Raw genomic sequence first — 114579 nt, 5'->3', positions numbered from 1 at the left:
AAGCTGGGGGAGGCAATGATCGACTACAAAATTGCAGGTTGCGTATTCAATACCGGTGGCCCTCCCACAGGCAGTGTATCGGAATTGTCGATGCAAGACTGGGACACTGCCTATGCTAGTACGTTACGCTGGAAAATCGCCCTAACGGGCCATTTACTCCCTATGTTTCGTAAGCGAAAAAGCGGCAAGCTTCTTTATTTGGAAAGCGTATCCATCAAACAACCCATTGACAACCTGGTCCTGAGCAACACCATGCGTGCCGCCGTGGCGGGTTTCGTCAAGACGCTCAGCAGAGAAGAGGGAGAGAATGGAATTCGGGCAAATATTCTCGCACCGGGTTATCACGCGACCAGCCGGATTACGGCGGTACTGGATAAGGCCGCTCAGCTCAAAGATGCCAGCCGGGAAACGGTCGAGAAGGAGTTCCTAGCCGGGGTACCAACCGGTAAGATGGGTAATCCGGATGATTTCGCCGCAATGGCCGCCTTTTTACTGTCTCCGTTGGCGGAATACATTACCGGGCAAACCATCAGTGTCGACGGTGGGTTGGTCCGTCACATCACCGGATAACGAGTAAGTGTATGCAAGTAGTCTACCTCGGAAAAGCTCCTCGTGAATTTTTAGCGGATGATTGGACGGTACCGCCGGAGCCACTGTATGATCAACCGATGTTTGCCGTGGATATCCTTTTCGTGTTTGCGGGGCAGCAATTAGAGGCGGGGGACCGGGCTCGTTACGAATTAGTAGAGACTAGTGGGCGACCCATCGTACGGGTCGGGGCGGTACTTCTTCCCGTGAATCAGGAGCGGCAACCGGGTAATCTCTTGCTGGTGGCAAACTACAGCCAGGGGGAAGCAACCATCTACGAACAGTGGGCTACCGAACGTCCACGCTCTAACTATGTATCCGTGGATTGTGGCTTTTACGATCTGATTGAGAAGGTTGCCGTGAGCAACAAAGAGGTCCAATTAACCATGCGTCGGGCGAACGGGGTGCCCATGACGACCCATTCCGGAATAAAGTCCACGAAAACTCACCGAAAAGAAGAGTACGTCCAACTGACCGACGAGTGTTGGATCCGGATGGACCGAATTTTGTCTATCGACGGAACCCCTGCCCCCGGACCGGGAAGCGCCGATTAATTACTCCGTGAGGGTCGTCCCATTCGTTTATCCAGCCAGGTCATGACGGGGGTCACGCTAAACCCGTGGAGGAAAATCGATACCAACATGGTAAAGTTTACGATGGACCAGATACTATCGATGGAGGGAAATACTTCACTATTGTGGGCGTAGGCCAGGTAGTACAAGGATCCTACCCCCCGGATCCCGAAATAACTGAGGGCTAGTTTTTCTTCCCAGGGTAATTTGCAAGTGGTAAAGCCGATCAGCCCGGCGAGCGGCCGGATGACCAGTAATAAAGCCAGACCGATCATCGCCCCTTCGATCGTAAGGTCGCGCAAACCTCCCGTTCCGATGATTCCACCGAAGGCAATGAGAAAGATTCCAAGGATGGCCTGTTCTACCTGATCGGCGGCTTCGTAACTTTCAATTTCCGCCTTTTTCGCCTCGTCATCGTACCGGACCCTGCGACTCACCACCGAAGCGACAAATACCGCCAGGAAGCCGTAGCCTTCACACATTTCGGTTAATGAATAGGTAATTAGCGTTGCGGCCAAAATGAAGAAGCCCGACTCGATCTCCGTCTCCCGGACCTCGGCCATCTTGTCTTTGAACTTAAAGAAAATCCAGGATAGTCCGCGCCCGATGACGATGCCCATCAGCACACCCATACCGATCCGATAACCGAAATCCCACCAGGCCCACTGGATTAAGGTATCCTGAATGGATACCGCACCGACAAGTCCGATGGCCAAGTAAACGAACGGAAAGGCAAGCCCGTCATTCATACCGGCTTCCAGGGTCAGACCGAACCGTACTTCATCTTCCGGATAGTCCTCGTTGGGGGGGCCGACCTGTACGTTCGCCGCGAGTACCGGGTCGGTAGGGGCGAGTACCGCTCCCAAAAGGATCGCGCTGGCCGGTGCCAGGCCTACCCACCACCAACCTAAAAAGGCTACGGCGGCAATGGTGAGGGGCATTGTGATCCCGAGTAAGTACAATCCAGGGCCCCAGTTTTTGAAGGAGGGTTTCCGGTCGAGCTTCAAGCCCGTTGCGGCCAGCGAAACAATGACGATGAATTCCGTGATGTACTCCATCACGCGCCGGTCCAGCCGGGCATCCTCCGGGTTCATTAACGGCAGATCGAAAGGCAGGCTGAATACGATGAATCCGAATGCAACGTAGATGATCGGCAAGCTTACCATCTGGTTCCGAATCAGGCTCGGTAAAATAAAGGTCCCTAGAAAGGCTATGCCCGCTAAGAGAAGAAGAAGGATGTGCGTGCTCAACTAGAGAGATTCGGTTTGAAGTCCAAACGACCGCCAACGGGCATAGTTCGTTCGGGAGCCCTACGTGCTTACCTTGGTAGTTATTGCACCCGCGCTCCGCCGCCAAAACTAGCCATTCATGCGCTGCCAACGTCAGCTTTTTTCCCTTCCCGCAGATGAATGTTACCTCAACGGTGCCAGCCGGTCTCCGCAGTTGATTGCCGCAGCCGATGCCGCCCGCGATGCGCTTAAGTGGCGGGAACACAACAGCGGGATGCCCATCGAACAGTTCTTCCAACCGGTGGCTAAACTCCGGAAATCATTCGCTCGCCTAATCGGAAGCGAGGAAGCTGACCGCGTAGCCCTTATCCCGGCCGCGAGCTACGGCATAGCCACCGTAGCCAAAAATTTGCCATTGGGGCCCGGGCAGGAGGTCGTCGTAGCGCAGGACCAATTCCCGAGCAACTACTACGCCTGGCACCGCCGTTGTGACGAATCGCACGCAAGGCTGGTTACCGTAGCGAAACCAAGTGGTAAAGAAAGCTGGTCAGACCGGATCCTAGAGGCCATAACCATCCGGACCGCGGCGGTGGCTATCGCCCAGATTCACTGGTCGGACGGATCGGTTTTTGACCTGGAGGCGATCCGGCGACGCACGGACGAGGTCGGTGCCTGGCTTGTAGTGGACGGTACGCAGTCCTTGGGTGCCTACCCCTTCGACGTGAAGCGGATCCGCCCCGACGCCCTCATCGCCGGCGGATATAAATGGTTGCTGGGCCCGTATGGCTGTGGCTACGCCTGGTACGGGCCGCGTATGGACGGTGGCGTTCCGCTGGAAGAAAACTGGATCAATCGGTCGGGCAGCGACGATTTCACCCGGCTGGCAGCTTACCAATCCGAGTACCGCCCGCTGGCCGCCCGGTATTCCGTGGGTGAGCACAGCAATTTCATCAGTATACCCATGCAACAGGCCGGTATGGATTTACTGCTGAGCTGGCAGGCGGAAGCGGTGCAGACGTACATCCAGCAGCTGTGGCAATCGATTGATGCCGAGCTCGACCGTTCTGGACTGCGCTTACCGGATGGCTGCGCATACCATTTGGTGGGCCTTCGGCTACCGGACCACATCCAGATGGAGGCATTGAAGTCAGCACTGGCAACCCGGAAGATATCGGTGAGCTATCGGGGCGAATTAGTGCGCGTAGCCCCGCACGTATACAATAGCGAAGCGGACATGGAACAATTCGCGGCCGCGATCCGGCGGTGTTGCCAGACTACTCGAACTTAAAACTATACGACAAACTGACGATCGGGGCACCGAAAATGGTCAGTTGGTAGCTAGCCAGGGGACTGCTTCCGAAAATCTCGGCGTTTGCTCCGCTATCCCGGGGCTGATAATAAATGTTGTAGGCATTCTTACGGCCGTAGAGGTTGTAGACGGTAAGCGTCCAGTCGCCAATCCAGCGGCGGTGTTGCATGCCTGCATTGTGGATGGTCCAACTGAGATCGAGCCGGTGGTAAAGCGGGAGGCGTGCATTGTTTCGCTCCAGAAAAATGGGGACGGTGAGGTTGCCGATGGGTAAGTACCCATTCGGTATGCTGTAGGGACGGTTACTCTGCACGACCAGGTTCACGCTGACGCGATGGGTACGTCCGTCATCGATGGTGAAGTGGGTGTTAACGGTGTGTGGCTGGTCGAAATAGCCGCGGTACCATTCACCCTGGTTGATGCTGGTGGAAAGGGTAGGGCCTCCGACCCGGTTGAAAGCGCGGGCATAGGTATAATTGATTTCTCCGCTCAGCTTCCCCCCTGATTTCCGCAGGCTTAGTTCGCTACCGTAGGTACGGCCTTCTCCCTGGAGTAAATCGGTTTCCACATCGGGGCTCAGAAAAAAATCGGCGCCAGGCTTGTACTCCAACAACTTGTCAATGTCACGGTAATAGCCTTCGAGCGCCAGTTCAAACTTATCGCCGAGCAATTGGTACGCACCGATGCTGTAGAGGTGGCTGCGTTGGGGGGCTAAGTTGTTGTCGGACACTTTCCACCGGCTGCTCGGTAGGGGAGTAGTCGAGTTGAAAATATTTTGGAGGTACTGGCGATTCAGTGCGTATGCTGCTTTCAGGCTGGTACGGGGTCCGATTTGGTAACTGAGACCGAGGCGCGGTTCGAAGCCGCCGTAGGTTTGCATGATCGATCCCGCATCGTAATCCGTAGTTGCGTTAAATCCGCCGCTTAGCCGTTCGCCCTCCGGATAGCTCCGTTCTTCTCCGGGCCCCAACTGGGCATATTGGGTATACCGAATTCCGGCCGATACGGTCAGCTGGTCCGTGGCGCTCCATTCGTCCTCGAAAAAAGCACTCGTTTCCACCGCCTGCTCCCGGGCTAGTTGCGTAGGTGCGACATTGGTAGACGCACCAGGCAGGAGGGCACCCGGCTGAAGTTGGTAATGTGCAGCCTGCAGGCCCGCGGTAAGCCGGTGCCCCGTGGCGCTTCCAAACTCCAGCTTGCTGCTAAGCCCGGTATAGGTAATGGCCGATTGATAAACGACTTCGTTCGGTACGTCTACTTCGGGGAAGATTACCCGGGGGCGGTGATCGCTGCGTACGAGGCGGGTTAGCACGTTGATTTGCTTGCCGATGAGGCGCAGCCATTCCAGGCTTCCGTTGGCGGTGGAATAGTCGTACTGATTCGAACGGGCGATTACGCTGGCAAACCGGTTGATGAGGTCCAATTCGTAAAAGTCTCGGCTGTAGAAGGCAGAAAAGGTGAGGAAATCGTTTTTGCCGGTTTGGTAGCGTAGCTTCAGGGTGGCATCACCGAATTTGCTGCGGGTGTTTTTAAGCCGGTCAAAAGCTTTAAAAACGAAGTCGTTGAGTCCAGCCCGGGCGGAAAGGAGGACCTTCAGCCGCTTGTCGCGGGTAACCGGGGATTCCAGACTTAACCGACTGGATACGAGTCCGATGCCACCCTGCAACTTAAGGTGATCGCTGACCGGGTTGCGGGTCCGTACGTCGACGACGCTGGCAATCCGCCCCCCGAACTCGGCCGGGACGTTGGCGCGGTAGAGGTCGACGCTGCCTACGGCGTCGGGCGTAAATACCGAAAATAAGCCGAAGAGGTGGGTGGGCGTGAAGATCGGCGCGCCGTCCTGCAGTACGAGGTTTTGATCCACGGTCCCTCCTCGGATGCTTAACCCGTTACTGGCTTCGCCGGCGGAGTTGACGCCGCTTACGAGCTGTAAACCCCGAAATACATCCACTTCGCCGAGGGCTACGGGCAGCAACTCGATTTCGCGGATATTGAGCTGCTCCACGCCCATGACCGGTCGGGAAAGGCGCTCCGCGGCATTATTGCTGCTTACGGTTACGGTTTCCAGGGTAGAGGCAACGGGAACGAGGCGGATGTCCAAGCGCAGGGGAGCGGTTAGTTCGGCCTTTATTTTGTAGGCTTCGTAGCCGACGGAGGAAACCATAACGGTAATGGTTCCGGGGGAGGCCCGGAAAGCGTACTCACCATTTTCGTCCGTCATTCCACCCTGGGCGCTGTTAGCCACCTGCACGTTAACGTAGGGTAGCGCCGCTCCAGTGGTAGAATCTACCACGATGACCTGAACGCCGAGGTTCGTTTGGCCCGTGAGGCCGGAGGTAATAAAAAGCAGTAAGCAGAGCAGGGCAGACTTATACGGCATGATCGGACATTCATTTCCTAATTCGGCAGGTCGCATCAGGCGTTCCATCCCGCAGGTTCCTGGTTGGTGCGGTTAGGGCCATCACAGGGCGCGCTGGGCGGAGCGGGAGAAACGGGCTCGTAGACGGGCGGCGGAATCAGGAACAGCGGTTCCCCGTCAGTGCTGTCGCGATTCCAAAGGATGCGCCGCGTACGCACCGAGCTGCCACTGATAAAGCCGAGTACGGGGGTGTTCAACTCGCTTTTATCCGTGAGGTTCCCATACAGGGGGGCGGGGAGGGGAGCGTTCAGTCCGGCACTTCCTTCGGTGAGGTCTTCCAGTACCGTGAAATACTGGTGGGCCTTGCGGGTAATGGTGCGCAATTGTAGCTCCGCGAGGAGCTTCCCGGAGCCGACAAAATCTATACGGGCGGCGGGCACCGAGGAAAACGTACCATCCGGATTCAGCTCATCCGACACCAATGCGAACGCATCCCCGTTGGATATGGCCCAGCATGGTTCGGAGCAGGAATAGTCGTATCGATCGACTCCGGAACTGGAGGGTGTCTTGACGCATTGCCCATTGCGGTAAACGGAATTATAGCAGGTAGCACAAATGCTTATCTGGCTCCAGGTACGGTAGGTGAATTGGTAAAAATTATCCTGGGTGGAAGGTCCCTGGAAATTGGCTAACAGGGTAAAGGCGGGAACGAAGCGATCGCGGGAACTGCTGAAGTATGCTTCCTGCTCGAAAGTAACGCGGATATCGTCGATTGGGACGGGGGGAGGGATAAGCTCGGGCTCCGACTCGATGACTTCACCCGATGCGAGTTGGATCCGAAGGAAATAAGATTGACCCGGCAGAGGTAAAAAGCCCGGCGGCGGTACGAATTCGCCCGGATTGCCGGTGTTTTGCCAAGTATCCTCCGCTCCGTCTTCTGCTACGCTAAAGACCTGGGCTTCCCCAACGGGGTCTAATCGGTAGGCGCCGAAGGAAAGAGCGCTGCGGCGGATCGTCACGTTACTGCTGCCTTCCCCCGCTACGATACTTCCTTCCACTAATAGGAAACCGGTTGCATAATCGTACTCCGGTACCACCGGATCGACGCAATGCTGCAGGAAGAGAAAAGCAAACAGCAGGCGATAGGTACCGGAATTCATTCAGCGGGGCGGATTAGGGTTGGGAAAGTACTACAAATCCCGTTTTCCGCGTCAGGTGAGCCGTTGCGATGGGCATGGACAAAAAAAAGCCCCTTCGCCGAAGGCGAAGGAGCGAAACTTAAAGTCGATCATGCAAAAAAATCTTACTTCAGGGACAGGCTGGTAGTGTACGCCGGTTCCCGGGGTACCAGGACTGTGACGTAGTAGTCACCGGCTGGTAGTTGTTCGAGGTTGTAAGCCCGCTGTAGGGTGGGGCTGGAATTGATGCGGTCGTTGAGTACGGATTTGCCGTTCTTGTCAGCAAGGCGAATCGCTACTTCGTTTTGCGCGGTGTTCAGGTAAGTGATGGTCAGCATGCTTTCTTTCAGATTAACCCGGGGGTAGAAAGTGCGGCTGGCCAGCGCGGGATCAGCTTGGATGCCTGTATTGCCGATGGTGAGTGGCTGTACCGTGCGGCCCATTTCATCGCTGAGTACGATCTCGTAATCGCCGGCGGGGAGTGCGGCAAGCTGGAAGCGGGCATTGAGGTAGCTACCACTATCTAGCTTGGCGGTATGCAGTACGCGGCCATCCCGGTCCACGATTTGCAGCTTACTGTCAGCGTCAAATTCGGAAATACTGCGGAGAATAAGGGTTTTTGAGGTTGGATCGGCTTGTACTACCAGGTCGGCGGGGTTAATGGATGCCGAAAGGGTAACCGAAAGGAAAAGTGTAAGGAGAGAGAGACAAGTTTTCATAATAAAACGTTTCAAGGGTTGAATAATTAGTTAGAACTTTGCGAGAGCGTTTTGTTAGTCGCCATCCATGATCAACTCCTTGCAATGCAAAGGTGGGAGGAATTGCCGCACCGATCCGCGCATAAATTGGCGGCTCTTCCGCAGATTTTCACCGCTTTATTAGCCCCTGATAATATGCGCGCAACCCGGGGTAATCCCCGCAGCACGAGATCCTTAACCAATAGGTCGTATGACGCGTTTACCAACTGAATTCATCCGGCGCGGTCGCCCCCGGAGAACCACTTTATCCACCAATCACCTTACTATGGAGACGTCTTCGCAACCCGTAAGAGAACGGGTCACCCCGGCTCCAGGCACCTCCTTTTTGGTCAAGCACTATCCCGAACCGAAAGTCCGGGTCAATAAACTGCCGAAGTGGCACTACCACCCGGAGCTGGAGCTGGTCTTTGTAAGAGGAGGACACGGCCGGCGTCACGTGGGAAGCCACATCAGCCACTTTCAGGACGGTGACCTGATCCTCATCGGCTCCAACTTACCCCACCTGGGGTTCACCGACCGGATGACCAAAAACGAAAAGGAAACCGTCGTGCAGTTCGCTCCCAGTTTCCCGAACGCCGAATTTCTCGATTTGCCGGAGATGCAAAAGGTGAAGGACCTGATGCATCGCTCCCGCAACGGGATCAGCTTCCACGGCACTACCCGTACCGTACAGGGAAGTCGGCTGGAAAGGCTCATTACGCTACCGCCTCTCGGTCGCCTCCTGTTATTAGTGGATATCCTGAACGAACTGGCCGACAGCGCTGAATTCGAAAGTCTGAACGCGGAGGGTTTCCACTTGCAGGTGGAAACCCACGGTTTCGAACGGTTCAATCAGATTCAGGAATTTATCGGTGCCAATTTCGATCGCGATATTTCCCTCGATGAGATTTCCGGCATCGCCGCCATGACCGTTCCGGCTTTCTGCCGCTACTTCAAGAAAACTACCGGCAAAACCTTCGTCACTTACCTCAATGACTTCCGCATTGTCTACGCTTGCAAGCTGCTGGCCGACGATCATTCGACCATCCAGAACGTGGCTTTCGATAGCGGATTCAATTCCATGAGTCAGTTCAACCGGGCCTTCAAAAAGCATACCGGCATAACCGCCTCGGAGTACCGGAGCAAGTTTCGCCTCAACGTTAACGGCCCGCTACCGGATCTTGACTAGGTCGAGCCGTACCTTTACGACCATGACCTTCACGGATCTCAATCTCGGAAACGCCCAACTCAATGCCCTGACCGACCTGGGGCTCACCGTACCCACCCCGATTCAGGAACGGGCTTTCCCGGTAATTATGTCCGGAAAGGACGTTGTCGGCATCGCCCAGACCGGCACCGGTAAAACCATCGCCTATTTGCTACCGCTGATCCGGCAGTGGAAATTTCGCAAGGATCCGTACCCTCAGGTTTTGATCATCGTCCCCACCCGGGAACTCGTCGTACAGGTAGCCGAGGAGATCGATAAATTGACGGCCTACCAAAACGTCGTAACCGCTTCCATTTATGGTGGCGTCAACCTTAAACAACACGCGGCTCAGGTTGAAGCGGGATGCGACTTCGTAGTCGGTACGCCCGGTCGCCTGTATGATCTCATCATTACCGGAAGCCTCAAGTTCCGGGCACTGAAGCACCTGGTCATCGATGAGGTGGATGAACTACTTGAGCTAGGCTTTCTACCCCAATTGACGAAAATTATCGAGTTACTGCCCGAGCGTCGACAGAACCTATTATTCTCCGCGACAATGACGCCGGAAGTGGATGCGATTATAGCAGACACGTTCAATTTTCCGGAAACCGTCGAGGCAGCCCCCTCCGGCACCCCCCTCGAAAATATCGACCAGTTCCTTTACCGGGCACCCAATTTTAATACGAAGGTCAACTTGCTCATTCATTTACTCGCCGATGCGAAAAATTTTGACCGGGTACTGGTGTTTACACCGGGGAAAAAGATGGCCGACTTGCTTCACGAGCGGCTCGACGCGGCCTATCCGGAAGCCACCGGCGTCATTCACGGAAATAAGAGTCAAAACTACCGATTCAAAAGCCTGCAACGCTTTCAGGCCGGCGAACACCGCGTGCTCATTGCAACCGATCTCGTAAGTCGCGGACTGGACCTCAGCGAGGTATCCCACGTCATTAACCTGGACGTACCCGAACAACCGGAGAATTATATGCACCGCATCGGACGTACCGGTCGGGCCGAACGACACGGACAGGCGATCACCTTCGTAACCCCCCAGGAAGAATCCCTGCTGCAATCCATCGAGGAATTGATGGATCGGAAAGTGAAAGTCCTTCCCGTACCCGGAGACGTCGCCGTCTCGGAAGAGCTAATCCCGGAGGAACTCCCACAGTCCCAGCAACCTATAGTGGAGGTGAAGATCGAAGTCAGCGACCGGGGAGCCTTCCAGGAAAAGAAGGAAAGCAATAAGAAACGACCCATGACGCGGCAGGAGTTACAGGAGTACCGGCGGAAGAAAAAGGCTCGGGGTCGGAAGAAACGGTAGGAGGGGCGGCTTCGCCGTTAGTCGGGTAGTCGGCTTTGCCGGTTAGTCTTTTAGTCGGGTAGTCTCTTAGTCGGCTTTGCCGGTTAGTCTTTTAGTCGGGTAGTCTCTTAGTCGGCTTTGCCGGTTATTCTTTTAGTCGGGTAGTCTCTTAGTCGGCTTTGCCGGTTAGTCGGGGAGTCGGCTTTGCCGGTTATTCTTTTAGTCGGGGAGTCGGCTTCGCCGGTTAGTCTTTTAGTCGGGTAGTCTCTTAGTCGGCTTCGCCGGTTAGTTGGGGAGTCGGCTTCGCCGGTTAGTAGATTAGTCGCGTGATCAGCTTGAGAGAAGCATAAGGCATCACTGTTGCTCTTCAGCCGGGGAATGAATCGTCTGGCCATCTTGGCTTCTATACGCGTGTAGGGAACCCGCTATGCAGCCGATCCGGAAGTGTCATTGGCAGTCTGTCAATTATCCAATAGACCTGGCGGGACTTGATGTCTCCACGTCCTGCTACGAAAAGTTGGAAGAGGTAACCGGGGAGCTAAAGCGCCGCAGCTCCAGTTTGGTGAACGGTCTTACTTAACGACCAAAAGACAACCCAACTAAAAGACTACAAGACTACCCGACTAAAAGACTACCCACTACAAGACTAACGAACTAAAAGACTACCCTAACCCGCACCGACTTACTAATCGGACAATTACTCCCCCGTGCCGTCACCTCACTTGGTACCAGCACGTTCGCTTCGGGAAAGTACATGGCCACGCAGCCCCGCGGAATGGAGTAGGGGACCAGCTGAAATGTCCGCGCCCATCGCTCGGTTCCTCCGTATTCGCTCTTGAGGTCGACCACCTGCTCTGCTACAGCGCCGATAGCGGCTATGTCGTCTTCGTGCATAAGGACGATCCGCCTTTCGTTGTGCACGCCCCGGTAACGATCGTGCAGTCCGTAGATGGTGGTGTTGTACTGGTCGTGGGCCCGTACGGTCGTCATCAGGAACTCGCCCGGAGCCAGCCTGTGGGGACTAAGCTCGGTCGCACTGAATTGCGCCTTCTCGTCGGATGTAGCGAATTGGCGGTGGCGGGGTCCGTTCGGCAGATAGAAGCCCGCCGGCTGCCGTACCTTCTCGTTGTAGCCTTCAAAACCCGGAATGCAGGCCGCGATCGCGTCACGGATGGTATCGTAATCCTTCCGGTACTCGACCCACGGTGCCGTTGAATTCGGAAGAGTGCGTCGCGCGAGCTCGCACACGATCGCCACTTCACTCATCAGGTTCATATCATCCACCTCGAGGACGCCCTTGCTCATCTGAACCACCCCCATGCTGTTTTCGCAGCTGACGAACTGTTCGCCACCGGCCTGAAGGTCCACCTCCGTGCGCCCGTAGCAGGGAAGAATGAAGGCCTCCATACCGTGCACCAGGTGGCTGCGGTTCAGTTTGGTGGAGACGTGGACGGTCATGTCGCAGTTGCGCAGTCCCCGGGCCGTGCGCTCGGTATCGGGGGTCGCGCTGACGAAGTTGCCACCCATACCGAGGAAGAACTTCACTTTTCCCGCTTCCATCGCCTCCATCGTTTTGACCACGTCGTAGCCATCCTCGGTGGGGGGCTCGAAGGCGTAGTGCCGGCGTAGGGCGTCGGCCAGCTCGGGCTTCAGTTTGTCCCAGATGCCCACGGTTCGATCGCCCTGGACGTTGCTGTGGCCGCGCACGGGGCAAATGCCGGCGCCGGGTTTGCCGATGCTTCCCTTCGCTAGCAGCAGGTTCACGAGTTCCTTGATGGTGTCCACGCTGTTTTCGTGCTGGGTTAGGCCCATCGCGTAGCAGATGATGATTCGGCCGGAACCGTGGATCAGGCCCGCACTTTCCATGACCAGGTCTCGGTCGAGTCCGGTATTGGCGATGCAGGCCTCGAGGTCGGTGGCCTCCAGCATGGCTACCAGCTTGTCGTAACCGGAAGTGTGATCGCGGACGAAATCCTGGTCGAAGTAGTTTCCGGGCGATTCCTTCTCCCGCTCGTATAGAATTTTCAGCCAGGCGCGGAGCAGGGACTGGTCCTCGTTGATGCGGATCTGCAGAAAGAGATCGGTCAGGTCGGTACCCCGGGTGACGACTTTCAGCGGTCGCTGCGGGTTAACGAAGCGCATCAGACCGGGCTCCGGAAGCGGATTCACGCTGATCATCCGGCCGCCGTTTTCCTTCATCTTCTCCAGGGCACTCAGCATCCGCGGATGATTGGTGCCCGGGTTCTGGCCCATGCAGATGATGAGGTCCGCGGCATGAATGTCCTCCAGGGTCACGCTGCCCTTCCCCAGTCCGAGCACTTCCGCCAGTGCCGCACTCGTGCTTTCGTGACACATATTCGAGCAGTCGGGCAGGTTGTTGGTGCCTAGCTGGCGGGCGAAAAGCTGGTAGAGGAAGGCTGCTTCGTTGCTCGTCCGGCCGGAAGTGTAGAAAACGGCTTCGTCCGGGTCAATTTCCTTCAGTTTGTCAGACATCCTTTGGAAGGCCTCCGCCCACGTAATCGGGGTATAGTTTTGGGCGCCGGGGCGCAGGTGCAAGGGTTGGGCGATCCGACCGCTTTTCCCGAGTTCGTAATCCGTCCAGGTGCCGAGTTCGTCCACGGAATGCTCGGCGAAGAAATCGGCGCCAATGCGACGCTTAGTGGCTTCTTCCGCGATGGCCTTGACGCCGTTCTCGCAGTATTCCGCCATGGGCGTGCGGCTGCCGTCGGGGTCGGGCCAGGCGCAACCGGGGCAGTCGAAGCCACCCTTCTGGTTGAGCTTGGCGAGGGTTTGGAGTCCATCGCCGGTGTGCATGTATTCGTTCACGTGCTTGAGCGAATACCGCAGGGCGGGGATGCCGGCGGCGATGGTGGTGGGCTTTTTGACCTGCAGGCCGGTAAGCCGCTCGGGCGTGCGTTCGTTGGACATGATCGGTAGTTCGGGCGAAGAGGAAAGGTAGATTGAGAAAATTAGTTTATCCGGACCGATAACGAAGCGGGATATGCTCGGTCAGGCGATCAGGCGGTGCGGATTGGCGTAGCAATTCAGGGAAGTGGGCCGGCAAAACCCACAGAGCGTGATGCCATTCTCCTCGGCCAGCTCTACCGCCAGGGAGGAAGGGGCGCCCACGCTCACCACCAGCCCGATTCCGGCCATCGCCGCTTTCTGAATGAGCTCGAAACTGCTGCGACCGCTCAATACCAGCACCCGCCCGTGGAGCGGAAGGGCACCTAGGCGGTAAAAATTGCCGATCAGCTTATCCAACGCATTGTGGCGACCGACGTCCTCGGCGAGGTGGAGCAGTTTTCCGTCCGTATCGAAAAGCCCGGCCGCGTGGATACCCCCGGTACGCCGGAACAGTTGCTGGGCGTCCCGTAGCCGATCCGGCAGCAGGTAGAGGGTTTCGACCGACACCGACCAGGGCCGGAGCGATTCGGTGAACGGCAGCGATTGGTATACCTGCTCGATGGATGTTTTTCCGCAGACGCCGCAACTGCTTGAGGTATAGGAGTGACGGTCCAGTGGGCGGAGATCGAGTTTAAGATTATCCGGCCAGCTAATTTCGATGGAATTGGCTTGCTCCCGCGCTCCGTCGCCCAAATCAAAGCCGGCGGGCAGCAAGCCTTCCGTGAAGAGGAAACCGCGGGCTAGGTCACCGTCCCGGCCGGGAGTCCGCATCGTAATGGCGGCCACCCGGCGCCGGGCGTGGTGCACGATAGCGATCTCCAGCGGTTCCTCCACGGCCAGTTCGTCGGGAACTTCCTCCCGGCCCGCGGAAGAATACCGGACGATCGGCACGGATTTTTGGCCTGGAATTGATGGGGGCATGGGCGACTCGTTATCTTTGCGCGCAGATGAAAACACTATCCACGGCCAAGTTACAGCAAGCGATCACGAAGGCCGTCGCCAAGGTCCGTCGCCAGCATCCCGAATTGAGCGACACCGATGCGACGGATGCCTACCGGACCTATCGGGACCACTTCTTACGACGGGACGATGACCCGCCGGTATCGACGGTTGAATCCCTCGACGATTTGCTGCTCGCAATCTGGGACGTCATCGTCGATCGGGAACTAGGCGGCAAGGATGCACCGGACGGGCCGCTCGAAGATTTTTACGCGGCTGCCTTCACGGCGCTGTTGGGCGAGCATGCGGCGCAGGACGCCGGCCAGGAACCCCTGGCCGTACCCGGTACCACCCCGGTAGCCGAAGCGACCCCGGCCCCGGTCATCGAGGCCAGCGGTGAGGCGGACCAGGCGACGAACCACATCGAGGACGAGTATTCGGATACGATCGAGGCCATATTCCGACTCAAGATCGTACTGGACGGAAGCCGGCCCCCGGTCACCCGGCTGGTATTGGTCGATAACGGCGTGAGCCAACTGCAACTACACCACATCATCCAGGCCGCCATGGGCTGGCGCGGCACGGAACAGTTTCAGTTTTACCCCGGTATGCGGCAGGACCTGCCGTCCAGTGGCGAGATAACCCTCGGTGATATGTTCGCCGAGGCGGGGGACCACTGTGGTTACGAGTTCGACACTTGGTACCACGACTTGGAACTCATAGGCCGGGAACGTCCGGAGGGGCGCAGATCCTACCCGGTCTGCATCGCCGGCGAGCGCGCTTGTCCGCCCGAGGACATCGGCGGGGTAGCGGCTTATAACGACATGATCGAAATTCTCAATCAGCCGGATCATCCCGATTACGAGGAGATGGCCGGCTGGCTGACCCAGGATTTTCACCCGGATGCCTTCAACATCGACCAGGCCAATTTGCGCCTGAGCCGCGACCAGTCCACCGAATTCAAGGCGGTAGTTTAGTTCGATCAACCTGTTGCCGTGATTTCGGGAGAGAACTCCCCCGGGCCTACTTCCCGCCGGCGGAATAGGTGAGCAGGGGTGCGGTATGCCCGCGATGGTGGCGGCGGTCTTTCATTCCAGGACCTATTTGCTTACCTTTCTTCCTTTGAAACTAGCCAACTAAACCATGCGTAACCTCTACCTACTGTTGTTGCTTTTCTGCTGTGCGGCCCTCGCGGCACAGGAGATCGACGAAAAGATTTACTCTTCCCTTCAGTTCCGAAGCATCGGCCCGTACCGGGGTGGACGCTCCGCGGCGGTTACCGGGGTAGCCAACCAACCCATGCTGTATTACTTCGGCGCCACCGGCGGCGGGGTATGGCAAACCAAGGACGGCGGCCAGACCTGGACCAACATTTCCGACGGCTACTTCGGCGGAAGCATCGGTGCGGTGACGGTGGCCGAAAGCAATCCGAACATCATTTACGTAGGTGGCGGCGAGCAGACGGTGAGGGGCAACGTCAGCTACGGCAGCGGCATGTGGAAGTCGATCGACGCCGGTAAAAGCTGGGAGCAGATCGGATTGGAGAACAGCCGCCACATCGCGCGCGTTCGGGTCCACCCCCGGGACCCGGACCTGGTCTACGCCGCCGTGATGGGCGACCTCTACCAAGATACAGAGGAGCGAGGCGTGTACCGTAGCAAGGACGGCGGTCAGACCTGGGAGCGCATTCTCTTCGCGAACGCGGGGGCCGGCGCGGTGGACCTCAGTATGGATCCCTCCAATCCCCGCGTTATGTACGCTTCTACCTGGAAAATCCGCCGAACCCCGTACAGCCTGGAGAGTGGCGGTGAAGGAAGCGGCCTCTGGAAAACGACCGACGGCGGCGACAACTGGACCGAAATCACCCGCAACCCGGGCCTTCCGAAGGGTGTCTGGGGCATCAATGCGGTTTCGGTTAGTCCGGTCGATCCCAGTCGGCTTTACGCCATCATCGAAAACGAAAAGGGCGGCGTGTACGTCAGTAACGACGCCGGTGAAAGCTGGGAAGCAAGGAGTGACAATCGCGCCCTACGCCAGCGCGCCTGGTACTACACCCGTATTTACGCCGACCCACAGGAGCTCGACGGAGTCTACGTCATGAACGTAAGCTACCACCACAGTACCGACGGAGGCCGCACCTTCAAATCCAATAACGCCCCCCACGGCGACCACCACGATCTATGGATCGCACCGGAAAATAACGAGCGGATGGCCATTGCCGACGACGGTGGCGCACAGGTGTCCTTCGACCAGGGAGAAAACTGGAGTACCTACCACAACCAGCCCACGGCCCAATTCTACCGGGTCGTGACCGACAACAGCTTCCCTTACCGCATCTACGGGGCTCAGCAGGATAATTCCACGGTACGCATCCGTCACCGGACGGACGGCGGCACCATCGGGGAGTCGGACTGGGAAGAAACGGCCGGTGGCGAATCCGCCCACATCGCTCCGGATCCCGAAAATCCGGATATCGTCTACGGGGGCAGCTACGGCGGTTTCCTGACCCGTTACGACCACGAGAATAACCAGGTACGGGCGATCAACGTCTGGCCCGACAACCCCATGGGTTACGGTGCCGAGGGAATGAAGTACCGCTTTCAGTGGAACTTCCCGATCTTCTTTTCTCCCAACGACCCGGATATCCTGTACACTACCAGCCAGCACGTGCACCGCAGTACCGACGAGGGAGAGACCTGGGAGATCATTAGCCCCGACCTCACCCGCAACGAAGCGGAAAAGCTCAAGAGCAGTGGTGGCCCGATCACCCAGGATAACACCAGCGTAGAGTACTACGCGACGATCTTCGCCGCTACGGAAAGCCACCGGGAGCCCGGCGTGCTTTGGGCCGGCAGCGACGACGGTCTGATCCACGTTAGCCGCGACAACGGGGAAAGCTGGACGGACGTGACGCCCACCGCGGCACCCAAGTACGTCATGTGGAACAGCCTCGACGTTGATCACGGTCAGGACGGAGGCGTTTACGCAGCCGGCACCGCTTACAAGACCGGTGACTACACCCCTTACCTCTTCCACAGCGCCGACTACGGGAAGACCTGGCGACGCATCGATAACGGCATTCCACGCAGTCACTTCACGCGGGTAGTGCGTCAGTACCCCGGTAATCCGGACGTGCTCTTCGCCGGCACGGAGGAAGGGCTTTACCTGAGCCTGGACAACGGTGCGAACTGGCGAGCCTTCCAGCAAAACCTGCCGATCGTTCCGATCACCGACCTCACCTTCAAGGATGACGACCTTATCGTAGCGACCCAGGGACGCAGCTTCTGGATGATTGACGACCTTACCCCGCTGCAGCAGTTGGACGAAGTAGCCGCCAATGCCGACTTCCACCTGTTCAAACCCGAGAATGCCTGGCGGATGGGCGGCAGCAGCCGCAGTAGCCGCACCGCCGGTCAGAACCATCCCGGAGGCGTCAACTTTCACGTCTACCTCAGTGAGGAAGCCGCAAAGGACAGCATGCCCATGACCCTGTCCGTGCTGCGGGAAGGCGATACCATCCGCAGCTGGAACACTACCGCCACCGAAGACAATAAGAAGCTAAAACTCAAGGCCGGCGGCCAGACCGTGAATTGGGATATGTCCTATCCCGACGGGGTCGAGTTCGACAACATGATCCTCTGGTGGGCCGGCAGCGGTGGCCCGATGGCGCTTCCCGGCGAGTACCAGGTATCCCTCACCTACGGCGAACGCGAGCAGGTAAGGACCTTCGCCATTAAGCCCGATCCGCGGGTACAGGCCAGTGAGGCGGACCGGGAGGCTCAGTTCACCTTTATGAAGGAAGTCCAGGATAAGACGAGTGAAGCCCACCAGGTCATCATCGACCTGCGTAAGCTTCGTAGCCAGATCGAGGAGCTGCAGCAGCGCATTGACGACGAGGAAGTCATCGCGGCTGGCAAGACGATCATCGATAGCCTCACCGCCGTGGAGAAAAGCCTGTACCAGACGCAGAACCGCAGCGGCCAGGATCCCCTGAACTATCCGATCCGCCTTACCAATAAGCTGGCTCACCTGAATAGCCTGACGGGTATCGGTACCTACCGGCCCACCGCCGCGGCCTACGCGGTTAAGGAGGAGCTGACCGAGCAGATCGACGAGGAGATTGCCACCTACGAGCGGATCGTAGCGGAGCAGGTACCCGCCTACAACCGGATGATTCTCGAACGCAACGTCAACGTGATCACCGTACCCCGGCCGAATAGCGCCCGGAAATAATCGCGATTACTGTTTGACGAAGGGAACGGAGCGCAAGGTATCGTCTTCCGCTCCGATGACCTGGAGCAAGTATGTACCAGGGGGGAAAGGACGCACGTCCAGTTCAACGATTTGATCCGCATCAGTTTCGGTGTCGAATCGGCGGCTCAGCAATACTTTCCCATCCACGTTCAACACGCGGATGACCAGACCGGCCGCCCCGGAATCACTCAGTTCGATGCGTAGTAAATCCCTGACGGGGTTAGGATAGAGTTGAATGGATTGGGCCGCAGTGGCGGGCGCAGTGACCTTGACGCCGGTGTCGGAAAGGGAACGGAGTTGATCCTGCGGACAACTGGTGGTGGGCTCGCCCATGCCCGTTGGTGTTGCTTCCCCGGCGGTCAGGAACAGTTTGTCCAGTTCGGTACCCGTTTCCCGGGGGGCAACGCGGATACGGTGGGTACCCGGCGAAAGGGAAAAGCGTGCGGGAACTTCCTCGGTGGTGAGGATTCGCCACTCGAAGCCGTCGGTACGTAATTGCGCTGAGCCATTTTGGCGCCAGAATTTGATCCAGGGCCCCTCGTCGACGCTTACCCAAAAAGAATTTTTTCCCGTAGTGGGTGCGTCTAGGCGGAGATACAATCCATAGGTGCCCGCTTCGGATACCGTAAGGGGGTAGGTTAGCTGGTCCGCCCCTCCGTAAGTGCTCGGGGCGGAGAAGTTATTGTTTCCCGGATAGTACAAATACCGGCCACCGGAGGCCGTCGCCCTGGTGGCGGTAACCCAGTTACTGCCTTCCTGCGCGCATTCTGCTTCCACCCACGAGGAGGTTGGCGGGGAAGGTTCCCCGCTGTCTTCAAGCGATATGACTTCCAAGGCGGAAAGTTTAGGCTGGTCGATGCCACCCACCGCTGACGCCGCATTGAAGAACAGGTTAATTTCACCGTCCGATACGGTTAGATCGTAAGATTTGACCAGGATGGCTTCCGGGCCGACTTCGGCGGTGATGTCGAAATCGTCCAGGATCAGCTCGTCTTCTAGAGTGACGTCAAAGACCCGCTTGCCCGTTCCTCCGGCACCGCCGCCAGCCGCCCCGAAGTAAATTTCGGCGAAATGGAGACGGACCCGGTAATGGCCAGCCACCACCGGAATGTCGTAGGCAAATTGGTAAGGAGCGTCGGAGCTGCGCTCGGTTTGATAGATGTCGGCTACCCGTGCTGAGGTATTCGTGTATGATTTACCTCCCGTAAAGTAGGTGTCCGCCGCGTATGTATCCCCCGCGTAATTTACCGCAGGTCCACCCGCGTTGAGCCGAATGACGACATCCGGACCCGTCGGTGGAGGCGTGCCCCCGCAATTCGTCGCCGGCTCGCCCGATCCAGTGGGCATTTCGGGATTGGCGTGCAGCACTAACTTATCGAGGCGGGTGCCGGGCTCGCGGTAGGCGATATCGACCACCACCGTACCAGCGGGTAGCGTAAAGGGGCTCCCCAGTACTTCTTTCCAGGTGTAGGCGCTGTTCGTGCGCAGCCCTTGCCACCATTTCCGCCACTGGCCCCCGTTCACCCGCACCCAGAAGGAATCCTTCTGATTGGTTGGGGCTACGATGCGGGCGGATAGGGAATAGGTGCCGGGCTGCGGGGTCGTGAACGCAAAGGACGTCCAGTGCTCCGGACCGTCTGCCGGGGCTTGATCGAGCGGAACGGACAGACCCGGTTTTGGCGAAACGTACTGGCCTTCCGAAGCATCCGCGTCCGCTACGATAACCCAGTTCGATCCTACCGTAGCGCATTCCGCTTCTTGGAATTCCCGATAGGGGCCATCCGGTTCGGACGGGGCACCGGCTACGTTCAGCACAACGGTTAGGGTTGCGGAGGCATATTCCTGCGCCTCGGCGCGAAGCAAATAGGTGTACGGTCCAGCGGTAAGTCCTTCGGTATCGATCGATAGTGTCAGTTCCGTAAAGGATTCCCTGGCCATTCCTGCCGTACGATCGATCGATAGCCAGGGTGGCAGGTCTTCCGAAGCAATTTGGAAGGGCGTTTCGGATTCCCCGTTGAGATTGGCCAGGATGACTTTCCGGCTGGTTGCTTCCCCCGCGTCGAGGGTAACTTCCATAGAGCCGGGATGGAAGGCCAGGGCGGGGGCTTCCTCTTCGACGAAGTCCTTAATCCGAACAACGTTAACCGGGGACCCGGTACCGGGTTGCCCCCCGTTCATCACGAATAAGGTGCCGCCGTAAACCCGCGCGGCTGGCGCCAGCAGCGGTACGGGGAGTTGCATACCGGTGAGCACCGACCAGGCATTTTCCCCGGCATCGTATTCCCAAACCCCCTTCCCCCCGCTGCTCGACCCACCGACTAGCAGGATCTTCCCGTTGTGCACGAAGGTGCTCGGTTCGGCGTGCGACTGAATGGCGGGAAGATCCGCAAGGCGATCCCAGGTATTGGAAATGGGGTCGTAAACATGTACGAGTTTATTGTCGGCCCCACCGCCACATCCATCGTGGCCGTTTTGCCCGCCGATGGTGTACAATTTGCCTCCGAGCGTTACGGTACTGAAATGGTTGCGGGCCATCGGCATGGGGGCGGTGGCGGTAATGTCCTGCCAGCCCCATTCCAGCGCTTTCAAATCCAGCACGAGATGAATGTCCACGTCACAGCTGGCGAATTCATCGAACCCTCCGACGTAATGTAGCTCGTTACCAAGCCTGGCCAGGCCGCCGCCGCCCCGCCGCAGGGGCAGGGTAGGGCCGGGGCTCCAGGTGTTTTCGGAGATATCGTACAGCCATACGGCATCCGTTACGGGACCGGGATGATCCCCAATACGGCCGCCGACGATCCAGACCGTGTCGCCAACCAGGGCGATCCCGTGGTGAGTTACGGCGGTACCGGTACCATTGAGGGTTGGCATGTACTGCAGACTCGTCCAGCGGCGGGTAGCCGGATTATACTTATCGACGGTATTGGCAATATCAACGCCGACGCGGAATCCATTGAAAATGTAAAATTCACCTCCGAACGCCACCATCTGGGCCTCCGATTTCGCCAGGGGAGAGGTTCCGATCGAGGTCCAGTCGGAATATTCCGTACCCGGCGCTCCGTCGTAACTAAATGCTTCGATAAAGGACTCCTCCGCCGTTATCTCGGTTCCCCCCTTCGTGCGGGAGCCGGCGGCCACGTACACGTCCCCGTTGTAAACGATGGCCTGGGTGGCGTGTCGGGGCAGCGTGAGGTCACCTAATCTTCGCCACGATCCGGTTGCCGGATTGAGCACCTCCGTATGGGGCAGTGCGAGATTGGCAGGTGGATTAGTATTAATCTCGCCGCCAATGACTATTAGTTCTCCGTTCACGACCGCGGTAGCGGCCCCGGCCCGTTCGGTGGGTAAATCGTCGGGCAGGGGAGTTCCCGTCACCCAATTTCCTGCCTCCAGGTCGAAAACGTCAACGGCCGCTTCGGTGTCGGACCAGGTTCCGGCGCTGGTGCCCGCCTTGGAACGCCGACCCCCGGCGACGTAGATCCGGCTACCGATTACCTCGGCGAAAAAGTGATCGCGCGCGTGGGGGGCATCCGGCAATACGGTCCACGTTCCGGTCACTGGATCGTACCGGTCCATCCATGCTACGTTCGCCGGCTCGCTGGAATTCTCGAGCGTCGCACTGTGTCCGTTGCGGTTGCCGGCGATAATGTAAAACTGACCGTTGTATAGCGCCACGCCGCTCGAGCCGCGTCGGCGTGCCGGGGGGATCACCGGGCCTGTCTGCAACTCGTCCGCCACCGGGTCGTAGATTAACACATTCGGAAGCGGATCTTCGTTGGGGTACCCGCCGGTGAGCGCGCCCAGCAAGTAAATCTTACCTCCGAAGGCGCGGGCCTGGAAGTGATGGATGTTGTTCGTGACTGAATTCGTGTTTCGCCAACTCCCGCTCTCGGGGTCGTACACTTGGATCGTTTTCGTTCCCCGGCCCCCGATGAGGTAGAATAGGTCACCGACCCGCACGAAGGCGGACTCGTGGCGTTTTTCGGGGTTCGATCCGGTTGATGGCTGCACGTACCATTCGCCTTGATGTTGACCGATCGCGACAACCGGGAAGACCAGCAAAAGAATTATTGCCCAAAACTGGGCATAGCCAGCCCGGTGGGCCGTTGCGTCCGTGTGTGGTGACATAGTGTGGAATGGGTAAAAATAGGAACCGAACTGACAATGGGCCGGTGCTACATAATTACGGAATATATCTTTAATTAAGTCGATTCAATTAAGAATAAGATTTCGTAAACCGCGAAATAGCCTAATGAATGTGGTATAACCTAACCGGCGAGTCGATGGACTGTACCATGAGGGTAATATCGGTGGTACGCAGGCAGCCGGGACGGGGCGCCGGAGCGCGGGAGCTACAAACTTTCCGGACAGCCCGGAATCACAACTTGATAAAAGCTGCGGAAAGGGGGGCGCCATGGCCCGGGTTCATGAGTTGGAGACGGTAGCTACCGGCCGGAAGCGAAGCGATGTCCGCGGTTGTTTCCGCCGGAGAGCCGCTAACGGAGAGCGGTAGGTAGTGCTCCCGGTAGGTTCTGCCATCCGCCCCCACGATGCGGACTAAAGCGGATAGTCCGTCGATCCGCGGCAGTCGGATAGTGAGTTCAGTGGTTGCCGGGTTCGGGAATACCTCGAAGGCAGGTTGGGAGGTAAGCAGGTCGCGGGTGGGCGTTAGCGTGGTCTCGGCGCGGCGCGGACAGGATGGGGCGCTTTCTCCCATTCCCGCGGGAAGCCGGCCCGCCGCTGCCAAGCATAGCTTATCGAGTTGGGTGCCGGATTCCCGTGCCGCAACGCGAATGGTGTGCCGACCGGAGGTAAGTTGCAAATCTAGGGGGTTACCGTCGTCCACCACTTCCCGCCACTCGAAGCCATCGGTGGAGAGTTGGGCGCGATCTGCCTGTTTCCAGAATTTCTTCCAGGGGCCGTCATCGATGGAAACCCAGAAGGAGTTGTGGCCGATTTCCGGAGCATTCAGTCGGAGAAAGAGTTGGTATTCCGTCGTTTCACTGAGGTCGATCTGAAACGTTAGTTGGGAGGGGCCGCCGTAGCGCTTAGGTTTGGGGAACAGCGCGTTTCCCGGGAAATAAACGAAGTACTTTCCGGAAGCGGCATCCGTGCTGTCGGGCTGCCACTCTTGCCCTTCCTCCGCGCATTCCGCCTCGAGCCAGTGCTCGTTCACGGCCGTGGGGGAGTGGGTGGCCGGGACGACCGAACTGGCGGGGGAAGCATCCGGGATAGTGGCAACCGGCAGCCAGCATATCAGCGGGATAATAAAGGAAAAAGACCAGCCTGTATGGCGTTCCGGTCCGGGAATGATGTAATACATGGTAGTTGGGGAATGTATGTGAGAAAACTCGGGCCGGTGTCTTGCTCACATATTTACCAACGATTTCCTTCAATTCGCGCCGTGCACCATTAAATCTGTATTAACCTCCCGGACTTTAACACAGGGGCTATCCCGCTATGCTAATGCTAAGCTGCCTATCATCTAATTACGTCTATTTCCGGGCTGATTCACCGAGTGCCTGGTAGGTCATCTGCCGGAACATTTTTTCGTGGTAGCCGGAGTAGGGTGACCGCTGGGACATCAGGATCGCGATCATGTTTTCGGCCGGATCGATAAAGAAGAAGGTAGAATAGGCGCCATTCCAGAAATACTGGCCTTCACTGCCGAGGACGCCGTTTTCGGATACGTCGGTGATGATCCCGAAGCCCAGTCCGAAACCTTCGCCGTTACCGCGCAACTCGCCGACGTGGTTCATCGTCATCAGTTCCACGGTTTTCGGGCTTAGGTAGCGGGTGCCGTCGAGCTCGCCCTTGTTGAGCAGCATGCGGCAGAATGTCAGGTAATCGGCAGCGGTGGAGTACAGACCGAAGGAGCCGCCAAAGACTTTATTGCCGCTGCTGGGAAGCTGCATCGCCGCCTTGGTGAGGTCACCGTCGGCCATCTGGTGGTTGGCGACCAACCGATCGGCTGACTCCGTTGGGATATTGTAACCGGTGTCATCCATTCCGAGGGGCGTAAATAGCCGATCTTCCAGGAATTCGATCACCGTCTGCCCGGAGAATACCTCGATCAGCCGGGCCAGAATATCGGGGGAAGTGCTGTAGATCCATTGCTCGCCGGGCTGGGCCAGTAGGGGGAGCGTCGCGAGGGTGTTCACGCGGGAAGCGATATCCGCATGTGGGCGGTAATAGAGGGCAGCGGCAATCTCATTATCGAGCTTCGTGCCCTGCAGTCCGTGGGAAAACCCGGCGGTGTGGGAAAGCACCTGTTGTATGGTAACATCAGAAGTGGCCGGATCGGTTGCCACCTGCAGGCCATCCGTCGCGTTGCGGGCTACCTTCAGATCGGCGAAGTCCGGCAGGTATGTCGAAACTTTATCCTGCAGCTGGAAGTGGCCTTCCTCGTACAGCATCATGAAGGCTACCGTTACGATGGGTTTGGTCATCGACATTAGATGATAGAGCTGATTTTCCCGCAAAGGTGTCTCGCTGCTCAGGTCACTCAGGCCGGTGGTGTGGTGGTAGCCGACCACGCCGTTGCGGTAGAGCAGGATTTCGGCCATGGGGAGTCGCCGCTCGGTAACTTCCCCCTCCAGCCACGCTTCCAGTCGCTGGATACCGTCAGCCGTTAAACCGGCTTCGGTGAGTGACTGCGAAAGGACCGGAAGGGTGATGAAAAGGCAGACGCAGATCGTAACTAGGAATTGACGCATGATCGGTGAGGATAAGTAAGGGAGAAAAGTAGCCAAAAATAGCAAGCCCCTTCGACCTGACGGGCGAAGGGGCTCGAAAATACCTTTTGAGCAGCTTGTTTATTTGCTGACCGTATTGACCACGGCGGTAAAGGCGGTAGGGTGGTGCATAGCCAGGTCGGCCAGCACTTTACGGTTCAGGCCAACGCCGGCGGTGTTGAGACCGTGCATGAGGCGGCTATAGGTCGTTCCGTTCTGGCGGGCCGCCGCGTTGATACGGGCGATCCACAGGCGGCGGAATACCCGCTTTTTGTTGCGACGGTCGCGGTAGGCATACGCCATACCCTTATCGACGGCGTTCTTGGCAACGGTGTAGACTTTGGAGCGGGCGCCGAAGTAACCTTTGGCGGCCTTGAGAATGCGCTTGCGGCGCGCGCGGCTGGCAACCGCATTAACTGAACGTGGCATAATGGTTTGTTTAGTACAGTACGGAGACCGCGATGGGTACTTTGGACCCGTACTCTCGTTAAAAAATTACTTACACAGGAGTCGCTTGATGCGCTTTTCGTCCGCATCGGAAACCAGGGCAGCGTCGCGGAGGCGAAGCTTGGCTTTCGAGGACTTGTTGCGCATCATGTGCGAGGTGTAAGCCTGGAAACGCTTCACTTTACCGCTACCGGTAATCTTGAAACGTTTCTTTGCACTGCTGTGCGTCTTCATCTTAGGCATGGCACCGGTTTTTACAAATGGAGCGCAAAGGTAGGGAAAGTATTCGCTTTGTGCAATGGCTATGCCGCTTAATTCCTGCCCTGCCCCCGCACACACCGGGGATGGTGGTCCAAAGTGGTACATTGCGCCATGTCCCGATCCATTGCCCAGTTCAGCCTATTGGTCCACGATTACGATGCGGCCATTGACTTTTACGTCGGTAAACTGGGTTTCGACCTGGTGGAAGATACCCCGCTGAGTGAGGAAAAACGCTGGGTACGGGTTCGTCCCGGCGGAGAAGCGGGTGCGGCCATCCTCCTGGCTAAAGCGAGTACAGACGAACAGCGGGCCTTAGTTGGCTCACAGGGCGCGGGGCGGGTCTGGCTTTTTCTGGACACGGACGACTTCGAGCATGACTACGGCCGCCTCCTCGAGCGGGGCGTGAAAATCGTGCGGGAGCGTTCCGAAGAACCGTACGGAACGGTGTGCGTCTTCGCCGATCTTTATGGCAACCGTTGGGATTTGGTGCAGCGCAACGGCTAGGGGAGGGCGCCGGCGCGCGGGATCAATGGATTTTTTTCTCTACGAAAGCACGGAGCACGGCAAGTCCCATATTGAAATCGGTATTGTTGTTGACGATGATGTCGGCGCGCTCCTTGTGGGGATGCACGTACTTCTCGTAAGCGGGTAGCACGTGGTGCTCGTAGCGGTAGAGCACGTCTTCAAGGGGGTAATTGCGTTCAACCCGGTCGCGCTTGATTCGGCGGACGACCTTCAAATTATCCTTGGCGTGGAGGAAGATTTTAAGATCCAGGAGCTTCCTTAGTTCTTTATAGTGAAAGACGAACAATCCTTCCACGATGATGACCGGCGAAGGGTAAAAGGTGAGCATACGCGCCTGAGCCAGCTCGTTATTGAATACATACTCCCGGCGCTGAACGGATTCGCCGCTAATCAGCTGCTTCAAATCGCGCACGAAGTGCTTGCGATGAATGGAGGCGGGGCGATCGAAATTGTGAATTCCCCGGTCATCCAGTTCCTGATCTTCTCGCCGGACGTAATAGTCGTCCATACTGAGCAGACAAACCTTCTCGTCGGGTAATCCCCGGCGCAGTTGCTGAATAAAGGAGGTTTTGCCGGAGCCACTGCCGCCGGTGATGCCGATGATAAAGGGTTTAGCCATAATTGGGGGCAAAGGTACGCAGGCCGGCGCAGTCACTTGCACATTATGGCTACCTTGCGCGCTACCCAATTACCACCATGACATTTGCCTACGATCTTTTCCGCACCGTGCTCGGGATGAGCGTAATGCTCGGTACGTGCTATTTATTCAGTGCCAACCGTAGGGCGATCGATTGGAAATTGGTGGGTATCGGCGTCGCGATGCAATTCGCGCTCGCCTTGCTCATCCTGAAAGTCGACGGCGTGAGTACCGTTTTCGACTACGTCGCCGCCGGCTTCCGCAAGACGCTCGAGTTTACCGCTGCCGGTGCCGAATTCCTCTTTGGCAGTATCGTGGTGGACCTGGATAGTTTCGGCTACATCTTCGCCTTTCAGGTGTTGCCTACGATCGTTTTCTTTTCCGCCCTGTCGGCAATACTCTATTACCTCGGGATCCTGCAAAAGGTCGTGTACGGCCTGGCGTGGTTACTGAGCAAAGCGATGGGACTTAGCGGACCGGAAAGCCTGGCCGCCGCCGCGAACGTCTTTATCGGCCAAACGGAAGCTCCGCTGGTAGTCAAGCCCTACCTGGAAAGCATGACTCGCTCGGAACTGCTCTGCGTGATGGTCGGTGGAATGGCCACGATCGCCGGGAGCGTGTTCGTATCCTACATCGGATTTCTCGGGGGAACGGATCCGGAAAGCCAGCAATTCTTCGCCCGCCACCTCCTGACGGCCAGTATCATTTCCGCCCCGGCCGCCATCGTTTGTGCGAAGATGCTGCTGCCCGAGACACCCGCTGCTATCGCGGCGGTTACCGGCGGCGTTTCCACGGACCCCCACGAGGCCAAGGTGCCCGAGCGCGACGAACGGCTGGAAATGGCCGCCGACGAGAGCAACAACCTGCTTGACGCCATCAGTCGCGGTACTACGGACGGACTACGACTCGCCGTCAACGTAGGGGCGATGTTGCTTGTCTTCACCGCGCTGATTTACATGCTCAACGTCCTCTTCGTGGGCGGAACGGAGGTAGTCAACGACTTGGCTACTTGGACAGGCCTGACTGACGCCAATTGGAACGAAGCCATAGCGATCCAAACCGGGGGGACGCTTCGAAGGCTTCAGCTTTACCTACCTGTTGGCCCTGGTTTTCGCTCCCGTCGCCTGGATAATTGGCGTGCCCGCCGAGGACATCACCATCGTGGGCCAGTTGCTCGGGCTGAAAACCGTGATCAACGAGTTTGTGGCGTACGATACTTTCCGGACCGTGCAAGCCGTCGGGCCGGCCATGAATCCCAAGAGCGTGCTCATTGCCGCTTACGCCCTGTGCGGATTCGCCAATTTCGCCAGTATCGGTATCCAGGTTGGTGGCATCAGTGCGATTGCTCCCGGCCAGCGCAAGAACCTCACGGAACTGGGGCTCATCGCCCTGGTGGGCGGTACCGTTGCCTGTCTGATGACGGGGGCGGTGGCGGGTTTGTTTTACTGAGTTGCCGCAGTATGGCATACCGTCGAATTTCCACGGTGAATTATCTAGTCAATGATGGCATTCATCGGATAGAGGGGTGATTTCCTCCCCGAATTAGAGTATCATTGCCCCAAGCGGTGAACATCCTATCCGTTCTGGAACGGGACCCGCTAAGTCGATTACCACACACTATTTCTTGACGCTCTTATTCCTAACCAAAGCGGTTCGGGGATAAGGAATTCTTTATTACTCGCTAACCAATATTGTGAAATGAAAAAACTACGACTTGAATTTCTTTGTCACTGCCTCCTTCTGGCCTTAAGTCTCTGGGCGAGTACGGCGGGGGCGCAGGCCGCTCCAACCGGCGTCGTCACCGGTACGGTCCTCGACGCTGAAACCGGCGATCCCCTCATCGGAGTGACGGTCCAGGTGCAAGGGACTACCACCGGCACGGTGACCGACCTGGACGGCTACTACGAAATCAGCGCCAACGCCGACGATGAGCTCATCTTTAGTTATACCGGAATGGAAACCATGGTGATACCCGTTGGAGCCCAAACCACGGTGGACGTCCAGATGGGGGCATCCAGTATCGCATTAGACCAGGTCATTGTTACGGCATACGGTACGTCGAAGCGGGGATCCTTCACCGGATCGGCTACCCAGATCAATGCCGAAGCGCTGGAAAACCGCGCCATCACGAACGTTACCTCTGCGCTGGAAGGTGCCGCCGGGATCCAGTACTCTCCGGGTAGCGGACAACCCGGTGCCACCAGTCCGATTCGGGTTCGGGGCTTTGGCTCGGTCAACGCCTCCGCCAGTCCGCTGTATGTGGTTGATGGCATCATCTTTTCCGGTAGCCTGAATAGTATTAACCCGAACGATATCGAAAGCCTCACCGTATTGAAGGATGCCTCATCCACGGCGCTGTACGGTTCGAAAGCCGCAAACGGCGTTGTCCTCATTACCACGAAGAGCGGTAAAGCCGGGCAGACGCGTTTCAACGTTAACCTCAGCCAGGGATTCAGCGGTCGGGCCATTCCGGAATACGATCGGGTAGGCCCCGGCCAGTACTACGAGCTCCAGTGGGAAGCCTACCGTAACAGCCTCGTTTACGGCAGTGGATTGTCGATGGAGGAAGCAAACCGGGAAGCATCGCGGGAAATCGTCGATTTACTTGGGACCAACCCCTACAACGTAGCCGATAGCCTGGTAGTCGGTCCTGACGGTCAACTCAATCCGAACGCCCAACTCATTTACGGCGACGACCTCGATTGGCAGGATGCCCTCACCCGCCTCGGAAACCGTACCCAAGCGGATATCTCCTACCAGGGCGGCACGGAAAACACTACCTATTTCACTTCGCTAGGTTACATCGACGATACCGGATGGATTCTGGCGTCCGATTTCTCCAGACTGTCCGGGCGTGCCAATGTCACCACCACGCCCCGCGATTGGATACGGACGGGGTTCAACGCCAACATTTCCAGCTCGACCACCAATCAGGCGGCAGACGGAGGCAGTACGAGCTTCGTTAATCCCTTCTTCTCGACCCGTAATATCGCACCGATTTACCCGCTATACGAGCATGACCCCGTTACGGGAGAATTCGTCCTCGACGAAAACGGCGGACGGATCTTTAACCTTGGAGACGATCGGGTAGGCAATACGAACGGTCGTAACGTAGTGCAGGAAACCATCCTGAACATCGACCAGGACCGGATCAATACGATCGGCGCGCGCGCGTTCGTGGACCTGTATTTCCTAAACGATTTTACCTTCACTTTCAACGCGGCCCTGGACCGCCGCGCATTCAATAACGAAGGCTACGGTAACCGCATCGTGGGTGACGCCGCTCCTAACGGTCGGGCGTTTCGTACGAACACCGTAACCTCCTCGATCACCTACAACCAGCTGCTGAATTACGATCACGCCTTCGGCAGTCACAACGTCAGTTTTCTGGCCGGTCACGAAAGCTTCGAATACGAGTACAATTACCTGTACGCCTACTCGGTCGGTCAGATCGCCAGTGGCAACACCGAGCTACGCAATTTCACGACCATCTCCGACGCCGATTCCTACACGGAGCGGTACACTACCGAAGGCTGGCTTGCCAGGGCCGAGTACGACTTCGACGACCGTTACTTTGTATCGGCTTCCTTCCGTGCTGACGGTTCCAGCCGGTTTTCCGAATCGATTCGCTGGGGCAACTTTTACTCACTCGGCCTCGCCTGGCGCCTTGATGAGGAAGCATTCGTTGCTAACCTGCCCTGGGTGGACCTGCTGAAGGTTAGAGCGTCCTACGGCGAGGTTGGAAATGATTCCAACCTGGACACGGACCCCGTCAGCTTTTATGCCAGCCAGCCCCTCTTCACGCTCGGCTTCAACAACGATACCGAGGCAGGAATCATCCTGGGCTCGCTGGGCGCACCCACCCTGGAATGGGAGACCAACGCCCAGACGGACCTGGCCGTCGAGTTCGGATTGTGGGATTACCGGATTTCCGGCTCGGTGGAGTACTACAATCGCGTGACCGATAACCTGATTTTCAGTGTGCCGCTACCGCTATCTACGGGTAGTGACGATTACCTGGCCAATATTGGGTCGATGTACAACAGGGGGGTCGAAATTGCCCTCTCTGCCAGCATCATCAACACGCCTAATTTCAACTTCACGCTGGATTTTAACGGTTCAACCATTAAAAACCAATTTACCGAGCTACCCCAGGAAGAGATCATAACCGGATCCAAGAAGCTGGTCGTAGGCGGCTCACTCTACGATTACTGGCTGCGCGACTTTTACGGCGTTGATCCCGAGGACGGAGCCGCCCTGTATGCCCTCGATCCCGCAGTGAACGCCCCGGAAAGCGACATCCGCATCTTGAATGGCGATTCGCTCACCACGAACGCCAATTACGCCGAATACGCCTTCGTAGGTACCGCCGTTCCGGATTTCTTCGGAAGCTTTACCCCGAAATTCCGGATCGGCAACCTGCGTTTCGGGTTGCTCTTCACCTACCAGATCGGTGGTCAGACGTACGATACCAACCACGCTAACTTACTCGAGAACGGTAATTACGGCTCGTCCCTCAGCACGGATATCCTGGACCGGTGGCAAGAGCCTGGCGATATCACCAATGTTCCGCGGTTGGATGCCGGTCAGGCCAACAACTTCGGTGCCGCCTCCGATCGCTTTCTGGTAAGCTCCGACTTCATCGCCCTGCGGCAGGCCAACATCAGCTACGAGATCCCGGACGGCCTTACCGAACGGATCGGACTGACGAACCTGCGCGTTTACGCCAATGCTGAAAACTTGTGGCTAAACACGGCCCGCACCGGAATGGACGTCAACCAGAATTTCAACGGCACCACCGCGAACCGTTTTACCCCATCCCGTACCATCACCTTCGGTGTCAACACCTCCTTTTAAATTGAAGATCACGATGAAAGCTTATTATAAAATTTTACTGCTCCCTTTGTTGGCGGTTTTCGTCTTTACGGGCTGCGGAAAGGATTGGCTCGAAGAATCTCCCACTACTGCGGTTTCCGCAGGGTCCGCAACGTCCAGTACGGAAAACCTGTACTTGGTGATCAACGGTATCCACCGGCTTCTCTACGAACGGCAGGGCTCGAACGGCCGCGGGGGATTGTCCGCGATGATGATCCAGAACGATGCGCTGGGCGAAGACCTCGTCATGACCGCACAGGCCAATGGCTGGTGGATCAGCATGGCCAGCTGGAACGACCACACGAGTGCTACCGACGCCGATCTGCGCCACGGCTGGCGGGTGATGTATAAGGTCATTAATAACGCGAACATCATCATCGACGGGGCCGATGGAGCCGACGGTCCGGAAGCCGACCGGGACATTGCCCTCGGACAAGCTTACGCCTACCGTGCCTTTGCCCATTTCTTTCTCGTACAGCGGCACGCCGAGCGCTACGACTGGAATGGCGGTAACGACCAAGCGGGAATCCCGATCGTACTCACGCCTACTCAGGAAGGACTTCCCCGTTCCTCCGTTGAGGAAGTATACGTACAGATCAACTCCGATCTCGATCAGGCGATCACTTTGCTAGATGGCTACAGTCGGTTCAATAAATCCCATATCAATCAGGCCGTTGCCCTGGGACTGAAGGCTCGGGTAGCGCTGGTGCAGGGCAACTGGTCCGAAGCGGCGGATTTCGCTCAGCGGGCTCGCGAGGGATTTGATCTCATGAGCCGGGACGAGTATCAAAGTGGATTCAACGACTACGCGGTGGACGAATGGATGTGGGGTAGCCACTACAATGAAGTACAGGGGTCAGTATTCACCAACTTCGGTGCGTGGATGTCCCGTAACTTCAGTTCCTCCAACATTCGGGGTAATCCTAAGGCGATCTATAGCGTGCTGTACGAGCAAATCCCCGAATCGGACGTACGCTCGTTGATCTTCAGTGCCACGGGAGAGCACGAAAATCTACCCGCTGGTTACGAAATTAGCAGCGCGCATGCGCGGTTCCCGTACACCAGCCAGAAATTTTTATCCTACAGTACCGGTGACAGTCGTGGGGACGTCCCCTACATGCGCGCCGCGGAAATGTACCTCATCGAAGCGGAAGCCAAAGCCCGGATGGGTGAAGGAGGTGCCGAAGCCCTGCTGCCACTAGCCGTGGCACGCGATCCGGAATACACCCTGTCTACCAATACCGGTGAGGATTTGATTGATGAAATTCTGTTGCAGCGTCGGTGGGAACTGTGGGGCGAAGGCTTCCGCTTTCTGGACCTCAAACGGCTGAATATGGCGCTCGACCGGACCGATCAAATGGGTATCGAAACCAACCACAACCCTTCCCTCCTCAACGGCCTCATGACGGTTCCGGCAGACGATCCCCGCTGGGTTTGGCTTATTCCCCAGGACGAGATCAACGCAAACCCTAATCTCAGTCAGAATTAGGGATCCCTTCCGTAAAGTACAATCGGTCGACCGGCAGCTGCCCGGTCGGCCGATTTTTTTTGTCGTAGCATTGCCTCCCACCCGCGCTCCTGCGCCCCAAACCCGCTGCCATGCATCCCCTGATTACAAATCGTAAGTCCGTATTTCCGCAGTTCTTTACCGACCGGGCCGTCAGTCGTACCGTACTGGAGGAGCTCCTCGAGGCGGCGAATATGGCCCCCAGCCACCGGAAGACGGAGCCCTGGCGCTTCCGTGTCTACCGCGGCGACGGAAAACAGGCCCTTAAGGCGGAAATGATGGAGGTATACGGTGCGGACCGACCGGATGCGGAAACGACCGCGAAAAAGTTCGGCCAGAAGATTGACCAGTCCGCTGCCGTACTACTCATTTTTATGCACCGCGATCCAAAGGAAAGCGTCCCGGAATGGGAGGAGATCGCCGCGGTGGGTGCCGCCGTGGAAAATTTGTGGCTGAGCCTACACGATCACGGCTTGGGTGGGTACTGGTCCAGCCCCGGATTCGTATGCGGCGACTACGGGGCGTGGCCGGGGGCGGCAGGTAACGAGCGGTGCCTGGGGTTCTTTTACCTGGGGTATCCCGATGCGCCGAACCTCCCGCGTCCACGGGGAGACTGGCGGGAAAAAGTGCGCTGGGTGGAAGGGTAGTGGGGGAGTAAGTACTTTAGCCATTACCCCTAAAGCCGATTCGAATGCGTCATCAACTTTTCAACATCGATACCGCCCTCATCACCGACCGCTGTGTCGTGCGGCGCTTCCGCGAGGGTGACGGCAAGGCATTTTACAAGCTACTGGATAACAACCGGGATTATTTGCTCGACCATTTCCCCTACCTGATGGCGGAAGCAGCTAAAAACCGGAAAGATGCGGAATCCTTCGTTCGGGAATGCATTGCCGAGTGGTTACTGCAACGGCGGTATGCGATGGGGGTATGGCACAACGAGACGACCGAGCTGGTGGGCTTCGTGCAGGTCTTCAACCTCGATTGGGGCGTTCCGATGGGGGAGCTCGGGTACTTTATCGATAAAGAGCTGATCCGTCAGGGGATCATGACGGAGGTGTTGGCGCGGGTCGTCCGCTTTGCCTTCCTTCAGTTGGAACTCGACAAACTGGTCATCAAAACGCTGGTCGACAACTACGCCAGCCAGCGCTTGGCCCGCCGGGTCGGCTTTAGCCGGGAAGGGGATCTCCGCCAGGAGTACCGGCTGCCGAGCGGGGTGCTGGTGGATTTGATGCGGTTTGGATTCGCGCGGGAGACTTACGGGGAATAGGGAGGTTGTTTGTTTTAGTCGGGTAGTCTGTTAGTCTTTTAGTCGGGTAGTCTTTTAGTCGGGTAGTCGGGTCGGGTTCGTGGTGGGGATTAAAAACCCAATCGAAAGTAACTATACCGCGACATTCTGGAATAGGAAGCAACGGAGCTGGTTTAGACCGGTCGATAAGCGATTGGGAAGCACGGCAAGCCGCCCTGGCGCGTACCGACGGATATAAAGACGCCCGCTGCTGCCAATCGATTTTGGGTAAGGCTGGCGAGGAACGACGTTCCGGTGCTACGCGGTCACAAGACCTGAGGCTGCAGGGAATCAGGGTTGCCAAGTGAATCGATCGATACCGTGTGAAGGGCCTGACGGGACTTCATCACGTACCGACTCCGGGCCGGCCGAACACCTGCTTTAATCCTAGGTCGGCTATACGCTAGGGTGTGCAGCGAAGTACGTATCTACCGTTCCCTTTCCGGTATTCCCTAAAATCTGGCCGAAGCGCCCACCATGAAGTTCGTACCGATGGTTGGGTACTGGAAGAACCGCTGGCGTTTGTTGTTCAGCAGGTTGTTGACCCGGGCCCAGACGCCGAAGCGGTCGTTGAGGGTGTACTCGGCGTTGAGGCTGAGGTCCAGCAAGGCGTTGAGGTGATCTACGCCGCCCTCCGCGGTCTGGTACGGAAGCCCGTTCTCAACGAACAGATCGGCCCGTAGCTGCAGCGGTAGGGTGCGGAGGGTGTAAATCCCGGCGGCGTTCAGGCTCAGGCTGGGCAGGTGCCACGGCTTCTCCTCGTCTTCCATGCTGTAGAAACGCTGTACGAAAGTGGCGCTGAGATCGAGATCCTCGACGATGGGCAGGGTAGCGGTTCCCTGAATATAGACCTGGCTGCCGTCGTCGTAGATCACGTCGAAGCGGGGAATGCCCTCGTCGTCGCGCTGGTGGCGGTAGAGTGCCAGATTATCCAGGTATTTATAGCCGGCTTCGGCGCGGTACGCGATGCCGCGAAAGGTGCCTTCGACGCCGCCGTAGTAACGCGTCGCCTCGGAGTTGCGGACCCGGAGGCGGGTATTGATCCAGGGGTTGTAGTCCGACAGACTTTTGAGGGTGTTCTTCTGGACGTTTCCTTCTACCCCGGCGAAGGCGTTGAGCAGGCCGTCGATCACCACGGCGGAGGCGCTGAAGTTCGGGAAGATGTCGAAGTCGTTTTTCTGACTGGTAAGCCGCACCCCGGCCCGCAGTTTGATGCGATCGGCTACGACTACGGTGTAACTAGGACTCAGGCTGACCACGTTCAGGTTCTGGGTGGCCGTATCCTTGAACGAAGTAAAATCGGCGCGAAATTCCACGTCGAGCGGGTTGGAACCGTTAATCCACTTCGTGGCCGCGACGTTGATGTCAAAATTGCTTTCCCGGACCGACGGATCGGCGTTCATCAGGTAGAGCCCGATACCCGCGCGATAGTCAAAATCGCCTTCGGTGAGGGTGCCGTTGTAGATTTCGGAGTGCAGGGAGAAGATGTTGAAGCGTTGCCGCACTTCGTCCTGGGTGAAGGTGAGGGCGGAATCGGCCGGGAGTTCGCTGAAATTGTACCCGTAGTAATAGCGACTGCGCGTATCGTAGCTTAGACCTCCGCCGACGGCGAAGCCCTGATCGAAGAGGTAGCTTCCCTCCGCGCCGAGGCGCGTATCGCTGGCGCGCTGGTTTTCCACCTGGTTGGTGTTATTAAAACTATAGTGGGTGCCGAAGACCCCCAGGTCGATATTCTCCTCTCCCGTAAGGTCGTAACTGGCATCGGCGTAAAGCGCGTTGGGCACGCCCGCGCCAAGTTTGATCCAGGCGTTGTTGATCGGTTCGGGCTGCTCTTGGGTGATGGCGCGGGGGCGGATCGCCGGAGCGGGATAGTCGATCGCCAGCGGGCGGGGGACAATGCTGTAGGCTTGCCGGCGGCTGGTGGTGTCCGCTGCTGGTAGGACGGGGTTCACCCTTACCCGCTCGGCGTCGGTGAGGCGGGCTTCGAAGTTGGTGACTACCGTCACGCTGTTGTCTTCGAGGTCGGTATTCTGGGCAAACAAACTGGCCACCGGTAGCAGGCAGCAGCTGAGGGTGAGGATGCGTAGGATGTTCATAGTCGATTAATTGCCGCCGTTGTCAAGTTCGAGACGGTTGGGGTCGGTAGGCTGGGTGTTGAGGCGGCTGCCGCTGTTGATTTCGCTTTCTACGCGGGCGAGTTTCTGCCGGGCCTCGGCTACGAGTTCGGAGTTCTCGCTATAGTTCTCGAGTAGGGCTTCGAGCGCGGCACGGGCGTTATAGAGATCGCCTTTGTCGCGGAGGACGTCCGATAACAGGATCACGATCTTGGCCACCCAGTAGGGATAGCCGGAGCTTTCGCGGTTGGCTTCGAGGGCAAGTTGTTGTGCGCGGTCCAGGTCGCCCTGTTTGTAGATGGCGTCGGCGCGCAGGTAACGGGCCTCGGCGGTCCGTTCATCGTCGCTATTGGCAATGACTACATCGAAGTAAGGGATAGCATCACCGAACTGGGATCGGTCGTAGGCAATCTTGCCCAGGTAAAAATTGGCAATGGTTTGTTGGGCGGCCGTGGCGTTCCGGTTGCCAGCCACTTTGGCGGCGTAATCGGCCGTCGCGGTCATATCGTTCAAGCGGTAGGCCGATTGCAGCGCGCCGACCTGTGCGTCAAAGCGGGTAGCCTCGGAGTCGGCGGCCGCTTCCAATAAGGTGTAGAGACGGTACGAGCGCTGAAAGTCCTGAACACTATTGTACGCGATCAGACTGGCTTTTTTCAGTGCGGGGAGGTAGAAGCGGCTGGGGCCGGCATTGATGACGGCCTCGTAGTCGGGCAGGGCATCGTTGTACCGCCGCAGGGCCACGTAGCTGTCGCCCCGGTAGAATACGCCCGGCAAGACGTTGGGGCTTTGGGGGTATTCCTGCAGGTACTGCGTCAGGGCATTTACGGCTCGCTCGTAGTTGCCGTTTTCGTACTGGCTTACCGCGGCGCGGAAGGAAATGCTGTCGCGGGCGTCGGTGGTAATCTCCTGGCCCGGCATCGTCTCGAAAAACTGGAAAAAGAGGTCGGCGCGTCCCATATCGTCGACGTAGATCTCCCGGAGCGCCTCCCGGGCCCGGGTAGCCTCCCCCGGGGTGGGGTTAGAGGTGAAGACCTGCTTGTAGTAGTTCACGGCCGCTTCGCTGTTGCCGAGGTTGTAGCTGATCAGGCCCAACTGCAGCAGGCTCTGGTTTACCAGCGGAGAATTTACCTTGTATTGCCGGATGATGGTGCGTAGAGGCTCCAATGCTTCCTGGGGGCGTTGGAGTTCCTGGTAGGTTAGTGCCAGTTGGTAGAGGGCGTCATCCGCGAACTGACTGTTCGGGTAACTTTCTACGAGGCGTTCTAGCGCCAGCACTTTTTCCGCCTGCCGTCCGCGCAGTCCTTCGATCAGCGCTTTTTGGTACAGAGCGTAAACGAAGCCAACGGTCTGCCGGCGAATCGCGTCGTCGTAAAAGCGGGCAGCCTGGTCGTACTGATTGCGCGAGAAGTAAGCGTCACCGGCCCGGAGTACGGCATCGCCCAGTACCCGCTCGCGCACGTCGGTGTCGGTGATGTACGGCAGGTTGCGTTCGATGCCCTCCACGGCGGCGGTGAAGTAATTCAGCGCGGAAGCGTAGTTATCTTGCTTCAAGTAGTTGTACCCCTGTAAGTAGTTGGCGGTGTAAACAGATGATTGGGGCGGTAAATCCTCCACCGAGCGGGCCAGGGTAAGAAACTGGTTGGTGAGGTTGATGGAGGTAGCGTAATCTCCCTGGCGGTTAGCCAGGTCGGCCAGCCAGTAGAGCGCCTGGGCGCGGTAAGTGTTGTTGACTGGCCGCTGCAGGCTCTTTTCCAACAGCGACTTGGATTCTACGAGCTCGCCCTGTCCCAGCAGTTGCAGTCCCCGCAGGAACGCGGCGCGTTGGTATGCTTCGTCCAACTGGGGCGAACGGTCCGGCATTCCGTCTAGGATGGAGAGTACCCGCGCATAATCTTCCGTGGTGGAAAACACGTCCGCCAGTAACTGTTGCCCCTGGGAATAGAAGGCACTGCTTTGCGGCAGTTGCTGAATGGCCGTAATGGCATCGGCGGGGTAGCCGAGCTCATAGCTCAGTTTGGCATAGTTGTATAGCGCTTCTTGCTGCATGGCTTCGTCGAAATTCTGACGACTGGCAGCGGCGAAGGCCGACCGGGCCCCGACGCCATCTCCCTGCCGCAGGGCGATATCGCCGAGGTAGAAGTTGGTGCTCTGGCCGATCTCGGTATCCTGCCCCGAAACTTCTTGGAAGCTTTTTTTGGCTTCCTCGTAACCCTGGGTCTGGTACTGAGCGAAACCCAACTGAAAAAGCTCCTCTTCCCGCAGGCGGCGGTTGCCTTTGGCGTAATTTTCCAGCAGCGGGCGCGCACTGGCGTAATCCCCGCTTTCGAAGTAGGCCTGTCCGAGAAGCTGCTCCATCTCCTGCCGGTTGCGCAGTGCGGAGTTGTTTCCTTCCAGGAGCGGGGCGGCGTAAGCGATTAACTCGTCGTACCGCCGTTGGGCAAAGTAGATCTGGGTCAGGTAGTAGGGGATGTAGGGTTTATACTGCGGATCCTTCTCGGCGATGCGGAACTGCTCCGCCGCCAGATCGTAGTTGCCCTCGAAGAATTGAATAATGCCAAGGTAATAATTGGTGGGGTAGTAATATTCCCCCTGCACGTTGCGACTGAACTGGAAGTAGCGCTTGGCCTCGTCGAAATCTTTTTGCACGAAATAGGCGTAACCGAGGCGGAAATTGACCTGTGCCTGCTCGGCGGCGGTCATCAGGTCGCGGGGTGCCATAAGGTAGTATTCCACCGCCTTATCGAGGTCGTTCTGGTCGAAGTAGTAGTTGGCGATTTCAAGCAGGGCGGTGTTGGCGATCGGGTCCGGCTGGTAGCGGCGCACAAAGTCCAGGATCAGCTTTTCACCGTCGCTGTTGCCGAGGCGAACGGCCAGTTTGGCCGCGTAGAGTTCGGCCTGCATCCGCAGCAGTTCCGCTTCCGGTTCGTGGACGGGCAGGAGCATCGTGGCCACTTCCTCGTATTCCCGCTTTGCCTTGTCCAGCAGGTTCTTCTGCCGGTGGTCCTCCGCCTGTTTATAGGTGCGCCAGGCTTCGGTATACACCGTGGTGGCCTGGGCGGAAAGTCGCAGGGAACATACAATTAGCAGCAGGGTAGGTAGTAAAAAGCGTTTCAACAGCATAGTGTCTCATCTAAGGCGCGGCAAGATAGGCCGTGGGGGGATAACGCACGATGGCGGCCTCCGGTCTACCGGATGGCCGCCGTTTTGGTTACCAAAATCTAAAAGTGCGGGAATGTTTGTTTTCAGGCCCCCCAGCTCTCGTCGTCGCCGGCTTTGTAAGTGGGTGCCAGTACCTGTGCTCCGGCACTGTCGGCCATGTACGGGTCGGATAGCGGGTAGTCCTCCACGGATACGCCATCGCTTGCGAACCAGTCCTTCCGAAGGTGTTCGCCTACGCGGATCGCGTTGGCCACAACCGTAAGGGTTGGGTTCGTCGCTCCCTGACTGGGCTGGAAGCTCGCGTCTACCACGTACAGGTTATCCACGTCCCAGGCTTTGCAGTTGACATCCAGTACGCTTTTCTTCGGATCGGTGCCGAACTGGGCGGTGCCGGCCTGGTGCCAGGTAAACTCCAGTCCCTTGGTCGACCGCATGAAATCGGTGAAGCCCTGGGGTTTCAGGTAATTCTCCTGGAAGTAGTCGAGAAATTCAAAGTGGCTTTCCCGGTTGTTCGGACGGTAATTGAATTTGATGCCCTTGTCGGTCCATTCGATGCGATTGTTGGCGTCGGGGAGGTCCTCGCTGGTGAACCAGAAATCCACGGCGTACTGCTGTACCTCCCGGGCGCGTTGCTCGTCGATGCCCTGGCTGGCGTAGTCGCCCATGATGCGGGTCCAGTGGGCTTTGCCGGTGAGCTGGATCGTGCCGAGGGGGTACGGGTGCTCGGGACTACCGTGGTAGAAATCGTGTACGCCCAGCGTCTTTTGAAAAATTGTTGGGTTAGGATTGCTGTAATCCATGGCCGAAATGCCGCTCTGGTTGTGTTTGGTGAAGTTGCGGCCTACCTGGTCGGAGGAGTTGGCCACGCGGGAACGCAGGAGTAAGGCCGCGGTCTGGATAGCGCCGCAGCTGACAACGACCAGGTCGGCCGACAGGCTCATCGGCTCTCCGTCCCGCGTACCCTCCACCCGGGTAATCTTACCGTTTTCCTCGATGAGTTTCTCCACGCGGCTGCCGGTCCAGAGCGTGACGTTCTCGTGCTTCAGCGCGGGGCGCACGAGAGCGGTCTCCGCGTCGGATTTCGCGTGTACCATGCAGGGGAAGGGATCGCAGGTATTGCAGGCGATGCAAGGCCGTCGCCAGGGCTCTTCCATGTCGCGGTTCAGCGCCAGGTTGGAATGATGCGGATGTAAGCCCATCCGCTCCAGATTGTCCGCTACTTCCTGGATCCGCCGTTCGTGGGGGAAAGCCTTGAACGGGAAGGGGCCGCTGTACCAACCTTCCGTGGGATCTTCGCCCCGGTTGCCGTGAATTTTCATGACGTGCTCGGCCATCATGTAGTAGGGTTCGTATTCGTCGTACTTGATCGGCCACTCCGGACTCACGCCTCCCCGGTGCTGTTGTTTTTCGAAATCTTCCGGTCGCTGCCGGTGAAGAAGGGCGCCGTACATCTTCGTATTACCGCCCACGTTGTAGTAGACGATGGGCCGGATATTTTCGCCATCGGGGCCCTCCCAATTTATGTCCGCTTTATACCCGTCTTCCCCGAAAATGAAGGCGGGGTCCCAATTGCGTTTTTCCCGCGGCAAAAAGGTGCCTTGTTCCAGGATCAATATCCGCTTTCCCGTATCGGCGAGCGTATAGGCAATGGTTCCACCACCGGCTCCGGAGCCGATGATGATGACGTCGAAATCGTTAGGCATGGGTATGTTTTGTTAGGTAATGACGCTACCCCGTATTGGTTCACTTCGCTTCTCCGATGGTCCGCAGCGCAACGGCCGTCAGGGCCTTCACCCGACGAGCGGGCCGCATGGACGCGTAGTCTACCGGCGCGCCGAACCAGCGGGCGAAGACGGGCTCGCTAAAGAGCCGGAAGTAAGTATACCCTCCATCGTATTCCGCAGCCGCCCATAGGCCGATGGCGTCTTCGTACTGGCCGCATTCCAGGGGAGCCAAACCCGAATCGCACATGCGGGCCACCTCCCCCTTGCGCATGTTGGCCCGGACGGACAGACTGAAAGGGCTACCGCTGAATTTTTTGAAGTAATGCAGCCATTCCCGGTAGGGTATGTCGGTCGTCACCTCCTCGGGAGCCGCCGCGGCGCGGTAAGCGATGTACAGGCCGGTAGCGGCCGCGCTGGGTTCGATGCTGCACCGATTGGTCGGGGTAAAGGCCGCGCACGGCAGCCGGCTTTCCGCGTAGTGAAGCTCTTTATCGATGTAGTTGGTCCACTCCCGGCGCGTATCCCGTGCCAGGGTCTCCCCGTAGTAAGCATCGTACAAACTTAGGGCGTAGATGGCTGCGGCGTTATCGGCGGGGCGCAATAGGTTTTCGTCGGAATGGCTACCCAGGTGCTTATAATGTCCACGCCGGAGCCGATCGCCGAGGTAGCGGCCGATACGCCGGAATTGGGGAGCATAGGTTTCGTCGGTGGTAACCAGTTGGTAGTGGCCCAGCACAATTCCGGCGTGGGCCAGGAAGAAAACCTCGTGGTCCCAATCAAAGCCCGACCGCCACTGGGGCAGGTTACTACTCCGGACCGTCCACGCGGCCATCCGCCGGAGTAGGGAGTCGACGGTCCCGACCGTATCGGGCAGGTAATTCAGGCCACGGTACAGGGCTTGCGATGCCGAGGAAAAAAAGAAGAGCGTTTCCTCCGGTTCCCGCAGGTCGGCCCCGCCGTACAGGTCGTCACTTCTGAGCGACTGCCGCAACACCTCCAGGTCGTGGTTCGCCTGCCGGTGGTTGGCCGCCTGCCAGTAAATGGCCAGGGTGGTACCGGCTAGAAGGAGGGCGGTGAACGCGGGTGCAAGGGCAACTCGTTTTCTATTCCGGGTCCACAACCAGTAAGCCGGGATCAGAAACGCAAGACTAAACAGCAGGGGAGGAAGAATACCAGTGAGCGCCATGGAAGGTCAAAGGTACGCCTTACTGTAAAGGGACATAGCTAAATCGGCGGGACTTTGGTCGTGCCGCCTGAGGCACCACGGTCACTACCGGAGAATACGGGAGGAACCGAAAAATGGCCGTCGCCCTTTCCGTAAGTTCTTCCGGTCCGATCCGTACTTCCAGGTGGCCGATCTGCTGCACCCGCAGTCCGATCCGGTAGGCTACCTGGTATTCGATGTCGACTTGGATACCACTGGCAAGCAACAATTGCCGGTGAAACTCATAATGAGACAGGGAGTTAGGATCTATGTCCATGGATACTTACATCTTCACGAGAAACGCCAAAAAACGGTGGCAAATATGTGACGTGGCATAACCTTTATAGTCACGAATTTTGTATTTATCGGTACGAATAAAAATGGGCCGGCAGTTGGTCAGCCTTTTGCCTGATGGTATCGACAGCCCCGTTTTTCCGCCACCTTTATGCTGTTCGCTCCCCGTCGGTTGCGGATTTCAAGCGATAAAATCGTTCTCATTTGCTATCGAAAAAGACGAAGTACGCGATCAATGCACTGGTATACCTAGCCCGCCACGCGGACGAGCAGCCCATACCGGTCTCCCGCATCGCCGAAGAGCGGAAGATTCCGCTCAAATTTCTGGAGTCGATCTTTTCAGAACTTAAGAATGCCCGCATCGTAAAGAGTAAGAAAGGAAAATACGGGGGCTATTCCCTAAACGGAGGCACCGACGATATCGACCTGGCCCAGGTGGTCCGCCTCTTCGATGGAGCCATCGCCTTGCTGCCCTGCGCCACCCACGATTATTACGAGCCCTGTGAGGAATGTCTCGACGAAACAGCCTGTGGTATACGCAAGGTAGCCCTCGAAATCCGTAACGCCACCGTGGCCAGCCTCAAGGAGGCGACGCTGGCCAATATCCTCGCCCGCGAGCAAAACCTCACCCGCTAAAAAATTTCCCTGAATTTTAATCCTACCTATTTGGTAGGTATTATAGGAGAAGTACATTTGTATTGTCCTACTGAACTGGTAGGAATTATAGGACAATGCACACTGATTCCTGATGAGACTTCTGCTACTTACGCTAAGCCACCTCCTGGGAGGAATTTTACTGGCACAATCCACTATCTCCGGTATGGTGATCGATGCCGAGACCCGGGAGCCACTGCTGGGGGCCACGGTGCTGATCGCCGGCAGTACCATCGGAACTACCACCGATTCAGACGGTGCGTTTGTGCTCTCCCATACGGGGCAGTTTCCCGTAGACCTGGTCGTGAGTTATCTCGGCTACGAAACCCAACAGGTCACGGCTACCGCCGCTTCGCTGCAAATTTTCCTGGCTGCCGCTCCCCGGGCCTTCGACGAAATAGTGGTGACGGCACGCAGAGGGAATGAGAACCCGCAGGTGGTGCCCATAGCGATGACCGTACTGGGCGCCGCAGAATTGGACAACGGAATCGTCTTCAATGTGAACCGTGTCAAGGAGCTTGTTCCCTCGGTCCAGCTATATTCTTCCAACCCCCGGAATACCACCCTGAACATACGGGGATTGGGTTCCACCTTCGGGTTAACGAACGATGGGATCGACCCGGGGGTAGGCTTTTACGTCGACGGGGTCTACTACGCCCGCCCGGCGGCCACATCGCTGGATTTTATCGATGTGCGGCAAATCGAAGTGTTACGGGGGCCACAGGCTACGCTGTTCGGCAAGAATACCACGGCGGGTAGTTTCAACATCCTCACGCGCCGTCCCACCTTCAGCCCTTCCGTAACGGTAGAGCAGTCCTTCGGAAATTACGGCTTTATTCAGGCGAAAGGCTCCGTTTCCGGGCCGATCGTGGCCAACCGGCTCGCCGCTCGTTTGTCGTTTACGGGCACCAGCCGTGAGGGGACGCTCTACAACGTACGTACCGAAAAGTATATCAATACGCTGAACAACCAGGGGGTTCGGGCCCAGCTGCTCTACGAACCCTCGCCGAAGACCACGCTGTTGCTGGCCGCCGATTACTCCCGTCAGCGACCGGATGGGTACGCCCAGGTGTACGCCGGTAGCGTGACTACCCAGCGGGCCGCGTTCCGGCAGTTCGATGCCATCATCGCCGATCTCAACTACACCCTTCCCGCTACGGATCCGTTCGACCGGATCGTCGATCACGACACCCCCTGGCGATCCGACCAAGACATGGGCGGTGCCGCGCTTACGGGAGAAGTTTTGGTTGGCCGGGGAAAAATTACTACCATTTCGGCCTGGCGCTACTGGCAATGGAACTCATCCAACGACCGCGATTTCACCGGCCTTTCGGCCATTTCCCGTTCTCAGGCTCCCTCCTTTCACCAGCAATGGTCGCAGGAAGTGCACTACAGCGGCTCCTTCGGAAAATCGCTGGAAGGGCTGGTCGGCGTATTTGCTTTTTACCAAACCCTGCGTCCGGAAGGGGCCCACGTTCTGGAAGCCGGTAAGGATCAGTGGCGGTTCGTCCAGTCTTCGCAAAGCTTGCTGTGGCAGACACCCGGCCTATTGGATGGGTTGACCCAGGAAACGGATTCCCGCTTCGAGAATCTCAGCAGTGCCGTTTTCGGCCAACTAACTTGGCAACTTGGGCATCGCGTGACCGTCAACCCCGGTCTGCGGCTCAATTACGATTATAAATACGCCGACTTCAATCAAACCGTATACGGGGGGCTATCGACGACGGATTCGAACTTAATCGCGCTCCAGCAACGCGTCTTCCAACCCCAAAACTTTACCGCCGATGTGGATGACCTCAATCTGTCCGGGCAATTGACCGTCAATTACGCGGCTGCCGCGAGCTACCGGTTTTACGGGACGTACTCCCTGGCCTTCAAACCCGTAGGGCTTAACCTCGGCGGCTTACCGGCAGCAGACGGCAAACCCATACTGGATTTGGCGATCGTAAAGCCCGAACGGGTAAATCACTTCGAGTTGGGCATGAAATCGGAACCGATCCATCATGCTACGTTGAATCTCTCCGCCTTTTACACCTCGATCGACGATTACCAGACGAACGTGCAGTCTTCCCAGTTAGGCGTAACGCGCGGATACCTGGCGAACGCCGCCCGGGTAGCGGTAAAGGGAGCGGAAGTGGAGGTCGCCTTTGACTCGCCACGACACCTGCGCACCAATTTTTCGGTCAGCTACCTCAACGGACGGTACGTTTCCTTCGTGGATGCCCCCGTCCCCCTCGAAGATACCGGTGCGGAAAGTGCCCACGACGCATCGGGGGAGCGGCTACCCGGAATATCCAAATGGTCGGGAACGGTGGGGACGGAATATTTCGTATCGGGCAAGCTCTTCCAGCAGGAGGGGCAGTGGTTCGTCGCGACCGACGCTAACGCCCGAACGGGATTCTCCTCCAGCCCGACGCCTTCCCGTTATCTCAATATCGAGGGGTTTGCCTTGGTTAACGCCCGACTGGGCTTTCGCATGCCGGTAGGCCTTACGGTATTTGCCTGGGCCCGAAACCTGACCAATTCCCGCTACTTCGAGCAACTCCTCTCCGCCGGCGGCAACGCCGGGCACTATGCGGCCGTACTGGGGGATCCCGTCACGTTCGGATTAAGCGTTCGCTATACCTATTTCTGAGTCTAAGCGACTCCTTATCCACCCAATTTTTCATCCATTTTCCCTTCCACAACAATGTCCGACGCCTTTCACGTATTAACCATTCCCTTCCTGCTGGCCATGTTCGTTGCCGTCAATATGGGCGGCAGCGGAACCGCACCGGCTTTTTCCGCCGCCTACGGCGCGGACGTTATCAAGCGGACCATGGTGCCCGGCCTGTTCGGAATCATGGTGCTGATCGGGGCATTGCTCGCCGGCAAGGAAGTCTCCCTAACCCTCGGAGACGGAATTCTAGCCCAGGCGTTTTTTACTCCCCTTTACACTTCCCTGATCCTGCTCTCCATTGGAGTCACCTTGTTAGCCTCTAACCTGATCGGCGTACCCCAGTCGACCAGCCAGAGCACCGTCATGTCCATTGCCGGGGCCGCTTATGCATTGGACGGTTTGAACACCCACACCCTCTTTTACGAGATCATCCCCACCTGGGCCATCCTTCCGGTTATTTCGTTCTTCATCATGCTGGGGTTGGCGCGATACATCGTCCCAACGATGCGCAGTCAACTACCCTCCATCGATTACGGCCGGTTGCGCAAGCATACCGGACTGAAGGCCGTACTTATCTTTTCTTCCCTCTACGTGGCCTTTTCCATCGGCGCGAATAACGTGGCCAACGCGGCCGCCCCGATTGCTTCGCTTACGGCGAATGAGGTGGGGCTAGCTTCGGCCGGCGACTTTCTGCCCATCATCATCTTATCGGTGCTGGTCGTAGCTCCCTGCTTTGCCATCGGTAGTTCGCTGCTGGGGCATACCGTAACGGAAACTACGGGGAAAGGCATCGTGGCCGTCACGCCCTTCTACGCGGCGATCATCGCCACCTTGGTTGCGACGTTGTTGTTGCTGGCGTCGGTCGTCAAAGGCATACCGACCTCGCTGGTCCAGCTCAATGGGGCGGCCTTCATCGCCCTCAGCGTCAGCAAGCATGGCTGGGCGGCAACCTTTTCCAACCCCACCGTTAAGCGATTCTTTACGATATGGGGTGTTGCACCCGCCTTTGCCTTCTTTCTGACTTACGGCCTGATGGTAATGGTGCGGTAGTGTTAGGGGAAATATAAATAGGGATTAAGGAAATATTACGGACGGCATCCGCTAGCACAAGTCAGCAGGGAATGACCTAGGTTGGATAAAATTCCTGCCATGAAACCCATGCTTACCCTACTGGCTGTCTGCTTCACCGTGGTATTGTCGGCCCAAAGCAAAGATCTGGAAGACGCTCTACTCCGCGACCAAATGGATGCGGGCGAGATCACGCTTACGGATTATCGGCGGCAGGCCGAACGCCTCCGGGATGCGATACGGCAACAAGGCGGTTACCCCGAGATGCCGACCGACGTGGAAGGAGCCTTCGAGATTGAAACCAGGCTTTCTACCGGAATGAGTCAGTCAGAAAACTGGAAGCTGGTGCGTCGGTGGCTGGTACTGGCGGGACTTAATTACGACGAAAGCCAGAGCTACCTAGACCAGGCAGGAGGGCAAATGCTGCTGCGGGTAGCCAGTCGATACGTCTACCCGGAGGGCGGGAAACAGCTGATTCCAACCGGCGAGCGCTGGGTGGCAGCCCCCTTCCAGGTCCGATGGCTCATGGAAGTCGCGGTGGCCGATCGGGAAATCGATATTATCTGGCGGGAGCCACTGCTCGAAGAATACCTGTTAAACTCCCATGTTATTTTTGACGGAGGCGGAGTCTATACCTTCACGACAGCCACTCTTTTCGATGGTCTGTTGCCCCTGGTGAACCACGATCCTCCGTCCTGGAGTGAGCGATTACGCCAGGCCAAACTCATGCTGGAAACCGTAACTACGGCTGAGCGAAGCCTACGGGAGTACGCAGGGGCCGAGATGAAGTAGGTCTGGCCAGGATTGCTCGTTTAGAGCTTGTTTGGATTCTCCTCACCGATCTGCAACTGGCCTAATTCCGCCCTGTTGTCGTTACCCGACGCGGTAGATAGCGCTGCTATCTCCCGCGTCGGATGCCTAAACAGGTCGCAAATTGCCTCATTTTCGATCAGGTTCGGAAAACCCAAACAAGCTCTTATTCGGGGCGGGATTATCGGAAAACAAAAATCCCCGACCGCCAAAGGCGATCGGGGATTCCGCGGTGGTCTCGGATGGAATCGAACCATCATCGCAGGCTTCGGAAACCTGTATACTATCCGTTGTACTACGAGACCGGATACAACTCCCACGGGAGCGGACGCAAAAGTACAGTAAGCGACGCAATTCACCAACTACTCCGCAGGAAAAGCGTATAAAGTATAGGTCGGCGCCGGTGGGCCGACGGACGCTCGTCTTTTCAACCAACGAACATGACCCTTTTTCCAAAATCCGGTATTCCCGCGCTCGTCGCCCTACTTTTCGTGCTGCTTACCGTAGGCTCCTGCGTATTCGTACAACAACGGTACACCTCGCTGCCTCCGGGGCCGTACCGCGGCATTCTCGAGCTGGAGTACAACCCGATCGTGCCGAATCCGAAGGGGGAGCCCATCCCCGAGAAGGTCGATCTGGAATTCGACGAAGTGACGGCGGGGGCACTGCCGTTCACCTTCGACGTGGTGTACGAAGACGATACCACCTTTCACCTGGTCATCCACAACGGGGAGGAGGAGATTCTCGTACCGGCCGAAGACATTGAAACGGGCCGCGACCAAAGCATCGGACGAGATACCCTCCGCATCAATTTTCCGGTCTACGATACCCACATCAGTGCCTTCCACGAGGAGAACGTGATCGAGGGAGTCTGGGTCGTTCACTACCGGGAAAATTACCGGATCCCCTTCAAGGCCTACTTCGGAAAGGACTTCCGTTTCACTTCCCTCCGCAAGGAACCGGTAGCCGACCTGACGGGTACGTGGGCCGTCGATTTTGCCGGCTCGGGAGCGGAAGCGGGCTATCCGGGAGTAGCCGAGTTCCGGCAACAAGGCAATGAGCTCACCGGGACGATCCGTACCGAAACCGGCGACTACCGCTACCTCGAAGGCACCGTGCAGGGGAATAAAATGTACCTAAGCGTTTTCGACGGCAGTCACGCTTTCCTGTTCGAGGCGCTTATCCGGGAAGATGGCTCCCTGACCGGTACCTTCCGCAGCGGGCGCCATTACATCACCGATTGGACGGCCGAACGGGACGCGGAGGCGGAGCTTACCAGCCCGGACGAGTTAACGCGCCTACGGGAAGCGGTTCCCCTGGCCTTCGCTTTTCCTACGGCTGAGGGCGACACGGTCCGCCTGGCCGACATCCAGGGCCCGAAACTCGTACAGCTATTCGGCACCTGGTGCCCCAATTGCCGCGACGAAACCAACTTCCTGAAGCAGTATCTCGCCGGAAACGACGTGGAAGACCTGCAGGTCATCGCCCTGGCCTTCGAGCAGTACGGAGCCGAGGACGACCGCAGCAAGGCCGCCGTACGCCGGTACCGCGACAATATGGAGGTCGACTGGCCAATCCTCCTCGCCGCCAGTAACGATAAGCGGGAGGCCGGCCAGGCCTTGCCGATGCTGAATAAGGTGATCAGTTATCCGACCCTCCTCTTCGTCGACCGGAACAACCGGGTGCGGAGGATACACACGGGGTTTAACGGTCCGGCGACGTCGAAGTACGCCGATTTCGCGCGGAGCTTTGATGCCACCGTAAAGGAATTGATTGCCGAGGAGCCCGTCGCCGCTACCGATCAGTAACGGCCCAGTAGGTCCCGCTGGTGCAGGAGGAAATCGCTGTCCGGATGGTGGGCCAGCGCCTCGGTGATGTAGCCCAGCGCGCGCTCGTAATTCGTCTTGGCGAAGTAATAGTTGCTGGCGGCGACGTAGGCCGTGAGGGTCCACAGCCGTTCGTCGTTCCCCGTTGTTAGTCGTTCCAGTTGGGCCCGGAAGTAATTGAGCTCCCGCAGCGCTTCCTTCTCCCGGTCGGCTGCGAAGTGATCGCGCACCTTGCGGGCCGACTGCCGCAGCACGATGTCGGCGTAGCGCGGGTGATCGGCAACGAACGGATATTTGGCTGCCAATACCTGCGCCCGATCCACCTGGTCGTCCGGTTCGGGATAGTTTCGCCGCAGATCGTAGAGGCTTAGTTCGGCTACGTACGCCCGAAAGTGCGGATTCTCACCGTCCTGTCGCAGCAACGTCTCGGCCATTTGCAATGCCTGTACTGCCTTGCCGCGATCCTGGTAATATTCCATGAGCCGGATGTCGCGCAGGAGCCGGATCCGGGTTTCCCAGGCTTCCGCGCCGGTGGGCGCTCGCAGGACAAAGGAATGGACCAAAGCCGGGAGGGCATCCAGGGTATCGACGGCTAAAAGTTCCCGTTGCCGGCGATCGAACTGACGCAAGAGCGCGGTGGGGTAGTAGGGGTTAGCCGGTTCGCTACGCCAGCTCTCGAAGAGCTGATCCACCTTCTGGTCGTTCTGCAGCACGCCGAGGGCCGTGGCCTGCAACTCCGCCGCCCGGTCCAGTACGTCGATGGCGGGGCGGTGATCCAGCAAGCGTGCGCGTTCGAGGTAGGTAGCGACCGTCGGATAATCACCGGCCCGATAGGCACGCTGGGCCTGGCGCAGTTGCTGGTAAGCCGACAATTGCCGTAGGGTCAGTCGCTGGTCAGGCTGGTAGTAGTAGTGGTAGAAGATGCTGTCGGACTGGCCGTCCGAAAGGGAAGGAAGATCGAATTCCACCGTGCGGCGTACGAGTGCCAGGTAATCCCGGCGAAAGCTGGTTTCTTCCCGCTCTCCGTGTGCTTCGGCAAGCGGGTGACGAATGCGCGACCCGTTGACCGCCGGGTCGGCTACCAAGTAGGCCTCCCAATGGTCCACGTAAATTTCGTGGGGAATGTTGAAGTGTTCGAGGCTAAGGGCGTAGAAAACGGCCGCCGTCGCGTCGCTATACCGCCCTTCCCGGACGGCGTCGGTAAGCGTGGCGCCGGCCTCGAATTCCCGCAGCAACTCTTTGTTGAGGCGCTCGGCAATCTGGGCGATTTGCTCGGATCGGGAATGCTGATTTAGGCGATCCTGCCAGTCGAGGCGGCGCAGTAGGTCTTCCAGGTGCTTTTCCACCAACCGACGTTCCTCGCTGACGACCTGCCCGTCACCGGGCATCAGCATCCGCAGGCGGTCTTCAAGGCGTTCGGCGCTCAGGGAGACCGTGATTAACAACGTAAATAACAGGGAAAGAGTAAGTCGCAAAGCCGGGTAGTGTGGGCGGTGATATCAGTACTACAAATATAAGGTTCAGACCATTCAGCCTTCGGTATTCTCCTCACCCGCGTTTGCCGGCTTGCCATGTCCGTACCGCTCCACATAAATGCGCTGGTGATGGAAGGTATGGCCGGCGATGATAAAGCCCATGGCCCGGCAACTTATCGGGTAACCGCTGGCGGTTCCGATGAAGGACAGGTCCGCCTCGGTGAAGGAAGCGAAGAGGGTCACGGTTGACTGCCGGATCCCGGCAAATTCGCCGATCATTTCGGGAAAACGGCGGTGGGTCAGATCGGCTCGCGCGGCGTATTCATCCTGGTCGAAACCCGGCAAGGGCGTCGAATCCCGGCGGCCAAGGCGTAGGGAACGGTAGGCAAATATCCGTTCGGTATCGATGAGGTGTTGTAGCGCCTGCGCAATCGTCCACTTATCGGGCGCGTAGGCGTAATCGGCGTGCTCGGGATCCAGTGCATACAGGTATTCGAGTAGCATGTCTCCGCTGGTGGTCAGGGCCTCGGAAAGGGTCAGCGGGGAGGGAACGCGGGAAAGGTAGCCGGCGTAAAACGCCCCGTATTCTTGAGCATGGATATCGGTGACTACCATGTCAGTGGGTTGATTCTTGGAAGCATAGGGGCAAAATAGGGTGGATGGGGCGTAACCGGTATTTTCCGTTTTGCCGCAACCATTCGATGGGGATACGTGATGCGTGCCTGAATTCGAGTAAGCCCAACCTTTTTCCTAGGGAAAATATTACCAAAACGCCAGATATGCAGGTCAGTGCTATACGTAAAGTATTCATTTATTGAGCGATTCAGGCCAGCCATTTCAACTGCTGTAGGGGCTTTCCATCTACCGGGCTACGAGCCGGAAATAATTTAAAATTAGCGTTCGGGAATGGTCTACCTTAGTGTAACGAAACCTACTACCTATTGATACAACCGTTGCTACGCACTGGAGCTTGATGCTCGATCTCCGCACCGCTCCAGCCGAATATGCACGGGCCTCGCTCCCTCCGGAAACGGATTAATCTACCATACGGATATTCCTGTACTACCCTGGTTTAAACGTACCCACGTTTAGTCCTTCGGAATGAGGGTACGTCCACACCGTTTATATCGACGCCGTGTACAGGGGGCACTTCGGGACGACCCTCCGAAGAGCTGCTCCCCGATATCCAAACCCGCCCGAAGCGGGCGCTTTTTCATGCCAATACGGCGGCCGGTAAATTTGCCCAAGCGCATATAAGAAAAAGACCTACGAACGATCGACTCGATTCAACCATCTATGGTATCCGGGAATTTTCCGCGGTTGCCGAACGAGGAATTTTTTTGTGTTTGTTCAAAGTGTCTGTCATGGGAGGCCCGGTGAGAACCGGGCCTCTTTGCGTTTGCCGCCTTCGCCGAAGAAAATTGCGGTCCCTTACCTTACCGGGAGCACGATCCGGCAAATCTTGTTAAGTTAGCCGCGGCGCATAAGCGCGACCGACATGGGGGGATTGCGGTTTCTAGCACCCGCGCCCCGCCGCCCAATGGCTTATTCTTCGCCAAGAAAATTCAAAACGTATATGACTACCATTAAAGGTCCGGCCATTTTTCTCGCCCAATTCATGGGAGACCAACCTCCCTTCAACAACCTCGACGACATTTGCCGCTATATGGCCGGTCTCGGGTACAAAGGGGTTCAGATCCCTACCTGGGAAAGCCGCCTGATCGACCTGGAAAAGGCCGCGGAAAGCAAGACCTACTGCGACGAAATCAAGGGTAGGGTGGCGGACCACGGCCTCGAGATCACGGAGCTGGCCAGCCACCTGCAGGGGCAGATGGTCGCGGTGCACCCCGCCTACGATACCATGTACAATGCCTTCGCCCCCAAGGCCGCCAACAACGACCGAAAGGCGAAGATGGAATGGGGGACCAATCAGCTGCTGCTAAATGCCAAGGCGAGTGCGAACATGGGACTGAAAGCGCACCCCACCTTCTCCGGTGCCCTGCTGTGGCCGTTTGTCTATCCCTGGCCCCAGCGGCCCGCCGGATTGGTCGAAATGGCCTTCAAAGAGCTGGCCGACCGCTGGCGCCCGATCCTGAATGCCTTCGACGAGGTGGGCGTGGACGTAGGCTACGAGTTGCACCCGGGCGAGGACCTGCACGACGGCATCAGTTTCGAAATGTTCGTCGACGCGCTGGACGGGCACCAACGGGCCCAGATCAACTACGATCCGAGCCATTTCGTGCTGCAGCAGCTCGATTACCTGCAGTTTATCGACCTCTATCACGACCGCATCTGCGCCTACCACGTCAAGGACGCCGAATTCAATCCGACCGGTAAGCAGGGCGTTTACGGCGGCTATCAGGGCTGGGCGGATCGCGCCGGCCGCTTCCGCAGCCTCGGTGACGGACAGGTAGACTTCAAGGCCATCTTCTCCAAACTCAGCAAGTACGGCTACGATAGCTGGGCCGTGCTGGAATGGGAATGTGCCATTAAGAGCAGCGAACAAGGAGCGGCCGAGGGTGCCCCCTTTATTGCCGATCACATCATCCAGGTCACCGATAAGGCCTTCGACGACTTCGCCGACGCCGGTACGGACGAGGCCGGTAACCGCTCGATACTTGGGCTATAACCCCGATATGAGCCGATTCAGGTCTGCGCTGGCCGGCCTGGTGGTCTGTTGTGTGCTGAGTGGGTGTAGCTCCGATCGACCAGTTTCGGAAGCGGAGGCGGCGAATGTCGATTCGCTCTCCAGTTGTGAAATCCTTCCCGCCGGCTCCCGCCTACCCCGGTTCGGTACGGACGGAAGGCGGCTCGTGCTCTCTTACGTTATATCCGATACTACCGGAGGGGACCGCTTATTCGCCCGGGAGTGGCGGGAAGGGAAGTGGGCACCGGATACCCTATTGGCCAGGGGAGCGGAATGGTTCGTGAACTGGGCCGACTATCCCTCCGTCCAGCCACTCGGAGGCAATCTTTTCTATCACCTCCTGGAATATGCGGGCGAGGGTACTTACGACTACGATATCCGCTTTGCGGTAGGTGAAGCGGGGGGCGACGGAGCGCAGGTGCTCCACAACGACGGGGTTTCGGCCGAACACGGCTTTCTATCCAGCGCCCACCGACCCGACGGAAGCCTGCGGGTGACCTGGCTGGACGGACGACACACCAAGACCCCCGAAGCACCGGCGGAGGATGGCAATCATCACCACCGTGCCGATAGTGGTGGGGCCATGACCCTGCGGACGGCCATCATCAGCAGGGACGGTCGCGTCGGACAACGGGAGGAACTCGATCACCGGGTGTGCGATTGTTGCAACACGGCTACCGTCGTGACCGACGGTGGGGCTATGGTCGTCTACCGCGACCGGTCGGAGGAGGAGATCCGGGATATGGCGTTCGTCCGCCAGCTCGGGGATGGATCGTGGACCGAACCCGAGCGCGTCAACCCGGACAACTGGCAAATCACCGGATGCCCCGTCAATGGCCCGGCACTCACCGCGAACGCCAGGGGGGACATCGCCACCGCCTGGTTCACCGCTGCGGATGACAAGCCGCGGATACAATTCGCTCGCTTCGACACCCTTACCCAGCACTTTAGAATTCCGCTGGTCCTGGACGCGGACGGTTCACTTGGGCGGGTCGATGCGGTCATGGAGGCGGATGGTACCGCATATGTGCTCGGGTTGACCCAGGGAAGGGAAGCGGACACCGCCGACCTGAAGCTTTGGACGATCGATCCCGACAACCGGGTTTCGGCACAAACCGTGGGCCGGATGTCGGCTGGTCGCAGTTCCGGCTTCCCGCGATTGGCATTGGGGCCGGGGGGAGTGTGGGTCGCATATAGGGAGCCGGGACCGGAGCAGCGGGTCCGACTCTGCTTCCGGGAACATTGAGAAGCAGCTTACCCCCGCAGGCGATCGAGCATGGTGCTGAGCTGGTCGAAATCTTCCTCTTCCAGGTTCTGGAAATTTTGGATCATGGCGGCCTCTACGGCTTCGCTGGCCTTGCCAACCACGTCCAGTCCGGCTTCGGTGATCACGATGTCCACCCGGCGGCGATCCGCTTCACATTCCTGCCGCATCACGTACCCCTTTTCTTTAAGTTTGTCAACCAGGCGGCTGGCGTTGCTCATCTTATCGAGCATCCGCTCGGTGAGTAGTTTGATGGTGGCCGGCTTCCCGTTGCGGCCGCGCAGGATACGAAGGATGTTGAATTGCTGAATACTTAAGCCGTAGGGCCGCAGCGCCTGAGTGGTCCGCTGATTGATCCAGGCGGCGGTATAAATGATGTTTACCTGGGTGCGGTGGGCCGGCGAGCGAAAGGTCGACTGTTGAATTTCTTGTTCGATGGATGGCATTCCTTTCATGTGATTACAAATAATACGCTGGTGAATGGGTTTTAGTTGTAATCCCGGAGGCGGGCCAATGTTCTATCTTCGCGGCAAAGCGGCAATATGAAAATTCTTGTAATCGGTGGTGGCAACATGGGTCGGACCTACGCCCGGAGTCTGTTACGGGCCCATTTGGTGAAACAGGAAGACCTGATGATTCTGGAGCGGCAATCCGATAAGCTAGCGGATCTCGAGCGGGAAAAACTCGGTTCGGTCTTCACCTCGGCGGAATCCTGCCTGGCGGCCGCGGACCTCATTATCCTCGCGGTAAAACCGCAAGACAGTGCTGCCCTCTTCGCATCCTTGCGTCCGCTCACCGATCCGCAGCAGGTGTACCTGTCCATCATGGCGGGGGTGACCATTTCGTCCATCCAGTCGGGCCTCGGTGTTGAGAAAGTCATCCGGGCCATGCCCAACCTGCCGGCTCAGATCGGTCTGGGCATGACCGCCTACACCGCCAGCGAAGCCGTCACCCGCATCGAACTGGTCCTCGTGCAAAACCTCCTCAACACCACGGGTAAGGCGATCTACGTAGACGATGAGTACAGCATCGATGCCACCACGGCCATCAGCGGCAGCGGCCCGGCCTACGTACTCTACTTCATGCAGGCAATGATCGAAGCGGCCACCGAGATGGGCTTCAACGCCAGCCAGGCCGAACTGCTGGTCGCCCAGACCTTCCGCGGGGCGGTGGAACTGCAAATGAAGAACGACCTGACCTGCCAGGAATGGATCGATCGCGTATCCAGCAAGGGCGGCACCACCGAAGCGGCGCTGAACACCTTCCGGGCCACCAGCGTATTCGAAGACATCAAACACGGCGCTCGCGCCGCCCTGGACCGCGCCATCGCGCTCGGCAAATCCTAATTTATGAAGGCTATCCTTTACCACGAGCCCGGCGACGAAAGCCAGCTTTATCTCAGCGAAGTAAGTGATCCGGTCCCCGGGCCCTACTCCGTCCTTCTTCACGTGGCGGCCACCGCCCTCAACCGGGCCGACTTACTCCAGCGGGAGGGAAAGTATCCCGTACCCGCCGGGGCAAATCCCATTATGGGACTGGAAGTGGCCGGAACGGTCATCGAATTGGGCGAGAAGGTGACCGGTTTCGAGATCGGCGACAACGTCTGCGCCCTCGTCAACGGCGGCGGCTACGCCCAACGCATCGCGGTCGACCACCGCATGCTCCTGAAGCTGCCGGAGCGGTTGTCCTTCACCAAAGCCGCCGCCATTCCGGAGGTCTTCCTGACCGCTTTCCAGGCCCTCCACTGGATCGCCCGGCTCCAGGCCGACGATACGGTGCTCATCCACGCCGGTGCCAGTGGGGTGGGGACGGCCGCTATCCAGCTCGTTCGCTTGGCGGGTGCCGTACCGATCGTCACCGCCAGCGCCCACAAGCACCAGGCCGTAACGGACCTAGGTGCCGCCCGCTGCATCGACTATACCGCCGAAGACTTCGCCGAAGCCGTCCAGGACTTCACCGCCGGCAAGGGGGCGAACGTGATCCTGGATTTCGTGGGCGGTCCTTACCTGCAGCAAAACTTGGAAGCGGCCGCCATCGATGCCCGCATCGTAAGCCTGGCAGCCCTGGGCGGCGCCCGGGTGGAGGCATTCAGCATGGCCCCCTTCCTGCGCAAGCGCGTGCAACTTACCGGGACGACCATGCGCAGCCGCACGGACGAATACCGCCAGCGGTTAACCGCCGATTTTCGCGAGCGCATATGGCCCGGTTTCGCGGATGGCAGCCTCCAGGCGGTCGTGGATACCATCTACGATTGGGAAGAGGTGGCCGCCGCCCACCGCTATATGGCCAGCAACGCCAACGTGGGGAAGATCGTGCTGACCATCGGACTGGACTAGGGGGGGGCAACCAAAACCGCGCCATTCGGTGTTTAGAGGCTATGCCCGATGTTTTCATCCACCACCTGGGCCGCATGGCTTATCAGCCTGCCTGGGATCTGCAGCGACGTCTTCACGCCACGCTGGTGGAACGTAAGCTGGATAACCGCCGCCGCCTGCAGGCCGGGGAAACCGAGCTACCCGGGCAGCAACACCGCTTGCTTTTCGTGGAGCATGATCCGGTGTATACCCTTGGGAAATCCGGTTCCCAGGAGCACCTGCTGCTGTCTGCGGAGCAACTAGTTGCCGAGGGGATAACTTTCGTCAGGATCAACCGCGGCGGCGACATCACTTATCATGGGCCGGGTCAATTGGTGGTCTACCCGATCTTCGATCTCGACGAATTCTTCAACGACGTCCACCGCTACGTCCGCAGTCTGGAAGAGGTTATTATCCGCACCCTCGCCGATTTCGGTCTGATGGGAGAACGGGACCCTGGCTACACCGGGGTCTGGTTGGCGGGCGATCCCGCGCGCCGCCGCCCCAAACGGAAGATTTGCGCGATCGGCGTTCACCTGAGCCGGTGGACCACCATGCACGGTCTGGCGTTTAACGTACGCCCGAATTTAGCACACTTCAACCACATCGTGCCCTGTGGGATTGCCGATCGCGACCGTTCCGTTACGAGTCTGAGCATCGAACTCCGCCGCCCCGTCGAGTTGGAGGAGGTTATTCCGGTGGTGGAGCGCCACTTTCGGGAGGTTTTTGACTTCGTACCCACCACGGAGCCCGCCGGGCGCATCTTGGTGGTGGAACCAAATGAGTAACCCCCTTGACCGAGCAGGAACTGATCGCCGGCTGCAAAGCGAACGACCGACGGGCACAACGCGCGGTCTACGACCGATTTTCGCCGTTGATGGCTGCGGTGGCCAGGCGGTACTGCCGACGCGATGCGGACGCGGAAGACGTACTCGTGGGGGCCTTCTTCAAGGTGTTTGACAAGATCGACAGCTTCAATGAGGAGGGCAGCTTCGAGGGTTGGATTCGCCGCATCGTAGTCAATGAGGCCCTGATGTTACTCCGTAAAAAACATGCGCTCAAGCGCGCCGCCGAGCTGACGGAGGTGAACCCGGCCAGCTACTCCATTCCCCCGGTGGCGGCCGAGCGGCTTGCGGAAGAGGATATCCTGAACCTTCTCGACGGGCTACCCACGGGCTACCGTACGATCTTTAACCTCTACGTCGTGGAGGGCTTCAAGCACCGGGAGATCGCCGACATGCTCGAGATCAGCATCAACACCAGTAAATCCCAACTTATCCTGGCGAAGAAACGTCTCCGGGAACAACTCGAAAAACTGGGCTACCCCGCCCGCTAACCAAAGTAAGCCATGTCTACCAACGATTCCTTCGATCGACAGTTTCGCCGCACCGCGCGGGGCATGCGTCGCCGGCCCTCTCCCCGCACCTGGGACCGGATTGAGAACCGCCTGGACAGCCGCCGCGGTTCCGCCGGTTTCCGAACGTTTCGACCCTGGATGATCGCCGCCGTCGTGCTCATCCTCGCGGGTTTCGCTCTGGTGGCCAATGGGGTGGGGAGCTCCGAATACGACCCGCTGGCTCAGCGCGCCGAATCCGTCGAAGAGCTGGATAAAGCGGTGGGTACCATTAATCGTATCCCGGACTACGCCCCGCTGTCGGAAGGGCGATCCGACGGAGAGCTCGTATCGCGGAACGAATCCCGTGGCCGCCTCACCCCGGCGCCAAAGTACCGGCTTTAAGTGAAGTCTTCCTCGTCACCCAGTTCCAGCCTGGCCCCGGCCAGCTCGCGCATCGCGTGCTGTTCGCCGAGCTGTCGGGTGATCTCGATTCCCCGGCTGTAAATTTTCCAGGCTTCCTGCGGTCGCTCCATTCGCTCGAGGGTTTTGCCGAGGTGGTAGTACGTGCCGACGTAATTAGGCTGGTCGTTGACGAGGCTCCGGTAGATGTTGAGCGCGGCCGGGTCATTCCCTTCCTGTTCCCACTCTTTCGCCAGGGCAAAGCGAAGAAAAGCGTCCGTGGGCGATCCTTCCAACAGCTGCAAAATTTGCTCTTTTCTACTCATGTGGCAAAGGTAAACCATTGGGGCAGTTGCTACTTTCGCCGCGTATGAATTACGCCGATACGCTCGATTACCTCTTCACGCGCCTGCCGATGTACCAGCGGGTGGGCGCCGCGGCCATGAAAAAGGACCTCGCCAACATCCGCCTGTTGCTGGAAGCGCTGGACCATCCCGAGCGGCGGTTTCGTTGCCTCCACGTCGCGGGCACGAACGGCAAGGGAACGGTCAGCCACCTGCTTACGGCGGCCCTGCAGGCCCACGGGTTTCGTACCGGGCTATACACCAGTCCGCACTACAAGGATTTTCGGGAGCGCATCAAGGTGGACGGTGCATTTATCCCCGAGGAGGAGGTGGTTGCATTCGTGGAAAAAATGCAGCCGGCAATCGAGCGCATCGAGCCGAGTTTCTTCGAAATCACCGTAGCCATGGCTTTTGCTTATTTCGCCGGAGCGCGGGTGGAATGGGCTGTCGTCGAAGTCGGGCTCGGCGGCCGTTTAGACAGCACCAACGTAGTGGATCCGGAGGTAGCGGTGATCACGAACATCGGCTACGACCACATGCAATTACTCGGTGAAACACTGGCCGAAATCGCCGGAGAAAAGGCGGGCATCATCAAGCCGGGCCGCCCGGTTGTCATCGGCGAAACCCAAGCGGAAACCCAAGCGGTCTTCCGGAACAAAGCCGCCGCCGTCACCGCACCGATCACCTTTGCCGATAGCCAGGGCGCTCATCCCTACGAAACGGATCTGCGGGGGCCGTTCGCGGAACGAAATATCCAAACCGCCCACACGGTACTGGAGGTGCTCGACGGTACGGGGGCAATCCGGATCGATCCGGAAAAAGTCGCCTATGCCTTTAATCACGTCCACGAGCTGACCTACTACATCGGGCGGTGGCAAACCCTTCGGTCCGCCGACCCGCTCGTGCTTGCCGACAGCGCCCACAACGGCGAAGGGCTACGCCCCGTGTTGCACCGTTTAGCCGGCCTGGTCAAGGAAAGGCAGGGGAGTTTGCATATCGTACTGGGCGTGGTCAATGACAAGGACCTGTCCAAGGCGCTCCCGCTGTTCCCGTTTTCGGCAGCCTATTACTTTGTGAAGGCGGATATTCCCCGAGGCTTGCCGGCCGCGGAGTTGCAGTCCGCGGCCGCTACTTACGGACTTGCCGGGGCGGCATATGCATCGGTTCGGGAAGGGTACGAAGCCGCGCTGGAGCGGGCCGCCGCCGCGGACGTGGTCTTCATTGGCGGGAGCATCTTTACCGTAGCCGAAGTACTCTGAGGCGGTTTACTTTCCCCACCGTAGCACGGCGGCCGCCCAGGTGAAGCCGGCTCCGAAAGCGGCGAGCGTAACGACGTCTCCTTTTTTCACCCGCCCCTCGTCACGCGCCTCGGATAGGGCAAGCGGAATGGATGCGGCGGTCGTATTGCCGTACCGCATGATGTTGTTGTACACCTGTTCCGGCTTCAATTGCATCGTCTGCTGTACGAACTGGTTGATCCGCAGGTTCGCCTGATGGGGAACCAGTAGATCGAGATCCGCTATGGTCAGCCCCGCCGCGTGGAGGGTTTCCAGGATTACTTCGGGAAACTTCCGAACGGCCATTTTGAAGACCGCTTGCCCTTCCATGTGGGGGAATACCTGGCCTTTATCCAGCATATCCTGGTTTAGGAAGACGCCGCCGTACGCATTGTTATCCTGGTCGTAGTCGACGTCGAAGCCTTCCAGGCCGTATTTTTCGATAAAGTACCCTCCGTGCGCGCCGGGGTACATGTAGCTGAGTTTTTCCGCGTAGGTGCCGTCACTGTGCATCTTAGTAGCCAGGACTGCCTTTTCCTTGTCTTCGGTAGCCTCGAGAATGACGGCTCCTGCGCCGTCGCCAAAGATCACGCTTACTCCTCGTCCGCGGGTGCTGAAGTCCAACCCGACGCTGTGTACTTCGGCCCCGACGAGCAGGATCTTTTTGTACATGCCCGACTTGATAAACTGGTCGGCGGTACTCAGCCCGTAAAGAAATCCCGAGCACTGGGCGCGGATGTCGAGCGCGGCGATCTCCGTTTTGGCGATACCGAGTTCCCGTTGGAGGAGTACGCCGGAGCCGGGGAAGTAGTAGTCAGGACTGAGCGTAGCGAAAATGATGAAATCGATTTCTTCCTTATCGATCCCCGAATCCTTAATGGCACGCAAAGAAGCTTCGAGGGCGAGGGTGGTCGTCGTTTCTTTCGTTCGGTCTATGTAGCGGCGCTCCTCGATCCCAGTACGTTCCCGGATCCATTCGTCGCTGGTTTCCATCACTTCGGTAAGGTCTTGGTTCGTGACTACGTTCTTAGGTACGTAATGACCGATACCGGTGATTGTGGAATAGAGCATGCAGGGGACTTTATCAATAAGGGCGGTAAAGGTAAAATTTTTTAGACGCCTGCAAACTGTTAGCCGTTCCGGGTGGGATGGCTCCGCAGGCTGTGAGGCAACGGAAAGGATTCAAAGACGCTTCCCCTTACGATCGTTTGGGGGTACTCCCTAGGTTGGTGAATTAAGTCTCGTGGATGGAAGGGTGCTCATTACAAAAGCCCACGGGCTAAAAAAGCCGTTTCCTCCGGAAGTAAAAGATTACCGCGGCACTCAGGATTATCGATAGAATGAGGATAAACACGAAGGTATAACTTCCATTCTGCAGGGGCATCGGAACGTTCATGCCGTAGAAGCTGGCAATCACCATAGGGACCGTCAGCACGATAGTGATGAGGGTGAGCCGCTGAATAGTAATATTAAGGTTATTCGAGATAATGGACCCGTAAGCGTCCATGGTTCCGTTGAGAATGTTGGTGTAGATATTGGCCATTTCCAGGGCCTGACCGTTGTCGATAATGATATCCTCGAAAAGATCCCACTGCTCCTCATCGTGGCGAATCCCGAGGAAGTCGGCCCGCTTCATCTTCATCTTCAGTAGTTCGTTGCCGTTGAGGGCATTAATGAAGTACACCAGCGACTTTTCAATGCTCAGCAGTTGTTTCAGCTCCCGGTTACGACTGCTGTCGTAGAGTTCCTGTTCGATCAGGTTCCGTTTGACGTTTAGCCGCTTCAGGCAGGTCAGGAAGCGGTAAACGGTATGCTCGAAAATACGCAGCACGAAATGGCTGCGCCGGGCGGGGTCGACGTTCCGGACCTTGTTATCGATGAAAAGCTGGAGGACGGGGTGGTCGGGGGTCGAGCAGATCGTGATGAACGCCTCCGGGGTCAGAATGATGCCGATCGGCACCGTGATGTAGATGCTGTCGTTCTCGGTCTCCACCTGGCTAAGTACCGGGGTGTTGATGACTACCAGCCGGGCATCGTCCTCCCGTTCGTACCGCGAGCGTTCGTCGATATCCAAGGGGTCCGTGAGAAAGTCGATCGGCAGCTCGTAGCGCTCGGCGATTTCGGGAAGTTCTTCGGAAGAGAAGGGGGGATAGAGATGGATCCAGGCATCGGGCCCCGGCTCGTCAACGCGTCCCAACTGGCCGTTTTTGCTTGCATAGTAGCGGATCATGACGGGACGTTTTGGTGACGCGGGGGCAAAGGTAGCAAAAGGACCCGGACCAACAACGGATCGGCCGGTCGCAGAAGTTTGTGGCCCGGTATTTTGTTGTTGCGGGGTAAATTCTTTCGCCGGCCGCAACTTATTGATTTAGCCCCGACATTACCCTCCATATTCACTCACTAACCGATCCTTTCACCATGACCCGCCCCGCCCGCGACCATTTATTCGAAGCGGAATTGCTCGTTCACTATCAGGTGGTCTACAACTTCCTGCTGCGCATGACCGGTAATCCCAGCGATGCTGCCGATCTGACCCAGGAAACCTTCGCTCGTGGCTATTTGAAGATCGAGCAGTACGAGGCAGGTACGAATGCCCGAGCCTGGCTGTTCTGTTTGGCGCGTAACCTCTTCATCAACGACTATCGCAAGCGCAAGCGGCGCGGCGAGGAGGAACTGGACGAACGGACGGCCTACCACCGCCGTGACGAAGAGAATCCAATGGCGGGCTTTGCCGATCTGCGTATCGCCGGCGTCCTTGAGCGGGATTTCAGCGATCCCATCTTACGCGCCATGACCCTCCTCAGCGACCGGCAACGGGCCATCGTGCTAATGGCCGATCTATACGACTTCGCCGAGAAAGAAATCGCCGAAGCCATGGAAATGCCCCTCAACACGGTGAAGTCCGTCACCCGCCGCTCCCGTATCGCTTTGATCAAGCAGCTGAGCAGCTACGCCGAAAACAACTTCGGCATCCTCAATACCCGAAATTTAGGTTAACGCCACGTGCCGCCCCGCATCCGCCGGGGCGGCACGTTTAAATTTGTCCCATCATGTTTAATAAGCATTCTTCCTCCAACCGCCGTCCGCACCGGACGGATAACCCATTGCCCGAAGTCGCCGACACGCCCACCGGCCCCTGCGATAGCGACAGCCTGGGAGACGTGGCCGCCTTCAAAGTTTTGCTAAAGCGCAACCTGCGCCACCAGGCACCCCCCGCCGACCTAATCGGCAAGATTCGCGGCAGAATCGAAGAAATCAAGGCGCAAGACTAAAACCCTATCCACCGGGATAGACTTATAAGCGGTACGCAAAAAAAGCACCGCATGGGGGCCGCCCAAGAAAATATCCTCTCCATTCCCGACTTAGTCCACGTATCCGACGACCAACCGGGGTGGACGCGGAAGCGCGCCAAAAAAGGATTTCGCTATTACCGGGAGGACGGTACGCTTATTAAAGATAAACTCATACAGGATCGCCTGGCCTCCCTGGCAATCCCCCCCGCCTGGGCCGACGTTTGGATCTGTCCGCTGGAAAATGGTCACCTGCTCAGTACCGGACGCGACGAGGCGGGGCGTAAGCAGTACCGCTACCACCCGGACTGGATGGCCTTTAAACAATTAAACAAATTCAACACCCTCATCGAGTTTGCCGATGCCCTACCGGGAGCCCGCCGTACGCTACGGGGTATCCTGCAGGACGAAAGCAGGGGGTGGGGCCTCGAACGCGTCGGTGCCTTGGCTATCGCGATGATGGACGAAACGGGGATGCGGGTCGGCAACTCCTCCTACCGCAAACGAAACGGTACCATCGGCCTGACTACCTTGCGGCGCAAGCACGTGGAAGTCGACGATAACGGTTTTCACTTTGAATACACTGGAAAAAGCGGCATCGAACGTGCGGTCGATTTGACCGATCCCACCCTGGTCGACCTGATCACCAATATCAGCGAACTACCAGGCTATGAAGTTTTTCGCTTTCGCGGCGAAGACGGCAAAATGCATAATTTGGATAGCAGCGATGTCAACCACATGGTCCGCCAGTTGCTGGGCGCTGAATTCAGCAGTAAGTACTTTCGTACCTGGGCTGGCACTGCGGCCGCCGTTGATGCCTACTGGGAATTGAAGGAAGAAAACGACGGAGAACTCCCCGACCGACCGGACTTACGGGTGGTAGAACGTGTCGCCGAATTCCTGGGCAATACCGTATCGGTATGTCGGAAATACTACATCCATCCGAGCGTCCTGGCGGCGGTGGCCGAAGAAAGGGTGCCCGATGAATCGACGGTGACGAAAAAGGAGGAGGCTAAATTTGACGGAGAGTTCGACCACGATGAGATCATCGCTTACCGGCTTGCCTGCGGTTGATGGCCCCCGATCCACCGCTCCGAATTTCGCGGTATGACCCGGCCTTGGACGGATCGATGCGGGAAAGCATCTCGATGATGGCATTCTGTTCCGCTCCGGTGGCACCCGTGTAGATTTGAATGATCTCCTCTCTTTTAGCATCTACGAAGCTCTGTACCAACGCGCTGTTCGGATACACCTGATTGGCCGATTGTACGTCCTGGATAGCGAGCGTGATGTTTTGGCGTGCGGCGAGCGGGTCGGTCAGCATCTGGTCCAGCCCCAGTCGGTGGTAAGTATAGGCGGCCCGACGCATCGGAAGCATACGGGGGCTCAGCAGGTTTTCGAGGAGGAGGTACCGGTTATTGGTCTTTCCCGCCGACGTCCATCCCCCACTATTTAGCAAAGCCGCGGGCAGGCGGTTATAGAGCTGCTGCGCTTGCTCGAAATAGGGTTGCCCGCCGAGGGCCGAGAAGGTGTCGTAGTCCATACCCAGCACGATGTAAGCGTAGAAGCCGATAATGGAGGAGAGTTCCGACGTGAAGGTCTGATCGGACAGCTGAATGGCCTGGAACTGCTCGTAGGTGAATTCCAACCGCTTGTCTTGGTAGTTCAGGACGGGCGTGACCTCCCCGGTACCGAAGATGGGGCGGGCGGACTGAATGGCCAGGGTGCCCGTATAGCGGTTGGGGATAATTTCTTCGTTATCCCCGTTCGCCGTCGTCGCTTCCGAAAGGGTTAGGAAAAGGGTGGCCTCGATCCGTTCCTCCTCCTGGAAAACGTCATCTGTCCACGTACGGCTGTTTAGGAAGTTTACCAGTTCCTGCTCGAGGGTTTTGAAGACGTTTGCGTCCGTCTGGGTGATCTGCTGCGTATTCAGATTCACCGTCCATTTGATCTCGCTCTGGGCCCGAAGCAAGGTGGACGCAAAGAGCAGTAGAAATGCGAGTCTCATAGCGTTGGTTTATCGGCAACGAGGCGGTCGAGGATGTCGTGCGCTACGGCCAGTTTAGGTTTTAACTCAAAGGAAGTCACCTTATTGCGATCGATGAGCTGGATTTGGTTAGTAGCATGACCAAAGGCCGCCCCGGCCGTTCGGGGGGAGTTCAGAACGATCAGGTCCAGCTGCTTCCGTAGGAGTTTGTCCCGGGCGTTTTCCAAGCCGTTTTCCGTCTCGAGGGCGAACCCGATGAGGTACTGACCGGCGGTTTTGGTGCGACCGAGTTCCTCGGCAATGTCCGGATTACGGACCAGGTCGATCCGCATGGGGCCCGCCTGCTTCTTTATTTTCTCCTCGGCCACCCGTTCCGGGCGATAATCGGCAACGGCCGCGCAGAGGATGCCGTCCGTGCAATCCGGCCATCGTTCCACCGCGGCGTGGTACATATCGAGGGCGGAGCGAACCGCGATGGTCTCGATGCCGGCCGCCTGGGTCGACAGGTGGGTAGGTCCGAGAAGAAGGGTCACCTTGGCCCCCCGCGCGGCGGCCGCTTCGGCCAGGGCAATCCCCATTCGACCCGTACTGCGGTTGCCTAGAAAGCGCACCGGGTCGAGATCTTCGAGGGTCGGGCCTGCGGTCAGGAGAATCCTACGATCCTTTAGGTCGTGTGCTTGCGCGAAGAAAGCGGCAAGCGTATCGAGGATCTGTTCCGGTTCGGCGAGTCGGCCGGCGCCAACAAGCCCGCTAGCCAGCTCTCCCTCCCCGACGTCTATCAGTCGGTTACCGAATGACTGTAGCCGGCGCACGTTTTCCACCGTAGTGGGGTGCTGCCACATATCTAGGTCCATGGCCGGAGCAAAGAATACCGGGCAGCGCGCCGACAGATAGACCGCTACGAGCGCCGAATCGCAGATGCCGTGGGCCAGCTTGGCAAGGGTAGTGGCCGTGGCGGGAGCGATAAGGTAGGCATCCGCCCAAAGCCCCAGTTCGACGTGGTTATTCCAGCTCTCGCCGGAGTGCACGGAAGTAACCACGTCGGCCCGGGAGAGGGTAGCCAGGGTGAGCGGAGCGATAAAATTAGTGGCCGAGGGGGTCATCAATACGCGGACCTCGGCCCCGGCCTTGATCAGGCCCCGGACAATCAGGGCGGCTTTGTAGGCGGCAATGCTGCCGCAGACACCCAGGATGATTTTTTTGCCGGCGAGGCGCAAGCTTACAGTTCCTCGTCGTCCTCCTCGCGCCGCTCGTTGTAGCGGTGATAGAGTTCATCGTCGAGGTATTCCCGCATCGCGATCAGCACGGGGTTAGGGAGCTTCTCGTAAAACTTGGAAATCTCGATCTGTTCCTTGTTTTCCACCACTTCTTCGATGGTGTCGGTTACTTCGGCAAATTCCTCCAGTTTCTGGTCGAGTTCGTGCTTCAGGTCGACGGCGAGCTGGCGGGCGCGACGGCTGACGATGGACAGGGCTTCGTAAATATTGCCGGTATCGCCTACGACGCGTTGGATATCACGGGCAGCGGTATCGGGGCTCATCCCCTGGGCGCGGGTTTTAATGTCAGACATTTTCTAGCTCTTTTAATTCTTCGATTGATTCGTTGAGGTACCGGGTCACCTCGTCCACGTAGGGGCTGTCGGGATAACGGGTAATAAAGTTTTCCGAAAGCTCGATCGTAACACGCAAACGTTCCGGCTTGCGGGCGCGGAAACTGCGGCTGGTATATTCGTACTGCACCTTAGCCATCAGGTAGCGGATTTCTTCGGCGCGCTGGGTCTCGGGATAATCCTTCAGCACGTTGCCAAAACTGGTCAGGGCCGATTCATAACGCTCGATATCCATGTACAGTTTGGCCGACTCAAAGTCTTTCAGCTCCATCTTCGCCCGCATCTCGTCGATGAGGGAGTTGGCCTGAGCTACCCGCTCGCTTTCCGGATAGCGGTTCGCAAATTCCTCGAAGGCTTCGATGGCCTGAACGCTATAGCTCTGGTCGAGCCGGTAAACGGGGCTCAGCTGGTAATTACTGAAGGCCGACATGAAGTCCGCCTCCTCGCGCAGGCTGCTTCCCCCGTAAGTGGTGGCAAATTGCTTAAAGTAGTAGCTCGCCAGTACGTACTGACCGGTATAGTAGTAGGTGTAGGCGTAACGGTAGGCGATCTGTTCGGCGGCCGCCTGCCCCCGGAAGGGTGCGATCACTAGCTCGTAGAGGGTCTGCGCCCGCTGATATTCCTCGGCCAGATAATACTCGTTCGCCTTCGCCAGAATCTGCTCCGGGTTGTTACTCGTACGGATCGTCTCGAACTCCGACCGGCAACCGGTAAAGAGCAGGACGAAAAACAGGATACTGAAAAGAATGCGGTTCTGCATAAGCGCGCAAAGATAAGGGTTTTTAAGAAGACACCGCCAGTAGGGGGCAAGGTTGTATTTTACCCCCGATCCTGACTTTCCATGATACCGCCCCGCCTTTCGGAACTCCGGTTGTACTACAACACCACCATTCGCCCCGAGCTGCTACGCCTGGAAGAGCTGCGTCGGCGGATCCTGCGCGGTATCGTCCTTTCCCTGGCCGGTATCTTCGCGGTGATCGTGGTGTTCCTGGTCTATGACCTGGGATTTCTGATTCTGCTCCTCGTTGTGCCAGTCGTGTTTTTCATCGGCTCTCTGTATTTCCGCATCGAGCGGTTTCGGCAGTCCTTCAAGCCAGCGATCATGCGCTTATTGCTGGACTTTATCAACGAGCTTCCCAATTTTCGTAGCCTGCAGTACGAGTCCAAGCGGCCCATCCTGCGCGATCGCTTCGAACGCAGTGGCCTGTTCCGTCCACATCCCGATAGCTACCGCGCCGAGGATTACATCCGCGGACTCGTCGGTGAGATGGCTTTTGAGATGGGGGAAGCCTACGTGCAGGAGATCAGCCCCGCCAGCAACCGCCTTCAGCTAGTCTTCAGTGGCCTCTTCGTCCACGCTATTTTCAATGAGCCGACCAGCGGACGACTAGCCGTCTGGCCCCGGCACAAGCTCCGTAGGCTAAAACGATCGGTAGATGCTTACGTGGGCAGTAACGGGCGCTCGGCCGACGTAGAAATCATGAACGCCGGCTTCAGCGAAATCTTTGCCGTCTACGCCCATCCCGGAACCAAGGTTGCGGGCATCCTGACCCCGTCCATGCAGGAGGCTATCCTCGCATTCTACGAACGGGAACAACGGGACCTCTATTTCGCGGTCCACGACCAGGATCTGTTCATCGGTCTCGAGCACGGTTATGATTTGCTGGAGCCCCACTTCTTCCGCTCCAATGTTTCCTTTCAGCTGATTCGGAAGTTTTATACGGACGTAATGTTGATTCTCTCCGTCATTCAGGATTTCGATCAGACCCACTGATCGCCGCTACTCCAGCGTCAGGCCTTCGGTGCCCAATAGTATCCCCTCCTTCATGGCGTAGTCACTCACCGTGATACGCTCGGTGGCCGCCAGTTGCATCACGAACCGGATCAGGAGCATGGCCACCACGATCAGGTCCGCTCGCTCGGCGGGTACCCCTTCGATGGCCAGCCGCTCGTCGATGGTCGATGCGACGATCCGAAAGTGAAGCGCTTCCAGTCCGCCAAGCGCCAACCGGTGGCTCGTCGGGTGCGGGGATTCATCGACGTCCCGCAAGACGTCGGCCAGCACGTCGAAGGTACCGGCGGCACCGACTAGGTGGTGGGTCGGATACTCGGACAGGACGTCCCGTAGCGGCACGAGGGTTCGCGTCAGGTATTCGTCGAGCTCCCGAATTTCCGCTTCGCTGATCGGATCCGTCCGGTGGAAGCGGCGCTGCAGTACCGCTACGCCGATGGGAAAGGATTGTCGCCAGTGTACGCCAGCCTCGGATGCGATGATAAATTCGGTCGACCCTCCGCCGATGTCCATAATCATAACCCGGTCCTGTAAGGGGGGGAGGGCCGCCAGCACGCCACGGGTAATCAGTTCGGCTTCGAGGTCACCCTGGATCAGCCGGATCACGATACCGGTCTGTTGTTCTGCGGTGCGTACGAAGACCGGACCATTAGTGGCCGTGCGTAGGGCGGCCGTGCCGATGGCCGTAACCCGTTCGACCCGGTGCTGGCTGATTACCGCCGCGAAGTGGTGGAGCGCTTCGATGCCCCGGGCAAAGGGTTCCGGACCGATGGTTTCGATGCCATCGCTGGCCAGTTTGACGAAGATGCGTTCACGGTATACCTCCCGCACGCGGTCGCCGGCTTCGACGGCGGCAATTAACAGGTGAAAGGTGTTCGTGCCGAGGTCGATAACGGCACGCAAAGTTTCATTGGACATGGGGTACGCTTTATGTCGACGGGAGCGCGGGTGCGGTGCCGCTCGGGGAGGGTAGGGTTTCCCCGGAACCAAAACTATATACGGCGCGCAGGGTAACGGATCGTCCCCGCAAACGCGGCGTATCGTCAACCTGGAGATCGGTAAGGTGGCGCGACCAACGGAAGTTTATCCCCAACTTCCGCGTGAGGTAAACGGTCACGCCGAGCTGGAGGGCAAATAGGTCGTTTCGTAGGGCGTACTGGTCCGTGGCATCCGCACCGTTTGCGTCCTCGATTCGGTAGTCAATCAGCCGCTGGTAGGCCGCGCCGGCTTCGGCGGTGATGCGCCAGTCTTTGTAGTAAACCATTAGCGGCAATTCGACCGTATTCAAGCGGATATCGCTGAAGTCGCTAATGTTGAGGTTATTGCGGTTGCGTTTCGCGCCCTGTTGGGAATAGAGAATTTCGGGGCCCACGCGCCAGTGATCGCCCAGGACGGCTACCACTCTTAGGCCGGCATTGATTCCGGGCTGGTGGAACCCGAGCAAGTCGTCCCCGTCGACCTGGCTGAGACTACCGCCGGCCAGGGCGGAAGCCAGGAAGGTCTGGGCGGGTAGGGTCCTAACCAGCGTGCAGCAAACCAATAGCAAGAAGGTAAAGCGCATGGAGCAAAGGTACGCGATAGGGTTACGGAATGGAGGATCGATGCTTACCGGTTACCTTTGCCCTCCCAAAAAACGGTTCACCCGCGCCCCGCCGCCAAATGATTGCTACGACCAAACACTCCCTGAAGAAATTGGAAACCCTCATGAAGGAACTCGGCTATGCCGTGCGGTACGAGAAAGGAAACTTTACCTCCGGATATTGCCTGGTCGAACAACGGCGGATAGCCATCGTGAATAAATTTTACGATACGGAAGGAAGGGTCAACGTGCTGCTGGATATCCTGAGTGGGTATTCGGTGCCCCCGGAAGGCATTACCCTGACGCCGGCATCGGAAAAGCTATTTGCCCGGGTACGCCGCTTACTCAGCCGGCAGGCGGCCAGCGAAGAAGAGTAACCTACTCCGGGCCTTCTTCGTGGTCACCGCGATCGTAGAATTGTACCCCTTCCCAATTGACGTCCAGTTCCTGGGTCATTTTCCACCTCCGGTTGTCGGGGTCCATATAATATACGGTCCGGCGCTCGTCCGTCGTACCCATGCTTTCCGTTTTCCGGCGGGCGATTTGAATCAGATCGAAGTTTGTATCGAGGTCGACGTCGGTGATGAAGCTATCCATTTGCAGGCATTCGTTGCCGGCGCAGTCGCGGTAGGCCAGGGTTTTGAGGTGCTTCACCCGGCCGTCGCGGATGGCGAACATGTCGATCTGGTCGCGGCGGGGCGCGTCGAGCCGCGTGAGGTATAAATTCTCCCCTACGCCGTGAATGGCGATGGTGGAGTAAAGGGTGGAGCCTTCCTTATTGGCCATTTTGCGAAAGCGGGGGGGAAGCATGGCGATCGCTGTATCCGACATTTCCACACCCCGGAGCAAGTACGTTTCCAGCGGATCGATCGCCGGATCGACGTAAACGTGAAGGTAGCCGACGTTGGATTCATCGAAAGTAGTGGCGAAGATGTCTACACCGGTCGATGCTTCGAGGGCGGTGGTTTGCATTCCCTCGCCACCTACGTCCACGGGGCTCTGCGCCAGACAAGCGGTAGCTGTAAAAAGGCTCAGGAAGAATAGAAGGTGGTGGTGCATCGTGTATGTTGTTTCTTTGCCATTGCAACGCGATTCGGGGGTAGCGGTGTTCTACCACGCGACATTCAAGCCCGGAATCAACGAAATTGTCACCTATGAGCTACGCAGAGGCATTGGCCGAGCTGGAGACCATCCTGGAGGAATTGCAGCGGCCTCCCGTCGATATCGATCGGCTGCACGCCCGCGTGGCGCGTGCCGAACAGCTGATCGCCAGTTGCCGCGCCACGCTCCGTAGCGTCGAAGACGAACTGGGTAAATTGGGGCAATCAACCGAAGCATAAGCGAATATCTCTTACGATCGATGGTAAAGACAGCATTAGTAACCGGTGCCACCACGGGCATCGGATTCGAAACGGCCAGTGCGCTGGCGGCCGAGGGTTATCACGTGTTGTTGCACGGGCGGAATGAGGAGAAGGCTCTGGCTGCCGCGGCCACGATCGGTGGAGGTAAGGTGACGCCAGTTTTCGCGGACCTGTCCGATCAGGCGGCTATCCGATCCTTAGCCGTCCGGGTGAAGGCGGAGGTGGAAAGTCTCGACGTTCTGGTGAACAATGCCGGCGTCTGGAATTCCCAGCGCGAGATGACCCGCGATGGCGTCGAACACACGTTCGCCGTGAATCACCTGGCCTACTATTTGCTTACGGGTCTGCTACTGGATCGGCTGCGACCGGATGGCCGCATCATCTGCGTGTCCAGCGACAGCCACCGGCAAGTAAAGGGGATCGACTTTTCCGACGTCAGCCTGGAACGGCATTACCACGGCTTGCGTAGTTACGCTCAGAGCAAGCTGGCCAACGTATTGTACTGTTACGAGTACGACCGCAGAAAATCGGATGGTACGACGATCTGTGCCGTGCAACCGGGGTTGGTACAAACCGATATCGGGCTGAAGGGCAATACCTGGTTGCACCGGCTTGCCTGGCGGGTTCGCCGGCGCATGAGCGGCAACAAAACACCGGCCGAGGGGGCGGATACGAGCGTATTCCTGGCAACGGTCGCCGATCAGCCGCCCAGTGGGCTCTACTGGGACGAGCGCGTGCCGAAGAAAAGCTTTTCGAGCAGCTACGACGCGGAGGAAGCACGGAAACTGTGGACCCTTAGCGAGCAGCTCACGGGGTTCACCTACGATTTCAGGGTTTGAGCTGGCGTACCTCCAGCGCTTCCGGGGCGGGCGGCTCCGGCTCCCGGTAGCGGCTGAAGAGCTTCTCCAGGACGCGCATTCTCAGGTGACGGGGGGTAAGGTAGCCTGCTAAAATGAGCATCCGGGTCAGGATGCCGGGAACCACTACCGCCCGACCGTCGAGCATGCCCCGGATGGCCTGAGGCGCGATGGCGCTCGGGGTGGTCACGAGCAGTTTGGCACGCCATCCCTGGGCTTCGAGCCGCCGTAGGCCGTCCGCGTTGGTGATGACCGGTCCCGGGCAAAGCACGGAGACGCTGACGCCGTGGTGGCGAAACTCTTCGCGGAGAGCCAGGGAAAAATTGTAGACGAATGCTTTCGTGCCGGTATAAACCGTTTTGTAGGGCAACGGCAGGGTAGCCTCCATGCTGCTCAGGTTGAGAATCCCCCCGCCGCACTCCCGCAACTGCGGCAATAACCGGTAGGTCAGTTCGACCATGACCTGGTTATTGAGCAGCATCATGGTGCGGTACTCCTTCCAGCAGGTATGCTCGAACAAACCACCCCGCCCGAAACCGGCATTATTGATCAAATAGCTGACGGTGATACCCTCTCGATTCAGCCATTCCAGGATTCGGTCGATGGCCCCGTCTTCGGTGAGGTCCAGCGATAGCGTCCGGAGGTTGGTCGGGATGAGCGGGCGCAGGCTCATGGGTAGCCGGGCGTAGTGTTCATCATCCAGTGCGACGGTGGCAACGCCAAGCCCCTGGCGAAGGCACTCGGCCGCGAGGGCTAAACCGATACCGTGACTTCCTCCCGTGATGAGAACCCATTCGGCGGTAGGCGAGGTGCTTGAGCTCATGGACCAAAGGTAACCAAAGGGCCGTGCCTGCCTAATGATATTCTATAAATCTACGGTAACTACCGACCGAAAAGGGCTAGCCGGCTACTTCAACCCGGGGGGCGAGTACGCTGATCGCGCGATTCAGGAATCCGGGGATCACCGAATCGTGGGTGTGGGAAATTTTGGTGCGATCGGTAAGGTCAGCCATCAGGCGCAGCCACTTCTCCCGGCCGTGCTCGGCGATCACCTCCGACTTAATATCGGGGCGGCTGAAGTGCTCGAGCATGCCGTCCGCATCGGCTTCGGGATGGAATTGGGTGCCGACGATCTCCGGAGTCCAGCGGATCGCCATCGTGGCCCGTTCGAGATCGACGTGGGGGCGCTCTTTTTCAATCGCTAGAATGGTGGCTCCGAGCTCCTCCATACGCGCCGGGTCAGGTTGGATGACCTGGAAGCGGCGAAAATCGGCTGCCGTGAAGGGATCTTCCAGTCCGGTAAATACCGGGTCTTCCACGCCAGCCGCCGTGATGTGCATCGGAAAGGTACCGAAGCTGAGCCCCTGGCGCTGGGTCACATCGGCCATGTTGAGGTGATGGACCGCCATCTGGAAGCTATGGCAGATGAAAAAGACAAATTTTTTGCGGTCCTGGGTGGCATTGTGTTCGCGGACGGAATCGAACCAGGCACCCCACAGCCCTTCCCAGGTACCATCGCCCTCCCGTGGATCGCCGGGGCCTCCACTGCTGATGTAGATGTCGTAGGACAGGTCGGGAAGACGGTGTTCGACGCGGACATCGAAGACGTCGTACTCGACGCGATCGCTGAACTGTTCCACGATCTCGCGGATGCAGCGCATGCCCTGATTGGGAATACCGTTATAGAGATCGAGGATGGCGAGTCGGAGACGGCTCATGGTTTATCGGGGTTTTGTCTGGCAACGCTAATGAGACGAACGAAGGTCCGAAAGGTGACGCAAGGGCAGGGTAAAGTTAGGCGTTTGTCTTTAAACGGACGTCGACGCCCGCCCAGTATCGGGCTGGATCCCAACTCCTAAACTACGAACAAGATCGGCCACTGCATGTTGGGACAATAAACATCAACCAATGGAAAAGATCAGAGAACATAAGGAATACGAAGGCAATCCGGTCGGGCTCAGCGAGGAGACGTGTCAAACCATGCGCGAGCATTTGGACCGCCACCTGGCCGCGCTGTGGATCCAGTATTTTCAGTACCACAAACACCACTGGCTCGTGGAAGGACCGCAATTTCGGGACCTTCACCTATTTCTGGAGGAGAACTACACCGAGATCCACCAGCAGGCGGATGCCGTTGCCGAGCGCATAACCCTGTTGGGCTTCGACCCGACTACGCGGATGGAAAATTACGTAAAGCTCTCCTATATCGAGCAAGAACCGGAAGGGGTATACCGGATCCGCGACGGCATCAAGGCCGACATGAACAACGAGAAAGCGATTGCCCAGGAGTTTCGGAAATCCATTCAAAAGGCCTTCGAGCTGGGCGACTTCGGCACGAAATCCATGCTCGAGGAATTTCTTTTCAAGATTGAAGACCGTGCCCACCACTGCGAACACTTCCTCGGGGAAGACAGCCTTGCCGTCGGGTACCTGCACAGTGAAGACGAAGCAAAAGCCGGGCACAACTAAGTATCCCCGCGATTCGGACTAACTAACCGTCGTTTCCTCCCGGAAGCGGCGGTTTTTTTATAGGTGGTCGAGCAGCTCCATGATGGTTCGGATGCGCATGGTTTCGCCGAGATGTTTGCGGTTGGCCGTTCCGGGATGACGCAACCAGCAGGCGTCGAACCCGTAGGATAGCGCGCCGAGAATATCGGCGTTAGGGTTGTCTCCGATCACGAGCACCTCGCTGGGATCCGGCCCACCCATTTGCGTGTGGGCGTGTTCAAAGAAGGCGGCGTGCGGCTTGGCTACCCCGAGCTCGTCACTGATGGCGATAAACTCGAAATAGGGAGCAATGCCGGTGTTCGCCAGGCGGGGGCGCTGAACTTCCGAAAGCCCATTGGTAATCAGCCCTAAGCGGTAATTCTGTTTTACGGTTTCCAGTACCGTAAGCGCACCGGGGAGGAGGTGATGGCTGGCGGCCAAGTAATTGCGGTAGGTTAGCGATAGTTGCTCGGCGGGGTGATCGTGGCGGTAATGCTCGAGGAGTCGGCGGAAGCGAATATCCCGAAGCTGTTCTTTGGGCAGTCGGCCTTTTTCGTAGTCGTCCCATGCTTCCCGGTTGATCAAACGATAGGTACTCAATACCTCGACCGACCAGGCAATATCGCGCTCGAGCAGGGTTTGCTCCAGGGCGTGCGCCTCGGCGGCGTCGAAGTCCCAGATGGTGTTGTCGGCATCGAAGAGAAGCCAGGTATACATGTAGTTCACTTAAGGGGGCGAAGGTAGCGTTTGCAAGCCGTTAACAAGATTCTTGTATCCTGAGGGGCTTCGGAAGCGTTGATTGTTCAATCTTTGTGCTTCACAAAACCAGCATAGTATGTTTCCTACTCGCTTTTCCCTTATCGCGGCCGTAGCCCTTTCCTTCAGCGTTTTTTCCTGCCAGCAAGGAAACGACGATGTCCGGGAGGCAGCCCGCCAGAACATCGAAACCGTAACTCCCGCCGATCCCAATGCAGCGGCTCCCATGCAAGCTAACGTTGCAGTGCCCTCCGGCCCAATAACCAGCATGGAGTTTGCCGAAACGGCCTTCGACTTCGGTCAGGTTACGGAGGGAGAGATCATCACCCATACCTACGCCTTCACCAATACCGGTGAGGAGCCCCTCATCATTACCGATGCTAAAGGAAGCTGTGGGTGTACCGTTCCCAGCCGCCCGACCGCACCGATCGCTCCCGGTGAGACCGGCGAGATCACCGTTCGCTTCGACAGCAACAACAAAGTCGGTCAGCGGAACCAGCGCGTGACCATCACCGCCAACACCGATCCCGCCCAGACCGTCATCGCGCTGAACGGAACCGTGGTTGCCGATCCCAACGCCGTACAGTAGCGTACGCGGTTGTACCCCTTGACGCCCCGTTCACCGCTGGTGGACGGGGCGTCGTACGTATATGGGTAGATAATCCTACTTTTGCGCCTTTCGTTTTTGCCAATGCCCCGTAGAATAGCTATTTCTGACATTCACGGCTGTCTTCGCTCGTTCGAGGCGCTGCTGGACCGTATCAGTTTCAGTACGTCTGACGAGTTGTACCTGCTGGGGGATTTCGTGGACCGCGGCCCCCGAAGCGCCCAGACGCTGGACCTGATCATCAAACTACAGGGAGAAGGCTACCGGATTCACGCGCTGCGCGGCAATCACGATCAGTATATGATCGACGCCATCCTGATCGGCGATAAGCACAGTCGGGCTACCTGGCGAAGCGCGGGGGCCAAGTCTACCCGCCAGAGTTATATCGTTCCCGGTAATCCCGAGGGCAAGATCGACCCCGTCCACATCTTCTGGCTCAATAATTTGCCCTACTTCTATCTCCTGGAAGATTATGTATTGGTACACGCCGGGCTGAACTTTCGCCGGAACAATCCGCTGAAGGGTAAAAAAGCCATGCTCAATCGACGAAACTGGTACCGGTACATCGATTACGACTGGTTGGGCGACCGGAAAATCGTGCACGGACATACCCCCCTGGCCCGCGCTCAGGTGGAGGCCCAGATCCATCCGCGGCGAAGAGCGTATCCGGTATTCGATATCGACGCCGGCTGTTTTCATACCAAGCCGGGTATGGGCAATTTATGCGCCCTCAACCTCGACGAACGCACCTTCACCTTTGTCCCCAACCTGGATCGATGAATTGGGAGATAATTGAACGGGAACTGCAGTTGCGCACCAGTCGATCTTCCGGTGCCGGTGGCCAGCACGTCAACAAAACCGAAAGCCGGGTCGAGCTGGTTCTCGATATCCGGGAAAGCCAGGGGTTAAGCCGGCGCGAGCGGGATAATCTGCGCTTTCACCTGGGCAACCGCATGGACAGCCAGGACCGACTCTCCGTTACCGACCAGTCCGATCGATCCCAGCACACCAACCGGAAACGAGCGCTGGATGCGATGCGCCAACTATTGGAACGCGGCGTTCGCAACCCACCCAAAAAGCGCAGGGCCGGGGCCTTCAAGGCGAACAACCGCAAACGATTGGATCGCAAAAAGCGGCGGGGAGAGGTTAAGAAGGGGCGGGGGAAAATTGATTTTTAGTGGCTTCCCGGTAACGCTTGCCCGCGGCTTTGCCGCAGCGGCTCTCCTACGGTTCAAGAGGAACGATCTCAGTGCGCTTAATTCGAATTCGAGTTTAACAACGCACGGAGATCCACTAAGGGTAGCTGCTGCCGCAAGGGTCACCAGCTTCCAGCACGCGGGAGCGCACCAGCGCTAGCAAGCAGCTATTTAACCAACCCATCCTCCTGCAGTCCCTTCAGCAGTTTATCCAGCACGCCATTGAGGAAGTCCTTGCTCTTTTCGGTGCTGTAAAGCTTGGAGATATCCAAGTATTCGTTGAGGGTCACCTCGGGGGGAATGGAGTCGAATTCCAGGAATTCGGCGATGGCCATTTTGAGCAGGATCATGTCGATGATGGCTACTCGCTCGGCGTCCCAGTTCTGGAGGACGGACGTAATGCGCTCCAGCAGCTGGTCGTTCGCATCGACAACGAAGGAGAGCAGCACCTCTCCAAACTCACTCACTGCCTCCGAGGTGTTTTCGTATTCGCGGTAGAAATCCTGTTCTTCGGGGAGGGCCTTAATGGTTTTCTTCACCGCGCCGACGACCAGGCTTTTATCCTCGTTCCACAGCGGGAAGTGATCTTCGACCATCGTCAGGAAAAGCTCCTGCTTGAGCAACCACTTGTAAATTGCCAACAGCACCTTCGTATCGTCTTCCCGGCTAGGCGTAGGGTGGGCGGCGTAAGCGGCGTAGGCTTCCGTCGCGAGGAAATCCCGGTAGAGTTGTTTGATTTGATCCGCATCCACCATGCCCCGGATGTGATAGCGGTCGTAGAGTTGACTTAGGGCCTTATTGTCCGAGAGCGAGCGGACCGAAGGGTTGGTGGCCAGGGTGTCGCGGAAGCTGCGGTCCTCGGCGCTGGGGCGGAATTTGGCATTCCGGGTGGCCAGGTCCTGGCGCGCATATTCGCAGCACCGTTGAAGGATCAGCAGGTTCTGTAGGTAAACCTCGAAGGAGCGTTTTACCAGGAGTGCGTAATGGCTGCGGATCGCCTTCAGGTCATGACGCTCCTGCCGTTGGGCGGCATAAAGCACCTGCATGATCTTGATGCGAACGTTGCGGCGACTGAGCATAGAGGAGTCCGGTTTTCAAATGCGCGGGACGTCACTGCCACTCACGCAGCGCAAAGCAACGAAAAATTCGGGGACTACTTCGACGAAGCGGCTAAAATATCCCGATTCGCGATGTCTTCGAAGGCCGGAAGCTTGTCGTGGTGCCACTTATTGAGGATCACTCCTTCCTTCATCAGCACCACGCCGGGGTTGGAACGAATGATCGTTTTTAGCAGGATATCGTCGCCCCGGTGGAAGGGGTAATCCGCGCCAATCGCCCGCTTGAAGTCCTCGATGGTAGCGTCGTCGACAAACTTGGTCATGGCCATGACGGTGTGCCCGGCGGCCTTCGCCCGTTCGACCACCGGCTGAATGTCTTCGCGCCAAACCTCGACGTAGTCTTCGTCCCAGTTGCCGGCCTCGCCCTTAAGTTTATAGGCCACGATCACGAAGGTGTAACCGGGGTCGGCTAGGAGATCCGGAACGACATCGTACCCCTCGGCGTCGCTCACCTCGAATTCACTGATTTTAGTGGCCTCCAGGGTGGGCTCGGAAGTAAAATTGTCGATGACCCACGCCTCCTCGGGGTAGTCTTTGTATACCTTCAGGAACTCATCCGTCGTCATGCGCACGACTTCGCCGTTAGCTTTGTTGGTGAGCTCGTAGCCGAGCACGGTTACCGCGGCTGCCGCATCGGATTCGGCCTGTTTGCGGGCGGCAACATCGGTGCCAACCTTAAAGGGCCGAAAATCCTGGTGGGGAATATCCCAGACAAAGTTGCTCAGGCAGTAAAACACCGATATGGTTCCTGCGGCAACGATCGCCAGCGTCCGGGTGCGGTAGGTAAAGAGCCGGTGCAGTTTACCGGGGGCAAGCAAGAAAATAACGGCCGGAATCAGAAGTGCCACATCCTTCAGGAAACTGACGCGCGGCTCAAGCTTCAGGAAGTCTCCGAAGCAGCCGCAGTCCGTGACCTTCATGTTGGTATCGGTGTACGGCCCCCAGTCCCCGAAGGCGAAAAAATTGGATCCGGAAGGGACGTAGCCGGTCAGGTAGGTAAAGCCCGTCAGCACGGTAAAAAATGCTATGATCGGGAACAACAGCCACCCGGTCAGCCGCGGTTTAGCGCCCAGGATCAGCATGAATCCCAGCATGATTTCGAGCACGATCATGAAGACCGAGAAGCCAACGGCAAACTCGTTGAGCCAGGGGAATACCGGCGCGAGAAACGCAGCCCCCGCGCCGTTGGCCGTAGCTTCGAACTCCGCGAAGTACTGCTCCATCTTGTAGGCCGTTCCCAGCGGATCGATGGCCTTCACGTAACCCGAAAAAAGGAACAGGGCACCGACGAAGTTCTGCAACAGACTCATGCCCACGTTGCGGGTCGCGCGAAGCACGAAGTGGGTAATACCGGTAAGGGCCAGGGCGGCCAGACCGATGTAGATCAGCAGGGTAGTAAGCGTCATGAGCTCAAGTTAGTAAGATCAATTACAACTGTTAACGGGTGTGGTTCTAACGTGCTCCAGGAGCTTAGCGTATACGTCGCTTTCTTGCAAAATTTCCGGGCAGCCTACCAGCACGAGGTGCTCCCGTGCCCGGGTCATGGCGACGTTGAGTTTGCGGTCCACGCCCTCGTCGCTGACCTGGGCTAGGCGTTCCACCTGCCGGCGGTCGTTCGTGCACAGCGACATGAGGACGATACGCTTCGCACTGCCCTGGTAGCGTTCCACGGTGTCTACGGTATAATCGTCGGGCGAAAACCCGGCCGCCACCAACCGACGCCGAATCAGCGCGATCTGGGCCCGGTAGGGCGTGATGATCCCGATATCGCCCCGGCGGATTGGTCGGTCGGTCCGCGCGTACACCGCCTGAAAGGCCCTTACGAGTTGAACCAGCGTGTCGGCCTCGTGCTGGTTCACCTTCGGATCGGAGCTGGTCTCATCCGCCGGGGTATCGATGAACACCAGCCGCTGCTGGCAAATGCGTTGTTCCAGGCGGTCCTCGCCGGCAACCAATTGCAGCTGCTCGATCTGACGGTGGTGGTGATCGATGGTGTCGGGCAAGATGTCGAGTTGCCCGTGGTAAAAGTGGAGGGCCGGGAAGGCCATCACCTCCCGGTGCATCCTTCCCTGGTGACGTAGCTGGTCGTACACCCACGTCCAGCCGTTTGACTTGGCGGTTAGGAAAAGCCGTTCAAAAAGGCTGTTGGCCAGGTCTTTTATGCCTGCGGCCCGTAGAGTTTCGTCAATAACGTAAGTCGCATGATCCGCTTGCTGCACCACCGCGGGCAGCTGCCGGTGATCCCCGATGAGCAGACTCCGTGGCGCACGCGTCAGGAGGGTTCCGAGCAGCGGCTCCAGGATCTGGCTCGCCTCGTCGACGATGACCCGGTCGAAGGATTTCAGTTTAAAGAGCTCATTGTTGCCACCGACGCTCGCCACCGTGCCGACCACGATGCGGGTGGTGTCCACCAGCTCCCGGAGATCTTTGCGGCGGGTCACCCCCTGACTTCTGACCTGGAGAAGCCGGTCCGCGTACGCTTCACTGGTGCCGAGGCGGGAACCGATGCGGAGGTAGTCCCGGAAAGGTTCCCCCGTGATCGTCCGGATCCGTTCGATGCTCTCACATATCTCGTCCACCGCCCGGTTGGTATAGGCTACGAGTAGTACGTTCTCCTCGGTGGCGGTAAGCAGGTGGCGGACCAGATGATGGAGCATTTTGCTCGTCTTTCCCGTGCCCGGAGGCCCCCAGAGCAGGAAATAGTCCGGTGCGGTGATGATCTTTCGCAGGATGGTGTCCTGTTCGACCGTCAGCTCTTCGGAAATCCGGGAAGCGTGGGGTTCGGCGCGGCGGGGCGGCACCAGACCAAGCCACCGCCGGCGAAATTCCGGATCGGCTTCGGCCCATAGGTAAAGCCCCAGGTAGTGGTTGCGGAAACTGCTGTCCAGCACGTCTTTTTCCACGGCCCAGTAGGGCTTGCGCCGGAAGGCGCTGTCGTTGAGTTGCCGGTTGCGCGGACGCAGGTGCAGGGCTTCCTCGCTAACTTCCACGATCGTCGATTTGAAGATTTGGGAGCGGACTGCATCGCCGGCGCGGGTTTGCATGTCCGGCGTTCCGTAGAGCGCTACGATGTCTCCCTGGCGAAACTTTACCAGGATATCGTCGTCTTCCGCCCGCCGGAGGACCAGGATGTTGGTGTCGACGTTGTAGTCCGCGAAGCGGAGCCCGTCGAGCAGTTCGAAGCGTTCCACCTTGTCGGCGCGGTCGTCGAGCCAGAGGCTGGCCAATCCGTTCAGGTGGTCGATCCGTTGTTCGCCGATTTTGGCCAGCCGCTGTTCCCGGGCAACGAAACCCAGGTAGGCCCCGAAGTACCGCCGCTCGAGGTCGCCGAGCTTTTGGTAGCAGCCCAGCACCGCCTGGTGGTCGCTTTCGGTGAAGCGACCAAGATTCTTGAACCTACTAGGATGGAGCCGGGCGAACAGCGCGTCCGTCTGCCGGGCCAGGTCGGGTAATTCCCCGGTCGGGAGGGGTTGTCCGAGTTGGGCGATCATCATTTCCAGCCCGACCAGTTGGTTGCGGGCGGAAAGCGCTTCCATCTGCCGGGTGAATTGGGGCGGAGCGTAGCGGATCGGCTTATCGTAATCTACGCTGTACAGGATGTACGACCGGACGTTGGCCTCCTTTCCCAGAGCCTGGTTGATCATCAGGTCGTACAGCACTGTCTGGATAAAATTATCGCTACGGATACCGTGGACGTTGGGATTGTAAATTTTACTCGTTTTGAGTTCGACGATCGATGTAAGTCCTTCTTCCGTATCCCGCTGGGATTGCAGAAGATCGAGCCGGCCCTGGAGACCGTAGGCCGGGGACAAAAAGGTTGGTTCCAGCATGACCTTGTCGCGCTCGATGTCAAGATCGGCGAGCAGTTCGCGGACGAAGCGGGAAACCGTCAGGAAGTGGTGCTTTAGGTCGTCCACCAGGTCGCGTACCTCCCGGTCGGAAAAGAGGCAGAGTTCAAGGGGCTGCATTTCGAAGATCCGCGGCAGCACGTCGGCGAAGCGAATGTCCGGGTCCTGGACCAGCAAATCCAGGAAGGTGTTCACGATGTTACCGCGCACGAGGGGCGGTCGCTTCTCGAAGGGGAGCAGGCGGTTGGGCAGGGAAGACCAGGGTTGGTAGCTGCTACCGCTGCTGAAGCAGTATGCCACATCCGTGACGTTGACCAGGAAGTCGGGCTCGATGACCAGTTGGGAAGGGTAGAGGCGATCCGGTTCCCGTAGCTGGGTATTGATCAGGTTGAGGGTAACAAAGGGCCCACTGATCTTTTCCAGGATCGTAACTGCCTCCCGGACGGGGGAGTCCGCCAGCTCGGGGTCGCCGTAGGGGATACGGTAGACCATTTCCGGCCGGCGTTCCTCGCGCACGATTACCTCCTGTTCGGCACCGTTGATTTCGAGCACCAGTACGCGTAGCTGATAAAAGTGCTGGCGTACTTCCGGTTTCTGGTAGATGGGGTAGGCTACTTCCGTACCGGCAACCAGGTCGTCGGGAATCGGTGCACCGAACAGGGCCTCCGTCAGTTCGGTGAGCAGGCGACAACCAATGTGCAGCTGAGCTACCAGCGCGGATTCGGGGATCAAGTCCGGGCGCGTACGGCGATACGACCGCTCCTGGTAGATTAACTGACGGGAGAGGCCGTACTTGTGCGCCGCGTAAGTGACCCGCGCGTAGGTGGTGCTGAAGTGCAGCTTGTCGCCTTCGGTAGCTCGTTCGAAGAGTTCCAGCAATAAACGGCGCAATCCCTCTACTCCCTGTCGGGGAGGGAGCGCTTCGTGTTGCATCAGTTTGCGAATCCGGCCGTAGAAATGCCCGCCCAGGGCCCGCTCGCGGGGGGAGATATCCATCCGCGGCAAGATAGTCCGCTTCCCGGAGAGCGTCGGTTGGATACCACAAAAAGTTGGCTTTCTCCGGCGGATGTTTCACCTGCGCCCCGGCGCCCTCCCCTTTTTCCCGGAAGTATGTCCGTTGTAGCCAACGAGCGGGTCGGGATTTACGTCCTACCCGGCGTAAAGAATCCACCTGCCTATGCGGACGATGCTGTTGCTGTTTCTTTTGCTGGGATGCGCCGCCAATAGCGTGGCCTGTTCGTGCGTCGACAATTCCGTATCTCTCGCGAACCGGATCTGTTCCTCCGAGGAAGCCGACGAGCTGGTACTCGAAGTCGTGGTCGTTGATCAACCGGATGCGCATTCAAGTTTGGTCAGGGTCGATCGCCAGCTGGTGGGTAGAACGGATAAACGGGAACTGACGCTGCTGAACGGATCGGGCAGCATGTGCAGCTTTTCGATCGACGGGGCCGCCAATGGCTCTCGCTACCTGCTCTTTGCCGCGCCGGATCAGGTGGAAGCAGGTAGCCTGCTGCTTTTTACCTGTGGCAGTTTGTCTAACCTCTACGCCATGAATCGGATGGGTACCGAGATCGCCTACGGCGTGGCGCCGCAAGTGGGTGGCCGGACGTTCCCACTCAGCTACAAGCCATTCGACCGGGAGGTACTGCGAAATGACTGTTCCATCACCACTGGCGAGCTGGCGAGCTATTCCCGCTTCGCTAATTTGCGGCTGTATGCCAATCCCGGAGACGGCCGCATCCGGTTTGACGTGGCTTCGGGGGAGTTTCCACCGCTGTCGATGATGCGTGTCTTCTCTCTGCTGGGTCAAGAGTTGGCCGCGTTTTCGCTCGCCGAATACCAGGCCGGTGCCGAGCTGAACCTGACTGACCTGCCCCGGGGGGTGCTGCTCGTGGAGGTAAGCGACGGGGTGTTTCGCCGGACTTTTCGGTATCTTCGGACGCGCTGACCCGCCGACCGGATACGTATCCCGGCTCTGCACCTTAACCCTGCTCACCGATGCGATTTTTTCTTCCCCTTATGCTACTTGCCTTCTGGTCCTGTGAAAAGGACGATCCAACCGTTGCCGACACCTTCATTATTCGCGGTCAGGCGGAACTCGAAGCGGCACTACCCGAACTACGCCGGGCGGAGCGGATCGAAAGCTTGCAACTTTTTGGTATCGAGGAGACGGACCTTCGATTTTTGGAGCACGTCCGGTACATAGGGCACCTCATCTTATCTCACCACGACGTACTGACGAGCCTGGACGGACTGGAAAATCTGGAAGCCATCGGGCAACTCCACCTAGGGGTAATGCGAAAGCTGGAAAACGTGGACGCCCTGGCAGGCGTCCTGATTGAAGATGGTATACGCATTTCCAACTGCAGGCAACTACGGGGCGTGACCCTCAGCACCGCCGGTACGCTGGATGCTATTTCCATCTCAACTTCCGACAGCCTGAAGTCGGTCAACCTTCCTTCTGTGCGGATCGTTCGGGGGCCGGTCAGTATCGCGGATAATCGTTCCCTGCATACCATAGCCCTATCCCAATTACAGGCCGTGGAGGATAAGCTATTCATCAGCTCGTTGCCGGCCTTGCGGTCCATCAAGCTCGGGCCAGCACCCGTGGAGGTTGGATCACTCGCGGTACAGCAATCATCGGGGCTCGCCGATCTGAGCGGTATGGAAGGGCTTCGCAGGGTCCGGGAAATGTTGACTGTCCGCGTCATGCCACAACTAACGAACCTGACCGCTCTCAATGAAACCGTCGTGGAGGGAAGCATGCGGCTCTCCGGCATTAGCCGGGCTGCGCTCTGTACGGCGTCCGGCACGATCGAGCGGAGTTCGCTGGCTAGTTTGTGGGCTTCCACGGCCGATCATGAGCAGTTCGATAGCCGTCAGCAAGTGTTGGAGGCTTGTCGGTAGTCCCGCATCGCTGTCCGCGTTATCCGACCGGCCAATTAGCCCCGGGTCATCGGGCGAGAGCGGTTTTGTCGCCCATTTCGGCTGATGTTGCAGGTGCCGCCCGCCCGTCGGGTCGTAACTTGATCATCTTGTCCGATGGCGGGTTCCGCAAATCAAGCCGGTAGCTACCTATCTACTGATCCACCGGAATACTCACTGCCCCGGGCTGCTCTGGAATAGGCGAATTTTCGCTACTTTGCCCAAATGAATCGGCAGCAAATAGTAGAACGCCTGCACCTGGATATCCCGGTGGTCGTATCCCCCATGTTCATCGTCTCACAGCAGCAGCTCGTACTGGAGTGCTGTAAGCACGGGGTGCTCGGCACTTTTCCCGCCCTTAATAACCGTTCGACCGAGGGGTTTGAGGAATGGGTGGTGGAGATCAAAAGCGAACTCCGGGCCGAATCGGAACGACGGGGGAAACCGCTGCCCCCCTACGGCGTCAACCTGATTGTCCATAAAACCAATCCGCGCGTCCAGGCCGACCTGGAAGTGATCGTGCGCCAGCAAGTACCCCTCGTCATAACCAGTCTCGGCGCCGTGAAGGAGGTGGTCGATGCCGTGCACGGCTATGGCGGACTGGTCTTCCACGACGTTACCAATACTTACCACGCCCAGAAAGCGATCGATGCCGGGGTGGACGGGCTGATCCTCGTCTGCGCCGGAGCTGGCGGACACGCGGGTTCCCTCAATCCTATTCCTTTCGTTGCAGAGATCCGCGAGATGTTTGACGGCGTCATCCTGGTGGCCGGGGCGCTCAGCACGGGCCGCGACGTGGCCACCGCCCTGCAAATGGGGGCTGACCTAGCTTACATGGGTACCCGGTTCATCAATACCCAGGAAGCCGTGGCCGACGACGCCTATAAGGACATGATCATTAAATCCGGCACCCGCGACATCATCTACACCGCCTCGGTTTCCGGCATTCCGGCCAACTGGATGGTGGCCAGTCTGGAGGCAGCCGGTATCACGAAGGAAATGTGGGATCAGCAGGCCAAGGCCGACTTCGGCGCGGAGCACGAGGCTAAAGCCTGGAAAAACCTATGGAGCGCCGGGCACGGGGTAGCTAGTATAAAGGACAACCTGCCCGCGGCGGAACTGATCGACCGGCTCAAGCGGGAGATGATCGCCGCTATCGGGGAGCAAGCCTCGCTGCTGAATAAATTTCCCAACGCGGAAGTAAAGCCCGCTAGATGATGTACGCAGCGAATCTATTCGAGGATAAAGTAGCCCTGGTCACCGGCGGCCGCTCCGGCATCGGCTACGGTATCGCGGAAGCGCTCCTGAAACTGGGCGCTAAAGTGGCGATCTGTTCCCGGAAGGAAGCGCCACTAGCGGAAGCCGCCGAACAACTCAGCAAGCTGGGCCCCTGCCGCTACCAGGCGTGCGATATTCGCGACGGAGCGCAGGTGGAACGCCTTGCCGAACGGATCAAGTCGGAATACGGACGACTGGATCTGCTCGTCAACAACGCCGGTGGCCAATTTCCGAGCCTTGCCCGGGCCATCAGCGATAATGGCTGGAATGCCGTGATCAATACCAACCTGAACGGCACGTTTTACGTCAGCCGGATCATGGCCGAGCACTTTTTCATCCCCCAGGCGTCTGGCAACATCGTCAACATTATCGTCAATATGGCCCGAGGCTTCCCCGGCATGGCCCACACCGGAGCCGCCCGCGCGGGGGTGGAAAACCTGACGAAAAGCCTGGCCCAGGAATGGGCGACCTACAATGTACGCGTCAACTGCGTGGCCCCGGGCACCATCATCAGTTCTGGACTGCATACCTACGCCGAGCCCGTCAAAGCCCTGCTAGAGGAGATGAAGGCCGACAACCTGATGGGGCGCCACGGCAGGGTGGAGGAGGTCGCCAATGCCGTACTCTTTCTCGCCAGTCCGCTATCTAGCTACACCAGTGGCACCACCCTCTACGTCGACGGACTCGATCACCTGCACTCCGACCGGATGCGGCTCGTCAACGGAGTGCGCTCCTCCTGATCCCATCCGTACCAATAGAAAACTTCCATGCACTACACCGTAACCGATCGTACCGCCCGCATCGTTTTCGATCGTCCGCAACGGGCCAATGCCCTGGACCTGGCCGGCTGGCGCGGGCTGCGGGACGCCTTCCACCGGGCGGATGCCGACGGCGACGTCCGCGCGGTAATCCTCGAAGGGGAGGGGAAGCACTTTTGCGCGGGGATCGACCTGAGCGTTTTACAGGATATGCAGGCGCGATTCACGGGTAGCCGGGAGGCCATCCGCGACCAGGTCCGCGAGTTTATCACCGACCTGCAGGATTGCATCAATTCCATCGAGCGCTGCCGGAAGCCGGTGATCGCAGCCATTCACGGTAGTTGCATCGGCGGGGGCGTCGACATCGCGGTGGCCTGCGACTTGCGCTACTGCACGAAAGACACCCAATTCAGTGTAAAGGAGGTAGACCTGGGTATCGTGGCCGACCTAGGCACCCTGCAGCGCCTACCACGTATCGTCTCGCCGGGGATGGCCGCCGAACTGGCCTTTACGGCCCGTACCTTCGATGGGAGGGAGGCTTTGCGCATCGGACTGGTCAATGATGCCCTCGGCAATACGGCCCAACTCCAGTACCGTACCGGACGAGTTGCCGACGCAATCGTCGCCAAACCACCGCGCGTGGTGGCGGGAATCAAACGTACGCTGTTGCACCAACGCGATCACGCCATCCGTGAAGGACTAGCTTACGTAGCGGACGTGAGCAGTGCCCTGATGGCGGGCTTCAACCACTAAGCGAGATAATCAACCAACAATTATCCAGCGTTCGCCCAAACTTTCCCCTTATCGACTAGTGCGGTGTCGAGTTAGCATCTAAAGGTTATCTGTAATATCATTTGGCGCGATGCTCCGTTCAAACACCTTCTGGAGTGTAGTCCCCTTTAGTTGGGGGGTAAAGTGGGGCAGCTTTTGCCTTTCGTGCCTCGTCGCAAAAGCTTCCCCATTCCGCACCTAACCCTCCGGGTTGACAAGCCTTGCAGGACCGCAGCGCGGACCAACCCACATTGCCCGGAGTACAACTCCGGGTATGTGGAGGGAAAGCACGATCGACTGCAGCGCAGTCGAACCCCAACAGCCGAACGAATAGGCAATTGATTGGTGATTTCACTAGCCTTGAATGCGAAGAACGTCCGTGGCTGATTTGGCGGCAAGTCTCAATTTCTAACTTGACACCGCACCAGTTTTGCTTCCCCGAATTATCCTGCCAACGGTCCTGGGAGAGTTTCGCGTCCCGTAGACCTCATCCTCCCTTATTCGCGCTTTGTCAGGCAGCCCCGGTTCAGTGCCCAAACAACCCCAACGGCCATTTGAGGGATGTATTGCCAAGCGAGCAAAGGCTTCGCCCACGCCGCGGCACGCCCGAAACCAACATTTCCACCCAGATCCTACCGGTTTTCCCACAATAATTTAAATAAACTTGTTGAAAACTTGCGGGAGTGTTTGAAAATGTTTTAATTTGTACTTAAATAAACTGATACTGAAATATGATTACCGAAGACCGTCGCGAGTTGAACGACCGGTTCCGCGAAGTTTTCCAGATATTGGAAGACCGGGGAGAGATCATCAAGAACGACCGCAACGGTCGGGGATTGGGTGATTTCGCCAAGCGGATTCTGAACAATCGTTCTTACGGGCACATTATCCGGGCTTACCTGAATCCCGATGACAAGCGCTGCATCAACTACGAGCAAGCACGTCGGGTGTGCACCGAATACGGCGTCAACACCGATTACCTCCTCGAGGGCACCGGTTCTCCGTTCGGCATGGACCTGCCTAAAGTAAGCGACGTCGAAGGCGGCGAAGCCAAGCAGAACATTCTTTACACCTCCGTGGAGGCCTTTGCCGGCGCTAGTGTGGATGGCGATAGCTTCCTCCGCGAAGAGGCATCCTTCTTTTCCCTCCCCGACCTCTTCGGCGACGGCTACGTTGCCTTTCCGATCAACGGTAATTCCATGGAGCCCGTCATCAACGACGGAGACCTGGTTATTTGTCGCCAGATTGCCGGGGTCCACGAGATAAAGGAGAATAAGATCTACGCCGTCCGTTCCAAAGGAAGTCTGTGGGTAAAGTACGTGCAGCCTATCAAGGACGGCAAGGGACGTATTCACTCGCTCAAACTGATCAGCGCTAACTATCTCGAGCACGATCCATGGGTCGAGGATGTCGACAAGAATACCCGCCTGTACGAAGTGCAGAAGCGGATTAGCGATCTATAGCACTTTTGGTAAACTATCCCTGATAAAGGCGGTGGTCCGGCCATACGGCGTCGGGCCACCGCTTTGTATTTAGCAACGATTTATCCTGCTGTTTTTGTTTGTGTACCGGTCCGGCAAGTTTGTCGGGCCGGTATCTACGTTGCTACGGGGTGCTCGGCTATCGGGCGGCCTGATCGATGACGGTAAGTACCGTACGTTGTAAGTCCGCGTCCCGGCTGCTGTTGCCGACCATGATCTGGAAGGTTCCCGGTTCGACCAGGTACTCCATATTCCCATTGAGGTAGTTCAGTTGGTCGTAACCAAGCTCGAAGGTGACCTGTCGGGTTTCTCCCGGCGCCAAAGTGACTTTTTCGAAGCCACGGAGTTCCTTCACCGGACGGGTTACCGTGCTGTAGTCGTCGCGGATGTAGAGTTGCACCACTTCCTGGCCGGTCACCTTGCCGGTGTTCGTCACCTCCACGGTTACCGTAGTGTTGCCGTTGGTCATGATTTGCTCAGTTCCTAGGCGGGGTTCAGAGAAAGTGAAGTTGGTATAACTCATTCCGTAACCGAAGGGGAATAGCGCACTGACCTCGTCCATGAGATAGCCCCGGCGCGCGGTAGGCTTATAGTTGTAGTAGGCGGGAAGATGACCCGCCGACCTAGGCAGGCTGATGGGGAGTTTCCCGCTTGGGGAGACCGTTCCGTAAACTACGTCGGCAATGCTGTGCCCCGTTTCCTGGCCGAGGTAGAAGCATTGAAAAACGGCGTCCGCTTTGTCGGTGAGGTTCGAGATATTCAGCGGCCTCCCTCCGAACACCAATCCAATTATGGGGATGTCCAACTCAGCCAGAGCATCGATCAGTTCGTTCTGCGTACCCACCATTTCCAGTGAGGGCCGATCGCCGAGGTGACTTTCCGCCCAGGCTTCCCTACTGGTCAGCTCGTTGCCTCCCAGGGCGAGTACGATGACATCCGCCGATGCGACGTCCTTCACCGCCTTGGCAATTCGTTTCCGGTCATCTGCTTCACTGACCGCGACTACCGGGTCCTTGTACCAGCTACCGGGTTCAGTAAGGCGCGTCCCCTCGGAATAGATAACGGCACCATTCGTCGCGGCGGCGTGAGCTTCCATCCCCTCGCGAACCGTAACGAAGTGTGCGGGCTCGCCGCTGTAGCCGCCGAGCAGCACGCGGTCGGCATTAGGTCCTACCACCGCCACGGTTAGCCCCTCGGCCAGCGGCAGCACGCCCTCGTTTTTGAGTAGGATCATGCTTTCCGTGCCGGCCCTTCTTACCAGTTCGTCGTCCGCTTCGGTATTCGATAGCGCGCCGTCTGGATCTACGTAGGGGTTCTCAAAGAGTCCGCGATCGAATTTTTGCTTCAGGATGCGGCCCACCGCCCGATCTAAAATAGCCTCGTCGAGCTGACCGGAATTCACCGCCTCTACCAGATAGGGAAAGGCCTCGCGGTCCGGGAGTTCGAGGTCAACCCCACTACGGATGGCCCGGATGGCGGCTTGCTTCAGGTTTTCGGCTACCGCGTGACGGTCGTGTAACTCCCGCACGGCGAAATAATCGGAAAGGACGGCGCCTTCGTAGCCCCATTCGCCGCGGAGGACGTCGTTCAGCATCCAGCCATTGGCGTGACTCGGGATTCCGTTCACTTCATTGTAGCTGGCCATGATGTTGCGGACGTTTCCGTTTTGCACGATGTAGCGGAAGGGATAGAGAAATACTTCCCGCAGCGTCCGTTCGCTGATGTGGGCCGGACCGATGTTGTTCCCCCCCTCGGGTTCGCCGTGGCCCGCCATGTGTTTCAGGGTAGCGAATACTTCCCCCTCGTTCCACCGGTCGTTATCGCCTTGGAATCCCAGTACGGCCTGTAGTCCGATTTCCCCGGCCAGGTAAGGATCCTCGCCCAGGGTTTCTTCCACCCGGCCCCAGCGAGGGTCCCGGGCTACGTCGACGACGGGGGCGAGTACCACGTGGGTACCGCGACTCGCCGCCTGTCGACCGGCAACTTCGTACAGGCGTCGGGTGAGGCGGCGATTAAAGGTGGCGGCGATAGAAATAGGCTGCCCCCAGCTGGTAGCATCTTTCGCAGTAAGGCCGTGCAGGCTTTCCTCGTGCACGAGGGCGGGTATTCCGAGCCGGGTTTTTTCGACCAGCCATTTTTGCACGGCGTTGACGTAGGTCACCGTTTCGGCGCCGCTGCGCCCGGGCTCACCCGAACCGCTCCGCTCGCTGGGACGGGTAAGGTGACCGATACCATGTGGAATGACCTGCTCCGCCTTCGTCGGGTCGAAGGCGTAGTCTTCCGTTTCCATTTTGTGCTTGTCGGCCCAAACGGCCGTAAGTTGGGCCACTTTCTCCTCCGTGGTCATGCGACCGATGAGGTCGGCGATGCGATCCGCGACGGGCTGGCTGGCATCCTTATAAATCGCCAGCTCCGTATTTGTCCGGGGCGTATTCTCAGCCGCGGTGGTCGGGGCGGAGGTCGACGATTGGGTATCCTGTTCACACGACAGCAACTGCAACGCCAAGAACAGGAAGGCAAAACGGTACGCAAGCATGCAGTCGGATTGGGATGGAAGGTTAAAATAGGCAAATCACGGGTAGCCCCGAGTAAAACCTTACTTCAGACCGTCGAGTAACTGAAACAACGCGCCATTATCAATTAGCGCGCCTTCTTCCATCCGTAGAAAAATATCCTGGTCGCGGCCGATGGGTAAATAAGCGCGCTCGGCGGAGTAAAGTTTGGGTCGGGCGCCGTCGGCCTTAAGGCGGGCAAAAATTTCCTGGGGGGGGAGTTCGGTATCGGTCAGGTCCACCGAGGTCTCCCCACTGATGAGCAGGCCCCGCATCTCTATTTTCTCCGGGCCGGTACGGTAGGTGCGCAGATCGTGGGGGTTGCGTTGAATGAGGTATTCCACGCGGTCGATAACGCCGGAAAAGACGATCTGGCTGAACTGCAGGATCAAGCCGTCGGCGCGTTGGGGATCTTCCGTCTTGATCCGTACCCAGCTGTCCGCGTCGATGCCGTTGACGCTCAGAAATTTAACAAACTGCGGCCTTACTTCCTCGAGCTCGTCCCGCCGCAGCCGGCGAAATTTGGTTTCCTTCATAGGCAAGCTCAAACAATCGTAGGGAGGGGTAGTTTTGCACCCAAGCTGCAAATTGGTGCGGATAGGGATTGCAACTTACGTCGGAAATATCCGCCTTGGCTAGGGTTGCGGTTTAGTTGTCGCTGCACCGAAGGGAATCGCTATTTCGCCGTCGCGTTCTCCCTCCTGCCGCGGCCGGCCGGCGGCCAACGGTCTACCGGGGTAGTGGCAGGTAGGCCGTTTCCAGGTAGTACAGGTTGGACGATGTACCCTCACCCGCGTCCCGGCAGAAGTAGAAGTAAGCGCCGTCCGGTGAAAAGGTTGCGCAGCCCTCGTTTCCCGGCCCGTTAATGAGCGGCCCCAAATTGACGGCGTCGCCGTAGCCGGTTGCCGTTCGGCGGGCCACGTAAAGGTCTTCCATCCCGAAACCATCCGTGCGTCCGTACGAGCTGAAGAGCAAGTAGTTCCCGTCGGGTGACAGGGCCGGGCCACTCTCCGCCGCCGGGGTGTTCACCGCGGTAAGGGCTACGGGAGGGCCGAAATTTCCCGCGGGGTCCGGATCACTGCGTAGGAGATCGGCACTGCCGCCGCGCGCCAGCGCGCTCCAGTAGTAGAGCGACCCTTCGGCCCCCAGGTGCGGACCGGCCTCGTACGCATAGGGCCACGGGTCGTTGTCTTTCCGGGTACGGTTCAGGGGGCCGGATACGGGCGTGGCCGTTTCGTAATTTCCGTTGCTCCTGCGTACCCGCCACAGGTTCATGTCGTTTTTCGGGGCGCCGGTTTGGCCGGGGAGCGGACGGAAAGACGCGAAATAGATCCACCGACCGTCACGGGTCACGAAGGGGCTTTCGTCGGTGTCCGTGGAAAAGGGTACGATCAGTGGCGTCGTCCAACCGGTATCCGTCAGGCGGCTTCGGTATATCCGTTGTCTGCGATCCTCCGGCAGACGTCGCGTGAAGTAAATCGTATCGCCGGAAGGCGTGAAACTGAGGCCCCATTCGTCTGCCTCCGTTGACAAAATTCCCGGTGCAAACTCCTCCGGGTGGTCGATGATGCGCTCGCCGTTGCGGTAGCGCCGGATGCGTTCCGGAACCCCGGTGGGGGAGTAAGTGGTCCGAATGCCATGGCGTTTCCCCGCGACGTACACGCTTTCCTCCGCGAGCTGACCGTTGGGGTGATAGATTCTGGAAATTCCAACGGGCAGATCGTTCTCGAACACTTCATCCGACCGGAGGACGCCATTCGGATAAAAGTATTCCCAACGTCCGTGGCCCTTCCCCCGCCTCCATTCCGCCCGGTAGCGCAGTGTACCGTCGGGGTACCATTCCGTCCAGCGGCCGTCCGGGAGACTGTCCTTTGTTTCGTGATATAGTTTCGGACTTCCATCCGGGTAGTTCTCCGCTACCGAACCGGTCTGACCGTCCACATAGCCGGTCAGTAGGACCATGATCAACAGAATTTTTGGGCGCCGGGCGCGGGTGCAACGTTTCTTCATGAACCCCAAGTAACTCCCCAGGATGGAACCAGGAGAGCTGTCCGTGACGAACGGTACAAAAGGATGACGAAGGGGTCACCGCCGCCATGCCTTGATCGTCGGCAGGTATGTTCGCCCTATCGGCAGCCGGGTTCCATCGGTTAATTCCACGCGGTAGTTCCGGCCTTCCCGTACGATACCCCGTAGGTGTTCGGGGTTAAGGCAATAGGACCGGTGAATCCGCAGGAAGCCGGTCGCGAACGCCTGCCCCGGGAGGCTGCCGATGCCAAAGGAGAGCAGGTAACTTTCGCCGTCCACCCAGGCCCTTGTGTAGTTGCCGAAGGCTTGAATATAGGCTATCCGCTCCCAGGCCAGCGGCACCTCGTAGGCTCCTTTTCGGGCCAGGACCGTACCGAATCCCGGAGGCAGTGTAATGACCTGTTGTACTTCAACCGGGTCGGTGGCGTACACTTTCAGCGTAAGCACCACCGTCAACTGCAACAGGTAGAAACCCACGGCTACGAGATGATTGAGCGGAGAAAGCCGTCCGCCGAAAAATTGGACCCAGCCGAAACCGTTTAGTACGAAGGTCTGCAGCACGTGAGCCGCTACGACGAAACAACCCAGTGCCACTACTTGTCCGCAGAAGAAACGTCCGGGGGAAGTGGCCTGCTCCGCCCGATCGAAGTAACGGAGGAGGATGGCCGAAACCAAAAAGAAGCTGATAAACTTCGCTCCCGACGCCGCGAAAAACTCTTCAATATCCCAAAGCGGTGGGTGACCGCCCGCAAGTCCTCCGTACCCTTACCAGGTGAACAGATAGTACCCCACCGCGCATCCGCCATACAGCAAATACAAACCGTGGCGTTCCCGGGGATGTAGGCGTAGCGTCATCGATACTGAAAGATGTCGCTTGAAAGTTAAGCGGTTTTGGTGGTACGCCGCAAGCCGGGTTCGGTCGTGCGACTTTCACCCGGACAATCGATCCCCCGCGCGATCTGAACCCCTTTCCCCCGGTGGAGTTACCCTCAAAAAGGTGACCCATGGCAAACGACGACAATTACGCCGAGAAATACACGAAGCCGGAGCTACGCCGGAAAATCAAGAAAGCATTGATGGACTCCGACAAGGGGGGATCCCCCGGACAGTGGAGCGCCCGCAAGAGTCAATTACTCGTGCAGGAATACGAGAAGCAAGAAGGCGGGTATAAAAATGACGACAAGGACGAAGCGGCCCGAAGTCTGGAGCAGTGGACGGAAAATCAGTGGGAAACCAGCCAGGGATCGGCCGACGCCGAAGGGGCGGAGGGCATGGCCCGCTACCTTCCCCACGACGCCTGGGCCCTGCTTACCGATGACGGCCGCCGGCAGGCCAATCGCACCAAGAAAAAGGAGGACGATCGGGGGGAACAGTTCGCCGACTGGCCCGACATCGTGCGCCGAACGATGGTCGAGATAAATGCGATCGACGGAGAGGAAGGGCTCACGAAGGAGGAGCTGATGGATCGTGCGCAGGAATTGGACGTGCAGGGGCGCAGCAACATGGATAAGGGCGAGCTGAAGCAGGCCATCATCAAAACTTACAGTGCCCAAGAGGAAGACACCCTTGCGGATAAAACCAAGGACGAGCTGTACGATCTGGCCCGGGAGAGGGGAATCGACGGACGCAGTAAAATGGATAAGGATGCCCTACGGGACGCCCTGAAACAGGACCGGCGGGACTAGTCCCGCCGGTTACCTTTCAAATAGGTTATACGTTCGAAGTCAGGCGGCAGACCCTTCGGCCCGCCAAGTCGTTCTCTAGGCCTTATCTACGAAAGTAATCGCTTCACCTCCCTTGCCGGCGCGGCCCGTACGGCCTACGCGGTGGATGTAGGTGTCGTAGTCGGTAGGCGCCTCGAAGTTGATGACGTGGGTGATATCATCGATGTCGAGTCCGCGGGCCGCTACGTCGGTAGCGCAGAGCGCAGTGAGCTTACCGGACTTGAAGGCGTTCAGGGCTTTCTGGCGGTAGTTCTGACTTTTGTTGCCGTGAATCTCATCGGCGGAAATACCGGCCTGGTTCAACTTCTTGGTTACCTTCTTGACCCGGTGCTTCGTTTCGGCGAAGATCAGTACCCGCTTCATGTCGGGCTGCTGGAGCATCTCGATCAGTTCGTCGAACTTGTTGTCGGGCTCGACGAAGCGCACGGACTGGTTAATGTGCTCGGCGGAAGCTTCCCCGCTACTGACCTTGATGGTTTCGTAATCGGTCAGGAAGTGATCGATAAGCTTCTGCTGGCTCTTGTCGAGGGTAGCGGAGAAGAGCATGGTCTGGTCGCGGTCACCCATCTTTTCGGTGAGGAACATCACGTCCTTCTGGAAGCCCATGTCGAGCATGCGGTCAAACTCGTCGAGCACCAGCACGCTGGCTTCCTGTAGGTCGATCTTACCTTGCTGGTAGAGGTCTTTGAGTCGTCCCGGCGTGGCCACTACGAGGTGGTAGCTGCGCTTTTTCAGGTTGACGATGTCGGTGTTGATGTTGCGGCCGCCGATCAGGGTGATGGCGTTGTACTTCATCCCGAGGGTGAGGGCCCGGAATTCGTCCTCGATCTGGAGAGCCAGTTCGCGTGTTGGAGCCAGCACGAGGGTCTGGAAGGGATCCTCGCTTTCCAGCAAGGCATCGATCAGGGGAATCAGGAATGCGCCGGTCTTACCGGTACCGGTGGTGGCGATACCCATAACATCTTTCATGGCTGCGACATCCTTAAAGGATTTCTCCTGGATCTCGGTGGGGTATACCCAGCCGGCGGCCTTGATGGCGCTCTTCAGCTTGGCGTTGATCGGCCAGTCGGCGAATTTGGTTTCCGCGTGGTACTCGACGGATTTCAGGGGTACACCCTCGTGCACCATCATGTCGGCGGGCAGGGGAATATAGTTGTGGTTGGAGCGGCCACCACCGCTACCGCGGCGATCGCGGTTTCCGCCGCCACCGCCGCCGGAGCGTCGGTTTCCGCCGGAACGTTGGGGTTTACTAGAGCTGCGGCCTTTGCCGGAGCGGGAAGCGGGACGTTTACTGTCCATAAAGGTAAAAGGGAATTATCAACCCCGCGGAATGCGGGGGAGCCATGCCAGGGCCGGCAAGGTAGCCGGATAGCAATCGTACGTGCTTCGGTCCGAATGGTATGATACCCGAGCAGTCGGGAATATCGCGCGAGGCGTGGATCGGTAGAAGCAAAGAGTCCCGGCTCGCGGCGCAAAGGTACGCATTATTTATTTATCCCCGTGGGAAAATATTTAACAGTGATCCCTTCGGGGGCTATCGGGTTTCGGTCGCGGGTGCTATCGGTCGAGAGGGCAGGGTAGGGGGCTATGACGGCGACGCATTAGCCGGGGGAGCGGACAACCCTACGGGGGGATCCTGCGTTGATGCTATTCCACACGGGTCCTAAAACTTGGTTGACCCTACAATTTATTTAAATTGGGAAGTGACTTCGGCCTGTCTAGGGCGGGCCTCAACTCCTTCGACTTGTCAGGACTCCGAACCCGGTTCACGCCGGGGGAAGACAAGGGGATTACCGAACCAGGCCAGCTATCCCAACCATGTTCTTAGCAGGAGTCAAACCACCTGGGGGCACGTGTGGAACTAAAAACGCCCGATCGAGCAGCTGCTTGATCGGGCGTATTCTTTTGGGGTAGGGGAAGATTATTCCTCTTCTACGGCGCGGCCTCCGTGCAGGCTATTCTGCAGCTCTTCCAGCTCTCCCCAGTTCTGGTCGGCGGCAAGGCGTGCCTGCTTGGGCCAGGTGGAGGGATCGTGGGAACTGTAGTTGCCACCGGCATCCGCGAGTTGTTCCTTCAGGAAGTCCACGTCGGCATCGGCCAGGGCTTCCCAGCTCTTAATGCCCGCAGCGCTCAAGATCCCGGCGATACCGGGGCCTACGCCCTCGATAACGGTCAGGTCGTTGATCTTGTACTTCTTGCCGCTGGGCAGCACTACCTCTTCGGGGCGGTCGCTACCGGTTACTTCGGCGGTATTCAGTGCGTCGCCTTGATCGGCGTTGGCAGCGGCGAGTTCGGCCTCATCCGTGATACCGGGAGCAACGGAGGGCATCTCGGGGGCGTCCTCCATATGCACCGGTTCCGTATTTTCCTTAACCGAAGTCCGCGATTTGGCGGGCTGGCCGGCGTTGGAAGGGGAAGCAGAACGGCTGGAACTACCATTACCGTTACCGTTGCCATTGGTGGCAACCGCATCGGCGGGGTCGATGCTGACGAACATGCGGTTCAGTCGGCTTTTGGAGAAGGAAACCTTGCCGGCCACTTTAGCGTGGATGGTAAAATCCTTACCCATGTAAACGTTTTCACCGGGGTGGTACTTGGTTCCCCGCTGACGAATGATGATGTTACCGGCTTCGGCCGACTGGCCGCCGAAGAGCTTCACGCCCAGGCGCTTTGATTTACTGTCGCGGCCGTTATCGGTACTACCTACACCTTTTTTGTGTGCCATGGTATATTAAATTTTGGCTCCCCGAGGGGAAGTGATGAATGGGGCCGTGACTAGCCCGCGATGGAGTCGATTTTGAGCTTGGTGAATTGCTGACGGTGACCCTTCTTCAGGCGGTAGCCCTTGCGGCGCTTCTTTTTGAAGATGATCACTTTGTCTCCCTTGACGAGGGGATCAACAACGGTGGCCCCGATGGAGGCGCCACTGAGCATCGGCGTGCCCACGGTTACGTCATCGCCGTTGGCGAGGAGGTGAACCGCATCAAAACTGACGGAGTCGCCAGCTTTGGCTTCTAGCCGGTGGACGAAGATCTCCTGACCTTCCTCAACTTTGAATTGCTGACCGGCTATGGTTACGATTGCAAACATCGGTAATGGATGTTGGTGAAAAAAATTGATTTCGGGGCGCAAAGGTAAGGAAAAGGATTAGGATATACTAGTCCTTTTCAAACTTCATTCCCGGAGCCCGCGGGCGAATCCGTAGTAGGCGGGCTTTTTCTGCAGTTGTTCGTCGTAGAGCGTAGGCCAGTCCTTCAGGTCGAAAAAGCCATTGATCCAAGTATCCCGATCGGTAAAGCTCCAGAACGTGATGCCGTAGCGTTGGGCGGGCGGAACGTTTTCCCGGTACAGACGCGCCAAGCTTTCGTATTTCTGCGCCTGCTGCTCGAGGAGTTCCGGGGTGATCTTGTCCACGATCTGCTCCCCGCCGCCCTGGGTGTCGTCGTGGCGGTTGAAGATGATGTCCACTTCCGACAGGTGGATGAGTAAACCCGTTGCCGCGGCTTTCGCGAGGGAACGGCCGATCAGCTCCTCGTCCGTATCCATCCGGATGTGCATCTGGAAGCCGATCCCGTCGATGGGTACCCCGTCGGCCTGCATTTCTTCGACCAGCGCGAGCAGGCCGTTCAGTTTGGCCGTGTCGCGTTCGGTATTGAAATCGTTAATGAACAGCTTGGCTTCCGGATCCGCCCGGTCGGCCGCGCGAAAGGCCATCGGGATATACGCTTTGCCGATCTTTTCCAACCACGGGGTTTCCCGTAACTCGCCGCCACTGGTGGCCATCGCTTCGTTGACGACGTCCCAGCCATCTACCCGGCCCCGGTAGCGGGTCACCACGGTATCAATGTAGGAATTGATAAAGCCTTCGGCGGCCTCACCGTCAAGTTCCATGAGGTGGCGGGGAAACCCGTAGTGCCAGAGCAGCGTATGTCCGAAGACCCGCTTACCCTGCCGCTCGGCAAAGTTGACGAAGGCATCGGGAAGGGTAAAGTCCAGCGCACCCGGACCGCGGGCGATGGCATACATTTTCATATCATTGGTTGCCGTCAGGCTACTGAATTCTTCGGATACGATGGCCAGTAGGGCGGAATCACCGCGAACGCGTCCCTCATTAATGGCCCCTCCGATGGGGAAATCGGCTAAGTCCGCCAGCCCCGGAGGATCGGCGGTTGGGATTTCGGAAGTTTCCACCGCCGGCGTGGTGCAAGCCGATCCGTAGAGCAGCGGCAACAGGAGAAATAGGGACTTGTACATGTCGCAAAGTACGCATGCCCCAACCAACTGCCCTGGAAGAGCGCCTTCGGGGTCATGCGTCCGTGCGGCCGGTCGATTATCCCCCCCTGGCGGTCGACTCGGTTTGCTTATCCATGGCTACTAATCGATCTTGGGCGTCTAATCTATAGGATATGCTAGACGATATTTTAGAAGGTGCACGCAAAGCCATCAGCGGCCTGGCCAGTACCGTAGGCGAAGGCACCCGCGAAAAGACCAGCCAGATTATTGAAGACTGGCTTCAAATATTTCCGATCCTGGAAGGCTATGGGCTAAAGATTACCAGCTTCTCGATGACCCTCGCCATCAACCCTTCTTTAAACGTCGAACTGGTAGGTTCCCACGCCAACTGGACCGAGGAAGCCATCAAGGAGCGAATGAAAGCGCACAAGGGGGAGGCGGCCTTAACGACGGTATTCACGGCCATCCGTACCGCTTATCGCCTGCAACGGCAAACCAAGGCCGAGCTACAGGATCCCCTGATCCTCAAAGTCATCGTACGGCTCACGCCGGAAGTGCGGGTCGTGCTCGGGCAGCCGGTACTGGAGGATTAGCGTACTGATCATTTGGTAAAGATCGCGATACGCGGGTTGGTCCAGTAATTCCAGGTGACGGTTCATCGTGGCGTGGTCCCCCCGTGCAGCGGCACCCGTCTGACGAAGGGCCGGGCGGGTGCCATCCTGGGATAGGGCCGTATGGCGGATGATGGGCAAGAGCAAGTCGAAAGGAACGGCATGTCGCGAACAGAGATCATGGGCTACCTCGTAAAGTGCCGTCACGAAGTTATTGGAGAACACCGCCGCCAGGTGCAACTGGGCCCGCTGCCGGTCGTTCAGCCAGCTTATCGTCTCGCTCAGCTGCCCACTGATCGTGGTTAGTACATCGGCCGCCACCTTACCTTCGGCCTGCAGCACCAACGGAAGCTCTCGCCAATGGGAAATGGCTTCTCCTTTCCGTAAAGAGCGGATGGGCCAGAGCACGCCCCGGTGTAAAAAAGAGGGCGTTATCTGATCGAGCGGGGTGGCTCCGCTGGTGTGAAAAACGGGCACCCCAAGCGGGATGCGAATAGCCAACTCCCGACTAACCGGAGCGATAGCCTGATCGGGAACCGCCAGAAATACGGCATCCCAGTCCAGCCGGCTCATCTCCGAAAGGGGCAGCAGCGCACAGGGCCAGCCTTCCGTCGGGCGATCGGCGCGGTAAACGACTGTAGTAGGGTAGGGCAAAACCCCGGCGAGGTGCCAGGCCAGGTTTCCGCTTCCGATGATGGCGATCTTCACCCGGGATGGTTACTAACAATGATCAGTTCAGCTTGCGGAAGAAAAGCTCCAACTGCTGGGTGTCCTTGATCCCGGGCTGCGTTTCAAAGCGACTGTTGATATCAATGCCACGCAGTTGGGGATGATCAATGGCGTTGACCGCATCCGTATCCTCGGGGCCGATGCCGCCACTCAGCAGAAAGGGCACCGGGCCGGTGTACTCCCGCAGTTTTTCCCAGTTCCACTTTTTGCCCGTACCGCCGTGGGCTCCCGCGCCGCCGGTATCAAAAACGAACAGGCCGCAGCTGCTTACGTAAGGATTGGTCCGTTTAAAATCAAAATCGGGCGTAATGGAGAAGGCTTTAGCAATACCCGGCTTCCGCAGGGTGTCTACGCTCCAGAGAAGTTTAAGCTCCTGGCAGTAGCCTGCACTTTCGTCGCCGTGCAATTGTACCCAGTCGAGCCGGTAGTCGTGGACGGTATTCAGGATATAGTCTACTTCGGCGTTGACGAAAACCCCGAAGAGTTGTTGCTCCCGTAGCAGTTCGTGCTCCCGGTGCACCCATTCGCTCAGGGAGGCCTGACCGGCAAAACGCGGGGAGGCGGGGTGGAACACGAAGCCCAGGTAAGCGGGGTGAAGGGCGCTGACCGCCGTTATGTTAGTGGGGTCACGCAATCCGCAGACTTTTACTTTCATGCGATGGCGTCCTTGTAAATCGCCTCGATCTCGTGCGCTTTTTTGATAAATTCAGCCAGCGAACGACCTGGGTCCGGCTGCTGCATGAAGTGGGTGCCGACCAAAAAGCCCCGGTAGCCCGAGCGGCGTAGTTTGACGATGGACTGGGGGTCGTCGATGCCGCTTTCGCTGATGCGCAGCATGCCGGGAGGAAGCATCTCCGCCAGTTCGATGCTGCGGGCGATGTCTACCGAAAAGTTGCCGAGGTTGCGGTTATTGACGCCGATGATATCCACGTTCGGACTGATCTTGGCAACCTCCTCCTCGTCGTGGACTTCGCAGATCACCTGCAAGCCCAATTCGTTGGCTTCTTCGGCGAGTTCGTCGATCTGCACTGGATTCAGTACGGTGGCGATTAGCAACACCGCATCGGCCCCCATGGCGCGGGTCTCGTGGAGCTGGTAGCTGTCGATGATGAAATCCTTTCGAAGCACGGGAATATCGACGGCGGCCCGCAAGCGGTCGATGTCGTCCGGCAGTGCGCCGAAGAACTGGGTATCGGTGAGGCAGGAGATGGCAGCGGCACCCGCGGCGGCGTACCCGCGCCCTACGGCCACCGGGTCGGCTTCCGTATTGATGTCGTTCTGGGAAGGCGACTTCCGTTTGAATTCGGCGATGATGCCGAAGTCGGTGCTGTTCTCCATGGCACGGCAGAAGTCGTGCCGTTTGCCGTGGTAGCGTTCGGCGTCCTTCAGCGCCGAAAGGGGCAGCTTGGCGCGTCGCCGTTCGACTTCCAGTTTCTTGTATTCAATAATTCGGTCCAGAATAGTGGCCATGGGTGCATGCTTGTTCATCCCCAAGATAAGGCGTCGGCCCGGCTATGGGTTTGGTCTAGTCCAATAGTTTCTGCAACACGGCCAGCGCCTTTCCGCTGCGGATGCTTTCCCGCGCCTCCAGCACGCAGTCCTGTAGGTCCCGTTCCGGATGTATGACGTGAATGCCCAGCCCCGCGTTGGCGCAGACTACGGCCTCCTGGGCGGGCGTACCCTTACCTTGCAGTACGGCCAGGAAGATCTGTTTCCCCTCTTCGGGGGTCTCACCGCCGTAGAGGTCGTCCGGGGAAAGGGAGGGTAAGCCAAAATCTTTCGGATAGAGAATGCCCTGGCTCCTGCGGCCCCGCGCACTCACCCCCTCCGTCAGACTAACCTCGTCGTAGCCGTCCATCGCGTGGACGATGAGGTACTCCCGCGCTTCCTCGGACTGGAGAATGTAATCGTAGATCCGGCTTACCTCCCGATCGTAGGTCCCAAAGAGCTGATATTTAGGGCGGGCCGGGTTGATCAGCGGGCCGAGCAGATTGAAGAAGGTACGTACGCGCAGCGCTTTGCGCACGGGCACCACGTTCTTCATCGCCGGATGAAATAAGGGGGCGTGGAGAAAGCAGATGCCGGCCCGGTCCAGGTCGCCTAGCATTTTATCCCGGTCGTTGCTGAAGGTGTAGCCCAGTGCCTGGAGTACGTCGCTGCTGCCCACGTTGCTGCTCACTCCGTAGCTGCCGTGCTTGGTGACGGGGTAGCCGGCTCCGGCGACGACCACGCAGGAGAGCGTGCTGATATTAAAGGTGTTCTTACCGTCCCCGCCCGTACCGACGATGTCGATGGTTTCCCGACCGTCCAACGGCAGAGGGACGGCAAGCTCGAGCATGGCATCGCGAAATCCCTGGATCTCGGAGAGGTGGGGCGGGCGCATATTGATGGCCGATACGACCGCGGCAATCTCCGGTTCGGCGGCCTCGCCGTTGGCAATCCGGGTCAGCGTTTGGTAGGCCGTTGCTCGATCGAGGGGCTTTCTGCCGTAGAGTTGGGTGAGTAAGTTTTTCATACGCCCTAGAACCGGAAGCCGATACTGGTCTGGATGACGCGATTGTAATCCTTGTCGTTCGTATTGTATTCTCTTTCCTCCACGCCTTCGGTACGTGCCAGCCGCAGGTCGTTCTCCCCGCGGGTAGCGTCGGTGAGCCCGTACTGGTAGCGCAGGCCGAGGTAGAGCCCGTTGTTCAGGAATACGGATGCACCGCCTACCAGGCCAAAGTCCAGGCGACGGTACAGGGGGCGGTTGTCTTCACTGTTGTAGTAGGCGTCAATTACCGATGGGAATCCTTGCCGGGTCGGACTGGGTTCGATGATCGCCGCGAAGCCGATGTCGTCGCTGAAGTAATTGTAATCGTAATTAAAGGATATGTCGTCAACCGTACGTCCGTCGGGAAAAGTTACGTTAGAAAAGGTGGCCGACCCGGAAGCGCGGCTGTTGACGAGAAACCCGGCACTGACCCCGCCCTCGATTTCTACCGGGCCGAGGCGGTAGTAGCCCACTACGGGGATGTCGATGTAACTGTTGAGTACGTCGCGCTCGCTATCCAGGTCGCCGTTGATACGAAGTCCTTCCACGTCGTTCACGTCGCCGTATACGTAGAAATAGGAGGGCCCCTGGTAGCGTACTTCACCGCCTTTCTGGCTGTACATCAGGTCTGCCTTCACCCCCACGAGGTCCGTAAAGGCTAGGGCGAAGGTGGCTCCCACGTGAAAACCGGTAGTGCGCCGGAATTCTTCCAATGTCATATCCCCGTCCATTTCCTCGTCGGCGTCGAAGGTGATAAAGTTAAGGCCGGCGCGGAAACCGCCGCTGAAGGTTTGGGCGTACAGGCCGCTCAGCGGAAGCATCAGGGCGAGTAAAAGGGGGAGATGGGAACGGTGCATGGTTCAGATTTGGCTGCAAAGATGCTACAAAATTACGGTAGGGGGGCGGGGGGCCGCAGGAGCAAGGAGCGCGACCATTTCGAAACGGTTGGTTGCAAGAAACGGGACATTTTATTCTGATCGTTGTCAGCGCAACCGATTATTAGTGTACCTTGCGCCCTGAATTCAGGGGGGACACTCATCCAAATAAGTCGGTCAGAAAGAAAATCGGCGCGCTTCGGGCGTGCCGGCCTATTGAATTGTAATCAACTAAATAATTCCAAATGCAGAGATTTTCTCTAGTTCTCGCATTGGTGATCGGTCTGGCGGGATTTGCCCTTGCCCAGGAATCGATCACCGGTACGATCACCGACGCATCCGGTGAACCCCTCATTGGTGCTTCGGTCCTGGTGGCCGGGACGACCACCGGTACCGTTTCCGACTTTAACGGATACTTCACACTCAACGTGCCGGAAGGCGCCGAGGAGCTGATCGTCAGTTACACGGGCTACGCTACCCAGAACGTGCCCCTTACTACCGACGACAACTACGATATCGTCTTGGCCGAGGGCGTTCAGTTGAACGACGTAGTGGTGACGGCCCTCGGTATTTCCCGCGAGGAGAAGTCGTTGGGCTACGCGGTATCGCAGATTGACGGTGCGGAAGTAAATCAAGCTCAGGAAACTAACTTGGTAAGCGCGCTCAACGGCCGGGTGGCCGGTGCCCAGATCAACAACAATAACTCCGGCCTTGGCGGTTCGTCCAGTATCATTCTTCGGGGTGCTACCTCGCTCACGGGAACCAACCAGCCGCTGTTCGTTGTGGATGGTACACCTATCGATAACTCCACTTTTGGCGGACGAAACGCCAGTGAAGCACGCGGCGGGCAGGATTATGGAAACATGGCTCAGGATATCAATCCAAATGACATTGAGTCAATTTCTATTCTCAAGGGTGGTGCTGCCGCGGCTCTTTACGGTTCCCGTGCCTCCAACGGTGTCATTCTGATCACGACGAAAAGTGGAAAAGCTCGCAGGGGACTCGGGGTCACCATCAACTCCGGTATCCAATTTTCCACAGTGGCCGTATTGCCAGACTATCAGGATGAGTACGGCGGGGGACGTCGCGGAAATTTTCTTCCTTTTGAGTTCAAGGAAGGGGAATACCCTGAATCGTACCGGGAGTTTGACGGTCAGTTGATCGCGGACTATGCCTACGACGGAAGCTGGGGGCCCGCCCTGGATGGCACCCTGGTAAGACACTGGGACAGTTGGTTTCCTGGCGAAACGTTTGGCGAACTCCGGCCATGGGTTGCCTCTGAGAACAGTGTCCGTGATTTCTACGACACCGGCGTGCAGTACAACAATAACGTCTCGATTGCCGGTGGTAGCGAAACCGGCAACTTCCGCCTCTCGTACACCAACAACAGCAACAACGGCGTATACCCCGGTTCATCACTGAACCGCAATACGGTTAACGTAAGCGCCAGCCAGCAACTCGGCAGCAAGTTCACCGCCTCGGTGAACGCCAACTACGTCAATACCGCCGGAGAAGGTCGCCCCGGTATTGGCTATGGTAATGCGAGTGCCACTAATATACAGACCAATTTCAACCAGTGGTGGCAGCGCCAGTTGGACCTTGATCGTCTGAAAGACTATCAAATGCCAGACGGTACGCCGCGAACCTGGAACATTCGTGCCCCCAACGACCTGCGAGCTAATTATTGGGAAAGCCCCTATTGGACCATCAATCGTGATGGCAACTCCGATGATCGCGATCGCGTATTTGGTAATTTAGCCCTGCGTTACGACATCATGCCCGGTCTATCCCTTTCCGGATTCGCTCGCACGGACTATTACACTTTCCGTACGACCCAGCGCGTAGCTTCCGGTTCCAATGCCTCTTTGGACTATTATTCGGAGGTGGCGCGGACGGCGCGGGAAAATAACTTCGAGGCCCTGCTCGACTACTCAAAGACGTTCAGCGACTTTAGCATTGACGGACAGTTAGGTGCCAACCTTCGGCAAGAGCAAGATCAATCCACGGGGGGAAATACGGTGGATGGATTAAACGTACCCGATTACTATACCTTGGACGCATCCAATTCCCGTCCTAATCTTATCAATTACCGTTCTCAGAAAGAAGTTCAGTCCGTCTACGGTCGGCTGGGTATTGGCTGGCGCAGTATGTTGTACGTAGACGTCACCGGACGTAATGACTGGAGCTCAGCACTGGAATCGGGCAATAACAGCTACTTCTACCCGTCCGTTTCCGGAAGCTTCGTTTTCAGTGAACTGATTGCCAATAGCGACATCGTAAGCTTTGGTAAAATTCGGGGCGGCTTTGCTACGGTAGGAAATGATACCGATCCCTATAATACGCGGAATACGATTGGCAGTGTAGGACCGTTCGGTGCATTCCCGGGCTTTGCCATTCCGACCCAGCAGAGAAACTTTGACCTCCGCTCGGAAAGCATTACTACTTGGGAAACCGGCCTTGAAATGCGGTTCTTAAACGATCGCGCCGGATTTGACTTGACCTACTACGATATACAATCTGAGGATTTGATCTTTGACGTCAGCGTTTCTTCGACGACTGGGTTTGCCTCAACCTTCGTCAACGCAGGTCTGCTGGAAAACAAGGGTATCGAATTGAGGGTGTACGGCACCCCAGTGCAAACGGAGAATTTCACTTGGAATGTCGGGATCAATTATGCGCGTAACCGTAACAAAGTCGTAGAACTGATTGACGGACTTGATCAGTTGTCCATTGGAAGCACCTGGTACGTTAACTTTCTGGCTGAGAAAGGCCAGCCCTACGGCCAGCTCAACGGGGGCGGGTTCCTTCGCGATTCAACGAGCGGCTCCATCATCCTTGATGAAGAAGGCTTACCTACCCGAGTGACTAACCAGAACTTTGGCAGTGCTTACCCCGACTTCACGGGTGGTATATCCAATAGCTTTACGATTTACGGATTCAACATCAATACCTTGGTTGATTTCCGTAAGGGTGGGCAGATCTATTCCGTCAGCAACATGTGGGGTAACTATTCCGGTATGTTTGAGAATACCGTGGGAGTAAATGCCTTAGGTGCGCCAATCCGGGATCCTGCATACGACGAGGATGGAAACCGCTTATCAGGAGGAATTCTTATCGAAGGTGTGAATGAAGACGGCACCCCGAATGAGACCTACGTCGATGTCAGGAACTACTATGAATCGACCTTCCAAATCAGTGAACAATTTGTCTACGATGCCAGCTTCGTAAAGCTCCGCGAGGTCAGCATCAGTCGTCCGCTTCCCGCTGCGTGGTTTGCCAATAATTTTATAAGCACCGCTACGCTGAGCCTAACCGCTCGGAACTTGGCAATCCTCTACAAGAATGCCCCCAACATTGATCCCGACGCGGCATTGTCAAACGGTAATATTCAAGGCTACGAAAATGGTCAGAACCCGAGTGTCCGTAGTTACGGAGTCAACCTTAATGTAAGCTTCTAGCAGTGGCCGCAGACCATTTCTTATCACAAAAAACTACGATGATGACTCGCATAATATTTGCGCTCTTAATAGTTCTTGGATTCACCCGTTGTACGGATGACTTTCAGGAAATTAATACCGATCCCAACAGCCCCACGTCGGTTCCGACTTCATACATCATATCGGAGTCCCAGCGGCAATTAGTAAGCCAGCTGCTTGGACAATCTGCCCTGGGGGAGATCGGTAACCACTATGCCCAGTATCTGTCACAAAACCAGTATACTGACGTAACCCGCTACTCTACCCAAGAAACCTCATTTTATGGCCTCTACCGTAGTGGCTTGCAGGACTTTCAGTATGTGATTGAGGTCAATACCGATGAGGAAACCAGAGGTAATGCCAGCGCTTCTGGTCCAAACGCGAATCAAATTGCTTTGGCTATGATCATGCAGCAGTGGGGTTTTCTGAATATAACGGATGTCTGGGGCGATGTTCCCTACACCGACGCTTTGCAGGGCTCCGCCAATCTTTCTCCGGTTTATGACGAGCAAGAGGAAATCTACCGTGGTGCCGTTGCAAACCTCATGGAAGCACGCGACATGATTGTCGAGGGCTCCGTTACCGGAGACCTTATTTTCGGTGGAGACATGGAAATGTGGCGGAAATTCGCTAACAGCCTGATTTTACGTGCTGGCCTTCGGGTATCCAACGTAGCACCTGACCTCGGTTCTGAGTGGGCTAACGAAGCCCTTAATAACCAGTATGGGGTAATGACTTCCAATGCTGACAACGCTGAACTAGTGTATGCCGGTACTGGGGGACTTGGAGATAACCCTTGGTATACAAACTCGCTCACACGTACGGACTATGTCGTTAGCGAACCGCTAATTGACTACTTACAAAGTGTGAACGATCCCCGCCTCATGGTCTATGCTCAGCCTACCGCTAACTCTCAACTATCCGGTGACCTCGTGTACCGCGGTAAGCCATACGGAGTTACGGAAGAGCAAGCCGGACTTACTGCTACCGCTGATGTGTCATTTCCCGGCTTAGAGTATTTCTATAGCCCGACTTCACCGCTCACTATTCTGACGTATAGTGAAGTGCTTTTCAATCAGTCGGAAGCCGCCGCCCGTGGCTGGATTGAAGGCGACGCCGCGGACCTTTACCGTCAGGCCATCATTGCCAGCATGAACCAATACGGTATTACGGATGAAGCCGCCATCACTGACTACCTGGACCAAGAGTCGGTAGAATTTAATGCAAGCAATTTTCAACAATCTATTGGACAGCAAAAGTGGCTAGCGCTGTACTACCAGGGAATTGAGGGCTGGTCGGAATGGCGCCGCTTGGGGTACCCAGATTTGAACCCAGCTCCTGCCGCCCTCAACGCCAGTAAGCAAATTCCCCGTCGGAGAGCGTATACTACCGATGAATTCGCGCTTAACCGGGAGCAGTATAATGATGCTATTGATCGCCAGTTTGGCTCAACCGGAGATACGATCGACGGTCGCGTCTGGTGGGACGTCCAGTAAACGGATCACCCCTTAGGCAACAGGAAGGGAGGCATGGCGCAGGCTACGCCTCCCTTTTTTATTGGCCGGCTACTAGGTAGTACGCAGCTCAACCGTTCGGGTAACAAGGTGTTAGTAACAAAAAGTCAACGATGAGCCAAGCCACCGCCACCAAGCGCCCCGTCCTTCTCTATACCGAACAGACCCCCAACCCCGAGACACTCAAGTTCGTCACCAACCGGATGCTCTACAACGGCACCGCCGAGTTCCGGGAAGAGGAGTTTGCCCGGGAGTGGTCGCCCCTCGCCGCCGTACTGTATGATTTCCCCTACGTGAAGAAGGTGTACATCGCCAACAACTATGTTACCATCACCAAGGAATTCAACTACAGCTGGGACGATATCATGCTCAAGCTGAAGGAGTACGTCAAGGGGTACCTCGAAGAGAACAAGCCCATCATCAAGGACGGCTTCGCAGAGGAGGTCGCCCGCATTGAGGAAGAGCGTGGCGTCAGCTACGAATACACCGAAGACGAAGCGGAAACCGTCGCCCAGATCAAGGAGCTGATCGACACCTACGTCAAACCGGCCGTGGAAATGGACGGCGGTAACATCGAATTCAAATCCTACCAGGAGGGTGTCGTTACCGTGATCATGCAGGGCGCCTGCTCCGGTTGCCCTAGCTCCACCGTCACCCTGAAGTCCGGTATCGAGCAGATGCTCAAGCGGATGATGCCCCAGGTGAAGGAGGTGGTCCAGGAAATGGGCTAGGGAAGTACGAAGTTTGAAGGACTAAGTACCAAGTCAAAAGGTACTGCCGCCCGCCGGGATCGTTCACAACGGACCCGGCGGGTTGGCATTTTAAGCGGCCGCTCCCGGCCAGTATATGAACGCATCCGATCTCGCCTTCGACCGGCAACATCTCTGGCACCCCTACACCAGTCTGCGGGACCCGCTCCCGGTGTACCCGATAACATCGGCCACCGGCTGCCGGCTGCAACTCGCCGACGGCCGCGAGCTGGTCGACGGGATGTCCAGCTGGTGGTGCGCCATCCACGGCTACAATGTCCCCGAACTGAACGATGCTCTCCACCGGCAGGCCGAACGGATGAGCCACGTCATGTTCGGGGGCATCACCCACGAACCGGCCATCGAACTCGGTAAGCGGCTGGTTAAAATCCTTCCTAAAGGGTTGGATCGCATTTTCCTGGCCGACAGCGGCTCGGTCAGTGTGGAGGTAGCCATGAAAATGGCCGTCCAGTACCAAAATGCACTGGGATTCCCGGAGCGGCACAAATTTCTGACTCTGCGCGGCGGCTACCACGGCGATACCACCGCGCCGATGTCGGTCTGTGACCCGGTAACGGGAATGCACCAGGTGTTCCGGGGCTTCTTGCCCGAGCACGCCTTTTTTCGGCGGCCACCGGGGGGGTATCAATCGCCAGTCGACCCGGTCTACGTAGCCGATCTGGCCGCCTTTTTCGCGGAGTACGCCGGTCGGACCGCGGCCTTTATCGTCGAACCCGTGGTACAGGGAGCCGGTGGCATGCATTTCTACAATCCCGCTTACCTACGAGTTTTCCGGGAACTCTGTGACCGCCACGGTCTCTTGCTTATCTACGATGAGATCGCCACCGGCTTCGGCCGGACCGGCCAGTTGTTTTTGGGCGGCGGGGGCGCAGGAAACGAAATCTCTCCGGAAGGGGAAGCGAACCACCGCCCCGATATCATGACCGTGGGAAAGGCCCTCACTGGAGGGTACCTAACCCTGGCGGCCACCGTTTGCAGCGCTGAAGTGGCCGACGTCATCGGTAGGGGAGAAGCGGGGGTGATGATGCACGGTCCGACCTTCATGGCCAATCCGCTGGCCTGCGCGGTCGCCTGCGCGAGCATCGATCTTTTACTGGCAAGTCCCTGGGAGCAACAGGTAAGGTGTATCGCTTCCCGGTTAACCCGGCACCTGCGCCCCGCCGCCCAAAGCAGTCGGGTAAAGGAGGTACGCGTACTGGGCGCGATCGGGGTAGTGGAAATGCACGAGCCGGTGGACGTGGCCGCCGCCCAGGCCATTTTCGTGCGGGAGGGCGCATGGATCCGACCCTTCGGCCGCTTGATCTACCTGATGCCGCCCTTCACCATTAATGAACCGGAATTAGAACTGCTTTGCCGCGCGGTGGTTAAATATGTTTAATTTCGCCCCCCGTAAACGTATTTCGCCAATGGCAACCGTAAAATTTACCTTCGAGGACAAAAGCATTTCCCCCAAAACGGTGGAGGATGTTGAAGTCGACATGAGCATCCTGGAGGTGACCGAGGAAAATGGTATTCACCTGAATCACAATTGTGGGGAGGTCTGTGCCTGCTCCACCTGCCACGTCTACGTCCTGACCGGCGAGGATGCCCTGGAGGGAATAAGCGACAAGGAAGAAGACTTCATCGACCGAGCCATCAACCCCCGCATCGAAAGCCGGCTGGGTTGCCAGGCCGTCATTCTGGACGAGAACGCCGTGATCGAAGTGGAGATACCGGATCAGCGCAAAATAATCGGCCACGAACACTAAGATTTACGGTTTACGATGCTTGAATCACACTGGCCAATTTTAACCGAATCGGAATCGTGCGTACCTCATCGTAAATCGGATGTCATAAACCGCAATTACCTATGAGTTTTAAAGATTTCGACGATTTTCCCTTCGGCTGGGCCGACCACGAGGACATCGCCATTGCCCTCTACGATCGCTTCGGGGATGATTTCGGACAGGATAAAATCTATCGCGTCCGGTTCACCGACTTGCTGGATTGGATTCTCGAAATCCCCCAGTTCACCGGCAGCCGCGAAGGCTCCACGGAGGAACACCTGGAGCAGATTCAGGCTAAGTGGGTTTATGAGTGGCGGGAGAATCAGTAGACGGTCGCTGCGCTCCCTGGTAGACGGTCGCTATCGCTCCCTGGTAGACGGTCGCTATCGCTCTCTGGTTGACGGTCGCTTCGCTTTATGGTAGACAGTGGCTGGCGCTCCCTTTGATATCTATGCAAAAGGGCTTTTTTTGACGGAGCATGGCGAACACGATTGGCTGGGGAAAATTGCTTGTAAAAGACTAAAAGACTAAAAGACTAAAAGACTAAAAGACTAAAAGACTAAAAGACTAAAAGACTAAAAGACTAAAAGACTAAAAGACTAAAAGA

Annotated in this window: 100 protein-coding genes, 1 tRNA gene and 1 pseudogene (1 of these 102 only partly in view); 51 read left to right on the top strand and 51 right to left on the bottom strand. The window is 57.8% G+C overall.

Annotated features, from left to right (window positions below; genetic code table 11):
• Both CLV84_RS21090 and CLV84_RS21085 read left to right on the top strand, forming a co-directional pair.
• Positions 1–570 carry the 3' portion of an SDR family oxidoreductase gene (locus CLV84_RS21090; protein ID WP_104421836.1) on the top strand. 207 nt of this gene lie to the left of the window's left edge, so the window shows 570 of its 777 coding nt (coding positions 208–777); its start codon lies off the left edge, out of view; it ends in the stop codon at positions 568–570.
• Between the two features lie 11 nt (positions 571–581).
• The gene (locus CLV84_RS21085; RefSeq protein WP_146088894.1) at positions 582–1142 is read left to right on the top strand and encodes a hypothetical protein; all 561 of its coding nucleotides are present in this window, start codon (positions 582–584) and stop codon (positions 1140–1142) included.
• Here the strand turns inward: CLV84_RS21085 and CLV84_RS21080 are convergent.
• A complete protein-coding gene (locus CLV84_RS21080) occupies positions 1139–2410 on the bottom strand; it encodes a cation:proton antiporter (protein WP_104421834.1) in 1272 nt (423 codons plus the stop codon). The two genes, CLV84_RS21085 and CLV84_RS21080, sit on opposite strands and share 4 nt — an antisense overlap.
• Before the next feature lie 118 nt (positions 2411–2528).
• Here CLV84_RS21080 and CLV84_RS21075 point away from each other — a divergent pair, with 118 nt between their 5' ends.
• A complete protein-coding gene (locus CLV84_RS21075; protein ID WP_104421833.1) occupies positions 2529–3677 on the top strand; it encodes an aminotransferase class V-fold PLP-dependent enzyme in 1149 nt (382 codons plus the stop codon).
• On the opposite strand, the gene CLV84_RS21070 is transcribed toward CLV84_RS21075, so the two are convergent.
• From CLV84_RS21070 to CLV84_RS21060, 3 genes are all read right to left on the bottom strand, one after another.
• A complete protein-coding gene (locus CLV84_RS21070) occupies positions 3664–6078 on the bottom strand; it encodes a TonB-dependent receptor (protein ID WP_170067812.1) in 2415 nt (804 codons plus the stop codon). The genes CLV84_RS21075 and CLV84_RS21070 overlap by 14 nt on opposite strands.
• Positions 6079–6113: 35 nt before the next feature.
• A complete protein-coding gene (locus CLV84_RS21065; RefSeq protein WP_104421831.1) occupies positions 6114–7217 on the bottom strand; it encodes a DUF4249 family protein in 1104 nt (367 codons plus the stop codon).
• A 143-nt stretch (positions 7218–7360) separates the two neighbouring features.
• Positions 7361–7954, bottom strand: coding sequence for a hypothetical protein (locus CLV84_RS21060; protein WP_104421830.1), 594 nt, complete (start codon positions 7952–7954; stop codon positions 7361–7363).
• Between the two features lie 304 nt (positions 7955–8258).
• Here CLV84_RS21060 and CLV84_RS21055 point away from each other — a divergent pair, with 304 nt between their 5' ends.
• A complete protein-coding gene (locus CLV84_RS21055; RefSeq protein ID WP_104421829.1) occupies positions 8259–9161 on the top strand; it encodes a helix-turn-helix domain-containing protein in 903 nt (300 codons plus the stop codon).
• Between the two features lie 22 nt (positions 9162–9183).
• Positions 9184–10500: a DEAD/DEAH box helicase gene (locus tag CLV84_RS21050; RefSeq protein WP_104421828.1), complete on the top strand. Its 1317-nt coding sequence runs from the start codon at positions 9184–9186 to the stop codon at positions 10498–10500.
• A gap of 633 nt (positions 10501–11133) precedes the next feature.
• On the opposite strand, the gene CLV84_RS21045 is transcribed toward CLV84_RS21050, so the two are convergent.
• Both CLV84_RS21045 and fdhD read right to left on the bottom strand, forming a co-directional pair.
• Positions 11134–13407, bottom strand: coding sequence for an FdhF/YdeP family oxidoreductase (locus tag CLV84_RS21045; RefSeq protein ID WP_104421827.1), 2274 nt, complete (start codon positions 13405–13407; stop codon positions 11134–11136).
• Positions 13408–13488: 81 nt separating this feature from the next.
• Positions 13489–14307, bottom strand: coding sequence for a formate dehydrogenase accessory sulfurtransferase FdhD (gene fdhD, locus CLV84_RS21040; RefSeq protein ID WP_104421826.1), 819 nt, complete (start codon positions 14305–14307; stop codon positions 13489–13491).
• 26 nt (positions 14308–14333) lie between these two features.
• Between fdhD and CLV84_RS21035 the strand changes: the two genes are divergently transcribed.
• Positions 14334–15302 carry a plasmid pRiA4b ORF-3 family protein gene (locus tag CLV84_RS21035; RefSeq protein WP_170067811.1) on the top strand — a complete coding sequence of 323 codons (969 nt, stop codon included), beginning with the start codon at positions 14334–14336 and terminating at the stop codon, positions 15300–15302.
• Positions 15303–15468: 166 nt separating this feature from the next.
• Positions 15469–18558 (top strand): WD40/YVTN/BNR-like repeat-containing protein, encoded by a 3090-nt coding sequence (locus CLV84_RS21030; RefSeq protein WP_104421824.1) that lies wholly within the window; start codon positions 15469–15471, stop codon positions 18556–18558.
• A 6-nt stretch (positions 18559–18564) separates the two neighbouring features.
• On the opposite strand, the gene CLV84_RS21025 is transcribed toward CLV84_RS21030, so the two are convergent.
• From CLV84_RS21025 to rpmI, 5 genes are all read right to left on the bottom strand, one after another.
• Entirely contained in the window at positions 18565–22707 is a 4143-nt protein-coding gene (locus CLV84_RS21025; RefSeq protein WP_104421823.1) for a Kelch repeat-containing protein, read from the bottom strand.
• 250 nt (positions 22708–22957) lie between these two features.
• Positions 22958–23902, bottom strand: coding sequence for a T9SS type A sorting domain-containing protein (locus CLV84_RS21020; protein WP_104421822.1), 945 nt, complete (start codon positions 23900–23902; stop codon positions 22958–22960).
• Positions 23903–24074: 172 nt separating this feature from the next.
• The gene (locus CLV84_RS21015) at positions 24075–25295 is read right to left on the bottom strand and encodes a serine hydrolase domain-containing protein (RefSeq protein WP_104421821.1); all 1221 of its coding nucleotides are present in this window, start codon (positions 25293–25295) and stop codon (positions 24075–24077) included.
• Positions 25296–25394: 99 nt separating this feature from the next.
• On the bottom strand, positions 25395–25742 hold the full coding sequence (gene rplT / locus CLV84_RS21010; protein ID WP_104421820.1) for a 50S ribosomal protein L20: 348 nt from the start codon (positions 25740–25742) through the stop codon (positions 25395–25397).
• A 66-nt stretch (positions 25743–25808) separates the two neighbouring features.
• Complete coding sequence (gene rpmI, locus CLV84_RS21005; protein WP_104421819.1) at positions 25809–26003, bottom strand: 50S ribosomal protein L35; 195 nt, start codon at positions 26001–26003, stop codon at positions 25809–25811.
• Between the two features lie 129 nt (positions 26004–26132).
• On the opposite strand from rpmI, the gene CLV84_RS21000 reads away from it, so the two are divergent.
• Entirely contained in the window at positions 26133–26525 is a 393-nt protein-coding gene (locus CLV84_RS21000) for a VOC family protein (protein WP_104421818.1), read from the top strand.
• 22 nt (positions 26526–26547) lie between these two features.
• Here the strand turns inward: CLV84_RS21000 and CLV84_RS20995 are convergent, their stop codons facing one another.
• Positions 26548–27165 carry a uridine kinase family protein gene (locus CLV84_RS20995; protein WP_104421817.1) on the bottom strand — a complete coding sequence of 206 codons (618 nt, stop codon included), beginning with the start codon at positions 27163–27165 and terminating at the stop codon, positions 26548–26550.
• Positions 27166–27242: 77 nt separating this feature from the next.
• On the opposite strand from CLV84_RS20995, the gene CLV84_RS22425 reads away from it, so the two are divergent.
• The 5 genes from CLV84_RS22425 to CLV84_RS20970 all read left to right on the top strand — a co-directional run bounded on the left by CLV84_RS22425 (position 27243) and on the right by CLV84_RS20970 (position 34835).
• Positions 27243–28712: a NupC/NupG family nucleoside CNT transporter gene (locus CLV84_RS22425; protein WP_454557400.1), complete on the top strand. Its 1470-nt coding sequence runs from the start codon at positions 27243–27245 to the stop codon at positions 28710–28712.
• Positions 28713–28881: 169 nt separating this feature from the next.
• On the top strand, positions 28882–32040 hold the full coding sequence (locus CLV84_RS20985) for a SusC/RagA family TonB-linked outer membrane protein (protein ID WP_104421816.1): 3159 nt from the start codon (positions 28882–28884) through the stop codon (positions 32038–32040).
• A gap of 13 nt (positions 32041–32053) precedes the next feature.
• Positions 32054–33547 (top strand): RagB/SusD family nutrient uptake outer membrane protein, encoded by a 1494-nt coding sequence (locus tag CLV84_RS20980; protein ID WP_104421840.1) that lies wholly within the window; start codon positions 32054–32056, stop codon positions 33545–33547.
• Between the two features lie 110 nt (positions 33548–33657).
• Positions 33658–34212, top strand: a complete 555-nt coding sequence (locus CLV84_RS20975; RefSeq protein ID WP_104421815.1) for a nitroreductase family protein — start codon at positions 33658–33660, stop codon at positions 34210–34212.
• 44 nt (positions 34213–34256) lie between these two features.
• Entirely contained in the window at positions 34257–34835 is a 579-nt protein-coding gene (locus tag CLV84_RS20970) for a GNAT family N-acetyltransferase (RefSeq protein ID WP_104421814.1), read from the top strand.
• A 470-nt stretch (positions 34836–35305) separates the two neighbouring features.
• On the opposite strand, the gene CLV84_RS20965 is transcribed toward CLV84_RS20970, so the two are convergent.
• The 5 genes from CLV84_RS20965 to CLV84_RS20945 all read right to left on the bottom strand — a co-directional run bounded on the left by CLV84_RS20965 (position 35306) and on the right by CLV84_RS20945 (position 43331).
• Positions 35306–36949, bottom strand: coding sequence for a TonB-dependent receptor (locus CLV84_RS20965; protein ID WP_104421813.1), 1644 nt, complete (start codon positions 36947–36949; stop codon positions 35306–35308).
• Between the two features lie 6 nt (positions 36950–36955).
• The gene (locus CLV84_RS20960) at positions 36956–40087 is read right to left on the bottom strand and encodes a tetratricopeptide repeat protein (protein WP_104421812.1); all 3132 of its coding nucleotides are present in this window, start codon (positions 40085–40087) and stop codon (positions 36956–36958) included.
• 122 nt (positions 40088–40209) lie between these two features.
• Positions 40210–41829: a GMC oxidoreductase gene (locus tag CLV84_RS20955; RefSeq protein ID WP_104421811.1), complete on the bottom strand. Its 1620-nt coding sequence runs from the start codon at positions 41827–41829 to the stop codon at positions 40210–40212.
• 40 nt (positions 41830–41869) lie between these two features.
• Positions 41870–43036, bottom strand: a complete 1167-nt coding sequence (locus CLV84_RS20950; RefSeq protein WP_104421810.1) for a hypothetical protein — start codon at positions 43034–43036, stop codon at positions 41870–41872.
• 19 nt (positions 43037–43055) lie between these two features.
• Positions 43056–43331, bottom strand: coding sequence for a hypothetical protein (locus tag CLV84_RS20945; RefSeq protein WP_146088893.1), 276 nt, complete (start codon positions 43329–43331; stop codon positions 43056–43058).
• Positions 43332–43552: 221 nt separating this feature from the next.
• Between CLV84_RS20945 and CLV84_RS20940 the strand changes: the two genes are divergently transcribed.
• From CLV84_RS20940 to CLV84_RS20925, 4 genes are all read left to right on the top strand, one after another.
• Positions 43553–43984, top strand: a complete 432-nt coding sequence (locus tag CLV84_RS20940) for an RrF2 family transcriptional regulator (protein ID WP_104421808.1) — start codon at positions 43553–43555, stop codon at positions 43982–43984.
• Positions 43985–44096: 112 nt separating this feature from the next.
• Positions 44097–46637, top strand: coding sequence for a TonB-dependent receptor (locus tag CLV84_RS20935; RefSeq protein WP_104421807.1), 2541 nt, complete (start codon positions 44097–44099; stop codon positions 46635–46637).
• Between the two features lie 54 nt (positions 46638–46691).
• A complete protein-coding gene (locus tag CLV84_RS20930; RefSeq protein WP_104421806.1) occupies positions 46692–47711 on the top strand; it encodes an inorganic phosphate transporter in 1020 nt (339 codons plus the stop codon).
• 99 nt (positions 47712–47810) lie between these two features.
• Entirely contained in the window at positions 47811–48521 is a 711-nt protein-coding gene (locus tag CLV84_RS20925; protein WP_104421805.1) for a hypothetical protein, read from the top strand.
• Positions 48522–48772: 251 nt separating this feature from the next.
• Here the strand turns inward: CLV84_RS20925 and CLV84_RS20920 are convergent.
• Positions 48773–48844: transfer RNA gene (locus CLV84_RS20920), tRNA-Arg, on the bottom strand.
• 135 nt (positions 48845–48979) lie between these two features.
• Here CLV84_RS20920 and CLV84_RS20915 point away from each other — a divergent pair.
• The gene (locus tag CLV84_RS20915) at positions 48980–50347 is read left to right on the top strand and encodes a TlpA disulfide reductase family protein (protein WP_104421804.1); all 1368 of its coding nucleotides are present in this window, start codon (positions 48980–48982) and stop codon (positions 50345–50347) included.
• On the opposite strand, the gene CLV84_RS20910 is transcribed toward CLV84_RS20915, so the two are convergent.
• Both CLV84_RS20910 and CLV84_RS20905 read right to left on the bottom strand, forming a co-directional pair.
• Positions 50341–51840: an acetylxylan esterase gene (locus CLV84_RS20910; protein ID WP_146088892.1), complete on the bottom strand. Its 1500-nt coding sequence runs from the start codon at positions 51838–51840 to the stop codon at positions 50341–50343. The two genes, CLV84_RS20915 and CLV84_RS20910, sit on opposite strands and share 7 nt — an antisense overlap.
• Before the next feature lie 54 nt (positions 51841–51894).
• Positions 51895–52455: a DinB family protein gene (locus CLV84_RS20905; protein WP_104421802.1), complete on the bottom strand. Its 561-nt coding sequence runs from the start codon at positions 52453–52455 to the stop codon at positions 51895–51897.
• 961 nt (positions 52456–53416) lie between these two features.
• Between CLV84_RS20905 and CLV84_RS20900 the strand changes: the two genes are divergently transcribed.
• On the top strand, positions 53417–54469 hold the full coding sequence (locus CLV84_RS20900) for a sugar phosphate isomerase/epimerase family protein (RefSeq protein ID WP_104421801.1): 1053 nt from the start codon (positions 53417–53419) through the stop codon (positions 54467–54469).
• Between the two features lie 7 nt (positions 54470–54476).
• Positions 54477–55733 carry a hypothetical protein gene (locus CLV84_RS20895; protein ID WP_146088891.1) on the top strand — a complete coding sequence of 419 codons (1257 nt, stop codon included), beginning with the start codon at positions 54477–54479 and terminating at the stop codon, positions 55731–55733.
• A gap of 8 nt (positions 55734–55741) precedes the next feature.
• Here the strand turns inward: CLV84_RS20895 and CLV84_RS20890 are convergent, their stop codons facing one another.
• Positions 55742–56206 carry a MarR family winged helix-turn-helix transcriptional regulator gene (locus tag CLV84_RS20890; protein WP_245911575.1) on the bottom strand — a complete coding sequence of 155 codons (465 nt, stop codon included), beginning with the start codon at positions 56204–56206 and terminating at the stop codon, positions 55742–55744.
• 87 nt (positions 56207–56293) lie between these two features.
• On the opposite strand from CLV84_RS20890, the gene proC reads away from it, so the two are divergent.
• The 5 genes from proC to CLV84_RS20865 are packed head-to-tail and all read left to right on the top strand — an operon-like array spanning position 56294 to position 59843.
• On the top strand, positions 56294–57097 hold the full coding sequence (gene proC / locus CLV84_RS20885; RefSeq protein WP_104421799.1) for a pyrroline-5-carboxylate reductase: 804 nt from the start codon (positions 56294–56296) through the stop codon (positions 57095–57097).
• Positions 57098–57100: 3 nt separating this feature from the next.
• Positions 57101–58087, top strand: a complete 987-nt coding sequence (locus tag CLV84_RS20880) for an NAD(P)H-quinone oxidoreductase (RefSeq protein ID WP_104421798.1) — start codon at positions 57101–57103, stop codon at positions 58085–58087.
• 41 nt (positions 58088–58128) lie between these two features.
• Positions 58129–58893, top strand: a complete 765-nt coding sequence (lipB, locus tag CLV84_RS20875) for a lipoyl(octanoyl) transferase LipB (RefSeq protein WP_104421797.1) — start codon at positions 58129–58131, stop codon at positions 58891–58893.
• Between the two features lie 5 nt (positions 58894–58898).
• Complete coding sequence (locus CLV84_RS20870; RefSeq protein WP_104421796.1) at positions 58899–59441, top strand: RNA polymerase sigma factor; 543 nt, start codon at positions 58899–58901, stop codon at positions 59439–59441.
• A gap of 12 nt (positions 59442–59453) precedes the next feature.
• Complete coding sequence (locus tag CLV84_RS20865) at positions 59454–59843, top strand: anti-sigma factor (protein WP_104421795.1); 390 nt, start codon at positions 59454–59456, stop codon at positions 59841–59843.
• Here the strand turns inward: CLV84_RS20865 and CLV84_RS20860 are convergent.
• Complete coding sequence (locus CLV84_RS20860; RefSeq protein WP_104421794.1) at positions 59840–60166, bottom strand: tetratricopeptide repeat protein; 327 nt, start codon at positions 60164–60166, stop codon at positions 59840–59842. The two genes, CLV84_RS20865 and CLV84_RS20860, sit on opposite strands and share 4 nt — an antisense overlap.
• A 44-nt stretch (positions 60167–60210) precedes the next feature.
• On the opposite strand from CLV84_RS20860, the gene CLV84_RS20855 reads away from it, so the two are divergent.
• Positions 60211–61443 (top strand): bifunctional folylpolyglutamate synthase/dihydrofolate synthase, encoded by a 1233-nt coding sequence (locus CLV84_RS20855; RefSeq protein WP_104421793.1) that lies wholly within the window; start codon positions 60211–60213, stop codon positions 61441–61443.
• 6 nt (positions 61444–61449) lie between these two features.
• Here the strand turns inward: CLV84_RS20855 and CLV84_RS20850 are convergent, their stop codons facing one another.
• Together CLV84_RS20850 and CLV84_RS20845 are read right to left on the bottom strand one after the other, a co-directional pair.
• On the bottom strand, positions 61450–62532 hold the full coding sequence (locus tag CLV84_RS20850) for a beta-ketoacyl-ACP synthase III (protein WP_104421792.1): 1083 nt from the start codon (positions 62530–62532) through the stop codon (positions 61450–61452).
• Between the two features lie 208 nt (positions 62533–62740).
• Positions 62741–63691, bottom strand: a complete 951-nt coding sequence (locus tag CLV84_RS20845) for a magnesium transporter CorA family protein (protein ID WP_104421791.1) — start codon at positions 63689–63691, stop codon at positions 62741–62743.
• 188 nt (positions 63692–63879) lie between these two features.
• Here CLV84_RS20845 and CLV84_RS20840 point away from each other — a divergent pair, with 188 nt between their 5' ends.
• From CLV84_RS20840 to CLV84_RS20830, 3 genes are read left to right on the top strand one after another with little or no spacing between them, the layout of a single operon-like run.
• Positions 63880–64458 carry a sigma-70 family RNA polymerase sigma factor gene (locus CLV84_RS20840; RefSeq protein WP_104421790.1) on the top strand — a complete coding sequence of 193 codons (579 nt, stop codon included), beginning with the start codon at positions 63880–63882 and terminating at the stop codon, positions 64456–64458.
• A 53-nt stretch (positions 64459–64511) separates the two neighbouring features.
• Positions 64512–64733, top strand: coding sequence for a hypothetical protein (locus tag CLV84_RS20835; RefSeq protein WP_104421789.1), 222 nt, complete (start codon positions 64512–64514; stop codon positions 64731–64733).
• 51 nt (positions 64734–64784) lie between these two features.
• Positions 64785–65825, top strand: a complete 1041-nt coding sequence (locus CLV84_RS20830; RefSeq protein ID WP_104421788.1) for a DNA topoisomerase IB — start codon at positions 64785–64787, stop codon at positions 65823–65825.
• On the opposite strand, the gene porD is transcribed toward CLV84_RS20830, so the two are convergent.
• Genes porD through CLV84_RS20810 form a run of 4 tightly spaced genes read right to left on the bottom strand, consistent with a single transcriptional unit; the run spans position 65797 to position 69107 of the window.
• Positions 65797–66759: a type IX secretion system protein PorD gene (gene porD / locus CLV84_RS20825; RefSeq protein ID WP_104421787.1), complete on the bottom strand. Its 963-nt coding sequence runs from the start codon at positions 66757–66759 to the stop codon at positions 65797–65799. The two genes, CLV84_RS20830 and porD, sit on opposite strands and share 29 nt — an antisense overlap.
• Positions 66756–67955, bottom strand: a complete 1200-nt coding sequence (gene coaBC, locus CLV84_RS20820) for a bifunctional phosphopantothenoylcysteine decarboxylase/phosphopantothenate--cysteine ligase CoaBC (protein ID WP_104421786.1) — start codon at positions 67953–67955, stop codon at positions 66756–66758. Before coaBC ends, porD begins: the two co-directional genes overlap by 4 nt.
• A gap of 2 nt (positions 67956–67957) precedes the next feature.
• Complete coding sequence (locus tag CLV84_RS20815; RefSeq protein WP_104421785.1) at positions 67958–68308, bottom strand: DNA-directed RNA polymerase subunit omega; 351 nt, start codon at positions 68306–68308, stop codon at positions 67958–67960.
• Complete coding sequence (locus CLV84_RS20810; protein WP_104421784.1) at positions 68301–69107, bottom strand: outer membrane protein assembly factor BamD; 807 nt, start codon at positions 69105–69107, stop codon at positions 68301–68303. The genes CLV84_RS20815 and CLV84_RS20810 overlap by 8 nt, the downstream gene beginning before the upstream one ends.
• 81 nt (positions 69108–69188) lie before the next feature.
• Between CLV84_RS20810 and CLV84_RS20805 the strand changes: the two genes are divergently transcribed.
• Positions 69189–70121: a DUF3137 domain-containing protein gene (locus CLV84_RS20805; protein WP_104421783.1), complete on the top strand. Its 933-nt coding sequence runs from the start codon at positions 69189–69191 to the stop codon at positions 70119–70121.
• Positions 70122–70127: 6 nt separating this feature from the next.
• Here the strand turns inward: CLV84_RS20805 and CLV84_RS20800 are convergent, their stop codons facing one another.
• Positions 70128–71057: a Ppx/GppA phosphatase family protein gene (locus tag CLV84_RS20800; protein ID WP_104421782.1), complete on the bottom strand. Its 930-nt coding sequence runs from the start codon at positions 71055–71057 to the stop codon at positions 70128–70130.
• Positions 71058–71067: 10 nt separating this feature from the next.
• Positions 71068–71700 carry an outer membrane beta-barrel protein gene (locus CLV84_RS20795; protein WP_104421781.1) on the bottom strand — a complete coding sequence of 211 codons (633 nt, stop codon included), beginning with the start codon at positions 71698–71700 and terminating at the stop codon, positions 71068–71070.
• Positions 71701–71798: 98 nt separating this feature from the next.
• On the opposite strand from CLV84_RS20795, the gene CLV84_RS20790 reads away from it, so the two are divergent.
• Positions 71799–72095, top strand: coding sequence for a hypothetical protein (locus CLV84_RS20790; RefSeq protein WP_104421780.1), 297 nt, complete (start codon positions 71799–71801; stop codon positions 72093–72095).
• A gap of 1 nt (position 72096) precedes the next feature.
• On the opposite strand, the gene CLV84_RS20785 is transcribed toward CLV84_RS20790, so the two are convergent.
• Positions 72097–72777 (bottom strand): hypothetical protein, encoded by a 681-nt coding sequence (locus tag CLV84_RS20785; RefSeq protein ID WP_104421779.1) that lies wholly within the window; start codon positions 72775–72777, stop codon positions 72097–72099.
• Positions 72778–72872: 95 nt separating this feature from the next.
• Between CLV84_RS20785 and xseB the strand changes: the two genes are divergently transcribed.
• Together xseB and CLV84_RS20775 are read left to right on the top strand one after the other, a co-directional pair.
• Positions 72873–73058 carry an exodeoxyribonuclease VII small subunit gene (gene xseB, locus CLV84_RS20780; protein ID WP_104421778.1) on the top strand — a complete coding sequence of 62 codons (186 nt, stop codon included), beginning with the start codon at positions 72873–72875 and terminating at the stop codon, positions 73056–73058.
• Between the two features lie 20 nt (positions 73059–73078).
• Entirely contained in the window at positions 73079–73918 is an 840-nt protein-coding gene (locus tag CLV84_RS20775; RefSeq protein WP_104421777.1) for an SDR family NAD(P)-dependent oxidoreductase, read from the top strand.
• Here the strand turns inward: CLV84_RS20775 and CLV84_RS20770 are convergent.
• Both CLV84_RS20770 and CLV84_RS20765 read right to left on the bottom strand, forming a co-directional pair.
• A complete protein-coding gene (locus CLV84_RS20770) occupies positions 73908–74759 on the bottom strand; it encodes an SDR family NAD(P)-dependent oxidoreductase (RefSeq protein WP_104421776.1) in 852 nt (283 codons plus the stop codon). The genes CLV84_RS20775 and CLV84_RS20770 overlap by 11 nt on opposite strands.
• 76 nt (positions 74760–74835) lie before the next feature.
• Positions 74836–75654: a type 1 glutamine amidotransferase gene (locus CLV84_RS20765; RefSeq protein ID WP_245911574.1), complete on the bottom strand. Its 819-nt coding sequence runs from the start codon at positions 75652–75654 to the stop codon at positions 74836–74838.
• A 190-nt stretch (positions 75655–75844) separates the two neighbouring features.
• Here CLV84_RS20765 and CLV84_RS20760 point away from each other — a divergent pair, with 190 nt between their 5' ends.
• The gene (locus CLV84_RS20760) at positions 75845–76405 is read left to right on the top strand and encodes a Dps family protein (RefSeq protein ID WP_104421775.1); all 561 of its coding nucleotides are present in this window, start codon (positions 75845–75847) and stop codon (positions 76403–76405) included.
• Positions 76406–76462: 57 nt separating this feature from the next.
• Here CLV84_RS20760 and CLV84_RS20755 read toward each other — a convergent pair whose 3' ends face one another.
• A complete protein-coding gene (locus CLV84_RS20755; RefSeq protein ID WP_104421774.1) occupies positions 76463–77140 on the bottom strand; it encodes a YjjG family noncanonical pyrimidine nucleotidase in 678 nt (225 codons plus the stop codon).
• Between the two features lie 118 nt (positions 77141–77258).
• On the opposite strand from CLV84_RS20755, the gene CLV84_RS20750 reads away from it, so the two are divergent.
• The 3 genes from CLV84_RS20750 to arfB all read left to right on the top strand — a co-directional run bounded on the left by CLV84_RS20750 (position 77259) and on the right by arfB (position 78964).
• The gene (locus tag CLV84_RS20750) at positions 77259–77768 is read left to right on the top strand and encodes a DUF1573 domain-containing protein (protein WP_104421773.1); all 510 of its coding nucleotides are present in this window, start codon (positions 77259–77261) and stop codon (positions 77766–77768) included.
• Positions 77769–77870: 102 nt separating this feature from the next.
• On the top strand, positions 77871–78566 hold the full coding sequence (locus CLV84_RS20745; protein WP_104421772.1) for a metallophosphoesterase family protein: 696 nt from the start codon (positions 77871–77873) through the stop codon (positions 78564–78566).
• A complete protein-coding gene (arfB, locus tag CLV84_RS20740) occupies positions 78563–78964 on the top strand; it encodes an alternative ribosome rescue aminoacyl-tRNA hydrolase ArfB (protein WP_170067810.1) in 402 nt (133 codons plus the stop codon). The genes CLV84_RS20745 and arfB overlap by 4 nt, the downstream gene beginning before the upstream one ends.
• 185 nt (positions 78965–79149) lie before the next feature.
• On the opposite strand, the gene CLV84_RS20735 is transcribed toward arfB, so the two are convergent.
• The 3 genes from CLV84_RS20735 to CLV84_RS20725 form a co-directional block, all read right to left on the bottom strand.
• Entirely contained in the window at positions 79150–80061 is a 912-nt protein-coding gene (locus tag CLV84_RS20735) for a transcription antitermination protein NusB (protein ID WP_104421770.1), read from the bottom strand.
• A gap of 74 nt (positions 80062–80135) precedes the next feature.
• Positions 80136–81506 carry a DoxX family protein gene (locus tag CLV84_RS20730; protein ID WP_104421769.1) on the bottom strand — a complete coding sequence of 457 codons (1371 nt, stop codon included), beginning with the start codon at positions 81504–81506 and terminating at the stop codon, positions 80136–80138.
• An 18-nt stretch (positions 81507–81524) separates the two neighbouring features.
• Positions 81525–84944: a DEAD/DEAH box helicase gene (locus CLV84_RS20725; RefSeq protein ID WP_104421768.1), complete on the bottom strand. Its 3420-nt coding sequence runs from the start codon at positions 84942–84944 to the stop codon at positions 81525–81527.
• A 181-nt stretch (positions 84945–85125) separates the two neighbouring features.
• Here CLV84_RS20725 and CLV84_RS20720 point away from each other — a divergent pair, with 181 nt between their 5' ends.
• The 6 genes from CLV84_RS20720 (at position 85126) to CLV84_RS20695 (ending at position 91143) form a co-directional block, all read left to right on the top strand.
• Complete coding sequence (locus CLV84_RS20720; protein WP_104421767.1) at positions 85126–85896, top strand: hypothetical protein; 771 nt, start codon at positions 85126–85128, stop codon at positions 85894–85896.
• A gap of 50 nt (positions 85897–85946) precedes the next feature.
• Complete coding sequence (locus tag CLV84_RS20715) at positions 85947–86855, top strand: hypothetical protein (protein WP_146088890.1); 909 nt, start codon at positions 85947–85949, stop codon at positions 86853–86855.
• A 243-nt stretch (positions 86856–87098) separates the two neighbouring features.
• Complete coding sequence (locus tag CLV84_RS20710) at positions 87099–88091, top strand: NAD(P)H-dependent flavin oxidoreductase (protein ID WP_104421765.1); 993 nt, start codon at positions 87099–87101, stop codon at positions 88089–88091.
• Complete coding sequence (locus tag CLV84_RS20705; protein ID WP_245911573.1) at positions 88088–88891, top strand: SDR family oxidoreductase; 804 nt, start codon at positions 88088–88090, stop codon at positions 88889–88891. Before CLV84_RS20710 ends, CLV84_RS20705 begins: the two co-directional genes overlap by 4 nt.
• 27 nt (positions 88892–88918) lie before the next feature.
• Complete coding sequence (locus tag CLV84_RS20700) at positions 88919–89662, top strand: enoyl-CoA hydratase-related protein (protein WP_104421763.1); 744 nt, start codon at positions 88919–88921, stop codon at positions 89660–89662.
• 749 nt (positions 89663–90411) lie between these two features.
• Positions 90412–91143, top strand: a complete 732-nt coding sequence (locus tag CLV84_RS20695) for a S24 family peptidase (RefSeq protein ID WP_104421762.1) — start codon at positions 90412–90414, stop codon at positions 91141–91143.
• 157 nt (positions 91144–91300) lie between these two features.
• On the opposite strand, the gene CLV84_RS20690 is transcribed toward CLV84_RS20695, so the two are convergent.
• The 4 genes from CLV84_RS20690 to CLV84_RS20675 all read right to left on the bottom strand — a co-directional run bounded on the left by CLV84_RS20690 (position 91301) and on the right by CLV84_RS20675 (position 96416).
• Positions 91301–93697: a glycoside hydrolase family 3 N-terminal domain-containing protein gene (locus tag CLV84_RS20690; RefSeq protein ID WP_104421761.1), complete on the bottom strand. Its 2397-nt coding sequence runs from the start codon at positions 93695–93697 to the stop codon at positions 91301–91303.
• Positions 93698–93757: 60 nt separating this feature from the next.
• Complete coding sequence (locus CLV84_RS20685; protein ID WP_104421760.1) at positions 93758–94249, bottom strand: DUF6495 family protein; 492 nt, start codon at positions 94247–94249, stop codon at positions 93758–93760.
• A 193-nt stretch (positions 94250–94442) separates the two neighbouring features.
• Positions 94443–95675 (bottom strand): PD40 domain-containing protein, encoded by a 1233-nt coding sequence (locus tag CLV84_RS20680; RefSeq protein WP_170067809.1) that lies wholly within the window; start codon positions 95673–95675, stop codon positions 94443–94445.
• Positions 95676–95798: 123 nt separating this feature from the next.
• On the bottom strand, positions 95799–96416 hold the full coding sequence (locus tag CLV84_RS20675) for a LytTR family DNA-binding domain-containing protein (protein ID WP_170067808.1): 618 nt from the start codon (positions 96414–96416) through the stop codon (positions 95799–95801).
• Between the two features lie 329 nt (positions 96417–96745).
• Between CLV84_RS20675 and CLV84_RS20670 the strand changes: the two genes are divergently transcribed.
• Positions 96746–97426, top strand: coding sequence for a hypothetical protein (locus tag CLV84_RS20670; RefSeq protein ID WP_211295318.1), 681 nt, complete (start codon positions 96746–96748; stop codon positions 97424–97426).
• 75 nt (positions 97427–97501) lie between these two features.
• On the opposite strand, the gene CLV84_RS20665 is transcribed toward CLV84_RS20670, so the two are convergent.
• From CLV84_RS20665 to CLV84_RS20650, 5 genes and pseudogenes are all read right to left on the bottom strand, one after another.
• Complete coding sequence (locus tag CLV84_RS20665) at positions 97502–98764, bottom strand: DEAD/DEAH box helicase (RefSeq protein ID WP_104421757.1); 1263 nt, start codon at positions 98762–98764, stop codon at positions 97502–97504.
• Positions 98765–99386: 622 nt separating this feature from the next.
• On the bottom strand, positions 99387–99794 hold the full coding sequence (locus CLV84_RS22395) for a helix-hairpin-helix domain-containing protein (protein WP_406603349.1): 408 nt from the start codon (positions 99792–99794) through the stop codon (positions 99387–99389).
• Positions 99795–99941: 147 nt separating this feature from the next.
• Positions 99942–100190, bottom strand: a pseudogene (gene rpmA, locus CLV84_RS22130) (50S ribosomal protein L27); the annotation flags it as partial.
• 50 nt (positions 100191–100240) lie between these two features.
• Positions 100241–100555, bottom strand: a complete 315-nt coding sequence (rplU, locus tag CLV84_RS20655) for a 50S ribosomal protein L21 (protein ID WP_104421755.1) — start codon at positions 100553–100555, stop codon at positions 100241–100243.
• 84 nt (positions 100556–100639) lie between these two features.
• Entirely contained in the window at positions 100640–101719 is a 1080-nt protein-coding gene (locus tag CLV84_RS20650) for an endo-1,4-beta-xylanase (protein WP_104421754.1), read from the bottom strand.
• A gap of 152 nt (positions 101720–101871) precedes the next feature.
• Between CLV84_RS20650 and CLV84_RS20645 the strand changes: the two genes are divergently transcribed.
• Positions 101872–102291 (top strand): hypothetical protein, encoded by a 420-nt coding sequence (locus CLV84_RS20645; RefSeq protein ID WP_104421753.1) that lies wholly within the window; start codon positions 101872–101874, stop codon positions 102289–102291.
• On the opposite strand, the gene CLV84_RS20640 is transcribed toward CLV84_RS20645, so the two are convergent.
• The 5 genes from CLV84_RS20640 to CLV84_RS20620 are packed head-to-tail and all read right to left on the bottom strand — an operon-like array spanning position 102205 to position 106428.
• Positions 102205–103017, bottom strand: a complete 813-nt coding sequence (locus CLV84_RS20640; RefSeq protein WP_104421752.1) for a DUF2520 domain-containing protein — start codon at positions 103015–103017, stop codon at positions 102205–102207. The two genes, CLV84_RS20645 and CLV84_RS20640, sit on opposite strands and share 87 nt — an antisense overlap.
• Before the next feature lie 22 nt (positions 103018–103039).
• Positions 103040–103693 carry a phosphoribosylanthranilate isomerase gene (locus CLV84_RS20635; protein ID WP_104421751.1) on the bottom strand — a complete coding sequence of 218 codons (654 nt, stop codon included), beginning with the start codon at positions 103691–103693 and terminating at the stop codon, positions 103040–103042.
• Positions 103690–104508 (bottom strand): indole-3-glycerol phosphate synthase TrpC, encoded by an 819-nt coding sequence (gene trpC / locus CLV84_RS20630; RefSeq protein WP_104421750.1) that lies wholly within the window; start codon positions 104506–104508, stop codon positions 103690–103692. The genes CLV84_RS20635 and trpC overlap by 4 nt, the downstream gene beginning before the upstream one ends.
• Positions 104509–104563: 55 nt before the next feature.
• Positions 104564–105553 (bottom strand): anthranilate phosphoribosyltransferase, encoded by a 990-nt coding sequence (gene trpD / locus CLV84_RS20625; protein ID WP_104421749.1) that lies wholly within the window; start codon positions 105551–105553, stop codon positions 104564–104566.
• A 5-nt stretch (positions 105554–105558) separates the two neighbouring features.
• Entirely contained in the window at positions 105559–106428 is an 870-nt protein-coding gene (locus CLV84_RS20620; RefSeq protein ID WP_104421748.1) for a porin family protein, read from the bottom strand.
• Between the two features lie 263 nt (positions 106429–106691).
• Between CLV84_RS20620 and CLV84_RS20615 the strand changes: the two genes are divergently transcribed.
• The 6 genes from CLV84_RS20615 (at position 106692) to iscX (ending at position 114301) form a co-directional block, all read left to right on the top strand.
• Complete coding sequence (locus CLV84_RS20615) at positions 106692–109904, top strand: SusC/RagA family TonB-linked outer membrane protein (RefSeq protein WP_104421747.1); 3213 nt, start codon at positions 106692–106694, stop codon at positions 109902–109904.
• A gap of 38 nt (positions 109905–109942) precedes the next feature.
• Positions 109943–111418 carry a SusD/RagB family nutrient-binding outer membrane lipoprotein gene (locus tag CLV84_RS20610; protein ID WP_104421746.1) on the top strand — a complete coding sequence of 492 codons (1476 nt, stop codon included), beginning with the start codon at positions 109943–109945 and terminating at the stop codon, positions 111416–111418.
• A 131-nt stretch (positions 111419–111549) separates the two neighbouring features.
• Positions 111550–112167 (top strand): NifU family protein, encoded by a 618-nt coding sequence (locus CLV84_RS20605; protein ID WP_104421745.1) that lies wholly within the window; start codon positions 111550–111552, stop codon positions 112165–112167.
• A gap of 115 nt (positions 112168–112282) precedes the next feature.
• Positions 112283–113584 carry an adenosylmethionine--8-amino-7-oxononanoate transaminase gene (gene bioA, locus CLV84_RS20600; RefSeq protein ID WP_104421744.1) on the top strand — a complete coding sequence of 434 codons (1302 nt, stop codon included), beginning with the start codon at positions 112283–112285 and terminating at the stop codon, positions 113582–113584.
• A 28-nt stretch (positions 113585–113612) separates the two neighbouring features.
• A complete protein-coding gene (locus CLV84_RS20595; RefSeq protein WP_104421743.1) occupies positions 113613–113954 on the top strand; it encodes a 2Fe-2S iron-sulfur cluster-binding protein in 342 nt (113 codons plus the stop codon).
• A 101-nt stretch (positions 113955–114055) separates the two neighbouring features.
• Complete coding sequence (iscX, locus tag CLV84_RS20590) at positions 114056–114301, top strand: Fe-S cluster assembly protein IscX (protein WP_104421742.1); 246 nt, start codon at positions 114056–114058, stop codon at positions 114299–114301.
• Positions 114302–114579: the final 278 nt, after the last annotated feature.

The sequence above is a fragment of the Neolewinella xylanilytica genome, from assembly GCF_002934605.1.
In the GTDB taxonomy this organism is placed as follows: domain Bacteria; phylum Bacteroidota; class Bacteroidia; order Chitinophagales; family Saprospiraceae; genus Neolewinella; species Neolewinella xylanilytica.
The sequence above is the reverse complement of the archived record's forward strand: the minus strand, read 5'-3'. Positions and strand labels throughout refer to the sequence as shown.

Excerpts from the sequence above, each read along its gene's own strand:
- CLV84_RS20595 (WP_104421743.1), top strand. The coding sequence starts at position 113,613 with ATGGCAACCGTAAAATTTACCTTCGAGGACAAAAGCATTTCCCCCAAA.
- CLV84_RS21025 (WP_104421823.1), bottom strand. The coding sequence starts at position 22,707 with ATGTCACCACACACGGACGCAACGGCCCACCGGGCTGGCTATGCCCAG.
- CLV84_RS20760 (WP_104421775.1), top strand. The coding sequence starts at position 75,845 with ATGGAAAAGATCAGAGAACATAAGGAATACGAAGGCAATCCGGTCGGG.
- CLV84_RS20810 (WP_104421784.1), bottom strand. The coding sequence starts at position 69,107 with ATGCAGAACCGCATTCTTTTCAGTATCCTGTTTTTCGTCCTGCTCTTT.
- CLV84_RS20800 (WP_104421782.1), bottom strand. The coding sequence starts at position 71,057 with ATGTCCAATGAAACTTTGCGTGCCGTTATCGACCTCGGCACGAACACC.
- fdhD (WP_104421826.1), bottom strand. The coding sequence starts at position 14,307 with ATGCCCCCATCAATTCCAGGCCAAAAATCCGTGCCGATCGTCCGGTAT.
- CLV84_RS20620 (WP_104421748.1), bottom strand. The coding sequence starts at position 106,428 with ATGCACCGTTCCCATCTCCCCCTTTTACTCGCCCTGATGCTTCCGCTG.
- CLV84_RS22425 (WP_454557400.1), top strand. The coding sequence starts at position 27,243 with ATGACATTTGCCTACGATCTTTTCCGCACCGTGCTCGGGATGAGCGTA.
- CLV84_RS21000 (WP_104421818.1), top strand. The coding sequence starts at position 26,133 with ATGTCCCGATCCATTGCCCAGTTCAGCCTATTGGTCCACGATTACGAT.
- CLV84_RS21065 (WP_104421831.1), bottom strand. The coding sequence starts at position 7,217 with ATGAATTCCGGTACCTATCGCCTGCTGTTTGCTTTTCTCTTCCTGCAG.
- CLV84_RS20785 (WP_104421779.1), bottom strand. The coding sequence starts at position 72,777 with ATGCACCACCACCTTCTATTCTTCCTGAGCCTTTTTACAGCTACCGCT.
- CLV84_RS21015 (WP_104421821.1), bottom strand. The coding sequence starts at position 25,295 with ATGCGTCAATTCCTAGTTACGATCTGCGTCTGCCTTTTCATCACCCTT.
- CLV84_RS22395 (WP_406603349.1), bottom strand. The coding sequence starts at position 99,794 with ATGCCCTCCGTTGCTCCCGGTATCACGGATGAGGCCGAACTCGCCGCT.
- CLV84_RS20700 (WP_104421763.1), top strand. The coding sequence starts at position 88,919 with ATGCACTACACCGTAACCGATCGTACCGCCCGCATCGTTTTCGATCGT.
- CLV84_RS20610 (WP_104421746.1), top strand. The coding sequence starts at position 109,943 with ATGATGACTCGCATAATATTTGCGCTCTTAATAGTTCTTGGATTCACC.
- CLV84_RS20650 (WP_104421754.1), bottom strand. The coding sequence starts at position 101,719 with ATGTACAAGTCCCTATTTCTCCTGTTGCCGCTGCTCTACGGATCGGCT.
- CLV84_RS21045 (WP_104421827.1), bottom strand. The coding sequence starts at position 13,407 with ATGTCCAACGAACGCACGCCCGAGCGGCTTACCGGCCTGCAGGTCAAA.
- CLV84_RS20845 (WP_104421791.1), bottom strand. The coding sequence starts at position 63,691 with ATGATCCGCTACTATGCAAGCAAAAACGGCCAGTTGGGACGCGTTGAC.
- CLV84_RS20895 (WP_146088891.1), top strand. The coding sequence starts at position 54,477 with ATGAGCCGATTCAGGTCTGCGCTGGCCGGCCTGGTGGTCTGTTGTGTG.
- CLV84_RS20670 (WP_211295318.1), top strand. The coding sequence starts at position 96,746 with ATGGCAAACGACGACAATTACGCCGAGAAATACACGAAGCCGGAGCTA.
- CLV84_RS21030 (WP_104421824.1), top strand. The coding sequence starts at position 15,469 with ATGCGTAACCTCTACCTACTGTTGTTGCTTTTCTGCTGTGCGGCCCTC.
- CLV84_RS20615 (WP_104421747.1), top strand. The coding sequence starts at position 106,692 with ATGCAGAGATTTTCTCTAGTTCTCGCATTGGTGATCGGTCTGGCGGGA.
- CLV84_RS20715 (WP_146088890.1), top strand. The coding sequence starts at position 85,947 with ATGCGATTTTTTCTTCCCCTTATGCTACTTGCCTTCTGGTCCTGTGAA.
- CLV84_RS20795 (WP_104421781.1), bottom strand. The coding sequence starts at position 71,700 with ATGCGCTTTACCTTCTTGCTATTGGTTTGCTGCACGCTGGTTAGGACC.
- rplT (WP_104421820.1), bottom strand. The coding sequence starts at position 25,742 with ATGCCACGTTCAGTTAATGCGGTTGCCAGCCGCGCGCGCCGCAAGCGC.
- CLV84_RS20605 (WP_104421745.1), top strand. The coding sequence starts at position 111,550 with ATGAGCCAAGCCACCGCCACCAAGCGCCCCGTCCTTCTCTATACCGAA.
- CLV84_RS20690 (WP_104421761.1), bottom strand. The coding sequence starts at position 93,697 with ATGCTTGCGTACCGTTTTGCCTTCCTGTTCTTGGCGTTGCAGTTGCTG.
- lipB (WP_104421797.1), top strand. The coding sequence starts at position 58,129 with ATGCCCGATGTTTTCATCCACCACCTGGGCCGCATGGCTTATCAGCCT.
- CLV84_RS20965 (WP_104421813.1), bottom strand. The coding sequence starts at position 36,949 with ATGAACATCCTACGCATCCTCACCCTCAGCTGCTGCCTGCTACCGGTG.
- CLV84_RS20985 (WP_104421816.1), top strand. The coding sequence starts at position 28,882 with ATGAAAAAACTACGACTTGAATTTCTTTGTCACTGCCTCCTTCTGGCC.
- CLV84_RS20645 (WP_104421753.1), top strand. The coding sequence starts at position 101,872 with ATGCTAGACGATATTTTAGAAGGTGCACGCAAAGCCATCAGCGGCCTG.
- CLV84_RS21085 (WP_146088894.1), top strand. The coding sequence starts at position 582 with ATGCAAGTAGTCTACCTCGGAAAAGCTCCTCGTGAATTTTTAGCGGAT.
- CLV84_RS21050 (WP_104421828.1), top strand. The coding sequence starts at position 9,184 with ATGACCTTCACGGATCTCAATCTCGGAAACGCCCAACTCAATGCCCTG.
- CLV84_RS20860 (WP_104421794.1), bottom strand. The coding sequence starts at position 60,166 with ATGAGTAGAAAAGAGCAAATTTTGCAGCTGTTGGAAGGATCGCCCACG.
- rplU (WP_104421755.1), bottom strand. The coding sequence starts at position 100,555 with ATGTTTGCAATCGTAACCATAGCCGGTCAGCAATTCAAAGTTGAGGAA.
- bioA (WP_104421744.1), top strand. The coding sequence starts at position 112,283 with ATGAACGCATCCGATCTCGCCTTCGACCGGCAACATCTCTGGCACCCC.
- CLV84_RS20685 (WP_104421760.1), bottom strand. The coding sequence starts at position 94,249 with ATGAAGGAAACCAAATTTCGCCGGCTGCGGCGGGACGAGCTCGAGGAA.
- CLV84_RS20805 (WP_104421783.1), top strand. The coding sequence starts at position 69,189 with ATGATACCGCCCCGCCTTTCGGAACTCCGGTTGTACTACAACACCACC.
- CLV84_RS20710 (WP_104421765.1), top strand. The coding sequence starts at position 87,099 with ATGAATCGGCAGCAAATAGTAGAACGCCTGCACCTGGATATCCCGGTG.
- CLV84_RS20745 (WP_104421772.1), top strand. The coding sequence starts at position 77,871 with ATGCCCCGTAGAATAGCTATTTCTGACATTCACGGCTGTCTTCGCTCG.
- arfB (WP_170067810.1), top strand. The coding sequence starts at position 78,563 with ATGAATTGGGAGATAATTGAACGGGAACTGCAGTTGCGCACCAGTCGA.
- CLV84_RS20680 (WP_170067809.1), bottom strand. The coding sequence starts at position 95,675 with ATGGTCCTACTGACCGGCTATGTGGACGGTCAGACCGGTTCGGTAGCG.
- CLV84_RS20850 (WP_104421792.1), bottom strand. The coding sequence starts at position 62,532 with ATGCTCTATTCCACAATCACCGGTATCGGTCATTACGTACCTAAGAAC.
- CLV84_RS21070 (WP_170067812.1), bottom strand. The coding sequence starts at position 6,078 with ATGCCGTATAAGTCTGCCCTGCTCTGCTTACTGCTTTTTATTACCTCC.
- CLV84_RS20730 (WP_104421769.1), bottom strand. The coding sequence starts at position 81,506 with ATGACGCTTACTACCCTGCTGATCTACATCGGTCTGGCCGCCCTGGCC.
- CLV84_RS20905 (WP_104421802.1), bottom strand. The coding sequence starts at position 52,455 with ATGGTAGTCACCGATATCCATGCTCAAGAATACGGGGCGTTTTACGCC.
- xseB (WP_104421778.1), top strand. The coding sequence starts at position 72,873 with ATGAGCTACGCAGAGGCATTGGCCGAGCTGGAGACCATCCTGGAGGAA.
- CLV84_RS20770 (WP_104421776.1), bottom strand. The coding sequence starts at position 74,759 with ATGAGCTCAAGCACCTCGCCTACCGCCGAATGGGTTCTCATCACGGGA.
- CLV84_RS21035 (WP_170067811.1), top strand. The coding sequence starts at position 14,334 with ATGAAAACACTATCCACGGCCAAGTTACAGCAAGCGATCACGAAGGCC.
- CLV84_RS20750 (WP_104421773.1), top strand. The coding sequence starts at position 77,259 with ATGTTTCCTACTCGCTTTTCCCTTATCGCGGCCGTAGCCCTTTCCTTC.
- CLV84_RS21020 (WP_104421822.1), bottom strand. The coding sequence starts at position 23,902 with ATGTATTACATCATTCCCGGACCGGAACGCCATACAGGCTGGTCTTTT.
- CLV84_RS20725 (WP_104421768.1), bottom strand. The coding sequence starts at position 84,944 with ATGGATATCTCCCCCCGCGAGCGGGCCCTGGGCGGGCATTTCTACGGC.
- CLV84_RS21055 (WP_104421829.1), top strand. The coding sequence starts at position 8,259 with ATGGAGACGTCTTCGCAACCCGTAAGAGAACGGGTCACCCCGGCTCCA.
- CLV84_RS20735 (WP_104421770.1), bottom strand. The coding sequence starts at position 80,061 with ATGCTCAGTCGCCGCAACGTTCGCATCAAGATCATGCAGGTGCTTTAT.
- CLV84_RS20835 (WP_104421789.1), top strand. The coding sequence starts at position 64,512 with ATGTTTAATAAGCATTCTTCCTCCAACCGCCGTCCGCACCGGACGGAT.
- CLV84_RS20980 (WP_104421840.1), top strand. The coding sequence starts at position 32,054 with ATGAAAGCTTATTATAAAATTTTACTGCTCCCTTTGTTGGCGGTTTTC.
- CLV84_RS20665 (WP_104421757.1), bottom strand. The coding sequence starts at position 98,764 with ATGGACAGTAAACGTCCCGCTTCCCGCTCCGGCAAAGGCCGCAGCTCT.
- CLV84_RS20830 (WP_104421788.1), top strand. The coding sequence starts at position 64,785 with ATGGGGGCCGCCCAAGAAAATATCCTCTCCATTCCCGACTTAGTCCAC.
- CLV84_RS20900 (WP_104421801.1), top strand. The coding sequence starts at position 53,417 with ATGACTACCATTAAAGGTCCGGCCATTTTTCTCGCCCAATTCATGGGA.
- CLV84_RS20775 (WP_104421777.1), top strand. The coding sequence starts at position 73,079 with ATGGTAAAGACAGCATTAGTAACCGGTGCCACCACGGGCATCGGATTC.
- CLV84_RS21075 (WP_104421833.1), top strand. The coding sequence starts at position 2,529 with ATGCGCTGCCAACGTCAGCTTTTTTCCCTTCCCGCAGATGAATGTTAC.
- CLV84_RS20975 (WP_104421815.1), top strand. The coding sequence starts at position 33,658 with ATGCATCCCCTGATTACAAATCGTAAGTCCGTATTTCCGCAGTTCTTT.
- rpmI (WP_104421819.1), bottom strand. The coding sequence starts at position 26,003 with ATGCCTAAGATGAAGACGCACAGCAGTGCAAAGAAACGTTTCAAGATT.
- porD (WP_104421787.1), bottom strand. The coding sequence starts at position 66,759 with ATGAGACTCGCATTTCTACTGCTCTTTGCGTCCACCTTGCTTCGGGCC.
- CLV84_RS20930 (WP_104421806.1), top strand. The coding sequence starts at position 46,692 with ATGTCCGACGCCTTTCACGTATTAACCATTCCCTTCCTGCTGGCCATG.
- CLV84_RS20695 (WP_104421762.1), top strand. The coding sequence starts at position 90,412 with ATGATTACCGAAGACCGTCGCGAGTTGAACGACCGGTTCCGCGAAGTT.
- CLV84_RS20635 (WP_104421751.1), bottom strand. The coding sequence starts at position 103,693 with ATGAAAGTAAAAGTCTGCGGATTGCGTGACCCCACTAACATAACGGCG.
- CLV84_RS20960 (WP_104421812.1), bottom strand. The coding sequence starts at position 40,087 with ATGCTGTTGAAACGCTTTTTACTACCTACCCTGCTGCTAATTGTATGT.
- CLV84_RS20705 (WP_245911573.1), top strand. The coding sequence starts at position 88,088 with ATGATGTACGCAGCGAATCTATTCGAGGATAAAGTAGCCCTGGTCACC.
- CLV84_RS20890 (WP_245911575.1), bottom strand. The coding sequence starts at position 56,206 with ATGAAAGGAATGCCATCCATCGAACAAGAAATTCAACAGTCGACCTTT.
- trpC (WP_104421750.1), bottom strand. The coding sequence starts at position 104,508 with ATGGCCACTATTCTGGACCGAATTATTGAATACAAGAAACTGGAAGTC.
- CLV84_RS20720 (WP_104421767.1), top strand. The coding sequence starts at position 85,126 with ATGCGGACGATGCTGTTGCTGTTTCTTTTGCTGGGATGCGCCGCCAAT.
- CLV84_RS20765 (WP_245911574.1), bottom strand. The coding sequence starts at position 75,654 with ATGAGCCGTCTCCGACTCGCCATCCTCGATCTCTATAACGGTATTCCC.
- CLV84_RS20865 (WP_104421795.1), top strand. The coding sequence starts at position 59,454 with ATGTCTACCAACGATTCCTTCGATCGACAGTTTCGCCGCACCGCGCGG.
- CLV84_RS20925 (WP_104421805.1), top strand. The coding sequence starts at position 47,811 with ATGAAACCCATGCTTACCCTACTGGCTGTCTGCTTCACCGTGGTATTG.
- CLV84_RS20955 (WP_104421811.1), bottom strand. The coding sequence starts at position 41,829 with ATGCCTAACGATTTCGACGTCATCATCATCGGCTCCGGAGCCGGTGGT.
- proC (WP_104421799.1), top strand. The coding sequence starts at position 56,294 with ATGAAAATTCTTGTAATCGGTGGTGGCAACATGGGTCGGACCTACGCC.
- CLV84_RS20995 (WP_104421817.1), bottom strand. The coding sequence starts at position 27,165 with ATGGCTAAACCCTTTATCATCGGCATCACCGGCGGCAGTGGCTCCGGC.
- CLV84_RS20790 (WP_104421780.1), top strand. The coding sequence starts at position 71,799 with ATGATTGCTACGACCAAACACTCCCTGAAGAAATTGGAAACCCTCATG.
- CLV84_RS20970 (WP_104421814.1), top strand. The coding sequence starts at position 34,257 with ATGCGTCATCAACTTTTCAACATCGATACCGCCCTCATCACCGACCGC.
- CLV84_RS20915 (WP_104421804.1), top strand. The coding sequence starts at position 48,980 with ATGACCCTTTTTCCAAAATCCGGTATTCCCGCGCTCGTCGCCCTACTT.
- iscX (WP_104421742.1), top strand. The coding sequence starts at position 114,056 with ATGAGTTTTAAAGATTTCGACGATTTTCCCTTCGGCTGGGCCGACCAC.
- CLV84_RS21060 (WP_104421830.1), bottom strand. The coding sequence starts at position 7,954 with ATGAAAACTTGTCTCTCTCTCCTTACACTTTTCCTTTCGGTTACCCTT.
- CLV84_RS20935 (WP_104421807.1), top strand. The coding sequence starts at position 44,097 with ATGAGACTTCTGCTACTTACGCTAAGCCACCTCCTGGGAGGAATTTTA.
- CLV84_RS20945 (WP_146088893.1), bottom strand. The coding sequence starts at position 43,331 with ATGGACATAGATCCTAACTCCCTGTCTCATTATGAGTTTCACCGGCAA.
- trpD (WP_104421749.1), bottom strand. The coding sequence starts at position 105,553 with ATGAAAAACTTACTCACCCAACTCTACGGCAGAAAGCCCCTCGATCGA.
- CLV84_RS20880 (WP_104421798.1), top strand. The coding sequence starts at position 57,101 with ATGAAGGCTATCCTTTACCACGAGCCCGGCGACGAAAGCCAGCTTTAT.
- CLV84_RS20755 (WP_104421774.1), bottom strand. The coding sequence starts at position 77,140 with ATGTATACCTGGCTTCTCTTCGATGCCGACAACACCATCTGGGACTTC.
- CLV84_RS20855 (WP_104421793.1), top strand. The coding sequence starts at position 60,211 with ATGAATTACGCCGATACGCTCGATTACCTCTTCACGCGCCTGCCGATG.
- CLV84_RS20840 (WP_104421790.1), top strand. The coding sequence starts at position 63,880 with ATGACCCGCCCCGCCCGCGACCATTTATTCGAAGCGGAATTGCTCGTT.
- CLV84_RS20815 (WP_104421785.1), bottom strand. The coding sequence starts at position 68,308 with ATGTCTGACATTAAAACCCGCGCCCAGGGGATGAGCCCCGATACCGCT.
- CLV84_RS20950 (WP_104421810.1), bottom strand. The coding sequence starts at position 43,036 with ATGGCGCTCACTGGTATTCTTCCTCCCCTGCTGTTTAGTCTTGCGTTT.